Genomic DNA, 112372 nt, shown 5'->3' with positions numbered 1-112372 from the left:
GGAGCAACCGCCGATCTCCAGCGTTCCATCGACGCGGACCTCCGAGAACTTCGGGAAGATCCTCACCATCCGCCGGTCGTAGAAACCACTCACGCCCCACACTCCTTCGTTTTCGGTGACGGTACGAATGTAGGAGCGCGAACCCGTCGATCCGTTATCGGATTCGCTAAAGTACGAACGTGGAATCATCGATTTCGAGCATCATCGCGACCTCGCCGTTCTCGAGCGGACTGCCGCTCGCCGAGCTGCTCGCGCAGCTCGGGCCCGCGACGCTGCGCCCGGTCGTCCAGCCGGAGCCCACCGAACGCGAAACGGCACCGCCCGTGCAGGGCGTCGCGTTCCTCGACGCCGACGCCGTCGCGCAGCAGTCCGCCGGTCAGCTGCTCCTGCTCACCTCGCACGCGATGCTGCCCGACGACCGCGTCGAGGAGCTCTGCGACGCCGCCGCCGCTTCGCGCGCGAGCGGGATCGTGGCCCGCACGGTCCCGGCCGATGCACCGCTCGCCGTCTCGTGCGCACGCCGCGGAATCCCCCTCTTCGAGCTCCACCCGCAGGTCGACTGGCGCCAGTTCGACGCGCTCGTGAGCCGCCTGCTCGGTGAGCACGGATCGGGCCTGCAGCTCGGCCCGACCTCGGGCGACAAGCTCTTCTCGCTCGCCAACTCGATCGCCGGGGTGTTCCGCGGCTCGGTGGCGATCGAGGATCACCGGCGCAACATCCTCGCCTACTCGGCGATGCCCGATCAGGCCATCGACGATCTGCGGGCCAACGGGATCCTCTACCGCCGGGTCCCCGACAAGTCGATCAACGAGGTGCGCTACCGCCAGATGTTCGCCGCGCAGGGCGTCGCGAGATTCGCCCGAAGCGACACCGAGGCCCCGCGAGCGGCGATCGCGATCCGTGCGGGCAGCATCCCGCTCGGATCCATCTGGGCGATCGACCCCGACGGCGAGGACCTCTCCCTTCCGCTTTCGCCGGCGAAGCAGGAGGTGCTCGAGCAGGGCGCTCTGCTCGCGGCCGACTACCTCGTCGACGCCTGGCGCTTCGACCACGGCGACACCCGCTCGCGCGAGGCCGCGCTGCGGCGAGCGCTGCACGGTGCGCCGCAGGAGAACGATCCGACGGTGCTCGGCTTCCGGCCGACCCAGCAGGTGATCCTCGCGGCGCTGCTGCCCAGCGGTGCGCGCTCCAGCGATGCCGAGCTCGGCGAGATCCGGGCCGGGGCCGCGCGGCACCTCTCGGTGTATTTCCCCGGCAGCGTGTGCGTCGCGCTCGACGGCGCCGTGGTGGCGCTCGTGCCGAGCGGATCGCCCGAGGAGGTGGGGCGTTCGTTCGCGCGGTTGCTGCCCGAGCTGCGGCGGTTGACGGGGGCGGAGTGCCGAGTCGGCCTCGACGAGCCGCGCCGGTTCCGTCGTTCGCTCGCCGGGCGTCACGAGCGCGCGCGATTGGTGGCGGAGTGCGCCCGGGAGCGGGGGCTCGAGATCGCGACCACGCGCGAGGTGCAGGCGCAGCTGGTGCTGCACGAGTGCGGGGCGGCGCTGCGCGGTGCCCGGCTCTCGACGGAGGACGCCGACGCACTGCTCGAACCCGATGCGGCCGACGCGCGCACGACGTTGCTGGCCTGGCTCGAGGAGCAGGGCAGCGCCCCGCGGGTCGCCGCGCGACTGAACCTGCACGAGCAGACCGTGCGCTATCGGGTGCGGCAGGCCGTCGCCCGGTACGGGCTCGACCTCGACGACGCCGACCGTATGCTCGCGCTCTGGGTGCAGCTGCGCACCTCGGCGACGGATCGACGGGGATAGGCTTCCCCCATGGCCGCCTCAGATACGGAATCCGCCGACCCGGGAGCGGCGGAGGCGGGGGCCGAGACGGAATCGCCCGCGGCGAGCGCGGCCGCGAAGACGGGGGCGGTGGTCGGCACGACGGCCGGCATCGCCACGCTCTTCCTGCTGCTGCGCCTGCTCGCGGTCTCGGAATGGAACTGGGGCACGGCCGGCGCCGTCGCCGATTCGTTCGACTTCGGCGACGCCCTGCCCATCGCGTTCGGCACGCTGTTCGCGCGCCCGGAGCTGACGGGGGCGCTCATCGCGCTGCTGCTCCCGCTCGCGTTGCTGCACGTCCTTTGGCCGATCGGCGGCCGTGTCGGCCTCCCCAGTCTCGGCCGGGTGCTCGCGGCGGTGGCGCTCGTCACCGTGGCCTACGTCTGGATCCGGACCTTCCACTCGTGGTGGGTGGGCATCGGAGCCCTCGCTTTCGGCGGGATCCTCGTCGCCGCGCGGCTCATCTGGACGCGGGGCGTGGGTCATCGGATCGTCGCGGGCGTCATGCGGAGCGTGGGAGGTATCGCCGTGATCGGCGTGCTGCTGCTCGCCGTGCTCGTCGACACCCCGTGGGTGTCGAAGGAGCGGATCGAAACCGGATCCGGTGCGATCGAGGGCTGGGTGCTCGAGGTGCAGCCGGGGTTCCTCAAGGTTCTCACCGAGCAGCGCGAGGTCGAGATCCTGCCCACCGCCGACGTGACCGCGCGGAGAATCATCGAGGAGTAGTCGGTCCGCGGCGCGTTCAGCGCGCGGCCATGCGGATCGCGCCGTCGAGCCGGATCGTCTCCCCGTTGATCATGGGGTTCTCGATGATCTGCGTGACGAGCAGTGCGAACTCCTCGGGCCGTCCGAGCCGGGCGGGGTGCGGCACCTGGGCACCGAGCGAGTCGCGTACCTCCTCGGGTAGTCCGGCGAGCAGCGGCGTCTCGAAGATGCCCGGCGCGATCGACACGACCCGGATCCGGTGCTCCGCGAGCTCTCGCGCGATCGGCAGGGTCATGCCGACGATGGCCGCCTTCGATGCGGCGTACGCCGCCTGACCGATCTGGCCTTCGAAGGCCGCGACGGAGGCCGTATTGATGATGACCCCGCGTTCCTCGGCGTCGGCGAGGTCCTGCTCGCGCATTCGTTCGGCGGCGAGCCGCAGCACGTTGAAGGTGCCGACCAGGTTGATGTCGACGACCCGGCGGAACAGTTCGAGCGGGAACGGACCCGAGCGGCCGACGACCTTGGCGGCGTCCGCGACGCCCGCGCAGTTGACGACGAGCCGGAGTGCGCCGAGTTCGGCTGCGGCGTCGAGCGCCGCGCGCACCTGATCCTCGTCGCGCACGTCGGCGGGGGTGAAGCGCACGCGCCCCTCGTGCTCGGCGGCGAGCCGCTCCCCCGCGGATCCGGGCAGATCGATCACCACGACCCGGGCGCCCTGTGCGAGCAGCCGCAGCGTGGTGGCGAGGCCGAGCCCCGATGCTCCTCCGGTGACGAGAGCCACCCCGGTGTCGATGCGCATGACGTGCCCTCCCTCGGTTTCGGGACCTGTTCGGAGCGTACTCCCGCGCAGGGTGCGCCGGTAGGGAGGAGCGACTGACTGGGCATTCGCCCGAAGAACATCTGATGATGTAGAGGGTGACCTAAGATGAACACGTGAATCTCGACCCGCTGCCCTCCGATGAGTTCATCTTCATCGACCCCAACTACCTCGACTGCGTGCTCGGGGCGAGCGGCAGCGACGATCTCGACGGCCTCCGCGCGTGGTGCGCGGCGCTGCCCGAGAACAGCTACGGGCACGTCTTCATCGAGGCCGACCCGTCCGAGCTCGCGGAACCCCTCACGGCACCCCCCGGCGTCGGCATCACCCGCATCTCCCCCGCCGTCTCCGCGCGCGGCACTGCGCTCACCGGCGCCGTCGACGCCTGGCTCGACGAGTGGCTGCGCGGCGACCCGATGAGCGGCCGCCACTTCCTCATGTGGACCGGCGGTCGCGACCTGCCGATCGTCCGCAAGTTCTGGACCCGCATCGAGGCCGAGCTCGCCGAGATCTGGTCCTCCGCAGCAGAACGGCGGCCGACGCTGTGAAGCATCGACCGCCGTTCCGGTGGTGTGCGCGACCCGAGGTCGCACGGTGCCCGAGCGGCACCGATCAGGATCAGTCGGCGTAGTGCGAGAACAGGAACCAGCGATCCTTGTCGAGCTCCTGCGCCACCGCGATCGCGATGTCCTGACTCACGGGATCGATGTCGTCGAGGCCCTTGACCGCGGCGTAGACCGTGGCGATGACCGCGTCGAGCTGCGCCACGATCGCGCGGACCGTGTCGGCCGACTGCTGGAACCCGGCGCCCAGTTCGGGCGTGGTGGTCTGCGCGGCGACCGAGCCGATGCGCGCGTCGACCGGCAGGCCGAGGGCGACGATCCGCTCCGCGACGGTGTCGGCGCCGTCCTGTGCGTGCGCCACGACCTCGTCGAGGAACTCGTGCACGCCGATGAAGTTCGCGCCGCGCACGTGCCAGTGCGCCTGCTTGCCGTTGACGGCGAGAGCCACGAGATCGCGGACGACCGGGCCGAGGTAGCGCTCGACACCCGCCGCGCGGTCGAGGTCGCCCTTGGCGACGGTGACGGTGGGGTTCTGGGTGGGAGTCATGAAATCGGGGTCCTTTCCTTCTCCGAGTGCACGGGGCGGGAATCCGATGGTTCGGATCCCTCCGTTGCCCACCACGCTACTCAGATTTCGCGCCGCCACAAGCAAGGAAAGGCTTGCCTGATCAGCCCTGAACGGGCGTTCGAACCGAGGAGGAACCGTGTCGGATCAACACGCTGACGCGCTCGAAGCAGTGCGCAATCGACGCTCGCACTCGAGCGTCACCGAGGAAGCTCCCAGCTCCGCGGAGCTGGCCGAGCTGGTGGCCGCGCTGTCGAGCGTCGCCGACCACTCGGGGCTGCGCCCCTGGCGCCTGATCGAACTGCGCGGGGACGACCGCGACGCGATCGCGACCGGTCTCGCAGCGGCCGACGGCGGCGGTGAGAAGGGGCTCGAGAAGTACACGAAGAAGGCGCGGCGCGCACCGCTGGTGCTCGCGATCGTCGTGAAGCCGCGACCGAGCGGCAAGGTGCCCGTCTGGGAGCAGGAAGCGGTGGCCTCGGGCGTCGCCCACCTGCTGTCGCTGCTGCTGCACGAGGCCGGCTGGGGCGTCATCTGGCGCACCGGCACGCTCACCCGGACCGAGCCCGTGCACCGCGCGCACCGATTGGCCCCCGACGAGTACCTGCTCGGCTGGCTCTACGTCGGCGGGATCCCCGAGAAGGATCGCAAGCAGAAGCCGCGCAAGCCGCTGCGCGTCGATGAGGTGCTGGGCACGCTCACCTGAATGGAATACCATATTCTCGAATCTCGGAATTGTCGCGGCAGCGCTGCCCCGGCCCGAGGACGAGAAAGCGGGAATACCATCATGGGCGATACGCCGGCCGCGGAGGCGAGCACCTCCTCCGAGTTCGAGCACGAACCGGTCCCTCAGAGCCATCGCAAGTCCCTCTTCACGGTCTCGGCCGTGTGGTTCGGCTTCCCGATGATCCTGACCAACGCCGTTCCCGGCGGGCTGGTGGTCGCGATGCTCGGCTTCTGGCAGGGCGTCGCCGCGATCCTCGTCGCGAACGCGATCATGTTCGTCTACGTCAGCCTGCTGAGCTGGCGGGCGGGCCGCACCGGCAAGAGCTTCTCGCTGCAGGCCATCGAGACCTTCGGCACCGCCGGCTACATCATCGCGTCGGGCTTCCTCTCGACCGTGGTCGTCGGCTGGTTCGCCTTCAACACCGGCGCCACGGGAGCGAGCCTCGGCGAGGCGTTCAGCTGGAACGAGACCCTGGTCGCCGCGCTCGCCGGCCTCCTGTTCATCGCCATCACGTACCTCGGGATCCGCGCGCTCTCCGTGCTCGGCGCGATCGCGGCACCGCTGTTCATCGTCGCCGTGATCATCGCGATCGCGATCGCCTCGCAGCAGCACGGTTTCGAGGCCGTCACCTCCTACACGGGCGTCGGCGGCGGCGCGATGTCGTTCGGTGTCGCCGTGACCGCGATCATGGCGACCTTCGCCGACTCCGGCACCATGACGGCCGACTTCACCCGCTGGGCGAAGACCGGCAAGCAGGCCGTCATCGCGACGTTCACCGCGTTCCCCGTGGCCAGCCTCGTCGCGCAGCTCAGCGGCGGCCTGCTCGTCGCCGCCGGCGCCATCGCGTCGCCCGAGATCAACGGCGGCAACTTCGCCCCGATCCTGACCGGCACCGGCAACCCGCTGCTGAACGTCTTCCTGCTGCTGTTCGTCGTGATCAACCTCGGCTCGGTGTGCACCCACTGCCTCTACAACGGCGCGCTCGGCTGGTCGCACATCACCCGCTCCCGGATGCGCATCGTCACCCTGGTGCTCGGCGTGGTCGGCGTCATCATCGCCGTGCTCGGCGCCTGGCACTACTTCGTCAACTGGCTGGCGCTGCTCGGCGTGCTCGTGCCCCCGCTCGGCGCTGTGCTCATCGCCGACCAGATCATCCTCGCCCGCCGCAACGCGAACCGCGGCGAGCGGAGATTCCGGCCGACCGCCTTCGCCGCCTGGGCGATCGGCGCCTGCGCCGCGCTCGTGTCGCACTTCTTCGCTCCGGCCCTCTCCGACGCCGTCGTCGGGCTCGTGGTCGGCTGCATCGCCTACCTCGCGCTCGAGCAGTTCGTGCCCCGTCGCGAAGAGACGCCGGTTCTGCTCTGAGCAGAACCCGGGCGGCCCGACGGGGCCGCCCGGTTAGCATCAGGCATGGCCGAGAACGCACGCGCCCCTCGCGAACCCGCTCCGACACCGCAGTCGACGAGCCCCATCCCCCTGCCGCTCTGGCGGCACATGCTCGGCGATGAACTGCGCCGGCTCCGGCACGAGCGGGGCGAGACTCTCGGGAAGACGGCGGCGGACGCCGGGGTCTCGCCGCAGTACCTCTCCGAGATGGAGCGCGGCGTCAAGGATCCGTCGAGCGAGATGATCGCCGCCGTCGCCGGCGCGCTGGGCGTCACCATCATCGACCTCGCGACCGCGGTCGCCGAGAACCTGCGCGCGGCCGAGGCCGCACCGGCCGGAGTCTCCGTCCGTGCCGCATTCGCGCTCGCGGCCTGAGCCCCTCAGCGCCGCGAGATCACCTCGTCGACGAGTCCGTAGTCGCGCGCCTCGCTCGCGGTGAACACCCGGTCGTGATCCGTGTCGGTGCGCAACCGCTCGGCCGACTGCCCGGTGCGCTCGGCGAGCACGGCCTCGAGCTCCGCTCGGATCCGCACCGCCTCGTCGGCCTGCAGGATCAGATCCGGGATCGTGCCGCGACGCCCCTGATTGCCGGGCTGATGCAGCACCACGCGCGCGTGCGGCAGCGCCAGCCGCTTCCCCGCGGCGCCCGACGCCAGCAGCACCGCACCGACGCCGATCGCCTGCCCGACGCAGATCGTGGTCACATCGGATCGCAGGTACTGCACCGTGTCGGCGATCGCGAGCATCGCGCTCGGATCGCCGCCCTCGCAGTTGATCGTGAGCTGGATGTCGGTCCCCGGGCTCGACGAGTCGAGGTAGAGCAGCTGCGCGATGATCGCGTTCGCGACGCCCGAGTCGATCGGGGTGCCGAGGTAGATGATCCGCTCGGTGAGCAGGTGCGAGTAGACGTCCATGATCCGGTCGCCTCGGGGGCTCTCGGAGATGACGCTCGGGATCGTGTAGCTGCCGCTCATCGCGCGACCTCCGCCCCGATCGGTGCGCTGAATCCGAGCCCCGGAGCTCCCGCCCCGCGCGGCATGATCTCGGCGAAGCTCTCGACGATCCCGTCGATGAAGCCGTAGTCGCGCGCCTCCTCAGCCGAGTACCAGTGGTCGTGCAGCGAGTCCTCGAAGATCCGCTCGACCGGCTGCCCGGTGTCCTCGCTCGTGAGGCGCAGCAGCGTGTCGCGGGTGTGGCGCAGGTCGCCGGCCTGCAGCTCGACCTCGATGGTGGATCCGCCGATCCCCGCCGATCCCTGATGCATGAGGATTCGCGCGTGCGGCAGCGCCCGCCGCTTGCCCTTCGTGCCCGAGGTGAGCAGGAACTGGCCCGCGCTGTAGGCGATGCCGAGCGCAAGGGTCGAGACGTCGTTCGGCACGAGCCGCATGATGTCGCGGATCGCGAGCATGGCCGGAACGGACCCGCCCGGCGAGTGGATCCAGAGGGCGATGTCGGCGACGGGATCGGCGGCCGACAGCGCCGCGATCTGCGTCGCGAGGAGCATGCCGTTGTCGTCGTCGAGGGCGCCGTCGAGCACCAGGATCCGGCGCTCGAACAACTCGCGCCGGAACGGCTCGGTGAACACGGGTGGTTTCGGTGATTCGCTCATGCCGTCAGCCTGCTCCGGCGCGGCCTCCCGCGGGGCGGATGCTGCTCTCGGCAGCGCTGCCGAGAGCAGCGCGGGCCCGGATCCCTAGCTCGTCCCGCCCCGGTCGGCGGTCAGGGCGCCCGCGAGCGCGAGCGCTCCGGCACCGGCCGCGAGCAGTGCGGCGAGCGCGAGCTGCGCGACGCCTCCGCCCAGCAAGGCGCCGCCCGCCCAGGCCCCGAGCGCGATCCCCGCGTTCAGCACGACGACGAGCACCCCGCCGGCGAGCGGACGGAACCGGACCGATGAGGCCCGCAGCACCGCGGCCTGCAGGATCGGCGGGAAGGCGCCGACCGCGACGCCCCACACCCCGACGCCGAGGCAGAAGATCGCCGACCGCCCGGAACCGAGCATCAGCAGGAGCAGCCCGAACGCGACGCCGAGCGCGGTCCCGACCAGCGCCGCCCGCGGAACTCGGTCCGCGAGCGGGCCGGCGAGCGCGACGCCCACCGCACCCGCGGCACCGAACAGCAGCAGCACGGCGGGAACCGCTCCGCTGCCGAGTCCGCCGAGCCGCACCACCAGGGCGGTCACGTAGGTGAAGGCGGCGAAGTGGCCGACGAGCACGAGGCCGCCGGCCAGCGCGAGCAGCCCGACCGGCACCGCGCTGCGGTCGAACCGGGCGGGCCCCTCGCTCGGCGCGGTTCGGGTCGTGACCGAGCGAAGGGTGTGGTGCACCCCGAGCACCGCCGCGGCCAGCAGGATCGCGAGGAACCCGCTGACCGCCCGCCAGCCGATGGCGCTCGCGAGCGCCGCGACCGCGGGAAGCCCGACCAGTCCCGCGAGCGTCGGACCGGCCAGCACGAACGACAGGGCCCGCCCGAGTCGCTCGGCGGGCACGAGCCCGGCGACCGTCGGCACGAGCACCGCCCAGAACACGCCGTGCGCGGCCGCCGAGAGCACCCGGCCCGCCACCAGCCAGTCGTATGCGGGAGCCCACGCGGTCAGCAGGGCGACGACGGCCACCACCGCCGCCGCTCCGCCGAGCAGGCGGACGCGCGGGATCCGCGCCGTCAGCCGCACTAGCGGGAGCGCCGTCACCGCGACGGTGATCGCCCAGGCGCCGACGAGCGCGCCGACGGCGCCCGGATCGACGCCGAAGTCGCGCCCGATCTCGGGGAGCAGGCCGGAGGGCATGAGTTCGACGGTGACCGTGCCGAACGCGGCGGCGGTGAGCGCCGCGAGTGCGGCCCACGGGAGGCGGGGCGGAGCGGTTCGCGTGCGATCGAGCGCAGTTTCGGAGTGCATGAGAGTACGCTAAACATTGACATCAATGTGAAGGTCAAGCACCGTGCCGGTGGAGGGAGGGCTCGCATGCGGATCGGCGAGATCTCGCGCCTCACGGGCATCGGCGCGCGCATGCTGCGCTACTACGAGGACGAGGGGCTGCTCGCGCCCGAGCGACGCTCGAACGGCTACCGGGAGTACAGCGATTCGGACGCCGCGAGAGTCCGCACGATCCGCGACCTGCGCGCCGCAGGCGTACCGACCCGGTTCATCCGGATCGTGCTCGACCGGCAGGACTCCCCCGACTCCTGGAGCGAGCGCTGCGACGAGATCCTCGCCGGCATGGTGCGCGAGCAGATCGCCGAGCTCGAGTCTCGGATCGACTGCTTGACCACGAGCAAGCGGGCGCTGGCGCGTTTCGTGCGCGAGCAGGCGCCGGCTGCGAGCCGCTAGGCGGCCGTGCGCCGGAGCCGTGCGCGAAAGCCCCCCGGCCGCGCCGCTACTCCAGCAGTTCGGACAGCTCCAGCCAGCGCTCCTCGCGCTCCGCGGCCTCGGCCTCGAGCGCGCTCAACTCCTCGCCGATCGCGCCGAGCCCCGCGTAGTCGCTCTGATCGTGCGCGGCCATGCGCGCGTGCACCGCGGCGACCTCGGTCTCGATCTTCGCGAGACGGCGCTCGATCGACTGCAGCTCCTTCTCGGCGGTGCGGCGCTCCGCTCCCGCGAGCGCCGGGGCTGCGGATCCCGCGGCGGACGCCGCCGAGGCCGGAGCCGCGGACGAGCCGCCGGACGCGGCCGGCGCGGATCCGGCGCGCTCCCCCGCGGCGCGCTCGGCCGCGCGCAGCCTCAGGTACTCGTCGACACCGCCCGGCAGGTGGCGCAGGCGCCGGTGCAGGATCGCGTACTGCTGGTCAGTGACACGCTCCAGGAAGTAGCGGTCGTGCGACACCACGATGAGCGTGCCCGGCCACGAGTCGAGCAGATCCTCGAGCGCGGCGAGCATGTCGGTGTCGAGATCGTTGGTCGGCTCGTCGAGGATCAGCACGTTCGGCTGGCCGAGCAGGATCAGCAGCAGCTGCAGGCGGCGCTGCTGCCCGCCCGACAGATCCTTCACCTGGGTGGAGAGCTGCGCGTTCGTGAAGCCCATGCGCTCGAGCATCTGCCCCGGCGTGAGGTCCTGCGCCTTCGAGCCGCTGCCCACCGTGAAGCTCGTGCGCAGCCCGTCGATCACGACGCGCACCGGGTCGTTCCAGTGCTCCTCGAGCTCGTCGATCCGCTGCGTGAGCATCGCGACCTGCACGGTCTTGCCACGCTTCACGGTGCCCGAGGTCGGCTCGAGCGTGCCGTCGATGAGGCCGAGCAGCGTCGACTTCCCGGCGCCGTTGCGCCCCAGGATCCCGGTGCGCTCGCCGGGAGCGAGCCGCCACTCGACCTCGTGCAGCACCTCGCGCTCGGCGCCCGTCTCGGGATCGCCGAAGCTCACCGAGGCGTCGAGCAGGTTCACGACCTCCTTGCCGAGGCGTGCGACGGCCATCGACTGCAGCGAGACCCGGTCGCGGATCTCGGGCACATCGGCGATGAGCTCGTTGGCGGCGTCGATGCGGAACTTCGGCTTCGACGTGCGCGCAGGAGCGCCGCGGCGCAGCCAGGCGAGCTCCTTGCGCGCCAGATTCTGCCGCTTCTGCTCGACCACGGCCGCCTGGCGGTCGCGCTCGACGCGCTGCAGGATGTATGCGGCGTAGCCGCCCTCGAACGGCTCGACGATGCGGTCGTGCACCTCCCACGTGGTGTTGCACACCTCGTCGAGGAACCAGCGGTCGTGCGTCACGACGAGCAGCGCGCCCTGGTTCGCCGGCCAGCGGCGCTTCAGGTGATCGGCGAGCCAGGCGATGGCCTCGACGTCGAGGTGGTTGGTGGGCTCGTCGAGGGCGAGGATGTCCCACTCCCCGGCGAGTAGCCGGGCCAGCGCGACGCGGCGCTGTTGCCCGCCCGACAGGTCCGCGATCAGGCCGTCCCACGGCAGATCGGTCACGAGCCCCGCGATGACCTCGCGCACCCGGGGCACGCCGGCCCACTCGTGCTCGGGCGTCTCGCCGACGATCGCGTGACCGACGGTCTCGCCCTCGGGGAACGCGTCGGACTGCTCGAGCACACCGATGCGGGTGCCGCCGCGCGACGTCACCTGACCCGAATCGGGATCGCGGCGCCCCGCGAGCATCATCAGCAGGCTCGACTTGCCGTCGCCGTTGCGGCCGACGATGCCGATGCGGTCGCCCTCGGCGACGCCGATCGTGACGGAGTCGAAGATGATTCGGGCCGGAACCTCGAGGTGCAGGGCCTCGGCCCCCAGAAGATGCGCCATAACCGGGCCAGTCTACGCGGCGCGGCCGGGCGGTGGCGCGCGCGAGCCGCTGCGGGCGGCCGCGCCTATGATGACGGCATGGCTCGATGGATCGCGCTGCTGCGCGGGGTGAACGTCAACGGCATCACGGTGCGCAGCGCGGAACTGGCGGGGCTCTTCCGCGAGCTCGGCTTCGGGCAGGTGCGCACCGTGCTCGCCTCGGGGAACGTGTGCTTCGACGCCGACGAGGTCGACGGTTCGTCGGACGCGGCGCGCACGGAGCTCAAGGCCCGGATCGAGCGCGCGCTGGGCGAACGCTTCGGCTACGACGCCTGGATCGTGCTCGTGCCGCTGGCCGAGCTCGACGGGATCATCGCGGGCTACCCCTTCGCGGAGGATCCCGCGCACCACGCCTACGTCGTGTTCGCCGCCGACGCCGACGCGCTGCACGCGGTGCTCGCGGGCGCGCCCGGGACGGATCCGGGCGCCACGGATCCTGGTGCCGAGGCTTCCGAGAACGCCGAGCGCTTCGCCGCTGGCCCCGGCGTCGTCTACTGGCGCTGCCCGCGGGGCGGGAGCACCGATACGCCGTTCTCGAAGCACATCGCCCGGGCCCGCTTCAAGACCTCCACGACGACGCGCAACATCAACACGCTGCGCAAGCTCGGCTGAGACCGCTTCTCCCGTCATCCTGCGCGAGCTTCCGAGTCGCAGGATCCTGCGACTCCTTCGTCGCGCAGGACGACGCCGGTGACCGCATCGCTCAGGATGAGGTCGAAGACGCGCTCAGTCGTCGAGCGCGCGCATCCAGGTCCGCAGCAGCCCGATGAGCTGCGCCCGCTGCTCGGGATCGAGGCCGTCGAGCAGCCGGGCCTCGTTGCGCACGTGCGCGGCGAACGCCTCGTCGATGGCCGCGATACCGGCAGCGGTGAGCCCCACCACTCGCCCACGGCCGTCCTGGTCGCTCGACCGCCGCTGCACGTAGCCCATCGCCTCGAGCCGGTCGAGCCGCTTGCTCACGGCCCCCGTGGTGACCATGGTGTGCGCGGCGAGTTCGCCGGGCGCGAGCTCGTAGGGCGCGCCCGTGCGGCGCAGCGTCGCGAGCACGTCGAACTCCCCCTCGCCCAGCCCGTACTCGCGGTAGAGGGCGACGAGCTCGTCGCGCAGCCGCTCGGCGAGGCGGTGCAGGCGGCCGATCACGCCGACGGGCGAGACGTCGAGGTCGGGGCGCTCGACGCTCCACTGCGCCAGGATCCGGTCGACGTGGTCGGGCGCGGGCTCGCTCATGCGTCGATCATACCTTCCTCGGAAGCTATACTCCCTTCCATGGAAGCAAAAACCCGCGGATCGCACGCGAAATGGATCGCGCTCACCGCGCTCGCCCCGATCGCCTGGGGCTCGAACTACCCGGTGATGCACCACTTCCTGCCCGCCGACTCGCCGCTCTGGGGCGCCGCGCTCCGCGCGCTGCCCGCCGGGATCCTGCTCTTCCTGTTCGTGCGCAAGCTCCCCACCGGATCCTGGTGGTGGCGCGCCCCGCTGCTCGGCCTCATCAACTTCAGCGTGTTCTTCGTGCTCGTCTACGTCGCGGCGCAGCTGCTCCCGTCCTCCGTGGCCGCTTCGATCATGGCGGCCTCGCCGCTCGTGCTGGGGCTGCTCGGCTGGGCCATGCTCGGACAGCGGCTGAACCTCCCCACGCTCATCGGCGCGGTCTGCGGCATCGTCGGCGTGATCCTCATCGTCGGCCTGTCGACCGCGCGCATCGACGGCTGGGGCGTCGCCGCCTCGATGGCCGCGCTCCTCGTCTTCTCGATCGGCTCGATCCTCACCCAGCGCTGGCGCGACGATACTCCCGTGCTCGCGCTCACCTCCTGGCAGCTGCTGTTCGGCGGCATCGTCCTCGTCGCCGTCGCCGCCTGCATCGAGGGCGCCCCGCCGCAGCTCCCGCCGAGCGGCATCGCCGCGATCCTGTTCGTCTCGATCATCGCCACCGCGGCCGCCTACCTCTGCTGGTTCACCGGCCTCGCGCACCTCTCCCCCGGCGTGGTCGGCCTCGTCGGCCTGCTCAACCCCGTCACCGGCGTGCTGCTCGGCACCGTCGTCGCCGGCGAGAGCCTCGCGCCCGCACAGCTGCTCGGGATCGCGCTCGTGCTCGCCGGGATCGTGGTCGGCCAGCGGAGCCCGCGCCGCGCGCGATCCGCCTAAGCTGGAGCGATATCCGAACAGAGGAGCCGACAGGGATGACGCGACGACCCGGCGGGCCACGGCGGCGCAGCATCACCCGCGCGTTCGAGCGGATCGCGCCGCCGGTGCGCGTCGCGCTCGGCGCCCTCACCCTGACCGCGGGCGTCGCGCTCGCCTTCACCGACCTCGATCTGTTCGCGTTCACCCGCATCGCCGGGATCGCGCTGGCCGCGCTCGGGCTGGGCCTGATCGCCCTCGAAGCGGGTGCCAGCGCGTCGGCGGCGCCGCGCGAACGCCGCGGCCCCTGGCGCTGGCTCGCGCCCGGCGCGCTCATCGCGGTCGGCGCCGGGATCGCGATCCGCAGCGACATCGGCGCGCCCGCCCTCGCGGCCCTCATCGGTCTCGGCCTCATGGTGCACGGCGTGCTCTCGGCCGTGCAGTCGTTCCGCACGCACGAATCGCGCCGGCTCGCGGGCCTGCTCTCGGCCGGCGCGAGCATCATCATCGGCTTCGTCAGCCTCACCTGGCCCGTGCTCACCCTCGATTTCATCCGGATCGGCACGGCCGTGTGGCTCGCCTTCGTCGGGTTGCGGCTGCTCTTCGAATCCGCGATCCGCCGCTGGGCGCGCCGCTCGGGCATCACGTGGAGCCCGCGCCTCCGCGTGCGCCACACCCTCGCCGCGGGCGGCGCCCTCGCCCTCGCCGTGCTGCTCGCGATGGGCAGCGGCTGGCTGCTGCGCAGCGACAAGCGGCCCGCGCCCGGCAACTTCTACGCCGCACCCGCGAACCTGCCCGGCGAGCCCGGCAAGCTGCTGCGCTCGGAACCCCTGACCGAGGGGGTGCCGCAGGGCGCGCGCGCCTGGAGGATCCTCTACACGAGCACGAGCGGCGACGGTTCCCCGACCCTCGCGAGCGGCACCGTGCTCGCGCCGCTGCACCCGGCGGCGGGCGACGCGCCCCTGCTCAGCATCGCGCACGGCACCACGGGGGTCTCGCGCCCCTGCGCCCCCTCGCTCAGCAGCAGCCCCTTCGCCGACGGAGCCTCGACCTCGCTCACCTCGATGGTGGTGCAGCACGGCTGGGTCGGCGTCACCTCCGACTACGCCGGGCTCGGCACGGAGGGGCAGGAGGCCTACCTCGTCGGGCAGGACGAGGCGCGCAACGTGCTCGACGCATCCCGCGCGGCGCGGGAGCTCGGCGAACTGCAGCTCAGCCACCGCACCGTCGTCTGGGGGCACTCGCAGGGCGGGCACGGCGCGCTCTGGACCGCGAAGATCGCCGCCGAGTACGCGCCCGAGCTGACCGTCGTCGCGACCGCGGCGATGGCCCCCGCGAGCGACCTGTACGGGCTCGCCGAACTCGACAAGAAGGATGCCGCCGGCAAGGTCATCTCGTCGTACATCGCGGCGTCCTGGGACACGCACTACCCCGAGCTGAACCTGCTCGCGCACCTCACCCCGGGATCCGCCCCGGGCGTGGACCGCATCTCGCAGCTCTGCTTCACCGACCGCGACGCGATCGCGGCGCTGCTGCGCGGCACGCAGATCCCCAACCAGGTGTTCCCCGACAAGCTCCTCTCGGGCGAGCTCGGCGCGCTGCTGCGCGAAAACTCGCCGGAGGGCCCGTTCGACGCCCCGCTGCTCGTGGCGCAGGGGCTCGCGGATCCTCTCGTTCGCCCGCAGCTGCAGCGCGGCTGGGTCGGCGACCAGTGCGCCGCCGGCGTCGCGCTCGACTACCGCACCTATCCCGGACTCGGCCACATGGAGCTCGTCGGCCCGAAATCGCCGCTCACCCCGCAACTCGTGCAGTGGACGCTCGACCGCTGGAACGGGAAGCAAGCGCCGAACAACTGCGCGTCGCTGCCGGCGGGCTGATCCGCCCGTCATCCTGCGCGAGGAGCGAGTCGCAGGATCCCGCGCCCCCTTCCTCGCGCAGGATGACGGCGACGGCGAGCCGGATCAGGCGAACTGCGCGAGCCGCTCCTGGAGGCGCTGCTTCGCCTCGGCCACGGTGCGCCGCACGACCTCGCCCGCGCTCGGGATGTCGTGGATCAGACCCTGCACCTGGCCCACGGTCCAGATACCGGCCTCGATGTCGCCCTGCTCGAACACCTTCCGACCTCGCGCGCCGGCGACGAGCGGCTGCACGTCGGGGAACTGTCCGCCGTCGTTCAGGATCCGCACGACCTCGTCGCTCACCGAGTTCTTCGCGACGCGCGCCGTGTTGCGCAGAGTACGGAAGATGAGGTTGGTGTCGAGCTCGCTCGCAGCGACGATCCGTTCCTTGACGGCCTGCGCGATCGGCGACTCGACCGTGCACATGAAGCGCGATCCCATGTTGATGCCGTCGGCGCCGAGCGCGAGCGCCGCCGCGAGTCCGCGCCCGTCGGCGAAGCCGCCCGAGGCGATGAACGGGATCGACAGCGCGTCGGCCGCCGCCGGGATCAGCACGAGCCCGGGCACGTCGTCCTCTCCGGGGTGCCCCGCGCACTCGAAGCCGTCGATCGACACGGCCGCGACGCCGAGGCTCTGCGCCTTCAGCGCGTGCCGCACGCTCGTGCACTTGTGGATCACCTTGATGCCCGCGTCGGTGAACTGCTGCATGTGCGGCTCGGGGCTCGACCCGGCGGTCTCGACGATGGTGACGCCCGCGTCGATGATCGCCTGCCGGTACTCGTCGTAGGGCGGCGGGGCGATCGACGGGAGGATCGTGAGGTTCACGCCGATCGGCTTGTCGGTGAGGGTGCGCGCACGCTCCACCTCCTTGACCAGATCCGCCGGCGTCGGCTGCGTGAGCGCCGTGATGATGCCGAGGCCGCCCGCCTCCGAGACGGCGGCGGCGAGCTCGGCCCGGCCGACCCACATCATGCCGCCCTGCACCACCGGATACTCGATCCCGAGCGCCTCGGTGAAGCGGGTGGAGAGGCGGGGGCGAGCGTCGGTCGCCACGGGGCTGCGGTCTGCGTTGTCCGTCATGGCTCACATCCTGGCGCGGCGCGATCGGCCCGGGCTGTGTTCCGCGGCTTTTCTGTCGCAGGTGCACGAAGAATGCGGGCGCACCGCCGGTCGCGGCTGGCGGGTTCCGCCGGTCGTCGTGCTTCTCATGATCCCGGTTTTCACTCGACTTGCGATTCGCACCTCGCAATTCGCATCTCGCATCTCGCATCTCGCATCTCGCACGTCAACCGAGTGAGCAGTTGTACAGGTTATGCGGCTTCATAACCTGTACAACTGCTCACTCGACCGGAGCGCAGGGGCGCCGGGGCGCAGGAGCGCAGGAGCGCCGGAGCGCAGGAGCGCAGGAGCGCCGGATCAGCGCCCGGCGCGCGGCTTCCGCAGGATCACCCAGGCGCCGAGGCCGACGACGAGCACCGCCGCGCCGCCGACTCCGGCTCCGATCCAGAGCCCGTTGCCGGTGCCCTTCGTCTCGGCAAGGCGCTCACCACCTGCCGGTTCCGAGGCAGAGGCCCCGCTCCCGGTGGGCGCCGCCTTGCCGCAGTGCGGCGTCTTCGACCTCACGCCCGGGGCGGGCTCGCCCGTGTAGGTGAAGGTGAATCGGTCGGCCACGGGGTGCCCGTCGGACGACACGACCCGCCACTCGACCTCGTACTTCCCGGCCGGGCCGAGCTTCACCGGCGTCGTGACCTGCGTCGCCGACAGCGTCGGGCACGAGGTCTCGTAGTACTTCCCGTCGGGGCCGATCACCTGCACGAGGTTGCCCTCTTCGAGTCCGAGCGGCGAGTTGTTGAACTGCAGCACGACGGAGTCGACCGATCCCGTCGTCGTGTCGGGCGCCGGTGTCGCGCTCACGAGCGAGTCGTGGGCGAACGCCGCCGACGCGGCGAACGGGACCGCGACGAGCGCCAGAGCGGCTCCCGCGAGCGCGGCCCGGATCCCACGCCCGCTCCCGTTCCCCCGAGAATCCTTCCGACCGCGGATCACGCCTGCGGCTTCCGCGAACGGGAGAACGCCAGCGCGGCGAGCAGCGCCCCGCCCGCCGCGAGCACGATCGCGCCGATGCTCAGTCCCAACGAAACCGCGCCGGAATCGCTCCCGCCGTTCGACGAGTTCTCAGCCGCCTCGCCGTGGTGCGCATCGGCCTTCGCCGTCACGCCGGAGTGGTGGTCGCCCGCGGGCGGCGCGTCGTTGATCCAGAGCACGGGCGCCGGCTCGAGAGTGTCGTTCTTCGCGACCTCCTCGGGCGTCGCCTTCCACTCGACGACCTTGCCGTCGCTGTAGGTCTGCGTGACGGGGATCACGACACGGCCGGTGTCAGGCACGGGTCCGATCGAGAGGGTGAAGGTCTGCACCTGGCCGGGCAGGATCCCCGATCCATCGGCGGTCATGGTGACCTCGGTCGGCGCTTCTTCGATGGTGTTGCCCATGACCTTGACCGGCTTCGGCAGTTTCTGCTGGGCGACCGCCGTCTTCCAACCGGGCGTCGGCTGGTACGAGATGTGGGTGAAGGGGGTGTCCTTCGGCAGGTGCACCTCGAGCTTGGTGGTGCTCGCGGTGTCGGACTCGGTGGGGACGCGGAACGTGACGTAGCTCCAGCCGCCGGCCTCGACCTGTCCGGGATCGACCGTGACGTGCGCGGACGCCGCCATGGGGGCGGCGATCGCGAGCGTCGCGCCGAGGCCGAGGGCCGCGACGGCGCCGAGGAGGTGCTTCCGCTTGCGGACGTTGTGAGTAGTGGGAGTGTGCATGTGTATGCCGACTTTCGGTGTGCGCGCACGCCCGACGTGGTGCCGGTGCGGGCGGTCGGCGGGACGCAGCGGGGCGTCGCCGGTACGGGCCGCAGCGGTCGTCCGTGCTTCGGAGGACCGCGCGTGCGCAGAGAAATGGGATGCAGAGTGCGGGCTACGCCGGGAGCGGCGGTCCGCGCAGACGCATCTCCGTCAGCACGACGAGTTTCGGCGCGGTGAAGCGCCAGGCCGCAGCGATCCGCACCGCCGCGCGCTGCGGCGACGGGACCCAGTTCAGCACGCGCAGCAGGCGATCCCAGCCGAAGAGGTCGAGCAGCGCGCGCAGCGCCTGCTCCCCCGCTCCGAGCGCGGCCACGGTCACGGCGGCGCCGATCAGGTGGGCGATCCACATGCCGACTCCCGCGTGCGCCGCGTGCGCGGCCGGGCCGACCGGCGCGATCCCGGGCAGCAGCGCCTGCGCGGTGTGCGCGGCGTGGGCGCTCTGCGCGGTCGCCGCGGCAGCTGCGTCGGTCGCGGCCGGCAGTGCGGCAGGGTCGGTGATCCCGATCAGCAGCAGACCGTGGAACACGAACTGGCTGAGGCCGACCGCGAGCGACAGCCGGATCCACGACAGCTCGCGGCCCGCGAGCGCGACGCAGAGCGGCACCGCGAACACGAGCGTCAGCAGGATGCCGAGCAGCGGCGCCGGGCGTCCGTCGGCGATGGAGTGCGACAGCACGGCGGCGAACACCGCGATCGCGGCGGCGACGAGTCCTCGACCCGTTCGATCCGCTCGCGATGACAGCACGCCTGCGATTCTACGGCGTCGCGGTCCGGAGCGGGATCCCTCGCCGCTCGCAGGGATGCGCGTGCCGATGGGCGCGCGGGTGCCGGCGCTGGTGCCGGTGCCGGATCAGCACTCGACGACGTTGACGGCGAGGCCGCCCGTGCTCGTCTCCTTGTAGCGCTCCGACATGTCGGCGCCGGTCTGCCGCATCGTCTCGATGGTCGTGTCGAGCGGCACGACGTGCGTGCCGTCGCCGAGCAGCGCGAGCCGGCAGGCGGTCAGCGCCGTCGACGCCGCGACCGCGTTGCGCTCGATGCACGGGATCTGCACGAGACCGCCCACGGGATCGCAGGTCAGGCCGAGGTGGTGTTCGAGGGCGATCTCGGCGGCGTTCTCGATCTGGGCGACCGATCCCCCGCGGATCGCGGTGATCCCGGCGGCGGCCATCGCGCAGGCGCTGCCGACTTCCGCCTGGCAGCCGGCCTCGGCACCCGAGATGGAGGCGTTGGCCTTGAACACGGATCCGATCGCGGTCGCGGTGAGCAGGAAGGTGCGGATCGCTTCGGGATCGAAGCCGCCCTGGACGGTCGCGAAGTAGAGGACGGCCGGCAGCACGCCCGCGGCGCCGTTCGTGGGGGCCGTGACGACGCGGCGCCCGGCCGCGTTCTCCTCGTTCACGGCGAGCGCGTAGAGCGCCAGCGCCTCCTCGGCGGTGTCGCAGCCGTCGCGCTCACGCAGCTTGCGCAGGCCCTCGGCGGCGCGGCGCTTCACGCCCAGCCTGCCGGGCAGCACGCCCTGCCCCTCGAGCCCGCGCTCGATGCAGGATCGCATCTCGGACCAGATCAGATCGAGACCCGCCTGGGCCTTCTCCTCCCCGTGCAGCGCGATCTCGTCCTCCCAGGCGATGTCGGCGATGCGGCGGTCGCCGACGACCTCCATCAGCTCGGCGATGCTCGCGTAGCGGTGACGGAGCTGCGGGGTGGCGGGATCCTCACCGGCACCGGCATCGGCGCCGGTCTCGGGATCCCCGACCCGCTCGATGAATCCGCCGCCGATCGACAGGTAGGTCTCGCTGAGCAGCGTCTCGCCGTCCGCTTCGGCGGTGAGCACGAGGGAGTTCGGGTGCCCGTCGTGCCGCGAGAACGGGGCGAACACGATGTCGTCCTTGTTCATGGAGACGCCGTCGACGTCGATCGTCTCGCCTGCGTCGAGGCGATCCCATTCGCCGTGTACCAGATCAGGGTCGACCGTCTCGGGCTGCAGGCCGCGGAGCCCGGCGATCACCGCGTCGGGCGATCCGTGGCCGATGCCGGTCGCGGCCAGGGATCCCTGTAACCGCACGACGAAGCGCGTCACTCGCGGCAGATCGCCCGCGGCGGCGAGGCGGTCGCGGAACATCGCCCCCGCGCGCATCGGCCCGACGGTGTGCGAGCTCGAGGGCCCGATGCCGAGCGAGAAGAGTTCGAGCGCTGAGACGTAGACGCCCCGATCGGTCATGCTGCAGCCGGTCCTTCCTGAGGCCGAGTCCGACGTTGGACATCAGTCATCGTAGTCCCCTGACCGAGATCAGGCCTTGGCCTACGCCTCAGTATGGACGCTGCGGCCCGCACCACGGCGGTTCGGACTCGACACAGCTGAGGAGAGCACTGAACATCGATGTTCACCGCACACGAGGACGAACACCGATCTGCTCCAACTGATGCCACCCACCCCTTCGACGCGTCCGGACGAAGAGTGCCCTGTCAGGCGCTGGGGATGAATGCACGAAGGTGCTCTCGCAGACCCTCCTCGCAGACGTACACGTAGGTTCCCCGAATGCCTCGGGTCAAGAGCACGGAATAGATATTCTTCACATAGCGTTCGATCTCGGCGTCGGTGTAGACGATCCCGCGCTTGCGATTGTTCTCGAGGCCTTTCTTGTCCCGGTACTGGGACCGATCGAACCTAATCTCCCCGGTCCTGGGTTCAAGCCGCAGATCGCGCCCAATGATCACACCCGCATAGTTGAGGTCGTATCCCTGGACAGTGTGGATCGATCCGACTTCGTCGAGGGCATCTGGAGAGTTGATCCAGTCCTTCTCGGCAGAGTTCCAGCGCCAGCGATGCCCATCGATCTCGATGTCGTAAGGGCGCTTTGCGAGGGGAAGGCGCTTCATGCCCTTCTTCTTCGGATCCGATTCCCACGTCCACGCGTACCCGGCTGTGAGGCGCGAGAGGCCCTCGGTGCGGTCACGTTTGCGGATCAGCTTCTCCATCTCACCGATGTCGTCGAACAGCGCGAACTCGTAGTCACCCAGTTCCGGTCGCTCGGGGTTCCGGCCGGCCAGCATGTCTCTCACAAACCCGATGTAATCGGTGCCGGCTTTGACGCGCATCTGGGTCCTCAACGGGAAGAAATGCTGGCTAGCTTTCGCTTCCCCGACTACCTCGCCAATCACTTCGGGCGGAAGATCCGCGGGTCGCACGCTCTGCTCCGCATCCATCAACAAGATGTTGTGCGTGCTCTGCGCGCGAATCCAGTCGAGCTGCGTGAACTCGGTGGAGTCCCTCCCAAAGAGTCGTTCGTTGATCTCAGCGAACGCCTTGTTCAACGAACCGGACGATTGGTTCGCGCGTTGGTTGAGGCGGTGCGCCTCGTCGACCACGAGGACGTCATACGGTTCGGTCGCCTTTCCGACGTCATATGCGGTGAGGACTTCCGATCGTTCGAGCCCCGGGGCGCGGTCGAATATCTTGGCGATCGAGGTTCGGAGCGATTGCTGCGGAACGACGATGCCCACCCGCAACCTCTCGAGCAGTTCGGGGTATCCCTGGGCGAAGTAGTCGGAAAGCGAGCTCCCCTGCTCGGCGTCGTCGATGCCACGGGAAGCTTGGATGTCTCGCAGCGTCTTGACCAGTGAGATGCCAACGACGGTCTTTCCCGTACCGGGGTTCCCCGCCACGACCATCGTCGTGCGTCGCCCGGCCTCGATGTCTTCGAAGAGAGCCTTGAGGATCTCAAGGATCGCCCGCTCCTGATCGGGTACGAGGGACTTGAACGGAGAGAGCTTAAAGAAGTCGCTGTTTTCGATCTCACGCAACGAATGCCGGAAGAGCCCCCGCTTCCGTAGATCCTCGAAGATTTCCCGGAAGCGCGGCTGGAAGGCAGCTCGCCCGGCATACTCCTCGTTGCGGTGCCCATCGTTAGCGTTGATGACGGTGTACACGCCGTCGGAGTAGAACCACTGAATCAGAAGCGATTCCAGGTCATAGCAGGCAGAGCGGTGGAAGGTGTCATCGAGCAGAATCCGCGCGACGTCGAGATCCTGCTTCCTCGGGTCGCGACGATGCTGCGTCATCCGAAGCAGCGCGTTCCCGGTCTCACCCACGTAGATGTCGCGTTGGTTGTTGATGGCGTAGACGGCGGGCCAGTTGCTCAATTTCCCGGTCGGGTCCGGGTAGTCACGAATACTCGCGGACTCGAACGGGATCTCCTGGACCTCAAAGCTGGTCATACTTGGCGCTTCTGCCACGCGACGTCTCCGCAGGGTACTTGGCCCGGGTAATTTCGAGCTTTTCGAGGATGATCGCATCAGGATCGACGCCCAAACGGTCAGCGAGCGCGTAGCAATAGGTCAGGACGTCAGCGAGCTCCAGACGAACACGATCGACGTCGAAGTCGGGTGACCACTGGAACTCTTCGAGAAGCTCGCCCGCTTCGATGACGATCGACTTGGCGAGGTTTTCCGGCGAGTGGAACTGCGCCCATTCACGCTCCGCGATAAGAGAACGCAGGGCACTCATTGCGGTCGCACCTGTCAGGTCTGTCACATCGTCCAGACTAGTCCGAATCTCACGGGCACGACCGTTGAGTCGTGCTTGCAGAGAGCCAGCACTGCGTCAGTGAGACTCCAGATTCTCTCAAGTCATCGAGACCGAAGCCGGAGCGTGCGGGCCGCCTGATGGTAACTTCAACACTTGTTTCGCCTCAGATCTGGAAACAGGATTGAGAGGGAAAAGGACAGGTTAGGCAGTCTTCCCGCGGAGTCAGTGTCCCACCAAGATCTTGGCCACCGCGATCCCCGCTGCCACTACGGCGACGCCGACGCCGCTGAGGATCATGCGGAGCGAGCTGGGCTGCTTGCGGATGCGGGCCACGATCACGCCGGTGAGGCCGAGGCGCACGATCACGTAGATCTCCGCCGCGAGCTGCGCCCATTCCCCCGGCGCCCCGAAGAGCGCCGCGAGGCCGAGCACGGCCGCCGGGAAGACGCCCGAGGTGAGCACGGGCATCGAGTTGCGCAGTTCGTCGCGTGCTTCCTCTCGGCTGAGCCGGTGATCCGAGCGCACCCGGAACCCCACCGACTCGGCGAAGGTGTGCGCCAGGAACGTCGTCGCCGAGGCGCCGAGCACGATCCAGAACGACCAGCCGCTCTGCGCGTCCTCCCGCGACAGCGGGATGAGCGTCGCGAGCACGATGATGTTGCCGTACACATACGCGGTGATCCGACTGGCCACGTCCTCGAGCGGCAGATCGCCGCGGTCGCGCCGCTTCCGTTTCCGTCCGATCCGCATGACTTCAAGGATATCCATCGGATCACGCCACCGATGTCAGTGGTGTCAGGGACGATGTCGCGTGCCGAGATCCATCGGCACACCAAGCAAAGGAGCAATCAATGACACTGCAGGTTCGTGGGAGCGACAAGGACCGGGATGGCGACATCATCGGGCTGTGCGGGGTTGGCTGGCGGCACACGAAGGCCCAGGCGGTATCGAATATCAAGCTGAATCCAGCTGCCTACCTCGTATCTGTCGGCGGCAGGTCCGTCTACGTAAAGGTCGGACGGCGAAATGGAGGTGACTACCTGACTACCGCCGCAGACAGCTACTCCCCGAACAATCTGGACAATATGCCGGATTGTTAGTCGGGCATGCGGGGAGCCTCTGCTGGAGGCTCCCCGCGCTCGCTCTGCACCCAGCAACACGAAAGACATCGGACGCGAACCTGACCGCCGGGTTGGAACCCGGGATCCCCCTTCCCCGAGCCCACTGAAGCTGAAAGGGTGGGAGCATCCGATTCGGAGAGGCTGTGATGCAGATGACCGATGAATACGATCTGATCGTGCTGGGCGGCGGCCCGGTGGGCGAGAACGTCGCGGATCGCGCCGTGCAGGGCGGCCTCACGGCGGTGATCGTCGAGAGCGAGCTCGTCGGCGGCGAGTGCTCCTACTGGGCGTGCATGCCGTCGAAGGCGCTGCTGCGCTCCGGACAGGTGCTCCGTGCGGCCCGCCGGGTGCCCGGCGCGGCCGAGGCGGTGACGGGCGAGCTCGACGTGCCCGCGGTGCTGCGACGCCGCGACGCGTTCACGAGCGACTGGGACGACTCCGGCCAGGTCGACTGGCTGAACAGCGCGAACATCGATCTGGTGCGCGGCCACGGCCGGATCAGCGGCGAGCGCCGCGTCACGGTGACGGGCCCCGACGGCGGCGAGCGCGTGCTCACGGCGCGGCACGCGGTCGCGGTGAGCACCGGATCCGATGCTGTGGTGCCCGGGATCCCGGGCCTGCAGGAGGCCGCGCCGTGGACGAGCCGCGAGGCGACGAGCGCTGAGGAGGTGCCGGAGTCGCTGATCGTGGTGGGCGGCGGTGTGGTCGCGGTCGAGATGGCGACGGCGTTCGCGTCCCTGGGCTCCCGGGTGACGATGCTGGCGCGCAGCGGCCTGCTCGGAGCGTTCGAGCCGTTCGCGGGCGAGCTCGTGGCCGAGGGGCTGCGTGAGCTGGGTGTCGATGTGCGCACGGGCGTCTCGCCCACGCGCGTGGATCGGGATGTCGCCGGAGTCACCGTCCGAGTGGACGGGGGCGAGGTGCTCGCCGAGGAGATCCTCGTGGCGACGGGCCGGAGCCCGCGCAGCGACGACATCGGACTGGAGACGATCGGCCTCGAGCCGGGATCGTGGCTCCGTACCGACGACTCGCTGCGGGTGCCCGGGGTCGACTGGCTGTACGCGGTCGGCGATGTGAACGGCCGAGCGCCGCTGACGCACCAGGGCAAGTATCAGGCGCGCGCCGCGGGCGATGCGATCGCCGCGCGTGCGCAGGGCGGCCCGGTCGATGACCGTGCCTGGGGGCGCCACGCGGCGACGGCGGATCGTGCGTCGGTGCCGCAGGTGGTGTTCTCGGAGCCGGAGGTCGCCTCGGTCGGGCTCACCGAAGCCGCGGCGCAGCAGGCCGGGCGGCGCGTGCGCGCGGTCGACGTCGAGTTCTCCTCGGTCGCGGGTGCCTCCCTGCACGGCGACGGCCCGAACGGGCGCGCGCGGATCGTGGTCGACGAGGATCGGCGCATCCTGCTCGGGGCGACGTTCGTCGGCCCCGAGGTCGCCGAACTCGTGCACGCGGCGACCGTCGCGGTGGTCGGCGAGGTGCCGATCCAGCGGCTCTGGCATGCGGTCCCCTCGTACCCGACGGTGAGCGAGATCTGGTTGCGGCTGCTCGAGGCGTACGGACGGGATTCGGCGTGATCGCGCAAGCCCCTCGTGAATGTCGGTGGGGTGCCGTAGTGTCTGAGCGATGATCGAGTTCCGCTCCGTATCGAAGAGATTCCCCGATGGCACCCTCGCCGTTGGGGAGTTCAACCTGGTCATTCCCGCGCGCCGCACCACGGTGCTGGTGGGCTCCTCGGGCTCGGGCAAGACCACGCTCCTGCGCATGATCAACCGCATGGTCGATCCCAGCTCGGGCACGGTCGAGATCGACGGCGAGAGCGTGCAGGATCGCGACCCCGTCACGCTCCGCCGCAGCATCGGCTACGTCATGCAGAACTCGGGGCTCATGCCGCACTTCACCGTCATCGACAACGTCTCGACGGTGCTCCGCCTCAACGGCGCATCACGGCGCGACGCGCACGCCCGGGCGCGCGAACTGCTCGACACGGTCGGACTCGACCGCGCGCTGGCCGACCGCTACCCGAGCCAGCTCTCCGGCGGGCAGCAGCAGCGCGTCGGCGTGGCCCGCGGCCTCGCCGCCGACCCCAACATCCTGCTCATGGACGAGCCCTTCGGCGCCGTCGATCCGATCGTGCGCTCCGAGCTGCAACAGGAGCTGCTGCGCCTGCAGCGCGAACTCGGCAAGACGGTCGTCTTCGTCACGCACGACATCGACGAGGCACTGCTCCTGGGCGATCAGATCGTCATCCTCGACGCCGGTGCGCGCATCGTGCAGCAGGGTTCCCCCGACGAGATCCTTGCGAACCCCGCCGACGGCTTCGTCTCGGCGTTCATCGGAGCCGATCGGGGCAAGCGCGCGCTGAGCCTCAGGCAGACGCCCCACGGCATGATCGTGGTCGACGCCGACGGCCGCACGCAGGGTCGACTCGTCGAGGATCCGTCGCATGCCGCCGCCCAGCGCGGATCCGCCGCCGAGCCCGGCCCGGCCGCGGGAGGGGGCGACTGACGTGACCTGGATCGGCGACAACCTCGGCCTCATCCTCGACCTCACCGCGGTGCACCTGCGGCAGAGCCTCATCGCGCTCGTGCTCGGCTTCGTGATCGCCCTGCCGCTGGGCCGTCTCGCCTGGCGCTACCGGCTCGTGCGCGGACCCATCATCCTGCTCACGGGCCTGCTCTACACGATCCCCTCGCTCGCGCTCCTCATCCTGCTGCCCGCGCTCCTCGGCTATTCGGCGATCAGCGAGACCAACCTGGTCGTCGCGCTCGCCATCTACGCCGTCGCGATCCTCGTCCGCGCCGTCGCAGACGGGCTCGACTCGGTCGACGCCGACGTGCTGCGCTCCGCGACGGCGACCGGCTACGGGCCCGCGCGCCGCTTCTGGGCGGTGGAGCTCCCGCTCGCGGGCCCCGTCATCCTCGCCGGCGTACGCGTCGCCGCGGTCAGCACCATCGCGCTCGCCACGGTCGGCACGCTGATCGGCGTCAACAACCTCGGCTACCTCTTCACCAACGGGCTCGACCGCCGACTCATCGAGGAGGTCTTCGCGGGCGTCATCGCGGTCGTGCTGCTCGCGCTCATCATCGACGCACTGCTCGTCCTGCTCGGCCGAGTACTCATGCCCTGGCAGCGGGCGAGCAAGAAGCCCCGCACGCGGCGCGCGAGCGCCGACGCACGCGGCGCGCAGCCCCGCTCGGAGGCGATCGCATGAACCTCTTCGGCGACGCACTCGCCTGGCTGTTCGATCCAGCCCAGTGGAGCGGCACCTACGGCATCCCCACACTGCTCGGCCAGCACCTGCTCTATACCGCGCTCTCCGTCCTCATCGCGGCGGTCATCGCCGTGCCCATCGGCTGGATCATCGGTCACACCGGCACGGGCCGCGAGATCGCCGTCGCCGTCTCGGGCGCCGCGCGCGCGATCCCGTCCTTCGGCCTCCTCATCCTGCTCGTGCTGCTCTTCGGCGTGCTCCAGGTGCCGGCCGCCGCCCTGCTCACGTTCGTCCTGCTCGCGATCCCCTCGCTGCTGGCCGGGGCCTACACCGGGCTCGAGGCCATCGACCGCCGCGTCATCGACGCCGCGAAGGCCACCGGCATGACCCAGTGGCAGATCTTCTGGAAAGTCGAGTTCCGCCTCGGGCTCCCCCTCCTGATCGGCGGACTCCGCGCCGCCACACTGCAGGTCATCGCGACCGTGACCATCGCCGCGTACGTCAACCTCGGCGGCCTCGGCTTCCCCATCATCCAGGGCATCCCGCTGCGCCGCTTCGACCAGGTGCTGGCGGGAGCGCTCCTCGTCGCACTCCTCGCGCTCATCGTCGACCTCCTGTTCGCGCTCGCCCAGCGCGCCGCCGTCCCGGCGGGCGTGCGCGCAACAGCCGGTTCAGGCCGCCCCGCCCGCGGCGCGCATCGCGAACGCCACCGCTCTCAGCCGGCCGCCTCGGCCGGCTGAACCCGACCACCGAAGAAGGGAACACCATGTTCACCGTTCGAATCACCCGAATCGCCGCCGTCGGCGCCGCCGCGGCCGTCGCGCTCGCGCTCGGTGCGTGCAGCTCCGGCAATCCCCTCGACGACTCCGGCAAGACGACCACTTCCGGGTCCAGCGACACCGTCGTGGTCGGCTCGCAGGCCTACTACTCGAACGAGATCATCGCCGAGATCTACGCGCAGGCGCTCGAGAAGGACGGCACGAAGGTCGAACGCAAGTTCAACATCGGACAGCGCGACGCATACATGCCCGACCTCAAGTCGGGAGCGATCTCCCTCTTCCCCGAGTACACGGGCAACCTGCTCGAGTTCCTCGACGGCAAGGCCACCGCCACGAGCCCCGACGATGTCTACGCCGCGCTCACGAAGGCGCTCCCGAAGAACCTCACCGCCCTCGACTACGCCAAGGCCGCCGACCAGGACACCTACACGGTACTCAAGAGCACCGCCGACAAGTACGGCCTCGAATCGATCGGCGACCTCTCGAAGCTGCCCGGCAAGCCGACCATCGGCGGCGCCCCCGAGTTCGAGAAGCGCCCCTACGGTCCCGCAGCCGCCAAGGAGCAGTACGGCGTCGACCTCGCCTTCTCGGCAACCGGCCCGACCACGCTCGACGCGCTGCGCGCCGGCACCGTGCAGGTCGCCGACATCTACTCGGCCGACCCCGCCTTCGAGAAGGGCGACCTCGTCGCGCTCAAGGATCCGAAGAACATGATCCTCTCGTCGAACGTGGTACCCATCGCCAGCAGCGACATCGCCGACAAGATCTCGAAGACGATCAACGCGGTCAGCGCGAAGCTCAGCACCGAGGAGCTCGTCAAGCTCAACGTCCAGAGCACCGTCGACAAGAAGCAGCCCGCCGACATCGCCAAGGACTGGCTGAAGGCCAACGGCCTGAGCTGACATCGACCCGCACCAGTACACTGATCCGATACTCCGTCTCGGCGCCCCGCTCATCGCGGGCGCCGAGACGGAACCCGTCGAGAAGATCAGGAGCCGCCGGTGAGTCCCGACACCCGCCCCGAGCCCCGCTCCGAGGCGGGCTGGAGGCCGGCCCAGGCACCGGGCGTCGTGCGCTGGTGGGACGGCGACGGCTGGACCGATCACATCATGGTGAAGGGCCGCGAAACCACCATCGAAGATCGCAGATCCGCACTGGGCGATCAGCTGTTCCTCTTCGAGATCACCATGATCCTGCTCGGGGTCGCCGCCGTCATCGGCGGCGGGGCCGGATTCCTCCCCGAAGGCATGTCCGGGACGCCGGTCACGGGATTCATCGGTGCCGCGATCGCGATCCTCGTCAACACCCGGCAGCAGCAGCGACGCCTCTCGCGTACGCGCACCGGGGAGCAGTACCCGCCGGCGCCCTGAATCCGGGCTCCGTCGGAACCGGCAGCGATCCGAAACTCCCCTCGGCGCGCCGAAGCGTTCGCTACGGAGTCGACACGGGCGCGTGCACCGCGGTGCTCGCCCCGGTGCCCGCCGCGGGCGGGCCGGTCAGCATCGACTGCGTCGTACCCGTGATCATGAGGAAGAGCGAGATCGCCGCGACGAACGCGAGCGCGCAGGCCGCTACGAGCGCGACCGCGACGAAGGGAACCGGCTGCTTGAGAGCGTGTGCGATTGTCATGCCTCCAGCATCGCCGCGCGAGCTCCGCCGCACATCGACCCGAGGTACTGACCCGCGTAGGACTCAGGTCTGATCCGGGCGGCCGGGACCGGCCCCGGAACCGGCCCCGGAATCGGCCCCGGGATCGCCCCCACCGGCGCCGACACCCGAATCAGCACCACCACCGCATCCGCGCCCGCCCCCGCGGCCGCGCCCCAGCAGCACCGGACGCAGCAGCCGGACGACGAGCGCGAACACGAGGAACGCGCACGCCCCGAGGATCACGGCGTCCGCGGCGAACAGCCACCAGTCCTCGACGCTCGGCGGCGGATCGACCACGTACTTCCCGCCGATGTAGTCCATGCTCGCCGGATACCGCTGCGGTGCGTAGCGGGTGAGATCCTGCGTCGTCCAGACGAGCGGCCAACCGAACTCGACCCGCGTGAGCTGCGCCGCCGAATCGATCGTGGTCGGCAGGGTCCGCAGCCACAGCGCGAGCCCGGCCCCGAACGGCATCAGGCCGAGCAGCGGCAGCAGCCACGACCGGACACGACCTCGACCTCGACCACGACCTCGGCGCCGAAGCGGCTCGGGGAAGGCGGCTGCCACGTCATCCGCGCCCATCGGGGTCCAGCTCACTGCGGGTGCGGCGTCTCGCCGCCCTCCAGCATCGCCAGGATCTTCGCGAGCCGGTTCGCCCGCGTCGTCGCGTTCGACGCGGTCATGAGCCGGTGCAGCACCGAATACCGGTTCGCCCCGTTCAGCCCCGCGAACGCAGCCGCCGCGCCCGGCGACGCTGCGAGGGCGGCCGCCAGGTCGTCGGGCACCTCCGCCTTCGACGCTCCCGCGTACGCGCGATCCCAGCGGCCATCGCCCTTCGCGCGCTCGATCTCGGCGTGCCCGCGCTCGCGCATCCGCCCCGCTTCGATCAGCTCCGCAACGAGTCCGATGTTGCGCTCCGACCACATCGACTGCTTGCGCCGCGGCGTGAAGCGCTGCCGGAACGTCGCCGCGTCGAGGCTCCCCTTCTGCCCGTCGATCCATCCGCTGCACAGCGCCTCGTCGAGCGCCTGCGCGTAGCTCAGCGTCGTCGGCTCGGTCGTGCCCTTCTTCGCGAGCACCAGCCAGACCCCGTCCGAGGTCTCCTCGTTCTCATCGAGCCAGGCCCGCCAGGCGGCGGCATCGGCGAGCGTGAGCAGCGGCGGCAGCGGTGCGGTCATGCCTCCATCGTAGAGAGGCCGGCGCGATCCGGCTCCCCCGTCCCACCGAGCCGCCAGGCGCTCGCGGCGTGCTGCTGCCGCCAGAACTCGGCGAAGCGCCCGCCGGCCGCGAGCAGTTCCTCCGGTGAACCGTCCTCGACGATGCGCCCGCCGTCGAGGAACACGACGCGGTCGGCGGCGCCGCGGATGCTGCTCAGCCGGTGCGCGACGATCACGCGGGTGCGCGGCGTCGGGTCGTCGGCGAGCGCGGCGGACACGGCCGCCTCGTTCTCGGCGTCGAGCGCGCTGGTCGCCTCATCGACCAGGAGCACGGGAGCGCGCGACACGAGCGCCCGCGCGATCGAGACCCGCTGCCGTTCCCCGCCCGAGAGGGATCCGCCGGCCTCGCCGACCCGGCTCTCCCAGCCGTCGGGCAGGCGATCCGCGAGGGTGTCGACGCGGGCGAGCGCGGCGGCTGCGCGCCAGCGCTCCTCGGACGCCACAGGATCGCCGACGAGGATGTTGTCGCGCACGGTGCCGTCGAACAGGTACGGGTGCTGGAACACGACGCTGACGAGTTCGCGCCGCGACGCATCGCTCAGCTCGGCCAGCGGGACGCCGTCGACGAGCACGCTGCCCGCGCCCGGGCGGCGCAGGCCCGCGAGGAGCTGCAGCACGGTGGTCTTGCCCGAGCCCGAGGGGCCGACGATCGCGGTCGTCGTGCCCGGAGCGAACTCCAGGTCGAAGTCCGAGAGCACGCGGGATCCGGCCGAAGCGACCCCGGAGCCGGCCGCCCCGTCGTAGTCGAAGCTCACCCCGCGGAGCGCGATCCTCGGCGCGGAGCCCCGAGCCGGTTCGCGATCCCCCGCGGGATCGACGGGCGCGTCGAGCACCGCCCGCATGTTGCGCAGCGCACCGGTCGCCGCTTCGATACCGGGCGCCAGCTCGGCCAGCGCGGTGAACGGCTCGAGGTAGCGCACGATCACGAGCGTGAGCGCGATCGCCTCGGGTGCCGAGAGCGCACCGGTCGCCGCGAGCCAGACCGTGGTGCCCGCGAGCAGCAGGAGCGCGAGCTGGGCCGCGAGGCCGAACAGCAGCTGGCCGGGCACCTGCAGCAGGATCAGCCGGGTCGTGGCGCGGTGCTGCTCGGCGAGGGCGGATCCCGCGAGGCTGCGTGCCGGATCGACGCGGCGCGCAGCCCGCAGAGCCTGCTGCGTGCGCGCGAACTCGACGATCCGCTCGGTCAGCGCGGTGTTCGCGTCGGCCGCCGCACGGTCGGCGTCCCGGCTGAGCCGGCCCGCGAGCCAGAAGGCGCCGAACAGGATCGGCACACCGGCCAGCGCCGCGAGCGCGAGCGGCCAGGCGATGGGCAGCAGCGCGACCGCGATGGCGATCGGCAGCAGGATCGCGCTGAGCACCGGGGTCACGAGATAGATGACGACGCCGACGAGGTCGGGACCGGTCGCGGCGACGGCCTGGCGCGCGGTCGCGGTGCGCTCGGCGTCGAACCAGGCGAGCCGCACCTCGGCGATGCGGTCGGCGACGGTGCGCTGCCCGCTGTCGAGCAGCGCGAAGCCGAGCGCGAATCCCCGCTTCGCGGCGGCGGCGTCGACCGCCCAACCGAGCACGGTCGCCGCGGCGAGCGCTGCGAGCCACGGCCAGGCGTCCGCGGGGCTCGGCCCGAACAGCGCCGAGACCAGGGGCACGAGCAGCACGGCGCCGACGGCGCGCAGCAGGATGCCGAGCACGGTGAGCCCGAGGTGGGCGACGACCGCGCGGCGGCGGTTCGCGGGGAGCAGGCTGAGCAGGGTGCGGATCATCGGGTCTGCTCCGTTCCGGCGGCGACGGGTTCGGGGGTGGATTCAGGGGTGGACGAGATCCCGGTCGAGACCCCGGACGCGGCGTCCCAGAGACTCCGGTAGCGGCCGCCCCGAGCGAGGAGCTCGTCGTGCGTGCCGGACTCGGCGATGCGGCCGTGGTCGAGCACGACGATGCGGTCGGCCGAGGCGACGGTGTGCAGCCGGTGGGCGATCACGAGCACGGTGCGGCCCTCGGCCAGCCGGCTCAGCGCCCGCTGCACGAGGTATTCGGATTCGGGGTCGGCGAACGCGGTCGCCTCGTCGAGGATCAGCACGGGGGTGTCCGCCAGGATCGCGCGGGCGATCGTGAGGCGCTGCCGCTCGCCGCCCGACAGCGCGGCGTCGGGGCCGAGCACGGTGCCGTACCCCTCGGGCAGGCGAAGGATCCGATCGTGGATCTGCGCGGCCCGCGCCGCGGCCTCGACCTCGGCGTCGCTCGCGTCGGGATTCGCGAGGGCGAGGTTGTCGCGCACGGTGCCGTTCACGAGCTGGGTCTGCTGGAACACGAAGCCGACGCGGGCGTAGAGCTCGTCGGGGTCGAGCGCGCGGAGGTCGTCGCCGCCGACGCGGATGCGGCCGGACTCCGGGTCGTGGAAGCGTGCGAGCAGGGCGGCGAGGGTCGACTTGCCGGATCCGGACGGGCCGACGAGCGCGGTCACGGTGCCGGGCTCCAACGACAGGGAGACGTCCTCCAGCACGGGAACGCCCGGCCGGTAGGCGAAGCCGACACGGTCGAACTCGACGCGGCCGCGCGGTACCCGAGGCGCGCCCTCGGCGGGCTCGCCTGCTTCCTCGGTCTCGAGCTCGGGCTCGTCGAGGGCGACCTGGATCCGTCGCGCGGCGAGCAGACCGGCCCGCAGGCCGCCGAGCCCGTAGCCGATCCCGAGCAGCCGGGAGCCGAACGTCGTGCCGAGCAGCAGGAACGGCAGCAGCGCGATCGGCTGCATGGTCCCGCCCGTGATCAGCACGGTGCCGAGCGCACAGATGAGCAGCAGGAACGTGGCCGGACGGGTGACGAGGTCGATGAACGCCTTCTGCCCGCTGAGGGGCCGCTGCCAGCGGTCGAGGAACCCGATGTACTCGCCCAGCCGGGCGCGGAAGCCGGTGGCCGCCGCTCCCCCGAACACGCGGATCACCGGCTGGCCTTCCAGGTAGGAGCCCGCCTCGCTGTTCATGCGTTCCGACCAGCGCAGCGCCTCGGCCGTGCGCGGCGCCGATTGCACGACCATGACCGCCATGGCGATCACGTAGACGAGCACCGGCAGGAGGAGCAGGAGCGCGATCCGCCAGTCGACCGCGAACAGGTAGACGAGGACCGCGACGGGCGCGACCACGGCGGCGACCGCGTCGGGCACGGCGTGGGTCACGAGGTAGTGCAGCGCGAGCGTGTCGTCCTGCACGAGCTGCTTGACCCGGCCGGACCCGCGTGCGTCGAACCAGCCGAGCGGCACGCGGGCGAGCTTGCGCAGCAGACGCTGCCGCAGCTCGCGCTCGAAGCGGGCGTCGACCGCGTGGGTCCAGACGAGCAGTGCGGTCGAGAGCACGACGCCCGCGGCCATCAGGCCGATGGCCCACCCTCCGAGGGCCCAGAGCCGCGACGCCTCGGCGCCGCCGAGCAGCAGTCGGGCGAGCTCGACGATCAGCACGAACGGAGCGAGCTGCAGGAGGGTGACGATCCCCTGGGCGACACCGGCGGCGACGAGCTTCGGGCGCAGCGGGGCGAGCAGCCGCGATCCCGCGTTCGCCCGCCAGGATCCGCGCGGGGCCGCGGGTGCCGCAGGTGCCTCGGCCGCCTCGGGAACAGCCGCCTCGCCGACCGCAGCCGGTGCGGGATCCCGCGCCGGATCCGGTGCGGGATCCGCCGCGATCGCCGCGACCGACGCGACCGCCGCTTCGGTCCTCCCGACCGCATCGGCGGCCGACGCATCCGCCGCGGGCTCCGTTTCGGGCGCGGCCTTGGATCGGTTCGCGCCGAACGCGCGACCGAAGTACCAGTAGGCCTGCGCGTGCGTCTCGCTCTTCGGGAATCCGAACTCGGCGCGCAGGCGACCGCGGAGGTGCTTGAGCGATCCCGACTCGGGCGCGGCCCAGACGTACCAGTCCGACCAGTCGCGCGACTCGATCGCGGCGGCGAGCGAGGTCTCGCCCTGACGCGGGACCCAGTGCACGCGAGCGCGCGGGTGCTCGTGCAGCGGGATCCTCCGGTCGTCGGGGGTGTGCTCCTCGAGGTAGATCTCGATCGGCACCTCGTCGGGCACGGTCCCGAGGATCGCGTTGATCGCGGGGATCGACGCGCGGTCGCCGATGAGCAGGTAGCCGGCGGGCAGTTCGTCCGGCAGGTCGAAGCGCGAGGATCCGAGGGTCGTGACCGACACCCGGGCTCCCGGGGCCGCGGCGGCGGCCCAGGTGCTCGCCGGCCCGGCGGGCTCGTGCAGGACCATGTCGACCGCGAAGGTTCCGGCGGTCTCGTCGACCTCGGAGAGCGTGTAGGCGCGCTGCTGCTCGAACTCGGGCCGCTCGGGGTCGGGGAACCAGAAGCGCAGCCAGGCCGTCGGCGAGACCACCACGTCCTGCAGCAGCGTCGGGGCGCTCATGCGCACCCGCACGAAGTGGGGCGCGAGCGGTTGGACCTCGGTGACGATCGCCTCGTGGTCGCGGGCTCCGTACCCGCGCATCATCACTCCGGAGAACCCGCGCTTGGCCATCGCGCACCCTTCTCGGGGCCCACGTCGAACCCCGCAACTTAGCCAAGCCTAACTTACATCTGAGGAATGCGGTTCTCCGACCGCAGCGCCGCATCGACCTCCGCCACGGCGTCCCGCCCGGCGCGGTTCGCGCCGACCGTGGACTGCGACGGCCCGTACCCGATCAGGTGCACTCTCGGCTCCGCGACGACCCTCGTTCCGCGCACCTCGATCCCGCCCCGCTCGTTGCGCAACCCGAGCGGATCCAGGTGCGCGATCGAGGGACGGAACCCGGTCGCCCACAGGATCGTGTCGACCGAGGTGAACGAGCCGTCGGCCTCGCGCACGCCGTGCGGTTCAATGGCCGTGAAGATCGGCCGGCGCGCGAGCACGCCGCGATCCCGCGCGGCCCGCGCGTACGGGGTCCAGGCCAGGCCCGTGTACGAGACGACGCTGCGCGACGGGTTGCCCGCCTCGACGTCCGCGGTGACCCGCTCGATCGTCTCGCGCCCCTCGACCTCCGGACTGAAATCGCCGTCGAGGAACACGGGCTCGTGGCGCGTGTACCAGGCGACGCGCGCCACCCGCGAGATCTCCTCGAGCTGCTGCACGGCCGAGATCCCGCCGCCGACCACCGCGACGCTGCGTCCGGCGAACTCGTCGAGCGAGACGTAGTCGCGGGTGTGCAACTGCCGCCCGAGGAACCGGTCGGCGCCGGGCACCTCCGGCAGCACGGGGTTCCGCCAGGTTCCGGTCGCGTTGATCACCGCCCGCGCTCGCCAGAGCCCGGCACTGCTCTCGATCAGCAGTTCGCCGTCGGGGTCCGTGTCGGCGCGCCGCACCGCGGCCACCGAGACCGGCCGGAGGATCGGCAGCCGCATCTTCGCCTCGAACGCGGCGAAGTACCCGGGCACCGCCTCGCGGCTCGAGGTGGCCGGGTCGACCGCGGACTGTCGGAACCCGGGCAGGTCGAAGATGTGGTTCACCGTCGCCATCGTGAGGGACGCCCACCGGTGCTGCCAGGCGCCGCCCGGCCGAGCCTCCCCGTCGAGGATCACGAAGCTCCGCTCGGCCTCGGGATCGAGCAGCGCGCTCGCGAAGCCGTGGCGCTGCAGGTGGTAGCCCGCCGAGAGCCCCGCCTGCCCGGCACCGATCACGACGACGGTCGCGCGGCGATCCCGGCTCATCGCTGCGGCAGGATCACGAGCTTGCCGCGCGTGCGTCCGGTGCGACTGGCGCGGAAGGCGTCCCCGACCCCGTCGAGCCCGAAGGTCTCGGCGATCTCGACCCGAAGGGCGCCGCTGCGGGCGAGCTCGGCGAGGCGGGCCGTCTCCGCGCCGTCGACGCGCACCCAGATGATGCGTCCACCGTGCTCCACGACCGAGTCGTCGGCGACCGAGACGTGCGGACCATCGGGGCGGAGCACGGCGAGCGTGGTCTCGAGCTGTCCGCCGACGAAGTCCGCGACGGCGTCGACCGGGCCGCCCGCCAGCGCGAGCACCCGCTCCGCGAGCCCCGCGCCGTGCGCGACGGGCTCGGCACCGAGGCTCCGGAGGAACTCGTGGTTGCGCTCCGACGCGGTGCCGATCACCCGCGCACCGCGGGCCACCGCGATCTGCACGGCGAGACTGCCGACGCCGCCCGCGGCCGCGTGCACGAGCAGCACGCGCCCGTCCAGCTCGCCGAGGGCGTCGACGGCGCGCAGCGCCGTTCCGCCGGCGAGCGGCAGACCCGCGGCCTGCTCCCACGACAGTTCGGCGGGCTTGAGGGCGACGGCCTCGGCGGGCACGGCCACCCGCTCCGCGAAGGTCCCGGCCGACACGGTCTCCTTGCGCGCGTACGCCAGCACCTCGTCGCCGACGCGGAACTCCGGCGTATCGGCTCCGACGGCGACGACGACCCCGGCGACGTCCCACCCCGGGATCACCGGGAATCGCGCGTCGATCATGCCGTCCAGGTACCCCGCCATGATCTTCCAGTCGACGGGGTTCACGGAGGCCGCGCGCACCTCGATCAGCACCGAACCGGCGAAGAGCTTCGGTTCCGCCACCTCTCGAACCGCGAGCCCTTCGAGCTCCGGACTGTATCGGTCGTAGACGACGGCTCGCATGGCGGCTCTCCTCGTGGTTCGCAGGTCGATCCGGGCGCCCCGGATCCGAAGACGACAGCGCTTCCCCCGTGTCAACACCACCCGATCCCCTGCCATTCCGGGAGTTTCGCAGGAATACTGGTGCCCATCGGCCGGTTGCCCCCAGCACCGGCACCGACCGGAAAGGAGTCCACGTGCGCCCCTATCTCGACAAGATCGCCCCCGAGGCGTGGCAGGCCGCTTCGACCTTCTCCGCATCGATCGCGGACGCCGCGACGCGGCTCGGGCTCACCCCCGCGGAGGCGGAACTCATCAAGGTACGCGCCTCCCAGCTGAACGGCTGCGCGTTCTGCCTGGATCTGCACTCCCGCGGTGCGCGCGAGGCGGGCGTACCCCAGCAGAAGCTCGATCTCCTGCCCGCCTGGCGCGAGACCCCGATCTTCGGCGAGCGGGAGGCCGCGGTGCTCGCCGTCGCCGAAGCCGCCACGCGGCTCCCGCTGAGCGAGGACGCGCAGGCGGACCTGGCCGGCGCCCGCAATGTGCTCGGCGACGAGACCTTCGTCGCGGCCGAGTGGGTCGCCTCGGCGATCAACGCGTTCAACCGGATCTCGATCCTGAGCGAGCACCCGGTGCGCCCGCGCGACGACGCGGGCAAGCTCATCCGCTAGACCGGACCCCGAAGAATCGCACTCAGTGCACGCTGCGCGCACTATGCTGCACTCATGGATACGGGAGCAGAGTCCCTCGCGCGCGCCATCGGCGTGCGCGTGCGGCAGGAGCGCAAGACTCGCGGCTGGACCCTCGAACGCCTGGCCGAGGCGGCGGGCGTCAGCCGCCGCATGGTCGTCAACGTCGAGCAGGGATCCGTCAACCCCAGCGTCGGCACGCTGCTGCGCCTGAGTGACGCCCTCGGCGTCGGCCTGCCCGCGCTCGTCGAACCGCCCGCTCCGCGCGCCGAGCGGATCACCCGCAGCGGCAAGGGCGCCGTACTCTGGACCGGGCCGAACGGCGGCACGGGCGTACTGGTCGCCGGCACCGAGCCGCCCCACGTCGTCGAGCTGTGGGACTGGACCCTGATGCCCGGAGAGAGCCACTCGGGCGATGCCCACTCCGCGGGCACCCGCGAGCTGCTGCAGCTGCACGTCGGCGAGCTGCTCGTCGAGATCGGCGGCCGCGAGTCCCGGCTGGGCCCGGGCGACGCGCTCAGCTTCTTCGGTGACGCGCCGCACCGCTACGCGAACCCCGGCGACGCGCCCGCGCGCTTCTCGCTGTCCGTCTTCGAGCCCGGCGTGGGCATGCAGCGAGCGGCGGGCACCGCATGACCCGGCGACTCTCCCCCGCGCGCGTTCCCGCCTGGTCGATGGCGGTCACCGCCATGCTCATGATCCAGGTCTCGAACGCGCTCTCGGTCGGAATCATCGACGTGGTCGGCCCCGCGGGCACCGCCTGGCTGCGCATGTGCTTCGGCGCGGTGTTCCTCGTCTGCATCGCGCGCCCGTCGCTGCGCGCGGTCCGGCGCGCGGACATCCCGAAGCTCATCGCCCTCGGCGTCGTCACCGGATTCATGACCGCGTCCTTCCTCGCGGCGGTCGACCGGATCCCCCTCGGCACCGCGGTCGCGATCGAGTTCCTCGGCCCGCTGACCGTGGCCGCGCTGACCGGAAAGCACCGCCGTGCGCTGGTCTGGCCCGGGCTCGCGCTCGTCGGCGTCGTGCTGCTCACCGAGCCGTGGCACGGCCGGATCGACCTCATCGGTGTCGCGTTCGCCCTCACCGCAGCGCTCTGCTGGGCGCTCTACAACGTGCTGACGCAGCACGTCGGCGACCGCTTCTCGGGCATCAGCGGCCTCGCGCTCACGATCCCGATCGCCGCGGTCGCGACCGCGCCGTTCGGCATCCCCCAGGTGGTCGGCGGCGAGTTCAGCTGGTGGGTGCTCGCGGCCGCGGCCGGGATCGCGTTCATCACCCCGGTGATCTCGTTCGGGCTCGAGATGCTGGCGCTGCGGCGGATGACGCACAACGCCTTCGGCACGCTGCTCTCGATCGAGCCCGCTTTCGGCGTGCTGACCGGGATCGTGGTGCTCAGTCAGACGCCGAGCCCGATGCAGATCCTCGGCATCGCCCTCGTGGTCCTCGCCGGCGCGGCGGCGCAGCGCGGCGGCGCGAGACCGCCCGCGGCGGGCACGGCCTGATCCGCGCCCCCTCCGCCCGCATCTTTCCCCGAACATTGGAGCAGTGATGAGCATGTTCAGCGGCCTCAGCGCCTTCCCCCTCACGCCCCTGCGCGACGACGCGCTCGACGAGGGCGCGTTCGTCGGGCTGGTCGGGCGCCTGCGCGACGCCGGCGTCGATTCGATCACCGCGCTCGGTTCCACCGGCTCGTACCCCTATCTGGATCGCGCCGAACGCGCCCGCGTCGCTCGGCTCGCCGTCGAGCACGCGGCGGGCACGCCCGTGTTCGTCGGGGTCGGCGATCTGCGCACCTCGCGGGTGCTGCACCGCATCGACGACGCCGAGGCCGCCGGGGCGTCCGGCCTGCTGCTCGCGGCGATGAGCTACCAGCGCCTCACGGACGACGACGTGTTCGAGCTGTTCCGCACGGCGACGGAGCACACCGAGCTGCCGGTGATCCTCTACGACAACCCGGGCACCACGCACTTCTCGTTCTCGATCGAGCTCATCGCTCGCGTCGCGGCGCTTCCGGGGGTCGCAGCGGTCAAGATCCCGAGCGTCCCGGCCGATCCGGCCGCGGCGCAGGAGCGGGTCGACGCGGTGCGGGGCTCGATCCCCGCGGGCGTCACCATCGGCGTCTCGGGCGATGCGTCCGCGGCGAACGGCCTGAACGCCGGCTGCGACGCCTGGAACTCGGTGATCGCGGGCACCCTGCCCGCGCCGGCGCTCGAGATCACGCGAGCCGCGCAGGAGGGACGCCCCGCCGACGCGGTCGCGGCCTCCGAGCGCCTCGCCCCGCTCTGGAACCTGTTCACCGAGTTCGGCGGCAGCATCCGCGTGGTCGCGGCCATCGCAGAAATGCTCGGCCTCGTCGGCGAACGCTCGCTGCCGCTCCCCCTGCAGGGCCTCACCGCGCCGCAGCGGGCGCGGGTCGCCGAGGTCGTGCGCGGGCTCGGGCTGACGGCGTAGGCCGGTCGGGCCCGCGCCGCCTCGCCTGCTCGCGAGAATCCCGACGTCTCGAAAGCCTCACCGTGCGCAAGACCCCCGCGAGAGCGGGGGTCTTTTCTTTGCGCTCCGCGAGCGGCGTCCCGGCCTTCCACCGGGCGCAACATCAGATGCCATCGGAGATCCCGCTTCACAAAAATGGGTTTTGGTGCAATATTGACACTTTTGTTGCCAGGGAGACTGAGTCTCGCGAATACTATCCATGTCGCTCGAACTGAGCGCAGACAATATTTGGAATGAGAATTCCAAGACCAAACAGAAAGGATCAAATATGCCGACCACGAACATTAGCGGCTCTACTCCGGCGAACGGCGCAGTGACGAATTACACCGTCTCGCGAGCATTCAAGGCGAGTTCGTCAATCAAGGTGACCAGCCTGACTCGACCGAGCGGCGGATACCCCGGATATGATGGCGATCCGAATGCTCGAATTCGCATCGGACTGGTCAATAGCGCAGGCACCCAGGTCGCCGTAGTCGAGGTACCCAAGAAGGACCTCAACAAGGCCATCAGCTTCGGGAACGCAGCCGGCTCGTACAAGATCGCCGCTCGCTATCTTGGTGGCGGGCTGCACGGGGGGCCCTCTGCCGATTGGGCCGCAGTCCTCACCCACTAGCGGCGAGAAGTGAGGCCTCATCGAGCCCCTGACCGGAGCGCGACCGAGGCCTCACTCCGCCCCTTCAGCCCAACACCCCCCCTTCGAGCGCGAGCCGCATTCTGCAGTCGACGCCCGCCAGCCGCCATCAGAACGCCCCCGGACGCATACCGTCACGCATCGAGATTGCAAATATCCGGGGGCAGGAAAGAACATCAGCACTCAGACACCGACTGGACCCGTAGCGATTCAGTGGTCAACGCCGCACAATCCATGAAGGATAAAACATCACGACCGACCCCTGGGTTCAGCGCACACAAAGCTGACTGAACACAACCTACGGAACTCACGCACAGTGGGTCAATATCGATGAAAACGGGAGAACCGGTTAGCCCACCATGGAGGCCCTCACAAGAGCCCTTCAGATCGAACTCGGAATCACAACACTGTCGCCAGCATTCGATCCAACGACTCTCGCAGAGTTGACTGCGCAATATGGAAGCATCGGCATCGGTCAGCACACTGGATCGAACATTGTAAAGATCATCCAAGGTGGCGCCTATTGCAAGGGTTTCAACACCTGAGCGGTGCCGACCGTCTGCCGCCCGAAGTTCTGTGCGAGCGCAGACTCACTCGCTACTGTCACGTTTGGGAGGCAGGGCGGAACCTCATAGGCAGCGAAGCGCCAGGCCTGCCGCCAGAATTTGAAGGCCTGACACACGAGAAAACCCCCGCCGGAGCGGGGGTTTTGCTTTGCTGGGATACCAGGACTCGAACCTAGAATGACGGTACCAGAAACCGTAGTGTTGCCAATTACACCATATCCCAATGGCGAGATTCCGAAGCCCGGAGGACTGCGGCACCGAGAGACAACTCTACATCGAACCTCGGCAAAGTTCAAAACGTGGTCGCCCGGGCGCGCCTCGACGCGGGATACTGGAGCGGGACGAGCTCGGAGCGCCCGCTCCCCCGCTCGCACGACCAGAGGAGCCACCCGTGATCGATCGCTTCGGCAACGTCATGATCTACGTCACCGACCCCCGCACTGTCGCCGACTTCTGGGTCGGCACCGTCGGCTTCACCGAGCTCTCGTCGCAGGAGCTGGACGGCAAGACGCTCTCGGTCGAGATCGCGCACACCCCCGGCTCGGAGGCGGCGCTCACCCTGTTCGACCGCGCCGTGGTCGCCCAGATGTCGCCCGAGCTCGACCTCGCGACCCCGTCGATCCTGTTCGCGAGCCGCGACGTGCGCGCCATGCGCGATGCGCTCGAAGCGCAGGGCGTCACCGTCGGCCCGATCGCCGAGCACGGCGGGCAGACCACGTTCAACTTCGCGGACCCCGAGGGCCACTACTTCGCCGTTCGGGAAATCGCCGACTAGCTGTAGTTCCCAGTGAGGTTGTGGACACGATCTGACGGCGTCAACCCACCAAGCCCGGTATGGGGTCGGTGATGATTGTAGTGATGCAGCCAGGCGTCGTACGTTGAGGCTCTCGCGGCCTCACTGGTGTACACCTCCGCATACGCCCATTCCTGCGCGAGCGTGCGATTAAATCGTTCCACCTTGCCGTTGGTCTGGGGCCGGTACGGGCGAGTGAAACGATGCGTTACGTGCGGGCCGAGTGCCTGCGCGAAGACGCGCGAGCGGTAACACGACCCGTTATCGGTCATGACTGCAGTCACCTGCACGCCCGCATCCGCGAAGAAATCCCGCGCTCGTTCCCAGAACGCTGCCGCGGTCTCTTGCTTCTCATCGGTGAGGATCTCTGAGTAGGCCATGCGCGAGTAATCATCAACGGCGTGATGCAAGAACGCATACCCGAGGCCCCGCTTCTGGTTATTCCGGTTCCCGATTGTGCGGCCGAACATGCGATGCCCGCCACCATTCGGGATCCGGCCCAGCTTCTTGATATCCACATGCACCAGCTCGCCCGGAGCACTCTTCTCATAGCGCACGACCGTCGGCTTTCGAACCGGTAGGCCGGTCGCCTGATCGATGTGAGTAAGTTTCGGCATCCCGTACCGGGCGAGGACACGTTCAATCGTGGAGCGTGGGATACCCAGGTGGTAGCTGATGCGGTGTGGCCCCCACCTGCGCGTGAATCGGAGAGAGATGATGCGATGCTCCCGCTTTCGCGGCAACCTGGCCGGCGAGTAGTGCGGGCGTGAGGAACGATCCGTGAGCGCTTCGCCGCTCCGATACCGGGCCGCCCATTTCGTTGCCGTCGCTGGCGATACCTGGAAGCGTTCAGCCACACGCCGAACCGGCCATCCGTCTTCAACGATCAGCGAGGCCAGGCGTCGGCGTCCGATGGGGGTGAGTGGTGCGTTAGCGTGGGACACGAAGACCTCCGGTTAGGTGTGTGAGTGTGGTAACCCACATCCTGCCGGAGGTCTTCATTTTCCTCTCACGTGTTCACAACGTCCCGAGAAACTACAACTAGCGCAAGACCGCCGACTCACGGGAAACCGCGACCCACACGAATCACCGACGGGTGTCGGTGCGGGCGAGGAAGGGGCCGCCGCTCAGCATGAGCCGCGGCCCCTTCCCGCGTCGGGGTGCCGCCGCAGCGCCTCAGATCAGGTCGTCGACGGCGATCTGACGGATGCCTTCGCTGTGCAGCACGAACTGCGCACGGATCGGCAGCCCGCCGTCGGCGGTCGCCGCCGAGAAGGCGCGCGCCCAGCTGAGGTCGGCGTTCGAGAACTTCGCCGGCCCGCGGCGTTCCCACACCAGCACGAGCGATTCCGCACCCACCATCTTGGCGATTTCGCCGATGCGATCCCACAGCACATCGATGATCGGGTCGTCGGCGCGGCCTTCGATCTCGGAGGGGTCGTCGGGGCTGATCGGGTAGTCGTCCATCGGCATGAGCGGACCGACGATGCGCCGCGTGCCGTCGAGGAAGATCAGCCAGAACTGCCGCTGGTTGGCTTCGCGGAGCAGGAGGCCCAGGACCTCCTGAAGGGCGTGATCGGTGGCGAGGACGCGTTCCGGGTCGAGCCGGGAGTCTGAAGTTCTCATGCCTTCGACTCTGCCGCCCGGTCGGCGGGTGCGGGGCACGATCCGGGAATCTGTGGATGGATCGCGCTTGTGGAGGGCGATACCCCTCCGATTCAGCTCCGCCTCAGCCCCGCCTCAGCTCTCGACGGGATCGGCTCCAGGGCTATCGAGCGAATCGATGTACCGCAGCACGATCCCCTCGCGCAGCGCCCACGGCGAGATCGTGAGGGTGTCGACCTCGAACACCTTCATGGCCGTGCGCAGCACGACCGCCCCCGCCATGATCTGGTAGCCGCGCTCGGGCGTGATCCCGGGCAGATACTCGCGCACCGACCCCGGCATCTCGCGAAGCGACGGCTCCCACTCGCGCAGACCGACGTAGTGCAGGGGCGCCAGGTCGCCCGTGATCGGGTCGGACGGGCCGCCGATCAGACGCGCGAGCGAACGGATCGTCTTCGAGGTGCCGACGACGCGCTTGGGGCGCGGCCGCTCCGAGAAGAGCTCCTCCCGCACCCGGGTGAACTCGGTCCGGGCGTGGGCGCGCAGCAGCGAGACGGCCTCCCGCGGCGGCGGATCCTCGGCCAGGAAGTTGATCGTGGATCGCCCGGCGCCGAGCGGCAGCGACACCTGCACGTCGGGGTACTCGTCGGCGCCCTGCGCGATCTCGAACGAGCCGCCGCCGATATCGAACAGCAGAATCTCGCCCGCCGACCAGCCCAGCCAGCGCCGCACGGCGAGCATCGTGATCCGGGCCTCGTCCTCGCCGGTCAGCACCCGCAGCCGGATCCCCGTCTCGCGCTCGATCCGGGCGAGCACCTCCTCGCCGTTCGCCGCCTCGCGGATCGCCGAGGTGGCGGTGGCGATCAGATCGTCGACGCCGATCTCGGCGACCGTGTCGCGCGCCTCGCGGATCGCGTCGACGATGCGGACGACGCCCTCCTCGACGATGGCACCGTCGGAATCGAGGTAGCGCATGAGGCGCAGCACCGAGCGCTGCGAGTGGTACGGCACGGGGCTCGCGCCCGGGTGCGCGTCCACCACCAGCAGGTGGACGGTGTTTGATCCGACGTCGATCACTCCGAGGCGCATGTCGAAAGCATAGTGCCGCCGCCGTCCGGAATAGCGCGGGGCGGATCCGGGTTGCACCCGCGGTGCCGATGCGCGCGCATCGCACGGTTCTCGAAAGGACTCCCATGCAGATCGCACTCTGGATCGTCTCCGGCCTGCTCGCCGCGCTCTTCCTCATGGCCGGCATCGCGAAGATGTCGACGCCGAAGGAGAAGCTGGCCGAGAAGATGGCCTGGGTGAACGACTACTCCCCCGCGGGTGTGAAACTCGTCGGACTCGCCGAGGCCCTGGGCGGCATCGGCCTGATCCTGCCGCAGCTCACCGGGATCCTGCCCGTGCTGACTCCGCTCGCGGCGGCCGGCCTCGCCGTGGTGATGGTGCTCGCGATCATCTGGCACGTGCGCCACGACGACGCCAAGGCCATCGGCATGAACATCGCGCTGCTCGCGGCCTCGCTGTTCGTCGCCGTGTTCCGCTTCATCGGGCTCTGATCGGGCGACCCGGGCGACCCGGCCGACCCGGACGCCCTCGGGCGATCCTCGCGCGCTACCGCGCGGGGACGCCCGAGGGGCCGCCGATCTCGCCCATCTCCCCGGGCGGAGCGGAGTCGTCCGCGTCGCTCAGCGCCTCGCGCTTGGTCTTCACCCAGGACCGGACCCCGAACAGCTGCCGGAACAGCGCTCGGTAGACCACCGGGTAGATGATCCAGGAGTAGATCAGGTAGCCGTGCGCGATCAGCAGGTCGACGAGGATGTCTCGCACTCGGCGCCCGTGGCGCGCGTGCAGCACGCCGATGATGCCGGGCACCGCGGTGAACAGGTAGAAGAGCACGGCCATGATGATGGTCCAGTGCGGTCGCACCTGCCCGGTGATGAGGAACACGATGCTGAGCACCACCGAGAGCCCCACCCACGCCTGCACGATCGGCGTCGCGAGGTACCAGAGCTGGCTCAGCTTGGCCATGATCCCGTGCGATCGGTCGCGCAGCACCGCCCCGGCGAGGTCGATCACCTGCCAACCGCCCTGCGCCCACCGTGTGCGCTGCCGGTAGAGCATGCGCAGCGAGTTGAGCCCCTGCTGCGAGACGGTGATGCTGCGGGCCTGTTCGCCGCGCCAACCGGCGTGCAGCAGGCGGAGCCCGATGTCCTGATCCTCGGTCAGGCGGCCCGCCCGCCAGGGGCCGAGGCGTCCGCGGTCGTCGCGCACGGCCACGCTGTCGAGCGCCGCGAGCCGGTTGAACTGGCCGTTGCCGCCCATGTTCGCCGTGCCCCACGCCATCCGCCCGCGCTGCAGCAGGTTGCCGAACACCCCGAACTCGACGTCCTGAGCCCAGGTGAGCGGGGTCGTCCGGTTGTAGATGCGCACGAGCGACTGTACACCGCCTACCTCGGGATCGCGGAAGTGCCAGCTCACGCGTCCGGCACGCGGATCCAGGCGCCCGTCGGCATCGACGATCGTGAAGATCACTCGCTCGACCGGCCAATCCGCCCACCGGCCGGTCCGCAGCACCCGCTCGTGCAGGTGCCGCCAGGCCGCGTTCAGCGCCTCCGATTTCCCCTCGCGGGCTTCGGGCGGCACGCGCGTCAGCACGGTGAGCTCGGGCAGGTCGAGTCCCGCGAGGATCTCCCCCGTACGGTCGTCGGATCCGTCGTCGATCACGAGGATCACCCGATTGCGCACCTCCACATCGGCCAACCGTCCCACGGAGTCCGCGATCGTCACCTCCTCGTTGAGCGCGGGCACGACGAACACCCAGAGGAAGTCAGACTCGTCGAGCTCCGGCAGGTCCCGATCGTCGTCGCGCTCGCGCCGCCCCTCGCTGCGGGATCGGTTGCCGAGGACCAGCGTCGACAGCACCGAGACCAGGATCAGCGCCAGCGCGACGACGAAGACGGGCTGGCACCACGGGGGCGAGCCGTCGAACAGGTGCGCCATGGCGTAGGCCGTGCGGTCGATCTCGTCCTGCAGCGAGGCGGGTGCGACGACCACCGGCAAGAGCAGCGCCGGGCCGACCCCGCCGCTCACGCGCCGCCCCCGATCGGATCCGGGAGTCCGAGGCGGCGGCGCACGCCCGCGCGCACCTCCCGCTCACGCGCGCTCATCGCTCCGGGATCATCGCTGAACACCGCGTCGAGGATCCTCGCGATCCGTTCCGACGCGGTGCCGTCGCCATAGGGATTGCGCCGGGATCCGCGCTCGGCGCGCATCGCCGGGTTCTCGATCAGGGCGCTTCCCTCCGCCAGGATCCGCTCAGGATCCGTGCCGACGAGCACGAGCGTCCCCGCTTCGACGCCCTCGCCCCGCTCCGTAGTGTCCCGAGTGACGAGCACGGGGGTGCCCAGCGCCGGCGCCTCCTCCTGCACTCCGCCGGAGTCCGTCAGCGCGAACAGCGCCCGATCCATGAGGTGCGCGAATGCGACGTAGCCGCGCGGCTCGACGAGCCGCGCGTTGGGCAGGTCCGCGAGCGCGGCCTGCAACGGACGGCGGGCGACGGGATTCGGGTGCAGGGGCACCACGAAGCGGACCTCGGGGAACCGCTCGGCGAGCGCGCGCACGCCCGCGGCGATACGGTCGAGACCGCTCCCCCAGTTCTCGCGGCGGTGCGCGGTGACGAGCACGAACGAGGCGTCGGGATCCGCGGTGAGATCCTCGAGGCCCGGACCGAAGTCGAGCGGCTGCCGCGTCGCCCACTCGAGCATGTCGATGGAGGTGTTGCCCGTCACGACGATCCGGTCGTCGTCGATCTGCTCGGCCAGCAGGTTCTCGCGATTCGTCCCGGTCGGCGCGAAGTGCAGGCCCGCGATGCGCGAGATGAGCTGACGGTTGCCCTCCTCGGGGAACGGCGACAGCAGGTTCGAGGTGCGCAGCCCCGCCTCGACGTGCACGACCGGGAGCTGCAGGTTGAACGCGGCGAGCGCCGCCGCTGCCGCTGAGCTCGTATCGCCGTGCACGAGGCAGGCGAGCGCCCCGTCCGGGCCGCGTCGGCCGTCGGAGCGGTTGCGCTCGGGCACGGCCTGCACCCGCCAGATCCGGTCGATCCCCGTGATGACCCGGGCGACCATCTCGTTGAGCGTGGGCCGCCGGTCCTCGCCCGAGTCGGGATCGCGCACGGGATCCGCGACGCGCAGGTCGGCGTCGATCCGCTTCCCCTGCGCTTCGAACAGCTCGCGCACCATCTCGGTGTGCTGCCCGGTCGAGATGACGACCGGGCGGATCCGGCCGCCGTCGTCGAGCGCCCGGATCACCGGGATCATCTTGATGGCTTCCGGCCGCGTCCCGACGATGACGAGCACGCGCCGCAGTCTCTCTTCGACCATCGGTCCCCCCGGATCCGCCCGCGGCGGTCGGATCCGCGGTTGGAGATATCTTCACGCGTCCGTGCTGCGCTGCCAAGGGGGTGCCGGGAATCTCGCAGCAGGTGCATAGGATCGCGTCCGGGTGTGCAACGCGTCGTTCGCGGTGCTGAGGCGCGCGCTGCGCGGGGTCAGACTCCCGACAGCGGCCCGACGCGCTCCACGCGGATCACCGGTTCGCCCTCGGACTCGGATTCGCCGAGGTCGACGACGCCCTCGATCGCCCAGTCGCGGTCGCCCGCGGGGTCGAGCAGCACCTGGCGGAACCGCCAGACCCCCTCGCCCACGGCCTCGGATCCGCGATCGATCTGCAGCAGGTTCGCTGCGCGCGCGTCGGCATCGACCCCGATCTCCTCGTACTCGGTGAAGTACCCGTCGAGCGCATCGCGCCAGCGATCCTCGCCGAAGCCGCCGGGCCCGTCGAGCTCCGCGAGCTCGTCGTAGCGTTCGAAGGCGGCGGCCTGGACCCGGCGGAACAGCGCACCGCGGATCATGACCAGGAAGGCCCGCTCGTTGCCGAGCAGCGATCGCATGGCCGGGGGCGCGACGGGGCCCTCCGCGGAGGCGCGCTCCGCGGCCTCGTGAGCCGCCGCATCCGGGTGCGCGAGTTCCTCCCACTCGTCGATCAGGCTCGAATCGACCTGGCGGACGAGCTCGCCGAGCCAGTCGATCAGCTCGTCGAGCTCCTCGGTCTTCGACTGCTCGGGCACCGTCCGTTCGATGGCGCGGAACGCGTCGGAGAGATAGCGCAGCACGCCGCCCTCGGCCCGGCCCAGCCCGTAGAAGGAGACCAGGTCGCGGAATCCGAAGCCGCGCTCGATCATGTCCCGCACCACGGTCTTGGGGCTCAGCCGGTAGTCGCGCGCCCACGGCACCTCGGCCGTGTAGGCCTCGTAGGCCTCGTCGAGCAGCTCCTTGAGCGGCTGCGGGTGCGTGATCTGCTCGAGCCGCTCCATCCGCTCGTCGTACTCGATGCCCTCGGCCTTCATCGCCGCGACCGCTTCGCCGCGGGCGCGGTGCTCCTGCGCGCGCAGGATCTGCCGCGGATCTTCGAGCGTCGCCTCGATGATCGAGATGACGTCGAGCGAATAGGTCGCCGAATCGGGATCCAGCAGCTCGATTGCGGCGAGCGCGAACGGCGACAGCGGCTGGTTCAGGGCGAAGTTCGCCTGCAGGTCGATGGTGAGGCCGAGGAGGCGCCGGGTCTCGCCGGTGGCCGGGTCGACGTGCTCGCGCACCTCGACGATGCCGCCGTTGCGGAGGGTGCGGAAGATCTCGAGCGCGGTGCGCGCGTGCGCGAACTGGGCGGCCCGCGGCTCGTGGCTGTCGAAGATCAGCATCTGCATCGTGTTGAGGGCCTCGCCCTCCCACTCCTCGCCGCGGCCGATGACGCCGAGCACCATCGAGTGCGTGACCCGCATGCGGCTGACGAGCGGTTCGGGTTCGGACGCGATGAGCTTGTCGAGGGTCTGCTCGCTCCACGCGACGAAGCCCTGCGGCGGTGCCTTCTTCTTGACCGGCTTCGCCTTCTTGCCGCCCTTGCCGTCGGCCGCCTTCGCCGCGGCCTTCGCGACCGCGCGGGCGTTCTCGATCTCGTGCTCGGGCGCGAGCGCGATCACGTCACCCTCGGTGTCGTAGCCGGCGCGGCCGGCGCGACCGGCGATCTGGTGGAACTCGCGGGCCGAGAGGCGGCGCATCTTCTCGCCGTCGAACTTGGTCAGCGCGGTGAGCACGACCGTGCGGATCGGCACGTTGATGCCGACTCCGAGCGTGTCGGTTCCGCAGATGATGCGGAGCAGGCCGCGCTGCGCGAGCTGTTCGACGAGGCGCCGGTAGCGCGGCAGCATGCCCGCGTGGTGCACGCCGATGCCCGAGCGGACGAGCCGCGAGAGCGTCGTGCCGAACCCGGTCGAGAAGCGGAAGTCGCCGATCGCGGCGGCGATCTCGTCGCGCCCCGCGCGATCCACGATCCTGATCGAGGCGAGCGCCTGCGCCTGCTCGACCGCGTGCGACTGATTGAAATGCACGAGGTAGGCGGGGGTCTCGCGATCGGCGATGAGCTGCTCGACGACCTCGTGCACCGGCGCGACCTCGTAGCTGAAGCTCAGCGGAACGGGGCGTTCGACGCCGGTGACCAGCGCGGTATCGCGATCGGTCGCCTCGCTCAGGTCCGCGGCGAGCGCGGTGACGTCGCCGAGCGTCGCCGACATCAGCAGGAACTGCGCGTCGTGCATGAGCAGCAGCGGCACCTGCCAGGCCCAGCCGCGGTCGGGGTCGGCGTAGTAGTGGAACTCGTCCATCACCACCTGGGTGATGCCGCCGGCCTCCGGGTTGTCGACGTCGCGGTCGCGGATCGCGAGGTTCGCGAGGATCTCGGCCGTGCAGCACAGGATCGGGGCGTCGGCGTTGATCGCGGTATCGCCGGTGACCATGCCGACGTTCTCGGCGCCGAAGATGCCGACGAGGTCGAAGAACTTCTCGCTCACGAGCGCCTTGATCGGGGCGGTGTAGACGGTCCGCCGGCCCTCGGCGACGGCGATGAAGTGCGCGCCGATCGCGACGAGCGACTTGCCGGTGCCGGTGGGGGTCGCGAGGATCACGTTGCTGCCGAGGGTGATGCCGAGCACGGCCTCCTCCTGGGCGGGGTAGAGACTGAGGCCGCGCTCCTCGAGGGCCCACTCCTCGAACGTCGCGAACGCCTCCTCGGCGTCGCCGCCGTTCTGACGCACCTCGGTGAGGGCCTGCTGCAGGCTCATGTGTCGGAATTCTCCTTTTGGTCCGGTGCGGACGGCACCGCCGCGGACGTCGACGGCTCGAGCTCGGCGAATCTCGCCTGCATGGTCGGGTTGCCCCGCGTGAGCCTCTTGATCGTAACGCCCTGAGCCTTGTCGTTCGCGAGGCGCAGGTTGTTCTCGGACTTCAGCAGGTTGTCCTTGACCTTCTGCATCTCGGCGATCGACGTGTCGATGCGTTTGATCGCCTCCTGGAACTGCCGCGAGGCGAGGTCGTAGTTGCGCCCGAACGCGTCCTTGAAGGTCTCGAGGTGATCCTCGAAGTGGGTGATGTCGATGTTCTGCGCGCGCACCTGCTCGAGTTCGGCCTTGTACTGCAGCGCGTTCAGAGCGGCGTTGCGCAGCAGCGTGATGAGCGGGAGGAAGAACTGCGGCCGGATCACGTACATCTTGGGGTAGAGATGCGAGACGTCGACGATACCGGCGTTGTAGAGCTCGCTCTCGGGCTCGAGCAGCGAGACGAGCACCGCGTACTCGCAGCCCTTCTCGCGGCGATCCTTGTCGAGCTCCTTCAGGAAGTCGGTGTTCTTGTGCTTCGTGGCGGTCTCGTCGGCCTCGTTCTTCATCTCGAACATGATCGAGACGACCTCGATGCCCGTCGCGTCGAAGTCGCGGAAGATGTAGTCGCCCTTGCTGCCGGTGCGGGCGTCGTTGTCCTTCTCGAAGTAGGCGTTCGGGAACGCCATCGCCCGGAACTGGTTGAAGGTGTTCTCGCAGTGGAGCTCGAGCGTCTCGCCGATCATCTTGGTCGAGAGCCGCGCCTTCAGGTCGCGCAGCCGCTCGATCTGGTCATCGCGATCCTTCAGCTGCACCGCGAATCGTTCCTGCATCGACTTCTCGGCGAGCTCCTTCTCGAGCGCGGCCCGGTCCAGTCCGTTGCGCAGTTCGTCGCGCTGCTTCTCGACCGCGCCGACGGCCTCGCTCACCGCGAGCTTCTGCGCGAGTTCGGCCCCCGACACCCTGGCCCGCAGCTCGGTCAGTTCCTTCTCGAGCGCGGCGCGCGCCTCGGACACCGCGAGCTGCCGCGCGGCCTCACCGGCGTCGACCTTCGCCCGCAGCGCCTGGATCTCGGCGTCCTTCGCCGCTTCGGCCCGCTGCAGGTCGCCCGCGGCGCGCTCCCCGGCGAGTTCGAGGGCGTTCGCCTTGTCCTGCTCGGCGAGTTCGAGCCGCTCGTGCAGCTGCCGTTCGAACTCGGCGTCGCGCACCTGCTTGAGGATCTCTGCGTACCCGGCCTCGTCGACCGTGAACGCCTTGCCGCAGTGCGGGCACTTGATCTCGTGCATCGCGCCGATCCTTTCTCGCGGGTGCCATCGGGCGGGACGCGTCCAGCCTGGCAGATCCCTCCGACATCGGACACTCGGGACCGGAGTACGCTCGCTGACCATGGCCGATCCGCTGCTCTTCCGTCCCTTCCGCATGCGCGACACCGAGGTGCGCAACCGCCTCTGGGTCTCCCCCATGTGCCAGTACTCCGCCGATGCGCAGGACGGCATGCCGACCGACTGGCACCTCGCGCACCTCGGCGGGCTGGCGCGCGGCGGAGCCGGGATGGTGATCATGGAGGCGACCGGCGTGGTGCCCGAGGGCCGCATCTCGCCGTTCTGCCTCGGACTCTGGAACGACGCGCAGGAGGCCGCGTTCGCGCGCCTGGCCGAGATCGTGCACGGGCACGGTGCGAAGCTCGCCGTGCAGCTCGGCCACGCGGGGCGCAAGGCCTCGACCCACCCCTGGATGCCCGGCGGCCCCGAGGGCTCGGTTCCGGTGAGCGCGGGCGGCTGGCCGACCGTCGCGCCGTCCGCCGTCGCCTTCGACGACCTCGCGGAACCCCGGGCGCTCGACTCCGACGAGCTGCCCGGCCTGGTGCGCGCGTTCGTCGACGCGGCCTCGCGGGCGGTGCGCGCCGGACTCGACGCCGTCGAGATCCACGCGGCGCACGGGTACCTGCTGCACCAGTTCCTCTCGCCGCTCTCGAACTTCCGCACCGACGCGTACGGCGGATCGCTCGAGAATCGGGCGCGCCTGCTGCGCGAGGTGGTCGGCGCCGTCCGCGCCGAGCACCCCGCGCTCCCGGTCCTGGTGCGGATTTCGGCGACCGACTGGATCCCCGGCGGCTTCGAGCTGCACGAGGCGCAGCAGGTCGCCGTGTGGATCGCCGAGGACGGAGCCGATCTCGTCGACTGCTCCACGGGCGGCAACGCGCCGAGCGCACCGATCCCGGTCGGCCCCTCGTACCAGGTGCACTGCGCCGCGGCCGTGCGTGAAGGAGGGATCCCGACGGGAGCGGTCGGCCTCATCACCGAGGCGGCGCAGGCCGAGGGGATCCTCGCGACCGGTCAGGCGGACGTGGTGCTGCTCGGACGCGCACTGCTGCGGGATCCGCACCTGCCGCTGCGCTGGGCGCACGAACTGCGCGCCCCGGGCGCGGACGCGCTCGTCCCCCGGCAGTACTGGCGGGCCCGCTTCTGACCGCCCCTTCCCGATGTCGGTGGGCACCCCTAGAGTGATGCCATGACCGACCCCGCGCCCTCCGCAGGCACCGCCGACCTCATCGGCTGGCGCATGCGCGCACTCGGCCTCTGGGCGTCACTGCCCGGCGCCGCTCCCGCCGGGCAGCCCGACGGCGCCGAACGCGTCCACGCGGTCGCGCAGGGCCTGCTCGCGCTCCAGGGGCAGGACTGGCACGCCTCGCGCTGGGCGCTCGGGCTCCGAGCACCGGGCACCTCCGACGCCGACGTACGCGAGGCCTTCGCCCGCGGCCTCGTCGTGCGTTCCTGGCCCATGCGCGGCACCATCCACGTCGTGCCCGCCGAAGACATCGGCTGGATGCAGCAGGCGACCAATCATCGCGTGCTGCCCGGTGCGGCCAAACGCCGAACGGTCCTCGGCCTCGACGACACGTCGCTCGCGCGCATGACCGACGTCGCCGTCACCGCGCTCACGGGCGGCAAGTCGCTCTCGCGCGACGAACTCGCCGAGGCCTGGGCCCGGGCGGGCATCGAGGTGCAGAGCGCCTGGCGCTACCACGTGGTCTGGTGGCTCTGCCAGAACGGCCTGCTCGTGCAGGGCCCGAGCACCGACGGCGGTGAGCCGCGACTCGTGCTCTCCGAAGAATGGATCCGCGCGCCGCGCGCGCTCGACGGCGATGAGGCGCTGGCCGAGCTGGCGGCGCGGTTCGCCCGCGGTCGAGGCCCGGTGCAGGATCGCGACTTCGCCTGGTGGACCGGCCTCCCCGTCACCGTCGCCCGTCGGGGTATCGCCGCGGCGGCGGCCGAGCAGCGGCTCGCACCCGTCGAGGTCGACGGCGTCCGCCACTGGGCGGAGCCCGCGCTGCTCGACGGCCCGAGCACGATCCTCACGGGCGAGGCCGCAGCCGCTGCGGGCATACCCGAGGTGCTGCTGCTGCCCGGCTTCGACGAGCACCTGCTCGGCTACACCGAGCGCTCGTCCGTGCTCGCCCCCGAGCACTTCGAGCGCATCGTCCCCGGCCGCAACGGCATGTTCCGGGCAACGGTGGTCGAGCGGGGTCGCGTGCGCGGCATCTGGCTCAGGACGCCCCGCGCGAAGGCGACCCGCATCGACGCGGAGCTCTTCCCCGGCGGCGGCCGGCTCGGCGCACGCGCGCTCCGGCCGCACGCCGCGGCCTGGGGCGCGTTCCAGGGCGTCACCGCAGAGATCGGCTCGGTCAGCACGGTCCGCTGAGCGGGCGGTCGCTCGGTGAACCACGGCCTGACGACCGGCAGCGCTGCCCGGTTTCCCTCAGCGACCCCGTCGGTACGCTGAGTGCATGGAACTCGCGCTGCTCGCCGTGCTCGGCCTGGTCATCGTCGTCGGAGTCTCCATGCTGTCCGGCCGCATCGGCGTCGCCGCGCCCCTGCTCCTCGTCGTGCTCGGCATCGGTATCGGTTACGTGCCCGGCGTCCCGCCGGTGAACCTCGATCCCGAGATCATCCTGCTCGGTGTGCTGCCGCCGCTGCTCTACTCGGCCGCCGTCAACGTGCCGATCCTCGATCTGCGACGCAACGTCGGCCCCATCGCGGGGCTCTCCGTGGTGCTCGTGATCGTGTCGTCCGTGGCGATCGGCGCACTGCTGCACCTCGTCGTGCCCCAGATCCCGCTCGCCGCGGCGATCGCCCTCGGCGCGGTGGTCGCACCCACCGACGCCGTCGCGGCGACCTCGATCGGCAAGCGCCTCGGAATGCCCCCGCGCCTCGTCACGATCCTCGAAGGCGAGAGCCTCGTCAACGACGCCACCTCGCTCGTGCTGCTCCGCACCGCCATCGCGGCGGTCGCCGGCAGCTTCGTCTTCTGGGAGGCCGTCGGCCAGTTCGCCTTCGCCGTCGCGGTCGCCGTGGTGATCGGTCTGCTCATCGGCGTGCTCACCGTCTGGCTGCGCTCCAAGCTCGTCAACCCGGTCTACGACACCATCGTCTCGTTCACCGTCCCGTTCATCTCGTTCGTGCCGACCGAGGCCGTCGGCGCCTCGGGCGTGCTCGCCGTCGTGATCACGGGCCTCTACTCGGGGCATCACGCTGCGAAGAAGTTCAGCGCCACCTCCCGCATCAACGAGCGGCTCAACTGGCGCACCGTGCAGTTCATCCTCGAGAACGGCGTGTTCCTGGTGATGGGTCTGCAGTTGCACGCCCTCGTCGACAAGGTCGGCGACAGCGAGGTCACGATCGTGCACATCGGACTCATCTCGATCGGCGTCGTCGCGATCCTCATCCTCTGCCGCATGATCTTCATGATCCCGCTCGTGAAGTCCCTCGCCCGCGCGCTGCCGCGCTACGAGGCCCGGGCCACCGGGATGCGCAGGCTCGTCTCGCGGGCCCGCAACATCGAAGTGCCCGAGGAGAAGAGCGCGCGCTACGCGGCGAAGCTACAGCGGGTCGAGCGCATGGCCCGGCGCACGGCAGCGGACCTGGAGCACGCGCAGACGCAGAGCTTCGGCTGGCGCGGCGCCTTCATCCTCGGGTGGAGCGGTATGCGGGGCGTGGTCACGCTCGCCGCCGCCCAGTCGATCCCCACCACCGTGCCCTACCGTCCTCAGCTCGTGCTCATCGCGTTCCTCGTCGCCACGATCACGCTGCTCCTGCACGGGCTGAGCCTGCCCTGGGTGATCCGCCGTCTACGCCCCGCAGGCCCCACGGCCGACGAGCGCTCCGACGAACTCGTCTCGCTCGGCCAGGACCTCGTGGAGGAGGCGACGACCGCGCTCGACGGGATCATCGAACGCGAGCGCGCGCTCGCCGAGGCCGACCCGTCGCACCGCGTCCCGTCCGAGGCCGTCGCCAAGCGCGTGCGCGCGAGCGCGCAGAACGCGCTCGCACCGCTCGCCTTCGCCGTCGCCGCCGAGCAGCGTTCCGGCGAGCCCGACGCCGAGCCGAGCGAGATGGAGCGGGAAGCCTACGACTACCTGCGGCTCGCCCGCCTCGTGCTCGAGGCCCAGCGCGACGCGCTGCTCGAGGAGCGCGCGATCGGGCAGTACAGCTCGCAGGCGCTGCACACGGCCGAGCTCGCGCTCGACGCCCACGAGTCCCGGCTCACCCCGCCGCAGCACCACTGAACCCGGGCCCGCCCGCTACGCTGAGTCCCGGCGCACCGCAGCAGCGCACCGCGCCCGGAACCGCGACCGCGGATCCGCACGCGACGAAGGAGCGCACCCATGGCCGCATTCAGCACCGCAGACCTGGTCGACGAGCTCGGCGACGCCGTGCAGTCCGTCTCGCTCCAGTTCCAGAACATCGGCGGTCACCCGCGATTCAGCGGTCCCATCCGCACCGTGCGCTGCCACCGCGACAACGCGCTGCTCAAGGCGATCCTCTCGACGCCCGGCGATGGCGCCGTGCTCGTGGTCGACGGCGGAGGTTCGCTGGAATCCGCGCTGGTGGGCGACCTGATCGCCGCGCTCGGCGTCGAGCACGGTTGGGCCGGGATCATCGTCAACGGGGTGATCCGCGATCGCGTCGCCATCGGCGGGCTGCCCATCGGCGTGAAGGCGCTCGGCAGCAACCCCCGCAAATCGAGCAAGACCGGCGCCGGCGAGGCCGACGTGGTGGTGTCGTTCGGCGGCGCGACCTTCCGGCCGGGCGCGACCGTGTGGAGCGACGAGGACGGGATCCTCACCGACGGCGAGGTCTGACCTGGCGGGCGTCAGGCTGGCAGGCCTTCGGACGCTTCCTCGACCGCTGGGCACTTTGCCGGCACGAGTGGACGTCCTGCCGACGATCGGATGCCCTGCCGACGATCGGATGCCCTACCGACGAGTGGACGTCTCGTCGACGACCGGACGCCCTCTCACCGCGAAATCAGGCGTCCGGTCGTCGACGAGACGTCCACCCGTGCCGGCGTCAACGGTTTCGATGCCTACCGCGAGCCCGGTACCGCACGGCCGTGCACCCGCTACGGGTGCACGGCCCCGCCGAACGGCCGCACCGCACGGCCGCAAGCCCGCGCCGAACGATCCGGTGATCCGGTGATCCCTACGGGGCGATCCCCACGCCCGCCGCGGCGAGCTCCTTGAGCGCCGCTGCGGAGGTCTCGGGCGCGACGCCCGCGATGAGCTCGGTCCGCACGGCGACCGCGAGACCCGCGGCCCGCGCGTCGAGCGCCGAAGCCCGCACGCAGTAGTCGGTCGCGATGCCGACCACGTCGAGCGCGTCGATCCCCGCTTCCGAGAGCACGTCGATCAGGCGCTCCCCGCGCGTGGTCACGCCCTCGAACGCCGAGTAGGCCGGCTCCCCCATGCCCTTGCGCACGTGCACGTCGATCCGGCCCAGGTCGAGCGCGTCGTGGTATTCCGCACCCTCGGTGCCCGCGACGCAGTGCCGCGGCCAGGTATCGGTGAAGTCGGGCTGCTCGCCGTCCGCCGCGAAGTGCCCGCCGTTCGACCCGTCGGCGTCGTGCCAGTCGCGCGACGCGATCACGAGCGCGTAGTCGGGCTCGCTCCGCAGCAGCTCGGTGACGCCGGAGGCCACCGCGGCACCGCCCGCGACCCCCAGTGCGCCGCCCTCGGTGAAGTCCTTCTGGACGTCGACGATCAGCAGTCCGCGAGCCATGCGGCATCCCCTCGCTCGGTATCGCCCGGATCCGCGCGTTCGCGCGCCGGACTCACCGCGAGCGTAGCGGGTTACTCCTCGAACCGCACCGGGTTCGCGTGGTGCGCGAACACGATGCTGGTGCGCGTGCTCGACACGGCCGGGTGCACCGACAGGTGGTCCATGACGAACTCCCGAACGTGATCGGCGTCGCGCGCGGCGAGGTGGATGATGAAGTCCTCGACGCCGCCGAGGAAGAACAGCTGCATCACCTCGGGCAGCGACTGCAGCTCGTCGCTGAACTCCTGGATGCGCTGACGGGCGCCCGACCGGATGGTCACGCTGACCATCACCTGCAGGTGCATGCCCATGGCCGCGGGGTCCACGCGCGCCGAGAAACCGGTGATGATCCCGCGGGACCCGAGGCTGCGCACGCGCGCCACGCAGGTCGACGCGGCGATGCCCACCCGGTCCGCCAGTTCGGCGTTGGTGATGCGCCCGTTCAGCTGCAGCTCTTCGACGATCCGTCGGTCGACCTCGTCGAGAGCCACTTCAGAACGCAGATTCTTCGCCCGATCCATGCAGACTCCACTCGAAACAGTTGCTGGTACTGCGATTATTGACGATTTCCGCGAAAATTTCCACTGAAAGCCGCGCGATTCGAATATGCTTCCATGCGAGTGGTGACCCGCGCAGCGACGAGCGGCGACGGTCGGCAGCGTGTCCGACCGGCTCCGATGCCCGGTGCGGTGCGGATCACTCGCTGTCCCAACGCTGTCATCACAGGAGCACAACATGCGCGTCGGTATTCCCACCGAGATCAAGAACAACGAGAACCGTGTCGCCATCACCCAGGCCGGCGTCTTCGAGCTGAAGCGTCGCGGCCACGAGGTGCTGGTCCAGGCGGGTGCCGGTCTCGGCTCCGCCATCACCGACGCCGAGTACGTCGCGGCCGGTGCCACGATCGTCGAGACCGCAGAGCAGGTCTGGGCCGACTCCGACATGATCCTCAAGGTCAAGGAGCCCATCGCCGCCGAGTACGACAAGATGCGCAAGGGTCAGGTGCTCTTCACCTACCTGCACCTCGCAGCGGACAAGACCCTCACCGAGAAGGTCCTCGAGTCGGGCACCACCGCCATCGCCTACGAGACCGTGCAGGCCGGCCGTGCGCTGCCGCTGCTCGCTCCGATGTCCGAGGTCGCCGGTCGTCTCTCGGTCCAGGTCGGCGCGCACTCGCTGATGAAGGCCAACGGCGGCCGCGGCATGCTGCTCGGCGGCGTCACCGCGACCCGTCGCGGCAAGGTCGTCGTCATCGGCGGCGGCGCTGCGGGCGAGCAGGCCGCACGCATGGCATTCGGCCTCGGCGCCGACGTCACCGTCATCGACATCGCCCTCCCCCGCCTCAAGCAGCTCGAGGACGAGTTCAACGGTCGCATCCAGACCCGCACCTCGAACGCGCACAACATCACCGAGGCACTCAAGGAAGCCGATCTCGTCATCGGCTCCGTGCTGATCCCGGGCGAGAAGGCGCCGAAGCTCGTCACCGACGAGATGGTCGCGCAGATGAAGCAGGGCTCCGTGCTCGTCGACATCGCGATCGACCAGGGCGGCTGCTTCGAGAACTCGCACCCGACCACGCACGACGACCCCACCTTCCCGGTGCACAACTCGATCTACTACTGCGTGGCGAACATGCCGGGCGCGGTCCCCGAGACCTCGACCGCTGCGCTCACCAACGCCACCCTCCCCTACGTCGTCGCGCTCGCCGACAAGGGCTGGGTCGCCGCGCTCAAGGCCGACGAGTCGCTCGCCAAGGGCCTCAACGCCCACGACGGCGTCCTGACCTTCAAGGGCGTCTCGGACGCGTTCCCGGAGCTCGCCTTCTCGAGCGTCGAGGACGTGCTCGCGAACGCCTAAGCGTTCACGCACTGCGCAGACGGGGCCCGTTCCGAGAGGAGCGGGCCCCGTTTCGTCTTCCCGGGCCACGGGATCGCCGCCGCGAGACGAACCGGGCCCGCGGAGGGCCTTCCATCTCAGCCGCGAGTCGCGGACGAAGCCAACAGGGCCGAGATTCCCGAACGGAGTACCGATTCGGGCGCGGCGTCGATCCGCTCATGCAGCGTCGCATACGTCGGTGCGACGCTCGGATCGACCACCGCAGCGGGCTCGCGCGCGGCCGCTTGCGCTGTCGTCGCGCTCCCGAGCACGAAGTTCGTCAGAGCGTAGGCCGTGAGCAGCGGTTCGCATGCACCCGATTCGCGAAGCTGGAGCACGAGCCGTTCCGAGAAGGCAAGCCCGTTTGGCCCGCGGGGCGGCCGCATTCCGAGCACGGCGCAGGCCCACGGATGCCGCAGGAGATGACGGTAGAGGGCGAGCATCACCGCGACCGTGTCCGCTTCACACAGGGCCGCCTGGAGCATCTGATCACACCCCAGGGCTCGGTCCAGGGCGAGATCGAACAGGTCGTCGACCGACTCCACCCGCGAGTACAGGCTCGGCGGCGCAACGCCCAATGCCGCAGCCACGGCACGAAGCGTCAGCGCGCTCGTCCCACCGTCGTCGAGTACCGCGAGGGCGGCCTCGGCGAGGGAGTCGATATCGACCGCTCGCGCACGACGCACCGGCTTGGCATGGTCCCAGTAGCTCACGATCCCACTCTAAACTATCTATGTTAGTTTTACGTCATGCTCGATCCGTCACTCCTGCCCCTGGCCGATGACCGCGTCGTTCTCCGCCGCCTCACCGATGCCGACGCACCCGCCTTTGCCGCGGGCAGCGCCGATGCTGCGGTACGCGAGTACGCGCACCTGCCCGAACCCGAATACACCGCGGAATCGGTGCGCGCGATGATCGCCGCGGTGACCGATCCGATGCTCGACCGCGGCGAGCTCGCGGTTCTCTCGCTCGCCCGACGCGACTCGAACGCGTTCGCGGGAAGCCTCGTGCTGTTCGACGTCCTCAACGACCGGGCCGAGGTCGGCTTCTGGCTCCACCCCGACGCCCGCGGTGCGGGCCGCGCTGTCGCCGCACTGGCCCTCGCCGCGCGATTCGCCGCAGGCAGCGGTTTGACGTGCCTCACCGCACGCACCGCGCTCGACAACTCCGCCTCGCAGCGGACGCTCGAGGCCGGGGGTTTCGCCCGCATCGGCGATTCGGAGGGAACGACTCCCTCCGGCCAGCGCATGGTGTCCCTGCACTACGAGCTCTCCCTCGACTCACCGGCGAAGCCGGCCCCCTGAGCCACGGCCCGGCTGCTCCGATTGGATCGGCGCGGCCGCCCGCTGCTATCCTCTGTGCGCCCCGAACGTCTCGTGGCTCGCGCATCCGAGGAGTCCCCATGGATCTGAAGTTCAGCTTCGCCGACCGGCAGCCGGCCGCGCACGACCACGACGCCGACGGGGCGGCGATGCCGCCCGGAAGCCGCGCACTGCCGTTCAGCACGGCTCCCTCGGCGACCAGCTCGGAGCTGATCCTGCGCGTGTCGCATGCGGGTGGATCCGACGCCGACGCACCCGTGGTCGGCGAGGCGCTCTCGGGCGACGGCATGAGCTACGGCCGTTCCGAGGTGCGCGTGCGCGGCGCGGCGAGCGACATCGAGGCGCTGGCGGCGACCGTGCGGTCGGCCACGGCCCGCGTCGTCGCCGAGCTCGGCGATCCGCTGTCGACCTCCATCAGCCGCCTCGAACTCGCGCTCGGCGGCACGGAGGCGTCCGTCGCCGCCCTGCTCTCGCTCGATCCGGGATCCGGCCCCGGCGAACTCGCCCGCGCCTCGGAGCCATTCCAGATGCGCACGGGACTGGCCGCCGGCACCCCGGTCGTGCAGGCGGGCTGACCGGTCGTCCGGGACGCGTAGCATGACTGCGTGTCCCTCACCCTGCGCAAGCTCCTGCAGAACCCGTCCCTCCACCTCAAGGTCGTGGTGGGAGGCGGCGACAGCCAGGATGCGCTCGACCGTTCTCTCGATCGCGAGTTCGAGTGGTTGCACGCGACCGATCTGATCGACCCGACGCCCTTCCTCGGCCCGGCGGAGGTGATCCTCACGCTCGGGTGGCAGTTCCCCGTGGTCGAGGGCGCGGATTCCTCGATCCCGGAGGTGCGCGTCGCTCCGGAGCGGCTCGACCGGATCTACCACGACTACGCGGCGCTCGTCGCCGCGCACGGCCTCATCGGCATCGGCTTCGGCAGCGACGTCGTGCACCGCGGGATCCCGCACCAGCTCGCGACGGCCTGCCGACGGCACGGACTGATCCTGTTCGAGGTGCCCTACGAGATCTCGTTCATGGACCTGCTGCAGGAAGCCGCGCGCGTGCTGCAGCGCGATCAGACCGAGCGCTACACGCGATCCCTGCGCGCGCAGAAGGCCATCGCGACGGCTGCGACCCGCCGCGACGGCCTCACAGCGACGCTGCGGGAGACCGCGCGCCAGCTCGGCTGCGGTGTCGCCCTCTACGATCCGCTCGGCCGCGCGGTCACCGTGGTGGAGGCGCCCGAGGGGCCCCGCGCCGAGAGCTCGGATCTCGCCCCCTTCGTGCTGGAGGGGCTGGAGAGCCGCCAGCGTTTCCGCTCGGTCCAGGTGACGCCCGAGGTCGAGGCCGTGCTGCAGATGCTCGGCGAGACCGACGACCCCAGCGGCATGCTGGTGCTCACGCTGAGTCGCGGCTTCGACGATCTGTCGCGCAACGTCCTGACGAGCGTGCTCGCCCTCGTGAGCGTCTCGCTGGAGCAGAACCAGGCGCTCGCCGGCCTGCACCGGACGCTCCGCGAAGCACTGCTGCAGCTCCTCCTCTCGGGCAACGTCGACGTCACCCGTCACATCGTCGAGAGCGTCTGGGGTCCGCTGCCCCAACCGCCCCTCGTCGCCCTCATCGGGATCCCGCAGCACTTCGACACGGTGCGACTGATGCCCGCGCTCGAATCGCTGCATCTCTCGGGCGAGATCCCCCTCTTCTTCGCGCAGTACCGGAGCGACGTCGCGATTCTCGCGCCGGCGGCCGACGCGGACCGCCTGCTCGCGCTGCTCCAGCCGTTCGGCCTGGTGCTCGGCCGCTCGCAGGCCGAGCACTGGGACGCGCTGCCGCTGTCGCTCGAGGAGGCGAAGAAGGCGGCGGAGTTCGGGCTCCGCCGCGGCACCCCGCAGGTCACCGCGTTCCCCGACATCTGGCGCGAGGGTATCGCGGACCTCATCGACACCTCCGACGCAGCCCTCATCGCCGGCCGGATGTTCGGTCCGCTGATCGAGCACGACCGCGCGCAGGGCTCGGAACTTCTGCGCACGCTGCGGGTATGGCTCGAGGCGCACGGTCGGCAACTCCCCGCCGCACGCGAGCTCGGCGTCCATCGGCACACGCTGCTCAACCGGCTCGAGCAGATCGCTGCGCTCACCGGGTCCGACCTCGACGACTTCGAGGTCCGCGCCGAGCTCACGCTCGCGCTGCGGTACCTGCACTGATTCGACAGTTCGCACATCAGGGATCCCTGTAGGGACATTTCGTCAGAGGAATGCGTCCCGGAGCTTCCGCACTCTGTCGCACTGCGCGGTCGATTCCGACGCACTGTCGAGTGCGGGCCGGTGCCGCTCTGCTGCAAGCTTGAGTTCGCCGCGCACGGGGCAGTCGCCCGCTTCGCCGCCGGCGAATTGCAAAGGAGCAATGGGCATGACCAAACTCAAGCGAAGCCTCGGCTTCACCGCGGCCTACGCCGCATCGACCGGACTCGTCGTCTCGGGCACCGCGATGGTATCGCTCGGCAACGGCTTCGGAACCGGTGGCCTCGCGTTCGCGATCCCCGCATTCATCGGCCTCGTGATCATCCTGATGGTCGCGATCTCCTACGGCGAGCTCGCCTCGATGCTGCCCGGCGGCGGCATGGTCGGCGAATACACGATGCCCGCGCTCGGCCGGCTCATGGCGATCATCGCCGTGCTCGGCGGCTACATGGTCCTCGTCTCGGCCGACGGCGGCACGCAGCTCATGGTCGCCGGCAACGCGTTCCAATCGCTCACCGGCGTGCCCGCACCGGCGTTCTCGTTCCTGCTGCTCGCGATCCTCTTCGCTCTGAACATCGCCGGGGTCAACTTCTACGCCCGCGTCCAGATCCCCATCGTGGTCACCAAGATGAGCATCCTGGCGATCATGGGCTTCTGCGGGATCTTCGGCCTCGGCACGGGGACGCCGGTCGACAACCCGTTCCTCGCCACCGACTGGGGCACCCTCGCGTCGATGGGCGCGGTCGCGATCTGGCTCTACATCGGCATGGAGTTCGTCGCTCCCCTCGCCGAGGAGATCAAGGACCCCTGGAAGAACATCCCGCTCGCCATGGTGGCGGGGGTCATCACCATCTTCATCGTCGATCTGCTGTTCGGGTGGGGCGCCACCCGCTACGCGGACCTCGCCGAGATGGCCTCGTCCTCGATCCCGCAGGTGGTCGGCGCGACCGCGATCTTCGGCGGCGCCGGCGGCCTCATCATGACCCTCGGGACCATCGCCGCGTCGTTCTCGACGGGCAACTCCTACCTCGCGGCGATCCCCCGCATGCTGTACGGCCTGGCCAACGAGGGGCTGCTGCCGAAGTGGTTCGGCAAGGTCTCCCGCCGGACCCGTGTGCCCTGGGCCGGCATGATCGTGACCGCCGCGTGCATGGCCTCCGTGCTGGCCTACTCGATGTTCTCCTCCGGCGGCATCGACCTGATCCTCACGCTCGTCAGCATCGCCTGCACCACCTGGCTGCTGAGCTACATCATCGCCCAGGTCGACGTGATCGTGCTGCGCCGCAAGTATCCGAACGCCAAGCGTCCGTTCAAGACCCCCTTCTACCCCCTGCCCCAGGTGCTCGGCATCGCATCCTGCATCTATCTGATCGTGTTCATCGTGCCCGACTTCGATCAGCGCATCGTGATCTGGAGCGTCGCTGGAATCCTGATCGCCGCGATCGCCCTGTTCGGCATCGTCTGGCTCAAGGCGAACCGCCTCCCGCTGTTCACGCCGACCGACCTCACCCACACCCAGTCGAACATCATCGTCCGCTCGGAGAGCATGGACCACGAGTACGACGACGCGGCGGACTCGGCGGACTCGACGGGAGATCCCGCCGGCGCCGAGCCCGAAGGGGCGGACCTGCGATGAGCGGCTTCGAAGGAAGCATCACGGTCGCACCCGTCCGAGGGCGTCGCGAGCGCAAGCACCCGCTGGCCGGGGAAGGCCCGATCGTCGACCGCGCCCGCCGGGCGCTGCGCTTCACCGCCGAGCAGTTCGGAACCGTCCGGCGGGCGGACCGCACCACCGTCGAGGTCCGCACCGACGACGGGATCGATCTGGTGCTCAGCTACGACCCGGGCAACTTCATCTTCTCCCGTGTCTACGCGTTCACCGTCTCGACGGTGCTGCCCGAGACCACCGCGGTTCCGAACGGCGTGAAGCTCACGCACCGCGGAACGCCCCGGGGCGGCGCGTTCGTCTCCCGGAGCGGGACCGGCACCGATCCCTCGGCGTCGCCGCTCTTGGCCCGGCTCAACGCAGCCGCCTCGCCGCACCTCGCCCGCATCGACATGGTGCACGCGGGGATCTCGGGCTCGTCGCGGCGCACGCTGACCCTCAGCCCGATGGGCGGCGCGTTCGTATGGGTGCTGATCCCGCCGGTGTTCAAAGCCACCGCGTTCCCGCAGGGCGAACCCGCCCGCATCCTCGATCTCATCCGTGCGGTGCGGGCGCTCGGCCCGACCGTTTCACCGTCTTCGTCACCTGCTGCCTGAGCAGCCAGACCTGCTGCCTGAGCAGCCAGAAAGGATCCCGGCATGTCCACCATCGATGTGAGGGCCGCTGTCTTCGTCGCCCCGAATCAACCCCTCGAGTTCCGCGATCTCAGCATTCCCGCCGAGCCCGGCGCGAACGAGGTACTCGTGCGGCTCGCCGCCTCGGGCGTCTGCCACAGCGATCTGCACGCGCTCGACGGCGAGTGGGACACCCCGGTGCCGATCGTGCTCGGGCACGAGGGCGCCGGTGAGGTCGTCGCGATCGGCTCCGAGGTGTCCGAGCTCGAGATCGGCGACCACGTGATCCTCTCGTGGACGCCCTCCTGCCAGAAGTGCGAGTTCTGCGTCTCCGGCCGCCCCGTGCTCTGCCAGCTCGCCAACGAGACCGCCTACCAGCACGTCTTCTTCGACGGGAAGCCCCGGTTGAGCGACGGGGACGAGTCCGTGAAGAGCTTCCTCGCGGTCGGATCCTTCGGCGATCACGCAATGGTGCCGGCGTCCGCCGCGATCCGGATCCGCAAGGATGCACCGCTCGCCCAGGCCGCTCTGGTGGGCTGCGCGGTCACCACCGGGATCGGCGCCGTCACCAACACGGCGCAGGTCGAGCCCGGGTCGACGGTGCTCGTCGTCGGCTGCGGCGGAGTCGGACTGAACGTCGTCCAGGGCGCCAGGCTCGCCGGTGCCAAGCAGATCATCGTGGCCGACGTCAGCGAGGAGAAGCTCGAGCTCGGCCGTCGCTTCGGCGCGACGCACACCGTCAACAGCCGCGAGGTCGACCTGATCGAAACGGTGCGCGAACTGACCGGCGGACGTGGAGTGGACTACGCGTTCGAAGCCATCGGTCTCCCCTTCACCATCGAAGCCTGCTACGAGGCGATCCGCCGCGGGGGCACCGCCGTCGTCGTCGGCCAGGTCGCGGACGGCGTGAAGATCTCGATCGATCCGTTCGTGATGAGCGATCAGGAGAAGCGCCTGATCGGCTCGAACTACGGCTCCAGCCGGCAGTCGATCGATTTCCCCAAGATCATCGACCTGTACATGGAGGGGAAGGTCGACCTCGATTCGATGGTGACCGATCGGATCCCGCTCGACGGCGTCAACGACGCGTTCGCGCGCATGCGCGCCGGGCAGGGGATCCGCACCGTCATCGAGTACTGAGCGGACGAGTGGTCAAGAACCCCCTGCGCGAGCCGATAGTGTGCTGCGCAGGGGGTTTTGCATCCGAGACGAAGGAGTCCGACCATGGCCAGCGCGACCGACCTGTTCCTGTCCGGTGACCACGAGCACGCGAAGCAGCTGGTGCACGCCGCGCTCATCGCGCAGGGCTTCGAGGTGTCGCTCACGCCGACGCGCGGGTTCCACGCGCGGCGCGGCAGCCAGGCGCTCACCGTGCTGTTCGGCGGACTTGCCGGCGGCAAGTTCCAGATCACGTTCCTCATCGAGTTCATGGTGACCGAGCAGGGACTGCTGGTCGCGCGGATCTCGCGCAACATGACGGGCGGCGCGCTCAAGGGCGGCGCTATCGGCGCGGTGAAGACCTCGAACGCGTTCGACGAGACGGTCGCCCGCCTCCAGGAGGCGCTGATGCGCGACGGCGCGTTCGTCTCGCGCCTCGATCACCAGTAGGCAGGTTACGAACGCCCCTCAATCGCGTCCGCGCCGAAATCACTCGACACGGACGCGATCGGCCGCCTATTTGACAGCGACGAAGAGCGAATCACCGAATGCGTTCGCTCGAACGCTGAGCACTCCATCACCTGCGCTCTTCGCTGGAACCGCGAATACCGTGTTGCCGGTAACCGAGGCCCCGTTGTAGAGGGTCTGGGTGGTATCGAGCGGTTCCGGAGCAAGGGCGATCACGTCGTAATTGTTCACGGTGTTCCCATCGACGGTGACGTATTCGATAGTCGACATGGGCATTTCACCCTTGGCATCCTTGCCGAGATACTTCACCGTAGCGTTCACCAGGATGTAGACGTTCCCCTCTCCTGCAGGGTCGTTGAACTGATTCTCCTCAGCGATCAACTGGTCCGCGTTCAGGTTGACGCTGTTGATGGTGAGTTCCCAATCACGCTGCTTCACCGTGGAACCCATAGGCAGCGGATGCTCTCGGCTCGACCCAGGCTGGCCGGCCTCCTGCTGGGGTTTGGCGGGTTCCTCGGCACTCTCGTTCGTCGTCTGAGGCGCAGTGGCTTCAGTTTTGCCGCTGGCTGCCGCATCGCCGAACACGAAAGCCATGAACGCAAAGAACACGATGAAACCCACGATGGTGCCAACGACGGAGACGGACAAGCCCGCGATTCCGAACGCCTTCTTCTTCCCTCGAAGGCAGAGTGCGACGATGCTGAGGATGAATGCGGCAGGGAGCAGCACCCACCCGATGATGAAAGCTCCCGGGATGCACACGAACACGAATCCAACAACCGCCAGGACGAACCCGACGATCCCCGGAACGTTTGTCTGAGCCGGCTGCATCACGGGAGCCGAATAGGTCTGCTGAGTCTCAAATACAGGAGGCTGATAGCTCATAAAATTGATTGTAGCTTAAAGCTGAAAATTACCTGAATAAACTCAGCTCAGTTTTCACCCTCGATGTCACCCTCCCGGAGCCTGGAACCGCAGGATCCGGCTGAGCGCCTCTTCGACCGCGGCCTCGCCCGCCGCGTAGGACAGGCGCACCGTGCGGGTGCCGTGCATCGGATCGAAGTCGACACCGGGCACGACCGCGACGTCCGCGCCGTCGAGCAGCGCCCGGGCGTAGCCGAGCGAGTCGCCGAACCGTTCGAGCTGCGGTCCGAGGTCGGCGTAGAAGTAGAACGCGCCGTCCGACGGGGCCGATTCGCCCCACCGCAGCGCCGGTTCGGCGTCGAGGATCAGTGCGCGGGCGCGGGCGAACCCCGCGACCACGGCGTCGCGCTCGGCGTAGCGTTCTTCGGAGAACGCACCGAGCGCGAGCTCCTGCGCCGGCGCCGGCGGCGAGAGCGCGAAGTTCGAGGCGAGCGCCTCCATCGGGGCGATGAGCGACTCAGGCAGCACGGCCCAGCCGAGCCGCCACCCGGTCATGCCCCAGTACTTCGAGAAGGAGTTGATGGCGATCGCCTCGGGGTCGAGCTCGACCGCACTGACGCCACGGGCATCGGGGCCGCCCGCCTCGGCGTAGGTGATGCCGTGGTAGATCTCGTCGCTGATGAGACGTACCCGCTGCTCCGCGCACCACTCGACGAGCGCCGAGAGCTCCGCCCGGCTGAGCATGGATCCGGTCGGGTTGGCCGGCGAAGCCACGATGAGGCCCGCGAGCGGCCCATGGGCCTCGACCGCGGCGTCGAGCAGCGCGGGGGTTGGCTGATACCGGGTTTCGGACCCGGTCGGGATCTCGATCACGTCGACCCCGAGCGAACGCAGGATGTTCCGGTACGCCGGGTAGCCGGGGCTCGCGAGCGCGACCCGATCGCCGGGATCGAACGCGGCGAGGAACACCAGCTGGAACGCGCCGGAGGATCCGGTGGTGACCGCGACCCGTGCGGGGTCGATCGACACGCCGTACCAGTTCGCATAGTGCCCGGCGATCGCCTCACGCAGCGGCGCGGTGCCGAGCGGGCTCGTGTAGCCCGCGGGCTTCAGCATGCCGGGTGCGGGACGGGCGCTGGGCTCGCCCGCGCACAGCGAGACGATGTCGCGGCCCTCGGCACGCCGCCGCTCGACCTCGCCGGTGATCTGCATGACCTCGAAAGCGGGGATCACCGAGCGTCGCGAAGCGCCGAGACCGTGCGGAGCATCGGCTGCGCTCGACGGCGGCTCGGCGGCCTCGCCCTGCGCTCCTGCGGGGTGGGGCGGCAGGCTGGGAGGCGGGGTCTTGAAGGGTCCTCGGGCGGCCATCAGCGGCTCCTCTCGGGTGACGACGCGGTCGGATTCCGGTGCGCGGACGCACCGCTCGGCACGGCTGCGCCCACGTGCCGGACGAAGATGATGAGCCAGGCGAAGATGACGCCCGCCACGACGAGTTCGAACGCCGCGAGGTTGTAATAGCCGAGCGGCCAGAACAGCAGCGCCGCGAAGACGATCGCCGCGAGCACCACGTCCGAGAACAGCAGGAACACCCGGGTGAACCCGTCGAGCAACCAGCGCAGACCGATGAGGATCGCGCCGAAGACGACCGCCATTCCGGTGGCGAAGGTGTTGTGGACGATGAGGTTGAGGTTCACCGGCACGATCCCGACGCCCGCGAGGCAGATCCCGATGATCTGGAATCCCCACGCGACCGCGCGCACATTGCGGGTGCGGCTGGGCGGGGCCGCCGCGGCCCAGGCCGCGAGGTCGATGAGCAGCGTGAACGCGAACGCGGCGAGCAGGAGCCCGCCGAGGAAGAGCGTGAGATTGAACACGAGCCCGCTGACGTCGGTGCCCGCGCCGAGCTCGCTGAAGTGGAAGTGCCACCACTTGGCGTCGGAGGTGGTGAGCATCGCCACCACGATGCCTCCGGTCAGGAACATCGACAGCAGCATCGAGAGCTCGGCGGTGGTGATCTTGGCCGCGGAGACGGTGACGAGGTACGCCGTACCCGCGGCGACGATGACGGACGCGACGGTCGAGGTGAGCTGATCGAGCTGCACCCCGAAGAAGCCCTGCGACAGCACCGCGAACACCATGCCGATGCCGATCACGGCGATGCCGCCGTGCACGAGCGCGACGGCGGCGATCCCGACGAAGCGCTGCGCCCGGGCCGCCCGGGGCGACCAGGAGGCGGGGGCACGCATCGGTGCGCGCAGCTGCTCGGCGACCGAGCTCGCGATCGCCACCAGTCCGGCGAGCAGCGTGCCGATCGACCCCGTCGAGATGCTCCCCCAGAGCGGATGGGTGCCCGGGCCGAACACGACGAGTCCGACGAGGATCGCTGCGGCTGCGGCCAGGGTCGCCGCTCCCAGGGCTCGGGCCTCGACCCGCGCCTGGTGCGAGTCGGCACCGCCGCTCGCGTCGCCCGGGTAGAGCAGTTCGAGGGTCGTATCGATCGCGCGCGGGATGCGTGCGCGAAGCCGAGCCCGGCGCTGAGCCAAGCCGGTGTCCCGCGCGTTCCCGTTCATGCGTCCCATCCTGGCACGCAGCGACCGGCGACGGCGATGCCCGCCGACGCCCCGCAACGGCCTCCGGCCTCCGGGGTCATGGCCGACCGTCGGGGGTCGAGCCGCGCTCCTCGAGCCGCAGGTACCCGCTCAGCGCTGCGACGCCCTCGGCGCTCATCGGCAGTCCTTCCCCGAGCCGGCTGGAGCTCACCAGGTGGGTGGCCCATTTCGCGCGGCTGATGGCGACGTTGAGGCGGTTGCGCAGCAGCAGGAACTCGAGCCCTCGGGGGACGTCGTCGGGGCTCGACGCGGCGAGGGTCACGACGGCGAGCAGGGCCTCCTGCCCCTGGAAGCGGTCGACGGTGCCGACGCGTACCTCGGCGCACCCGATGGCAGCGAGACGTTCCGCGACGCATTCCACCTGAGCGTTGTATGCCGCGACCACGATGATGTCGTCGGGAGTGAGCGCGCGCTCCCCCGTTCCGGTGTCGCAGCGCCCGTGTTCGAGCGCGTCGCGCACGATGCCGGCGACCACCTCGGCCTCCTCGACCGAGTGCGTGGTGTTCGCGGAGTGCTCGACCTCGTGCCGGACCAGACCGGGCCCGCCGATCCCGCTCGCGCGCACCGCGGCCGTGCTCGGATGCGCGCGCAGCCGGCCTCCGTACGCGAGCTCGGAGACCACCTCGGTGAGTTCCGGGCGCATGCGCCGGGTCTCGGCGAGGAAGTACCCCAGGTCTTCGGGCATGGTCTCGTGATCGCCGAGCAGCCAGCCGAGGGCGGAGGTGTCGACCGGTTCGGGGTGCGTGCCCTGGGACACCTGCGGCAGCTGCTGCGGGTCGCCGAGCAGGAGCAATCGTTTGGCGCCGACCGATGCCGCGATGGTCGGGGCGAGCGAGAACTGCCCGGCCTCGTCGATCACGAGCAGGTCGAGTTCGTGGCGCGCGACGCGGGTCGGGTTGCTGAAGTCCCAGGCAGTGCCGCCGAGCACGCAACCCAGGCCGGCCGCCTCGTGCTCGCGGAGGAACAGCCGATGGGTGTTGCGTCCGAGCGCCCGGAACGCCGGCTCCGCGGCGTCGTCGGCCCGACCGCTCTGCGGGACCTTGCCGACCTGTTCCGAGGCCAGGCCCGCGGCGACGACGCCCTCGAGGACGTGCTCGACCACCCGGTGGGACTGCGCGACGACGCCGATCCGCCAGCCGTCCTCCTCGACCAGTCGACGGATGACGCGTGCGGCCAGGTAGGTCTTTCCGGTGCCCGGTGGGCCCTGGACCGCGAGGTAGGAGCGGTCGAGTTCCCGCAGGGTCGCCGTGACGGCTCCGATCGTGCGGGCCTCGTCGTCGCCGCCGGCGACGAGCGCGAGCTCGCTCGCCGGATCGACGATCGGAGCGCCGGCGCCGAGCACGGGCGCCGTTCGCCGGATCAGGTCGACGACCGGATCGCGCGGGAGCTCCCCGCGGTCGAGCGCGGACGCGAACGCGCGTCCCCAGGCTTCGATCGCGCCCTTCTGCTGACCGGCGTGCGGCGGCGGACCGGGCACGAGCGCAACGGGAAGCACGTCGAAGGGCGTCGCGTCGCGCGGCAGCAGCTCCTCCACGAGCACCTCATCGCCGTCGCGTTCGACCACCGTGACCCGGGAGGCGCTGCGGGCACCGGGTTCGACGCCGCGGGTCGCGAACGGCGCGGGTGCCTCGTAGAGCAGGTAGGCCTGACCACCCGGCCGGAGCGAGCTGCCCGGCGCGAGCGCACCGCGCAACCGGACCCGCCGCCGCAGTGCGCGCGCCCGCGGTTCGTCCGGCACGTGCCAGTCGTCGGAGACCCGGCTGAACAGGTCGTCGACGACGAGCACATCGCGGGTGTCCGCCCAGTCCTCGACGGGGTCGACGAGTCGCGCGTAGTGCGCCCACCAGAACGATTTCTGTTCGCGCTGGTGGTAGTCGATCGCGCTCGAGGCGAGCGCCGCGGTCTTGGCGATCGCGGGATCGGAGATCTGCTCGGCATGCCGCCCGAGCGCCTCGGCGACCGGGCTCAGCCGGAGCTCGGGCTCATCCTCGTCCGCCGGGAGCGCCTCGGGGAACGGCTCGACGCCGTGCTCCTGCGCGATCCCACGGAGCCAGTCGCGCAGCCGCAGTGTGGATACGCAGTCGTAGCGGTTGTAGTCCGCGATCGCGGCGAGCCGGCGCTCGCCCTCCGCGCGCTCCGCGGGGTCGGTCGAGCGGAGCTGCTCACTCGCTTCGGCGAACTCGGTGACAGACTGCGCGCCGCTCGTCACGCCGTCGGCGTCGCGCAGCTCATCGCCCATGTAGAGCGGTTCCAGCTTCTTGATCGAGTAGGAGCGGGTGCCGATGCGCAGCGCCTTGCGCACGATCGGATAGAGATCCACCAGCACGTGCTCGCGCAGCAGGTCGTCGACCTCGGCTTCACCCACCCCGTGGCGGGCCGCGATGCTCAGCAGGTGGGTGCGCTCGTACGCCGCGTAGTGGTAGATCCGCATGCCAGGGAAGTCGATCCGGCGCTGGCGCACCAGTTCGAGGAACCGCAGCAGGGTGCGCTTCTCGGCGTCGAGGTCGTGGGCCCAGAGCGGCAGGAACCGCTCCTGCTCGTCGACCGAGCCGAAGAGGTAGTCGATCCCCCAGCGGGCATCGCTCGCGTCCCCGGGTTCGCGGTACATCGGGTCGCCCTCGAAGTCGAAGAACAGGTCGCCGGAGTTCGGCCGCGGGATCGCCGCGAGCGCGGCGGCATCGATGACCCGGAACGGCGGGAGCTCGCCCGCCCGGGCGTCGAGCTGCACGCGGGCCTGCGCCGCGAGCCGTTCGAGCACGTGCAGGCCGATGCCGGGCACCCGCTCGGACTCGGCGACTCCGCCGACCGCCCGGAATCCTTCGGCGGGCGGTTCCACGGTGCCGTCGAGCTCGGCGACCGCTTCGATCCGGTCGAAGCCGGCCGCGACCAGGCGGTTGCGCTGGGCCGCGGTGATCCCGGCGATGAGCAGAGGGTCGCGGGTGCGCTCGACCTCGGGCAGGCACACCTCGCATCGGCCGCATGCCGCGACGCCCTCGGCGCCCCAGGCGACGGGAGCCGCCGACTCGCGCGCGCCGTCGTCGCCGACCGCCGCGTAGCGGTCGAGCAGGATCCGATGCATGCGAGCGCGCCGCGCCCGGAACACCGGAGCGATGTCGGCGAGGCGATGCCTCGAATGCGCGCCGTCGCCGAGGATCAGCGTCGCCTCGGGAGCGACGGGGATCCCGGTTCGCTCGAGCTGCTCGGCGTAGGCCGCCAGCTGCATGAGCGCGGTCGCCTTCGGGCGCCGCGCGAGCTTCGTATCCTGCACCTCGTAGCCGTCCGCGACGGTGAGGCGCAGGAAGTCGGCAAAGCCGACGAAACCGATGGCGGGCTCACCGGCGTCGGGATCGGCGGCGCGCTGGGCCGGGTCGAAGAAGGTCGCCTGGAACACCAAGGGTGCGCGCGCCACGAGCGCCGCGGTCGTCTGCTCGGCGACGTCGAGCAGCGGGGCCTCGCCCATGCTCTCGGGTCGGGGGATCTCGACGACCCCCGCCGCCCCCGTTCCGAGTTCACCGCGGTAGGCCTCGAGGGTCCGTTCCTCGTGCTGGTCGCCGAGACGGGCCGCCCGCGCGAGCATCGGATCGTCGTCCGGCGGCACCTCGACCGCGCGTCCCAGCTTCGCGTCGACCCGCCGCAGGAACGCGAACTCGCAGGCGCTGGCCGCGGTCAGGTCGGTCGCACTCGTGACCAGGCGGGTTCCCCCGTCAGCACCGCGCTGCACGAACATGCGTTCTCCCTCCGCGTCGCCTCCCGGCGTTCGCCGAGGTCCATCCGACGCTATCGGTGCCCGCCGACATTCGTCGGCGTCGACGCCCGCTCAGAGCCGGGCCAGGGTCTCGATGTCCTCCGAGAACGCCGACTGCTCCTCCTCGGAGACGGTCGCGCGGGTGACCTCGAGCGCCGCACGGTAGTCGGCGGTGTCGAGCTGGGTGCGGTCGGTTTCGAGCACCGCGCCCTCGGCGCGCAGCACCCGGGCCAGCGCCTCCTGCGACGCGCGGCGGGCCGCGTACTCGATGTCCGCGGGGGTCAGGCCGTCGCTCTCCGCGACGAGGACGCCGAAGTCGATCGATTCCGAGATCTCGCCGGGCACGTACCGGCGCCAGATCGCCTCGCGCGCCTCCGCGTCGGGAAGCCCGATCGGCAGCACGTAGTCGAATCGGCCGTGGCGCAGGAACGCGGCGTCGAGCGCCCGCACGAAGTTGGTCGCGCAGATGAGCAGCTGGCCCTCGCGATCCCGGAAATCGGCGACGATCTTGAGCAGCTCGTTCGTGACGCCCTGCGTCGGCGACGGCGGATCGCCTCGGCGCTGCGACGCGATCTCCTCGACCTCGTCGATGAACACGACCGCGTGCTCCAACTGCTCGATCCGCTCGAAGACGTTGCGCAGCGACGCCGCCATCCCGCTGCCCGCATCGCCGAGACGCGACGGGAAGACCTCGACGAAGGGCCAGTCGAGCCGGGAGGCGACCGCCTTCGCGAAGGTGGTCTTGCCCGTTCCCGGAGGCCCGAACAGCATCACCGCGTGCGGCGGGACGACCCCGTACCGATCGGCGAGGTCGGGTTCGGCGAGGGGCGCCACGAGGCGCTCCTCGAGCAGCTGCTTCTCGTGCCGCATGCCCGCCACGTTCTCCCAGAGATGGCGCGGCAGCACTCGTCCGCCGACGTCCTTCAGCAGGTCGAGCTCGCGGCGCTGCACCGGCATCTGCCGCTCGAGGTAGCGCAGCCCGTAGCGCAGCTGGAAGCCGTTCGAGGTGAGCAGCCCCAGTCGTCCGCCCTCGGGCATGAGCACCGAGAGCGTGGACAGGCCGAGCGGCGCCATCTTGCGCTCGAGCGCGTCGAGCAGCGCTCCAGACACGTTCTCGGATCGGGCGTCCTCGGAGATTCCGAAGAAGACGACCCACCCCTGGGCGTGGGCGGCCCGCCCCACGGCGGCCGCCACGATCCGGTCGCCCCGCACCGCGACCACCGCGTGGTCCTCGCGGCAGGACGCCGTGACCTCCGCGAGCGAGTACACCGGCTGGTCGACCGTCGAGCGCACCTCCCACCAGAGGCGCACGACCCCGTCGAGGTCGTCGTCGTGGAATTCGCGAATGCGGATGCGTGTCATGCTTCATCTTCTCAGACCGACCCCTCCTGTGACGCGACGTGTCGCACATCCGCGCGATCGCGGGGCGGAACGCTCAGCGCGAACGGTGGAACGCATCGCGCGGACCGGCGCCCCGACGTGCAAGACTGGAAGCAGTTCAGGTCACGCCCGACCCCAGGACGCGAAGCCCGAAGGTGCCAACGACGATGCTCGACACTCTCCACAGACGCCGGTTCACGACGGCCCTGGCGCTCGGCGCCGCGCTGACGCTCGCCCTCGCGGGCTGCAGTGCGTCCGGGTCCGGATCGAACACCGCGGGCGGCGCCTCCGACGACGGCTGCACCGCCGTCGTGGTCGCGACCTCGTCCGAGAAGGTCAACCTCATGGAGGCCCTCGGCGAGCAGTTCAAGAAATCGTCCGAGCACCAGGGACTCAAGACGTGCGCTACCGTGCGCCCCGTCAACGTGGCATCCGGCAAGGCCGCGCAGTACCTCTCGGACTCGACGAAGGAGTGGAAGCTCGGCGCCGACACCGCGCCGAGCGTCTGGTCCCCCGCTTCGACCGTCTGGACCGACCGGGTCGCCTCCATCTCGGGCGAGCAGGTCGTGGCCGGCGCCGAGAGCTTCGCGAAGACCCCCGTCGTGTTCGGGGTCCCCGAGTCGATGGCGCGAGCGCTCGACTACCCGGCCAAGCCCGTCAGCATCGCCCAGATCAAGGGGCTCATCGAGAACCCCGAGGGCTGGGGCGCCCTCGGCAAGTCGATCTGGGGCTCCTTCAAGATCGCGAAGACCAACCCCAACACCTCGACCACCGGTCTCTCGATGCTCCTGATGCAGAGCTATGCGGCCGCCGGCAAGGCGAAGGATCTGACCACGGCCGATGTGCAGAAGGCCGAAGCGTTCAACAAGGCCTTCGAGTCGGGCGCGATCCACTACGGCGACACCACGGGCAAGGTGCTGCAGAACCTCGCCGACAAGACTTCGGGCAAGGGTTCTTCCTACGTCAGCGCGATCGCGCTGGAGGAGACCTCGCTCTACAACTACAACATCGGCAACCCCGACTCGCACACCGTCCAGCCCGGCGAGACCCTCACGCCGCCGTCCGAGAAGCTCGTCGCGGTGTACCCCGCCGAGGGATCGATGTGGAGCGACAATCCGGCGGTCGTGCTGAACGCCGCCTGGGTGACGCCCGAGCAGAAGAGCGCCTCGCAGGCGTTCGTGAAGTTCCTGCACACGCCCGAGGCGCAGAAGCTGCTGCCGAAGTACGGCTTCCGCCCGCTCGACGATTCGGTCGACGTCAGCCAGTACCTGAACGACAAGGTCGGCATCGATCCGAAGCGCCCGGCGATCACGCTCCCCCAGCCCGCACCCGAGGTTGTCTCGGCCGCGCTCGACCAGTGGACCGCGATCCGCAAGCCGTCGGCGATCCTGCAGCTGATCGATATCTCGGGCTCGATGGACGAGAGCATCGGCGGGGGCAAGACCCGCCTCGACGGCGCGCTCGCCGGCTCGACCACGACGCTCGGCCAGGTGCGCCCCACCGACGAGATCGGCGTCTGGGCGTTCACCACGGGCCTCGAGTCCAAGTTCGACGGGAAGAATGTGCCCGGCGTCGCCGTCGTGCGCCCGTTCGGCCCGCTCGGCGGCGACAAGGAAGGCCTGAAGAAGGAGATCGACGAACTCGCGCAGAGCCAGCGCGCGGGCACTCCCCTGTACGACGCCCTGTCGTCGGCCTACGACTACATGAAGCAGCACGCGGAGGAGGGCCGGATCAACGCGATCGTCGTGCTCTCCGACGGCGAGGACACCGATTCGAGCACCACGCTGAACTCCCTGATCCAGCGCATCAACGCGGATCAGAAGGAGGGCGGCAACCGCAAGCCGGTGCGGATCTTCGCCATCGCCTACTCGAACGCGGCCGACAAATCCTCGCTCGAGCGGCTCGCGAAGGCCTCCGGCGGGCAGGTGTTCGACGCGAGCGACCCGACGAAGATCACCGAGACCTTCCAGTCGGTGATGAACAACTTCTAGGCGGTCACGGTGAGCACAATCGAACAGATCATCCAGGTCTGCGGCGACCGGCCCGTCTGCCTGGTCGACGGCGCGTCAATATCGGACCCGGATTCGCTGGCCTCGGTGCTGCCGAGCGGCGCGCGGGTCCTGGTGATCCCCGCCCCGGATCAGGCCCAGAGCGTCTCCTCCGGGACCGTCGCGAACGAGTTCAAGGCCGCGACCGGCGCCCAGACGGTCGTCGTCATCGAGGACCGCGCGAAGGACCGTTTCGGGGTCGCCTCGAACGGGGACGCGAACAAGATCGCGACCGAGCTGAACTCGCAGAATCTGCCCGACGGCGGCGAGGCCGTCGCCAACATCGCGAGCACGCTCGTCTCCGCGGGCCCCGCGCCCTCCGGCGGCCAGGGCGATGGCGGAGCCCCCTGGATTGTGGGCGCCGGCGTCCTGATCCTGGTGGCGGTCGGCGCGGCGGTCACGACGCTGCTGATCCGCCGCTCCCGCAACGCGAAGCGCGCGGTCGGAGCCTCGCGCAAGCTCGAGAAGCAGCTCGAAGCCGCCCTGCACGGCGAGAACGGCGAGTTCGTCCGCGATGCGATCGACGAGATCCGCCGTCTGGCGGGGGCATATCCCGAGCTCGGTCCCCGTCTGAACGGGCTGTCCGAGCACCTTTCCGAGCTGTTCGTCCGGGTGCGCAGCCGAGGAACGGACCAGCAGCTCCGGCTGCTGCTCGTCCAGTACCGAGACACCCTCTCCAAGCTCTCGAAGGCGCTCGCCGACGACTACTACGGCGACGTGCAGCGCAACCCGCAGTACTGGAGCAACCCGCAGGACCGGCTGGGCGAGGTGCAGCGCGCCGTCGATTCCGTCGACCAGCAGGCCGTCGAGAACATCCGGCAGGTCAACGAGTCGCGCGACCTCGAATTCAAGGTCGCCCTCGACTCCCTCATCAAGGCCGTCAACGATGCGAAGCTGTCCGACGTGTACAGCGATCGCGATCCGAGCAACCCGCAGAGCTAAGGACCCGACATGACCGATTCCACCGGCACCGAACCCACCATCTCCGTCGACTTCGCGCAGCTGCTCGAGCCCGCTGACACCCGCGCCGCCGAGGTACCCGGATCCGCCCTCGAGGCCGCCGTCGCCGAAGCGCCCGCGAGCGACATCGAGTCCGCGGCGAAGACGCCCGCCGACGCGGTGTTCAAGTTCCGCAGCCTGCTCACCGAGCAGCAGCTCGCCGACCTGCAGCGCGGCGCACCGGCGCTCGCGCAGAAGTTCGTCGCCGACGTGAACCAGATCGTCACCTTCGGCGGGCCGGTAATGCAGAAGCTGAACAGCGCCTCCGTGCAGCTGCTCGACGCCCAGCGCAACATCCGCGTGCCCGAGGCCGATGCCATCGTCAACGACATGCTCCGCACCATGGACGGCTTCGAGAAGAAGTGGCGCTCGCAGAAGCTCGAGGACGCGGCGAACGCGATCGTCGGCTGGTTCAAGAAGGGCAAGTACACCCTCAGCACCATGATCCGCGAGTCGAAGCCGATCTCCGACAAGATCGACCTCGCCGAGGTCAAGCTGCAGGAGATGGAGAACGCGCTCGCCGACAACATCGCCCGCGGCCAGCTGCTCCACGCGCAGACCCTCGAGCACATGGACGACGTGGTCGCGGTGCTCGCCGCGCTCGAGCAGGTCATCGAGGTGCTCCGCACCGAGTTCGACGAGGCCGATACCGCGCTCCGGATGGCCGAGACCGCCGGCACCGAGTCGACGACCTACCAGGGCAAGGCCATCTCGGTGAGCGAGCTGCGCGAGATCCAGAGCAACCTCTCGCTCGTGCTCTCGGAGACCGAGAAGACCTGGGCCGACTGGCGCTCGCAGTTCTTCCTCGGCTTCGCCCACGCCCCCGCGACCCGCAACCTGGTCGTCACGACCTTCGCGCTGCGCCGCCGGCTCGCGACGTTCCGCACCATGGGCCTCCCCTCCGCACGTCAGTCGCTCGCCCTCTGGCAGCAGGCGGCGTTCGCCCGCGAGGGCGCCGAGATGGGCGCCTCGATCCAGAAGGGCACCAACAAGCTCATCCAGGGCGCGTTCGCCGAGACCGCGAAGTCGGTCGAGGCGGTCGCGAACGCCTCCCAGATGCCCGTCATCACCGAGGAGACCATCTGGGCCGTGATCGACTCGGTGAAGGCGCAGTGCGCCGCCATCGTCGAAGCGGATCGCGCGGGCCGGGCCCTGCGCGCGCGCAACATCCAGGCGCTCGAGCGCGGCGAGTCCGTCATCGAGGACGCCGTCGTCGCTTCGCAGCGCGCGGTGGCGAACGGATCTCGGGGCGATGCGGCGGGATCGGTCACGCGCGGTTCCGGCGCCGGGTCCACGACCGACCCGGGTGCCGACCTCCTGGGCAAGCTCACGAGCTGAACCGATGCCCGGGAGCGCCCCTCGGGCCGCTCTCGGGCACGTCGGGTAGACTGAGCGAAGAGGTTGCGCCGATCCCAGCATCGGCGGGCCCCACGTCGCTGAATTTCAGAGCTCGCGCATCGCGAATGCGCCAGGGCCGACCGACTCTTCCGCGGCGAACGGATGCGCGAACCCGCGCACTCGCCGACTCGGCCACGCCCAGCGACTCGATCCGATCACGGATCCTGCGGACGCGCGCCGGACCGACACGAAAGCAGCACTCGCTCACGTGACCACCGACCAGACCACTCCCTCGTTCATCGACCTCGGCGTGCCCGCCCCCATCGCGCACGCGCTCGACAAGAACGGCAAGACCACCCCCTTCCCCATCCAGCGCGACACGCTCCCCGACACGCTCGCGGGCCGCGACGTGCTCGGCCGCGGCCGCACGGGTTCGGGCAAGACCATCGCGTTCGGCATCCCGCTCGTCGCGAACCTCGCCGATGATGCCGCGAAGAAGCGCAAGCCGAGCCGCCCGCGCGCCATCGTGCTCGCCCCCACCCGCGAGCTCGTCACGCAGATCGCCGAGACCGTCAAGATGCTCGCCGACCCCGTCGGCGTCAAGGTCACCACGATCTTCGGCGGGATCCCCCAGCGACGCCAGGAGGCCGCTCTGGAGGCCGGCGTCGACATCGTCGTCGCAGCCCCCGGTCGCCTCGACGACCTCATGAAGCAGGGCCTCGTCGATCTCGGCGGCGTCGAGATCACGGTGCTCGACGAGGCCGACCACATGGCCGACATGGGCTTCCTGCCCGTCGTCACGCGGATCCTCAACAAGACCCCCAAGCAGGGGCAGCGCCTGCTCTTCAGCGCGACCCTCGACAACGGGGTCGACAACATCGTGAAGAAGTACCTGCACGATCCGATCCTGCACTCCGTCGACGCGGCGGAGTCCCCCGTGCCCCAGCTCACGCACCACGTGTTCGAGGTCGCCGGCAAGGATCAGAAGGAAGCCCTCATCGAGGCGCTCGCCTCGGGCACCGCGCGACGCATCTTCTTCACGCGCATGAAGCACCAGGCGAAGAAGCTCGCGAAGCAGCTCACCGCGCGCGGCATCCCCGCCGTCGAGCTGCAGGGCAACCTGTCGCAGAACGCCCGGGACCGCAACCTCGCCGAGTTCGTGAGCGGCGCGGCCAAAGTCCTCGTCGCGACCGACGTCGCGGCGCGCGGCGTGCACGTCGACGGTGTGGAGCTCGTCGTCCACGTCGATCCGCCCGTCGAGCACAAGGCGTACCTGCACCGTTCCGGCCGCACCGCGCGCGCCGGCAACGAGGGCGACGTCGTCACCCTCGTGCTGCCCGAGCAGCGGGGTGAGATGCGCCAGATCATGCGCGCGGCCAAGATCCGGGTGACCCCGAAGCCGGTGAACCCGATGGCATCGAACATCGATCCCGAGGTGCTGTCGCTCATCGGCGAGGTCGCCCCGCGCATCGATCCGAAGGAGACCGAGCGTCGCCGGGCCGCCGCGCAGGCGGAGCAGCAGCGCGCCGCCGGTCATGCCCCGTCGGGCGAGGGCAAGTCCCAGGGCGCCAACGCGAAGCGCAAGCGCTCGCGCGGCGGCCGCGGACGCGGCGCCGGCGCCGAGGGCGGGGCCGGCACCGCCGGTGCCGCGAACGGGCGTTCGGGTTCGAGCGAGGGCGGCGCGGGATCGCGCGGCCGTCGCGGCGGCAACGGCGGAAACGGCGGCCGCGGCCGCGGCGGATCGGGATCGTCGAACGGTGGCGGCTCGGGCGCATCGCGCCAGGGCGGCTCCACGTCGGTCTACTCGACCAGCACGGGCGGCGGTCAGGCCCCCGCACCGCGCCAGCGTCAGCAGGGCTCGCGCCGGGCCCAGCGGCCCAGCGGGCTGTAACGGCCCACCCCGGCCGACCGTTCGAACGGTCGGCCATCCGAGGGAATGGCGCGAAGCGCCTCCACCTCGACATTCGAAGCCGGCGGCGTCCGATGGACGCCGCCGGCTTCGTCGTTCCCAACCCCGGAACGCGAACTCCGTGGGTATCGACGCCGAGAACCACGGATTCCGCGATCCGATCTGAAGCGGGCGCCCCCTCGTGCCCTCCAAGATGGAGAGGTCCCCCACCGACCGCGATTGCGAAGGAGCAACGTGACATCGACGACCCGGATGATCCACCTGGGGCGCAGGGAGAAGCCGAAGCGCGGCGCCCTCCTGCTCCTCGTTCCCGGCATCGCCTCGGTTGTGCTGCTGGGTGTGCTGCCGCTCTTCATCGTGGCGCGCAACAGCTTCGCCGTCGCCGACGACTACGGCGGCGTCACCGGAGGCCTCACCCTCGACAACTACGCCAAGCTCCTCGATCCCGTCTACTCGAAGACGCTGCTCTACTCGCTCGGACTCGGCGTGCTGAACACCGTCGTCTGCCTCGTCGTGGCCTATTTGACCTCCTACTACATCGTGTCGAGGCCCGCGAACCGCCAGGGCCTGCTCCTGCTCCTCGTCATCATTCCGTTCTGGACCGACTTCCTCGTCCGCACCTTCGCGTGGATCACGATCCTCGGATCGGGAGGACCGGTCGCCGGCGTGCTCGGCATCTTCGGACTCAGCGGCTTCTCGCTGATCCCGAGCAACGTCGCGGTGGTCCTCGGTCTGCTCTACTCGTTCCTCCCCACCGCGATCTTCCCGATCTACGCATCGATGCGATCGATCGATGGATCGCTCAAGGAAGCGGCCACCGACCTGGGCTGCGGCTGGTGGGGCGTCCACCGCCGTGTGATCCTCCCCCTCAGCCGGCCGGGCATCCTCGGTGCCGCGCTGCTCACCTTCATCCCGACCATGGGCGTGTTCGTGATCCCCGTGCTGCTCGGCGGCGGCAAGGATCCGCTGGTCGGCAACCTGATCGTCACGCTCTACACCGAGTTCCGCAATCAGCCGATGGGGGCCGCCGTCTCGATGGTTCTACTCGTACTGATGCTGCTCTCGATGGCGCTCATCGGACTGCTGCTGCGCCGTCCTTCCCCGAAGAAGCCGGAGGCCTGACCGTGGACCGCATCGTGAACGGCATCGCCCGGGCCGTATTCATCTTCCTCTACCTGCCGATCGCGGCGGTGATCATCTACTCCTTCAACGCTGCGGGAACGAACACGCGCTTCGACGGTCTCACCCTGCAGTGGTACGTCGACCTGTTCCAGGACGGCGCCCTCATGCAGACGCTGCGCACCAGCGCGATCGTCGCGGTCATCACCGCGACCGTCGCTTCGGCCATCGGCATCATGTTCGCGCTCGGGATGGCCCGCTACCGCGGCCGAGGCAAGGGCGCGTTGCTGGCGCTCATCGCACTGCCGCTGATCGTGCCGGAGATCGTGCTCGGAGTCGCACTCCTGAGCGTGTTCAGCAGCGCGAAGGTGCCGCTCGGTATCGCGACGCTGGTGCTGGGCCATCTGGTCGTGTCCCTCCCGCTCGCCACGCTCGTCCTGATGAGCTCGGCGGCGATGCTCGATCCGAGCCTGCCCGAGGCCGCGACCGACCTCGGCTGCACACCGTGGCAGACCTTCACGCGGGTCTACTTCCCGCTCCTCAGGCCCGCGGTCGTCGCCGCCTGGCTGCTCAGCTTCACCACATCCTTCAGCAACATCGTCATGTCGACCTTCCTCAGCGGAGTCGGATCGACGACGCTCCCGCTGAAGATCTACTCGAGCCTGAAGACGGGACTGACTCCCAGCATCAACGCACTCGGTGCGCTCCTGATCCTGCTCACGCTCGTGATCGTGCTCCTCGTCGGAGTCACTCAGATGCGCAGGATCCTCGTCGACTCTCGCTCCAACTAGTCGGTCGGCGCGACCGCGCCGGCTCCCGCACCCCACGAAAGGACGCTTCATGAAGAAGTTCGCCATCGCCTCCGTCGGCATCGTCGCCGCACTGGCGCTCACCTCCTGCTCCGGCACCTCGGATTCCGGCGGGAGCGGTTCGAAGGAACTCAACCTCTACGCCTGGGCCGATGAGATCCCGCAGCCGGTCATCGACCGGTTCACCAAAGAGACCGGAATCAAGGTCAACGTCGACAGCTTCGACAGCAACGAGACCATGATCTCCAAGCTCGCTGCCGGGAGCTCCGGCTACGACGTCATCGAGCCGAGCCAGTACGCGGTCCAGCAGCTCGTCGGCCAGGATCTCATCGAGCCGCTCGACAAGTCGAAGATCGAAGGCCTCGACAAGATCGCCGAGAAGTTCCGCAACCCGAGCTACGACGAGGGGCTCAAGCACTCCGTCCCGTGGGTGTGGGGCACCACCGGACTGCTCTACAACTCGAAGTGCACCGGCGGTGAGGAGATCACCAGCTGGAAGTCGCTCTTCGATCCGAAGTGGAAGGGCAAGGTCAACATGCTCGACAACATGCTCGCTGCGTACATCGCCGGCCTGCAGGTGAACGGCTATCCGGCGAACAGCACCAAGGAGAGCGAGATCGCCAAGGCCACCGAATCGCTCATCGCCCAGAAGCCGCTGCTCTCGGGGTACAACTCCACGAACTACGGCGAGCTCGTCGCGAACGGCGACGTCTGCATCTCCGAGGCCTGGGGCGGCACCAGCACGGCGAAGATCGTCGAGAAGAACTCCGACGTCCACTACGTGCTCCCCGAAGAGGGCGGCAGCCTCTGGGTCGACGGCCTGGCCATCGCGAAGGGCGCCCCGCACCAGGACGCAGCCTATGCGTTCATCAACTTCCTGTTGCGTCCCGACGTCGCCGCGATGGCGACCAACGACGGCGGTCTCGCGAGCGCGAACAGCGCCGCACAGGAGCACGTCACCGACAAGGGCCTGCTCAGTAACGCAGCGGTCTACGCATCCGACGAGCAGATCGCGAAGGCCGACTTCATCACCGACCCGGGCAAGTCGATGAAGTTCTACCAGGACGGCTGGACCCGGGTCAAGGCGTCCTGACCGACTCTCCTCGAACAGCGATTGGGATCATGAACACGCAGACCACGAACACCGCGGCACCGGCCGTCGAGATCCACGGCATCTCCAAGCGATTCGGCGAGCACCTCGCCGTCCATCCGCTCGACCTCGAAATCCGGGAGAACGAGTTCTTCTCTATCCTCGGCCCATCGGGGTGCGGGAAGACCACGCTGATGCGCATGATCACGGGGTTCGAGACGCCGAGCAGCGGGCGAGTGCACCTCGGCGGCGCGGACGTCACGAACGTGCCGACGCGGAACCGGGACCTCAACATGCTCTTCCAGAGCTACGCGCTGTTCCCCCATCTCACCGTCTTCGAGAACGTCGCGTTCGAACTCCGCGTGCGCCGCGTCGCCAAGGCCGAGGCGAACCGGCGCGCACAGGAGGCGCTCGAGCTGGTCCGGCTCGGACACCTCGGGGACCGGAAGCCCGATCAGCTCTCGGGAGGGCAGCGGCAGCGCGTCGCCCTCGCCCGAGCGGTGGTCTCCGGTCCCCGGGTGGTGCTCCTCGACGAACCGCTCGGCGCCCTCGACCAGCAGCTCCGCAAGGAGATGCAGATCGAGCTGAAGCGGATGCAGCGCGAGGTCGGGATCACGTTCATCTACGTGACCCACGACCAGGAGGAGGCGCTCACCATGTCCGACCGGATCGCGGTGATGAGCGACGGAGTCGTGCAGCAGGTAGCCCCTCCGGAGGACATCTACAACCGGCCGGACACCCGTTTCGTCGCCGGGTTCATCGGCAGCTGCAATCTGCTCGACGTCTCGGTGACCGCCGGCCCGGCCGGTGAAGCCGTCGTCGTGCAGGTCGACGGCGTGGGCGCCGCGCGAGGCATCCGCGCCGAGCAGATCGAGCGCGAAGCCGCCGGCACGATGCTGGTGCGTCCCGAACGGATAGAGGTGCGCCGCGACGGCGACGGGCTCATGGGCGTCGTCGAGACGCTCACCTTCCTCGGCGAGGAGTGGCATGCGCACCTGCGCGTGGGTACCCAGGTCATCAAGGCATCCATCTCGAGCCTGGTCAAGGAGCGGGATCTCCCCGGTCTCACGGCCGGGGAATCGCTCAGGCTGTCCTGGCGGCCCCAGGATGCCCGCATCGTGACCCGCTGAGCCCAGCGCTTCTCCCCCATCGTTTCTTCACCCGCGTTCCCAGAAAGGGGCGTCCTATGAGAGTCGCCGTCGCGCAGACCTCCCCGGGCATCGATCCGGATCACAACCTCACCACCATCGCCCGATTGACCGCCGAGGCTGCGGTCCGCGGGGCTCGACTCGTCGTCTTCCCGGAGGAAGCGATGCTCCTCGCGGACGACTCCATCAAACCGCAGTTCCGCGATCTGCTCCCAACGGTCTGGCCGCGCTTCGAGGCAAGGATTCGTTCCCTCGCCGAAGAGCACGGCATCGCCGTCATCGCCGCAGGATACGAGCCGAACCCCGACGGGGCCCCGTTCAACACCGTGCTCGCGATCGCAGCGGACGGCACCGAGCTCGCCAGATACCACAAGGTGCATACCTACGATGCCTTTGCCTACCAGGAATCGGCATACGTGACCCGCGGCGATGCGCTCCCACCGGTGATCGAGATCGACGGACTCCGCATCGGCCTCGCGAACTGCTACGACGTGCGGTTCCCCGAGCTCTTCCGGAGCCTGGCGGATCGCGGCGTCGACGCCATCGCGCTCTCGGCCGCCTGGGTATCGGGCAAGGGCAAGGAGGAGCACTGGGCGGTGCTCACGCAGGCCAGGGCGATTGAGAACGTGAGCTGGCTGCTCGCCTCGGCGACCGTCGGTCCTGATTCGGCCGGGCTGAGCCGCATCATCGATCCGCTCGGGGTCGTCGTCGCAGGTCTGAACGCGCACGACGAAGGGCTCATCGTGAGCGAGCTGGACGCCGAGCGCACCGAACGGGCGCGCGCAATGCTCCCGGCCCTCGAGAACCGCCGCATCGCACTCGACTACGAACTGCACTAGACAGGAGCCAGCAATGTTCTTCCACGCAGGCGAAGCCCCCGCTTCGCTCTCCCCCGAGCTCCGCGCCAAGCTCGAACGGCTGAGCTTTCCCACGCTCGGGCACTACCTCGAAGAGGGATTCGTCGACCCGGACATCCGTCGGATCGTCGCCGGACCCGCCCGGATCATCGGCACCGCGTTCACCGTCCGCACCACGGCGACCGACTCGACCGCGCTGCATCATGCGGCGGGTCTGATCGGCACCGGGCAGGTGCTCGTGCTCGACACGGGAGGCGACCGTCGGCACGCGCCCCTCGGAGAGGTCGTCGCGGCCCAGCTCGTCGCGCGCGGGGCGGCCGGTGCCGTGATCGACGGAGTGATGACCGACACCGACGAGATCACCGAGCTCGGCCTGGCCGTGCACGCGCGCGGGACGAGCATGCTCACCACCAAGCTGCACGGAATCGACGCGGGAGGAGTGAACATCCCGATCACCTGCGGCGGAGCGGTGGTCCGTCCCGGCGACCTCGTGCTCGCCGATGCCAACGGCGTCCTCGCCGTGCCCGTCGAGGTCGCCGAACGTCTCGTCGATCTCGCGCTCGCCGACGATGCGGAGGAGCCGGACCTCATCGCCGAGCTCCGCACAGGGGCTCCGCTCGGAGCCCTCACCGGGGCGAGCTCGACCGTCGCCCAGCTGCTCAGCAGCACCACCCCGCAGTAGCCGGGGCGAACGCCCCGACCCCAGCGCGCGCTCGATCACCGCCGACCGGCTCGGCGATGATCGAGCGCGCACCACACCAGAGAAAGGCCTCACCACGATGCTTCTGAAAGCCGCGATCAACGGCGGACGTCCCACCTCCGAGCATCCGGCGGTACCGCGCACGCTCGCCGCCATCGTCGAGGACAGCGCTGCAGTGATCGCCGCGGGCGCCGACGTCGTCCACGCCCATGTGATCACCGAGACCGGCGAGCAGACGATCAGGCCCGACCACGTCGGGGCCTGGGTGCGCGCGATGCGCGCCGCAGATCCTCGGATCGTGGTCGGGACCACCACGGGGCTGTGGACCGTCTCCTCCCACTCCGAGCGGATGCGTCACCTGAGCGAATGGCCGGCCGACGCGCTGCCCGACTTCGCCTCGGTCGCATTCTGCGAGGAGGGTGCCGCCGAAGCCGCCGAGCTCGTGCTCGAGCGCGGCATGGTGCTCGAATCGGCGGTGTGGTCGATGGAGGATGTCCCGGCGCTCCTCGCCTCGTCCTCGCTGCACCGGAACGTGCGCGTCCTCATCGAGCCGGAGACCGAGGACCCCGATCTCGCCGTCGCCCAGTGCCGCGAGATCGCTGCGGCGCTGAGAGCAGCCGGAGTCACCGCGCCGATCCTCTACCACGGCTACGACGAGACGGTCTGGCCGGTGGTGCGGGCCGCGATCGAGGACGGGTGCGAGACCCGGATCGGCTTCGAAGACGGTGTGCTGCTGCCCGACGGCACGCTTCCCAGGGACAACGCGGAGCTCGTGACCGCCGTCCGAGCTCTCGAACCGCGGGCATGAACGACGACGCGCGCCGCCTTCCCCCGACCGATACTCTCGATACGGGGAAGGCGGGGCGCGACATGATTGACGATCTCGATCGGCGGCTCATCGAGCTGCTCGCGCGGGACGGACGGCGCACCTTCGCGGCGCTCGCCGAGGACCTGGGCGTATCGCAGTCGACGGTGCGTGCGCGTCTCGCGAAGCTGCAGGAGGACGACGTCGTGATGATCGTCGCGCTCTGCAACGCCCTGCTGCTCGGGCACCAGGTGGTCCGTCTTCTCCTGCGGGTGCGCAACCTCACGCCGCTCGCCGTCGCCGACGGTCTGGTCGGCATCCGGCAGATCAACCACGTCGCCCTCGTGGCCGGCTCCCACGATCTCTATCTGGAAGCGACCTGCCGAGATCAGCAGCAGCTGATCGATCTGCTCGACGAGATCCGGCGGCACCCCGGCGTCGCGGCAATCCAGCCGATCATCGTCACCTCGCTCGCGAAGGACTACACGCGACAGGGCCTGCGCGGCACCTCCGGGCCGAGCGTCAGCGACCCGAACCGCTGAGCTTCGAGGCTTGAACCGAGAGCGGCGACGGTTCACGGAATCCCTGCCACAGGTAGTCGTCCTTGCGCACCTCGAGCACCGTCAGCGTTTCGAGGTCGGAGATCCCCCTGATGCGGCGGAGGTCCTGCAGGACGATCTTGCCGAGGCCCCTGGCGTCGGGTGCGACGAGATCGAGAATTATGTCGTAGTAGCCGAGCGTGCAGGCGACGTACTTCACGTTCGGGTGCTCGGCGAGCTGCTCGGCGACGCGGGCGACGGGCACCTCAGCGACCCGGATGCCGACGTGAGCGGCGATGCCGCCGATCTTCGTCTCGTCGTACATGCCCGCGACGTAGATGAAACCGAGTGAGACCAGTCGGTTGTACCGCTGCCGGACGGTCGGTTCGGAGAAGCCGATTCTTCGCCCGATCTCCGCGAAGGACATGCGACCGTCGACCCGGAGCTGGTCGATGATCTCGCGGTCGACGTCATCGAGCGGAGAACTGGTGTGCTTCTTCGCTGCGTCCACCGGTCCAGTCTACGGCAGGCCCCGCGTCAGGACGCGTCGAGCGGATCCCCGTCGACGTAGCGCCAGCGCTCCGGGGCCGTCGCGGCGAGACCGTCGCGATCCCTGAGGAACCGGCTGCGCTCGCGCTGCTCGAAGCGCCCCTCGGGCGTGCGTCCGATCGCGGTGAAGACGACGAAGCCCTCACGGTCGAAGGGACCGCCGCGCTCGGTCGTCTCGACGAGCAGTCGGCGCCACTCCACCTCGGGATCGAGTTCCAGCGACTCCGGTCGCGTGCTCGGGTGCCAGGAGTCGAGCAGGTACGCCCCCAGGCCGAGCGCGAAGGCGCTGTAGCGGGACCGCATCAGCCGCTCCGCGGTCGGCGCGGGCTCCCCCGCGTGCAACGGTTCGCAGCACTCGGCGTACCTCTGGCCCCGCCCGCAGGGGCAAGGCAGGGCCGAGGCCTCGCTCACAGCTCGCCGCGCAGGGTCCGCTGCATGGTGTCGAGGCGGATCACGCCGAGCTCGAGCGCGTCGCGGTGGAAGTCGCGGATGTCGAACTCGCGGCCGGCCTCGCGCTCCCGCGCCGCGTACTCGTCGCGCTGCTCCTCCCAGATGCGCTGACCGATCTTGTAGGACGGGGCCTGGCCCGCCCAGCCGAGGTAGCGGTTCACCTCGAACTTCACGAAGCCGTCGTTCATGTTGACGTTCTCGCCCATGAACTCGAACGCGTACTCCGCGGTCCAGGCACCCTGCCCGTCGGGGCGCTGCTTGCCGAGGTGCACGCCGATGTCGAGCACCACGCGGGCCGCGCGCATGCGCTGCCCGTCGAGCATGCCGAAACGGTCTGCGGGATCGTCGAGGTAGCCGAGCTGCTCCATGAGGCGCTCCGCGTAGAGCGCCCACCCTTCGGCGTGACCGGAGGTGCCGGCGAGCTGGCGCCGCCAACCGTTCAGCAGACCGCGGTTCACGACCGCCTGCGCGATCTGCAGGTGGTGGCCGGGAACTCCCTCGTGGTAGACGGTGGTCAGCTCGCGCCAGGTGTCGAACTCGGTGACGCCCTCGGGCACGGACCACCACATGCGGCCGGGACGCGAGAGGTCGTCGCTGGGGCCGGTGTAGTAGATGCCGCCCTCCTGCGTGGGCGCGATGCGGCACTCGAGGGTCCGGATCTCGGCGGGGATGTCGAAGTGCGTCGCGCCGAGCTCGGCGACGGCGCGATCGCTGGTCTCCTGCATCCACCGCTGCAGCGCGTCGGTGCCGTGGAGCTTGCGCGAGGGGTCGGCGTCGAGCTTCGCGATCGCCTCGGCCACGATGCCGGGTCGCACCGAGCCTCCGACGATCTCGGCGGCGATGCGCTCCTGCTCGTCGCGCATGCGCGCGAGCTCCTCGATGCCCCACTCGTAGGTCTCGTCGAGATCCACCGACGCCCCGACGAAGCGCTCGGAGGCGAGCGCGTACCGCTCGCGCCCGAAGCCGTCGGTCTCGGACGCGCGCGGGGCCAGGTCGCCCTCGAGCGCATCGGCGAGGTCGGCGTACGCGCGGCCGGCGAGCGACGCCGCCTCCGAGAGCTCCTGCGCGAGCGAGGTGGGCACCGCGCCGCCCGCAGCAGCGCCGCGGGCGGCGATCGCCTGGAAGAATCCCTCGGCGGATCCCTCGACGCCCGCGGTGCGGCGCAGCTGCGCCGCGACCTCGAGCACCTGGCGACGGGCGGGGACGAGCCCGCGCTCGGCGCCGAGGTCGAGGGATTCGCGGTATCCGGCGAGCGCCGCGGGAACCGCGCGCATGCGTTCGGCGAGATCGGCCCAGTCGGACTCGCTCTCGCTCGGCATCAGATCGAAGCTGTCGCGCACCTGCTGCGCCGGCGACTCGATGACGTTGAGATCGCGCAGGGCCTCGCCGGCCTCGTGCTGGGCGAGCGAGAGCCGCAGTTCGGACGCCAGGTCGGCGCGGGTCACCGCATCGACGGCGTCGACCGGAGTCTGGGCCTCCACCGCGGCGAGGACGGCGCGCTGCGCCGTCGCGACCGCGTCCGCTCCCGCGGGCGAGAAGTCGGGCAGCAGGCGATTGGACCCGGACCGGCCGAGATACGTTCCGGTGATCGGGTCGAGGGCGACGACGTCGTCGACCCAGCGCTCGGCGATGCGGTCGATCTCGGTCTGCGGACGGTTCGGGCGCGGAGCGGTCTGATCAGTGGTCATGCTGTCGATGCTAACGATCCGAGGTCGCGTCCGGGCTGCGGGATCGCCGTGCGGCCGCCGCTTCCCGCGGCCGCCGTCGCGCCGGTTCGCGGGAAACGCTCAGGAGCGGCAGAATAGAGGGGTCCGCGGCGGCAGCCGCACCGATCCTGCGAGGAGACCGAAGTGAAGATCCGTACCCGCATCGCAGCCGCGGTGACCACCGCGCTCATGTCCGTGTTCGTGGCGGTCCCGGCGTTCGCCCACGGCGACGAGGCGCACGACAACTTCTCCCACGCGGGCGAGCCGCTGCAGGTCGTCCCGATCCTGATCGTCGGCGTCGTGCTGCTCGCCGTCGTGCTGATCACCTCGACCCTGGTCGGCAACCTCTTCGAGAAGCCGAAGCGATGACCGTCGCGGATCGCCTCGCCGCCCTCGACCGCCGCACGCTCGCGCTCGACGTGCGCGAGGCGATCCTCACGATCACCATCACTCGGCCGGAGGTCCTGAACGCGCTCTCCCCCGAGGTGATCGCCGAGCTGCGCGAGGTCGTCGGCATCCTGCGCGACGGCATCGGCGCAGGCACGGATCCCGACTGGTCGGTCCGCGGCGTCGTCATCACCGGCGCGGGTCCGAAGGCCTTCGTCGCGGGTGCCGACATCGCGCGGATGCGCGAGATGACCGCTGAGCAGGCCGACGCCTACACCGCCGAAGCGCAGGAGCTCACGAGCTGGCTCGAGACCCTGCCCGTGCCCGTGGTCGCCGCCGTCAACGGCTTCGCCCTGGGCGGCGGGTGCGAGCTCGCCATGGCCTGCGACGTGATCCTCGCCTCCGAGAACGCGGCCTTCGGGCAGCCCGAGGTCGCGCTCGGCCTCATCCCCGGCTTCGGCGGCTGCGTCCGCCTGCAGCAGTACGTCGGCATCGCCGCCGCCCGCGAACTCATCCTGACCGGCCGACGCATCTCCGCCGCGGAGGCCGAGCGCCTCGGCCTGGTCTCACGCGTGCTCGAGGATCAGGACGCGCTGCTCGCGGCGGCCCGCGAGATCATCGCGCTCGCGGCCCGGCAATCGCCGACCGCCGTCGCCGCGGCCAAGCGCACCGTCCGTGCCGCGCAGGCGCACCCGACCGACGCCGGGCTCGCGATCGAGCGCGAGGCCTTCGTCGCGCGCTTCGGCACTCCCGACATGCTCGAGGGCACTGCGGCGTTCGTCGAGAAGCGCCGACCCGAGTTCACCGGGGCCTAGCCGAACGGCCCCGCAGCCCGCAGACGACGAAGGCGGTGCGATCCATTTTGGATCGCACCGCCTTCGTCGTCTCTCCGGGACCGCGCTCAGCGGCCCCGGATCCGTGCTAGGACTGGGCGGCGGTCAGCGGATCCCGCACCACGCGGAAGCTCCGCACCTCGGGATCCGCGGCACCGCGCACGTACCCGGTCGGAGACGCCGCGACGGCCTGCAGGAACGCGACGGTCTCGGGGGTGATCTCCTCGCCCGGCACCAGGTTCGGGATCCCGGGCGGGTAGGCGGCGAGCGTGTCGGCCGACACGCGCCCGATCGCGTCTTCGGCGGCGACGAGCTCGCTCTCGCCGAAGAACGCGGCGCGCGGCAGCATGCGCAGGGTGCCCGCCTCGGGCAGCGCGGGGAACGCCTCGACCGCGGCGGTCTCGCCGGCGGCGCGCAGCGCCTCGGCCTCGCGGGCGACGGCGTCGAGGGAGGTCATGAGCCGATCGACGTCGAGCCCCGCACGAGCGCCGATCACCGCAACGATCACCGTCGCGGTCGACATCTCGAAGTAGACCCCGTGGTCGTCGATGAGCCGGTTGCGGACCCAGTGGCCGCTCTGCCCGAGCTGCGAGACGTCGATCGGCACGCGCAGCGGATCGATCGCCACGATGTCGCCGAAGTCGCCGAAGTCGTCGCTGACCACCGAGAAGCGGTCATCGGCGCGCAGGCGGGCGCGGAAGTCCTCGGAGGCCGCGACCGCGCGGGTGATCTCGTCGTGCCCCTGCACGAGCGCGTGCCGGGATGCGTCGAGCGAGCCCATGAGGAGAGCGCTCGCGGAGGTCGAGGAGGTCATCGTGTAGGCGCGGGCCACGAGCGGCTCGAGCCGCTCCGCGAACTCGGTGTCGCCCAGGTGCAGCATGGCGGACTGGGTGAAGGACCCGGCGAGCTTGTGCGTGCTCGAGATCACGAGGTCGGCGCCGAGGCGCGCCGGCGAATCGGGCAGGTCCTCGTGGAAGCCGAAGTGCGCACCCCAGGCGCCGTCGACGATCAGTGCGGCGCCGGCCTCGTGCGCGACGCGGGCGAGGCCCGCGACGTCCGCGGTCGAACCGAAGTAGCTCGGCGAGACGACATAGACGCTCGACACCTCGCGACCGGCCTCGGCCTCCTCGCGCAGCGCGGTCTCGAGCAGCTCGGGGGTGAGTCCGTGCGCGATGCCGTTCTCGTGGTCGACGTTGGGCGCGACGAACGACGGGATCAGCCCGCCGAGCAGCACGCCGTCGCTGAAGCTCGAGTGCGAGCTGCGCTGCACGAGCACGCGCTCGCCGAGCCCGCGCACCGCGAGCGCCGCCGTGCGGTTCGCCTGCGAGGCACCGTTGGTCATGAACCAGGTGGTCTTCGCGCCCCACGCCTCGGCTGCGAGTGCCCGGGCCTGCTCGAGCGGGGATCCGGGACCGAGGTCGATCCCGTCGAGCATCAGCGGGACGTCGAGCTCGACCGTGCGGGCGCCGAAGATATCGGCGAGGTGCGAGCCGCCCGCGACGGGATCGCAGCCGTGACCGGGGACCATGACGTGCAGCGGGGCGGCGTCGGCGTGCTGCTGCACCGCCTCGACGTAGGGGGCGTGCTGCTGTCGCTCGAGCCGGGCGATCGCCCGGATCGGATGCTCGCTCGCACCGGTCTCGACGCGGGAGGCGGAGGTGGGTGCGGGAGTGATGTCGTCGTTGCGCAGCATCTCTCAACTCTGCTCCCGCTCGAGCGGCGGCGGAACCCCGGAATCCGCTCAGTCGAACCATATACACTCTGGAGCAAGGACGGGGATCTCCTCCGTCAGCGTCCAAAGAATGCGGGGCACGCATGATCGACCTCAGACAGCTGCAGGCCCTGTCCGCGGTCGCGGCCGAGGGCTCCGTCTCGCGGGCGGCGGTGCGGCTCGGCTGGAGCCAGCCCACCGTCGACTACCACCTGCGCAACCTCGACAACCTCGTCGGCACGGCGCTCACCTCGCGCAGCACCCGCGGCAGCACGCTCACGGCCGCGGGCTCCCTCATGCTCGAGCGCGGATCCGAGATCCTCGCGCTCTCCGATCGCGCCCTGACCGACGTGCGCGAACTCGCCCAGCTCGGCCGGACCCGGCTGCGCTTCGGAACCTTCCCCACCGCGGCCGCGCACCTGCTGCCCGGGATCGCGGCCCGGCTGACCGAGCTCGGCATCGACCTCGATGCGGTGCTCACCGAGGTGGCGCCGCTCGTCGAGCAGGTGAATCAGAACACGATCGATGCCGCCCTGGTGTACACGGCGAGCGGCTACGGTCTTCCGTTCCGTTCCGAGGTGCACACGACCCGTATCCTCCGCGATCCGCTGCTGCTGGCGGTCCCCGAGCACCACTCGGCCGCGCAGCGGGAGAGCATCGACCTGCCGACGCTGCGTTCGCTCCACGAGGAGGCCTGGGTGTTCGGTGCGACGCCGGGCGACACCATCGACGACATCGTGCGGGACCTCTTCACCGCCGACGGGCACACCGCGGAGGTGGCGCTGCGCACCGACGACTACACGGTCGTGCTCGGCATGGTGGCCGCGGGGCTCGGCGTCGGCCTCGTGCCGAAGCTGGCGGCCGCGCATCCGCCGGCCGGCGTCGCGCTCCGACCGCTCGAGGATCCGCGCTTCGCGCGGGAGATCCTGCTGGCGGCGAAGGGCCCCGCGAGCGGGCCTCCCCCGGCGGTGCGCCAGCTCGCCGAGGCGCTCCGCCGCACCGTCGAGTCGCTGGCGTAGCGCCGCTCCGCCAGCCGCGCCCGGCTCGTTCGCGCCCCAGCGCACCCGTACACCCGCGCCCCGTCGAGTGAACGCGTGTACATGAAATAGGACCGCTTTCCATGTACGCGCGTTCACTCGACAGGATCCGGAGCGGAAGCAGCCAGACGACTGGGGCTTCGAGTGCTCCGCCGAGTCCGTGCGCTCAGCAGGATTCTCACCCGTGCGCTCAGTCGGATCTGAGCACTCAGCCGGACGAATTCGACACCTTGGATCCGGCTGAGCGTTCAGATCCGGCTGAGTGAACAGCGCGGGAGCGCCACCGGCCCGGCGGAACACAGCAGGCACGGCGGAACACAACAGGCAGGGCGGAGCGAACGGCCCCGACTGAACAACTAGCGCCGGAGACCCGCGGAGCTCCTCTCCCGAACGCATCGCGCGAACACCCCGCGCGGGCGACGCAGCAGCTCCCGGTACCCGCGAACGCACGGAACCCCGCCGGTCAGAGCCGGCGGGGTTCCGTGTCGGTGCGGGAGCGGTGCCGGTCAGTGCCCGACCGGGACCTGCTGCGCCTGCGGCGCGGGATCGCGCACGAACAGCGCCACCACGATGCCGAGCGTCGCGACGGCCCCGCCGATGAGGAACGCGACGTGCGTGCCCGACGCGAGCGCGGCAGCGCCGACCGCGGTCGGGGATTCCGCGTGCGCGACCGACACCAGGGTCATGATCGTCACGAAGAGCGCGGTGCCCGCCGCGCCCGCGACCTGCTGCACGGTGCCGATCATCGCGCTGCCGTACGAGGCGAGCTCGTGCGGCAGCGAGCCGAGCGAGACCGTGAACAGGGGCGTGAACGTCGCTGCGAGGCCGACGCTCATGACCACGTGGGTCAGGATGACGAACCACAGCGGCGTGCCGACGCCGAAGAGACCCATGCCCCAGAGGCCGATCGCGGTGATGATCGTGCCCGGGATGAGGACCGGGCGCGCACCGCGACGGTCGACGAGCCGACCGACGATCGGCCCGAGCAGGCCCATGACGAGTCCGCCCGGCAGGAGCGAGAGGCCCGCTTCGAACACCGAGAGTCCGAGCACCCGCTGCACGAAGATCGGCAGCAGGATGAGGCTGCCGAACAGCGCGAGCGACGCGCAGGCGAACAGCAGCACCGAGAACGCGAACGGCCGCGAGCGGAACGTGCGCAGGTCGAGCAGCGCGCGCTCACGCCGCTGGAGGCTGAGCTGTCGGAGCACGAACCACACGAGCGAGACGACGCCGATGACGACCGGGATCCACGGCGGCACGGAGGACCCGCCGCTCGCCAGTTCGCCGACGGCGCTGAGCCCGTAGACGAGTCCGCCGAAGCCGAGGAGGGAGAGCAGCACCGAGAGCGCGTCGATGGGCGCCTTGCGGGGCTCGCCCACGTTCGGCATGCGGAGCGCGCCGATGATGAGCGCCGCGAGCGAGATGGGCAGCACGAGGATGAACAGCCAGCGCCACTCGAAGTGCTCGAGGATGACGCCGGAGATGGTCGGGCCGAGGGCGGGTGCGACCGAGATGACGATCGAGATGCGCCCCATGAGCCGGCCGCGGCTGGCCTCGGGTACCACGGTGATGACCGTGGTCATCAGCAGCGGCATCATGATCGCCGTGCCGCAGGCCTGCACCACGCGACCGACGAGGAGCATCTCGAAGCCGGGCGCGGCGGCGGCGATGGCCGTGCCGACGGTGAAGAACCCCATCGCCGCGATGAACAGCGTGCGGGTGCGGATGCGCTGGATCAGCATGCCCGTGATCGGGATGACCACGCTCATGGTCAGGAGGAAGGCGGTGGTGAGCCACTGCCCGGCGGACGCGCTGATGTGCAGCGCGTCCATGAGGCGCGGCAGCGCGACGCCCATGATCGTCTCGTTCAGGATGACGACGAAGGCGGAACCGAGCAGCACCCAGACGGCGAGCTGCTCGCGCGGCCCGAACGGGGTGGGATCGGTCGAGGTGGAGGGAGCTGAAACGGATTCAGCGGTCGAATCGGGCAGGGCGGGATCAGGGCGCGAAGCGGCGGCCACAGGTACATCGCTTTCAGATAGGTCGGAGGACGAGTGTTCACTCGGTCCTTCGAGGGAGTCGTTCTATGCTAACGGGAGGCACCGACATCGACGGAGGAACTCCGCCGTCGGCAGCGCCGGTGCGAGGGCGCATCCGCACGGGGTGCGCGGCGAAGGGAGCGAACGTGACCGAATCCGCAGGCAACAGCACCCGCCCGGGCAACGTCCCCGCACTCGAACGCGCGACCAGCATCCCCTGGGAGGACTGGGTCGCGCTCTTCGAGTCGGCGGGCGCGAAGACCCTCGGCCACACCGAGATCGCGCGGATCGCACGGGAGAAGATCCCCGCGTCGGTCGAGAACCCCGACTGGTGGGCCCAGGGCGCCGCCATCGCGTTCGAGCAGTATGCGGGCCTCCGGGTCCCCGGCCAGTCCTCGACCGGGTCCTTCCGCGTGAGCGCGAGCCGCACGGTCGAGATGGATCGCGACGCCGCGATCGAATCCTGGGCCGGAGTCGTCGCCGGACTCGATCACCACCTCGGGCACCTCACCACCGGGCGCCGTCGATCCCGCACCGAGAAGCGCACCTTCTGGCGCGCGAACCTCGAGGGATCGGGCGTGGTCGAGGTCTCCGCCGTCGCGAAGGACGACAGCCGGTCGGTCGTCGCGGTCGAGCACAACGGCCTACCCGACGCCGACAGCATCGAGGCCTGGCGCGCGCACTGGAAGGAGCTGCTGGCGCAGATCTGAGCCCCACCCCGGTGGGGCCCTTCGCGCGAGCGGCTCAGGCGAAGGGCTCGCGCAGCCGCGCGAGGAACTCCCGGGTCTCCTCGCGCTGCGGCGACTCGAAGATCTGCTCGGGCGGCCCGGACTCGATGATCCGGCCGTCCTTCAGGTAGACCACCCGATCGGCAACGCGCCGCGCGAACGACATCTCGTGCGTCGCCATGACGATCGTGGATCCCCCGGCCTTGAGCTCGCGCACCAGGTCGAGCACTTCGCCGACGAGCTGCGGGTCGAGCGCGCTCGTGATCTCGTCCAGCAGGAGCAGCTCGGGATCGGTCGCGAGGGCGCGGGCGATCGCGACGCGCTGCTGCTGCCCGCCCGAGAGGCGATCCGGGAACTCCTTCGCCTTCTCGACGAGCCCGATCCGCTCGAGCAGTCCGAGCCCGACGCGCTCGGCCTCGGGACGCGGGATCCCGAAGACCTGGCGCGCGGCAAGGGTGACGTTGTCGAGCACGTTCATGTGCGGGAACAGGTTGTAGTGCTGGAACACGACGCCGATGCGCGCACGCACGCGATCGGCGTTGACACGGGGATCGGTGATGTCCTCATCGCCCAGGAAGATGCGGCCGTCGTCGATCTGCTCCAGCAGGTTGATGGTCTTGAGCAGCGTCGACTTGCCCGAACCCGAGGCCCCGATGAGCACGACGACCTCGTGCGCCTCGACCTCGAGGTCGATCCCCCGCAGCACGGGGTGCTCGCCGAAGCGCTTGACGACGCCCTCGACCCGCAGCACCGGGGTCGCTCGTTCCGCGCTCATACGACGCCTCCGATCTGCTCGCGCTTCTGCGCCCGCGCCGAGATCCAGTCGGTGAGGCGGATGAACGGCCAGGCCAGGATCACGAACAGCAGGCCGGCGACCACGTACGGGGTGAAGTTGGCGACCGAGGCGACCTCGATCTGCGCGGCGCGGATCGCATCGACCGCGCCGAGCGCCGAGATCAGACCGACGTCCTTCATGAGCGACACGAAGTCGTTCATGAGCGCGGGCGTCACCTTGCGCACCGCCTGCGGCAGCACCACGAGGCGCAGGGTCTTGCCGTGGCTGAGGCCCAGCGAGCGGGCGGCGAGGCGCTGCGACGGGTGCACGGCGTCCATGCCCGCGCGCAGCACTTCGGCCACGTACGCCGAGTAGCAGAGCACGAGGGCGATCGTGCCCAGCACCTGGACGGGGATGCGCCCGGTGAGCCCGAGCCCGGGAATACCGAAGCCGATGAGGTACAGCACGAGCAGCACCGGGATCCCCCGGAAGACGTCGGTGTAGCCGGCGGCGAGCAGCCGCAGCGGTGTGAACACCGGTCCGCGCAGAGTACGCGCGATCGCGACGAGGGTGCTGAGGATCGCGACGCCGATCACGGCGAAGAAGAGCACCTGGATGTTCAGCCAGAGCCCGACGAGCACCTTGGGGAGCGCGTCGATCGCGGTCTGCGGGTCGAAGAACGACTCCCGCACACGCTCCCAACCCGGGCTGTTGATGAGCAGGAGCACCACCGCGGCCAGGAACACCAGGGTGCTCACGACGCTGATCAGCGCCGAGCGGCGTCCGCGGGCGGTGCGATAGGCGCGTCGCTCCAGCTCGATCGAGCTCACCTCGGTGGTGCTCACCGGGTCACCCCACTCTCTTCGGCTTGCGGCGGGGTCACTTCAGGACGGGAGCGCCCTGGTCGGCGATCCACTCTGCGGCGAGCTTGTCGAGCTCGCCGTCCTTGCGGAGCGCGTCGACCGCGTCGCTGACCTTCTTGGTGAGCTTCGATCCCTTCGGCAGCGCGAAGGCGAACTCGTCGCCGCCGGCGCTGCCGGAGGGCAGCTGGCCGACGATCACACCGCCGTCGAGCTGCGCATCGCGCACGTAGAACGCGCCGGGCAGGTCGGTGACCATCGCGTCGATCTGGCCGCTCTTGAGCGCCTGCACGGTGTCGTCGACCGAGTTGAAGACCTTGAGCTCCTGCTTCGGGGCGATCTCCTGCTGGGCGACCTTCAGCGAGGTGGTGCCCGAGGCGACGCCGATCACGGCGTTCTTGAGGTCCGCGATGCTCTTCGCCTTGGCGGCGTCGGTCTTGCCCGCAGCGACCACGGCCTGGGTCGTCGTGTAGTAGGGCGACGAGAAGTCGACGGCCTTCTTGCGCTCCTCGCTCACGGAGAACTGCTGGATGTTCAGGTCGAAGTCCTTGGGACCGGGCGCGATGGCGGCGTCGAAGCTGGTGCGGGTCCAGACGACGTCCTTCTTGTCGTAGCCCATCTTCTCGGCCACGGCGTACGCGACGGCGGCCTCGAAGCCCTTGCCGCTCTCGGGCTTGTTGTCGATCACCCAGGGGGCGTAGGCCGGCTCGCCCGTGGCGATGGTCAGCTTGCCCGGGGTGACGGTCTCGCCGGAGTCGGCGCCGCCGGCGCACGCGGTCAGGCCGAGCACGATCGCGGCCGAAGCTGCGACGACGGCGGAGATGCGGGTGAAGCGCGACGGGCGGTTCATGGGGCTCCTTCGAGGGGTCCGGGCCGGATCGAGACAGACTCGGCCAGCGAACATTCTATTCGCAGGGCCCGCTGGGCCGAACACCCGACGTCACGGAACGTCACACGCGCCGGGCCGCGCCGCCGCACGGCTCGCTCAGGACGCCGCGTAGCGCTCCTCGCCCGCGACGATGGTGCGCGCGCAGCGACCGGCACCGTCCTCGACGAGCTGCGCGAGCGCGGCGTCGGGATCCCGCGCATCGATGTCGAACAGCGCGAGATCCGCGAGCGCTCCCACGCCGAGCTGACCGATACGGCGCTTGCCGACGTGCAGCCCCAGAGCGGTCGCGCCGCCGAGGGTGACCGCGGAGAAGAGGCGCTGGTGCAGATCGCGATCCGCGTAGCCCTGCTGCCGGGCGACGCGGTAGAGCAGCGCGACATCGGCGAGCGGGTCGAGCGAGGGCGAGGACGAGAGCGAGTCGGTGCCCACCGCGACGGCATTGCCCTCGCGCAGGTAGTCCGCGACCGGCGGCATATCGAGGCCGATGATCTCGTTCGAGCGCGGGCAGAGTGCGACGCTCGTGCCCCGCGCCCGGAGCAGCGCACGGTCGGCGGCGCTCACGTAGACCCCGTGCGCGATGTGGCAGTCGGGCCCGAGCACGCCGAGATGGTCGACGAACTGGGTGGAGGAGACCCCGATCCCCCGCGACCGCAGCGCGCGGAAGCTGTCGGCTCCGAGCTCGGGCCAGGTCTCGTGCCCCGGCGTTCCCGTGCCGCGCTCGCGCTCCATGTGCGCTTCCGCCAGGTGGATGTGCAGGCGCAGGCCCTCCTCGCGCACGAGGTCGGGGAGCTCGAGCAGCGGCTGCACGTCGAGCGAGTAGGGCGCGTGCGGCGAGACACCCGCACCGGGCGGGGTCGGGATGCGACGGATGCGTTCGAGCACCTCGTCGCGGGCCTCCGGGGTCCAGTCCTCGTTGCTGGCGCCGTAGACCTCCCAGTAGGCGATGCCGTGCATGCCGGCATCGTGCAGCGCCGAGAGCGCGGGCTCGTCGGTGACGACGTCGGCGGCGGCCGTGACGCCCGCGGCGAGCGACATGCGCGCACCGTCCGCGGCGGCGCCGGCCCAGTCGTGGTCGCCGGCCTCGTAGGCGACGTCGAAGGCGTCGCCCCAGTCGTCGAAGCCGGTGTAGTGCCGCTCGGCGACCTCGGTCATGCGGGTGTACTGCAGGTGCGTGTGCGCGTTGACGAGGCCCGGGGCGATCGCGCCGGTCCAGTGCTCCTCGCGGAACGCCGCGCCGCGCTCGGCGAGCGCGTCGAGCACCCAGCGGCGGTCCCCCACGTGCAGGATCCGGCCGTCGCGCACGGCGACGGCTCCGTCGCGGATGCGGGGGCTGGTCACGGGCAGCACCAGGTCAGCGCTGTGGACGACGATCTCGGGGGCGGCAGTCACGGTGTCGAGTGTATGGCCTGCGGCGGGCCCGGCCCGATTCAGCCGGCGGAGCGGTAACGGTGCACACGCCACGGCTGAGCAGCACCGCCCGGACGCGCGCCGACGGGCGCGGGGTCCGCGCCGTCCCCGCGCGCCGCGAGCGCGGCGGCGGCGACCCGGAGCTCGTCGGCGGTGTCGATCGCGTGCACCCCCGGTTCGAGCTCGGTGCGCGCGAGCCGGTCGAGGGCCGCGAGCTGCGTCGCGAACGAGAGGTCCATCACCTCGATGGGGTTCCCCTCCCCCGCCGTGTAGTTCACGCCGCCGCCATCGGCGAGGACCAGGATCCCGTGCTCCGTCGCCTCGCTGCCGGGCTCGCTCCACTCGGCGATGCCCGGCGCGAGTTCCCGTGCCGTCCAGCCCGCCGCACCGAGCTCATCGAGCCCGAGCTCGTCGTCGATGCCTCCGGCGACGGCGACCGCGGTGCCGGGACGCAGCGCCGCGAGCACGGCCCCGTCGAGCGTGTGCCAGACGCCGGTCGCGCTGATCACCACATCGACGGAGGCGCAGGCCTCGGCGAGCGGAGCCGCCGCGAAGCCGTCGTGCACCGCCGAGAGCGCGCGGACGGCATCGCGCTCGACCACGGTGACCCGCGCGCCGAGCGCCGCCGCGAAGCGCGCCACACCCTCGCCGACCGGCCCGTAGCCGACGACGGTCCAGGACGTGCCCGCGACGGGGACGAGGGGACGTTCGAGCACGAGCGGCGGGGCGTCGTCGGGATCGAGCAGGTCCGCCACCGCGAGCACGCAGGACTGCCCCGTGCCGACGCGGTTGTCGAAGTCCGTCTTCGTGCGCGCGTCGTTCACCGCGATCACGGGCAGGCGCAGTTCGCCCGCGGCCGCCATCTCGTGCAGCGGGCGCACCCCGCTCGTCGTCTCCTCGCTGGATCCGCGCAGCCCCGAGAGCGCTTCGGGGCGTTCAGAGTGGGCGAGCCGGATCAGGTGGGAGCCGTCATCGACGAGCAACTGCGGCCGCCAGTCGAGCACCCCCGCGGCGTGCTCGGCGTCGACCGCCGCGGCCTCGTGCGCGGCCACCTGCGTCTGCGGAGCGAACACCCGGACGCCGCCCGCGGCGAGCGCCCGCGCCACCGACGGATCCGTCTCGCTCACGGCGCTGAACACGGCGACCTCGGCGCCCGCCCGTTGCAGGGCCAGGGCGAGCGCGCTGGTCTTGGGTTCGAGCACCAGGCTCACGGCGACCCGGGTTCCCGCGACGCTGCGGCGTTCGGCCAGTTCCGCGGCGAGCGCCGCGGTGACGGGCATGCCGAGCGCCGCCCAGGCGATGCGCGCTTCGGCATCAGCCTCGGGTGCCAGGCCGGTACGCAGGGCCACCGCCGCGCTGCCCTCGGGTCCGTGGAAGGCGAGGATGTCGCGCCGCAGGGGTTCGGCCCGCCAATCGGCGCCCAGGATCGCGAGCACGGTCCCGGTCAGGTCGAGGTCGCCCTCGATGTCGCTCGTCGACGGACCGAGCGGAACGGGGATCACGGTGACGGGCAGGCCGGTCACCGCACTGTCGGTTCGCGCGAACGCTCGGATCGTATCGGCGATGCGTGCTCCGTCGCGGGCGGCGAACACGAAATCGGGTCGCCCGGCACCGGAACCGGCGCCGACGCGGACCCCCATGCGCGTCAGCACGCCCGTGATCGCGGCGGCACGGGCGGAGTCGTGGATCCGGACCTCCGCCCGGCCGCCGGCGAGCAGCCGGTTGCCGGCGCGGGCGGCGAGGCGCACCGCCCGCTCGGTGCTCTGCTCGAGTTCGCGCTCCGCGTCCGCGGCTCCGCCGTGCTCCGTCACTGCTGCTCCTTCGGTGCGCCGGTGCTCGGCGCCGGTTCGCTCGACTTCGACTTCGACTTCTTCTGCTGTTCGGCCCGCCACTGCGCGCACGCGGCCTGCGGTTCGCCCGTCAGGCCGAGGGCGGCGCGTGCCCGGGTGTCGCTCGCCGCCGCATCGCCCGGGTCCCACCGGTAGGCGATCGCCGCGGCCGCGTCGAGCTTCGCTACGCGCTTCGCCTGCGCGGCGTCGGCGGCGAGGGAATCGCGCACCGCGTCGATGATCGGGGCCGCGGCCTTCGGCCAGACGATGGCGGTCGTGCCGAGCTCCTCCGCGGCGCGCGTGCTTGCCGCCCCGACCTCCCCGATGGCCTCGGAGAACGGCACGACCTCGGCTTTCCCGGCCGCGGCGGCGCCGCGCGCGAGCACGAGCCTGAGCCGATCCAGTTCGACATCGGCCCGATCCCATGCCCCGTTCACCGGACAGACCGCGCTGAGGTAGTGGATTCCGGCCTCCGAGAGGGTCAGCTTCTGGGGTTCGGGCTCGGGGCTGCCGCACCCGGAGAGCAGCAGCGCGACCGCACCCGCTGCGGCGACCGCGGCGATGCGACGGCCCGCGAGCGTCATCGCTCCCCCGGTTCGGGGCTGTCGCCCGGGTCGACGGCGTTCGACGCGGGTTCGATGATGCGGTGCGCGAGGGCTCCGCCGAGCGCCGTGGCCAGACCGAAGACGGCGAACAGCAGCGCCGGACCCCACGAGGCGTTCCCCGACCACCCGAGGGAGGCCTGCGCGAGCAGCGGCAGGAAACCGCCGATGACGGCCGCAAGGTTGTAGCCGAGGCTCACCCCCGAGTAGCGGAGCTCGGACGGGAAGAGCATGGTGAGCGCCGGTCCGGCGACCCCGTAGGCGAGGATCACGGCGGCGAGGCCGAGGCAGACCGCGAGTACTGCGGCGACCGGCTGTCGCGAATCCACGAGCCAGAACACCGGGAACGCGACCGCGGCGGTCGCGAGTCCGCCCCAGAGCGTCACCCGGCCCGGGCCGAAGCGTTCGGCGAGCCGGCCCGAGAGCAGGGTGACGCCCACCTGTACGACGGCGGCGATGAGCGTCGCGTTGACCATGAGCTGGCGGTCGAGACCGCGCGCGCCCGAGCCGAAGTTCACCAGGAAGGTGTTCATGAAGTAGAACCCGCCCACCCCGAGCAGCGACACCAGGATCGCGATGCCGAGCCGACCGGGGGCCCGCGAGATCACCTGGAGCACGGGGATCCGGGCGCGCCGCCCCGAGCCGACGAGCTCGACGAACGCCGGCGACTCCTCGATGCGGCGGCGGAGCCAGACCGCGACGAGCAGCATCGGGATCGCCGCGAGGAAGGGCACGCGCCACCCCCAGGCGTCGAAGTCCGCGGCAGGCAGCAGGAGCACGAGCGAGAAGGCTCCGCTCGAGAGCAGGGTCGCGATCGGGGACGACAGCTGCACGAGCGCCGCCAGGCGGTTGCGCAGCCGCGCAGGGGCGTGCTCGACGGCGATGGTCATCGCTCCGCTCCACTCGCCCCCGACCGCGACGCCCTGCACCAGACGCAGCAGCACGAGCAGCACGGGTGCCGCGATGCCGATCGATGCGAAGTCGGGCAGCAGACCGATGAGCGCGGTCGCCGTACCGATGAGCACGACGCTGAGGACGAGGGTCGGGCGCCGGCCGATGCGGTCGCCGAGGGTGCCGAACAGGATCGCGCCGAGCGGGCGCGCGACGAAGCCGACGCCGAAGGTCGCGAAGGCAGCCAGCGCAGCGGCCTGGGGGTCGAGGGTCGTGAAGTAGAGGCGGTTGAACACCAGTGCGGCGGCGAGCCCGAAGAGGTAGTAGTCGTACCACTCCATGGCGGTTCCGGCGAGCGCGGCGACCGCCACGCGTCGGGCCTGGGCCGCGGAGAGCGCGGCGGACGGCGGTGTGGGCGCCTGAGTGGTGGTCACGGGGCTCCTCGAGGGATGCGACGGCGAGCGCGGAGCGGCGCTGCGCGGGGCGGTGTTCCGGGAGTTCCAGGGTAGCGGGCGCCTCCGACGCCGGTTCGCGGTCCGCGGTCCGCGGTCCGCGGTCCGCGGCGTACCCTAAACCCATGGCGAGATATCTCGATGAGGCGTCGGCCGCGGCCGACGGGATCCTGCTCACCCACGAACCGGAGCGGGACCGCTTCGTGCTGACACGCGACGGAGCGCAGATCGGCGAAGCACACTACTCGCTGCTCGGCGACGACGCGATCGACTTCGACCACACGGTCGTCGATCCGTCGCTGCGCGGCACCGGTCTCGCGGGCGTGCTCGCGCAGCGGGCGCTGACCGACCCGGTCACGACCGGCCGGCGCATCGAGGCGTCCTGCTGGTTCATCGCGGGCTACCTGCAGCGGCACCCCGAACTCGCGGGCGGTGCGGCGGCGGATGCCGCGACCGGCTCTGAGGATTAGTCCTCCTCGTCGTCGCCCTTCTTGGCGCGGCGCTTCTTGAACAGACCGGCCTTCGGCTCCGCGTGCTCGCGCACAAGCGCCGTCAGGTCCTTCTCGATGAGCTGCTGGATCCGGGAGTCCCGGGCTTCTCGGTACTCCGCGCTCGCGCCCCCGCTGTAGTAGGGGTGCGTGGCGCGCTCCTTCAGCGAGTCGCCGATCTCCTCCCAGGCGGCGGCGCGGGCGCGCGTGGCGGTCTCCGAGAGGTACTCGGGATCGGCCGCGCGGCGGCGCAGCTCGGCCGCGATGTTCTCGTAGACCTCCTGGCGGTGCCGCAGCGTGCGGTTGTCTTCGTTGCCGTACTCGGACTCGCTCCAAGCGCTGCGACCGGTGTCACGGATCTCGCCGCGGACACGGCTGATGTGCTTCGCATCGCGTTCGCGCTCGGCGGCCAGGTCCTCGGTCGCCTCGCGGACCATGTCGACGACCTTGGTCTCGTCGTAGTCCATGTGCTTCTTGAGGGCGTTCATGATGATGTCGTTCTTCACCGTCATGCGGACGGCGACATCGGCGACGAGCAGACCCTGCTCGACGATCTCCTCGACGGGGGCGAGCACCCGGCGCGGCAGCTTGCGCGGGGCGCGCGAGCCCGGACGCTTGCGCTTCTTCGACCAACCGAACACGCAGCCCCCTTTCCTCAGACGCTCGCAGACCAGTATTCCGCAACCGGGGTGCCTCGCGCATCATGCACCTGTGCATCCGGTGAGTCGCGGGTTGCCAGCCCGCACCGAGTGTGCGAGCCTGGAGGGGCTTCGCTCTGAGTCGAAGCGCGGACGAGGGAGCAGTACCCGCCCAGCGACAAGACTGCCACGGAGGTGGATATGTCTGTCGCATGGATCGTCCTGATCCTCAGCGGAATGCTCGAGGCCGTCTGGGCCTCGGCGCTCGACGCATCGAAGGGCTTCAAGAAGCTCTGGCCGAGCGTGCTCTTCGTCGTCTCGGTCACGGCCTCGATGGTCGGGCTCGCCTGGGCGATGCGCGAGATCCCGGTCGGTACGGCCTACGCGGTCTGGGTCGGGCTCGGCGCGGTACTCACCGCGGCCTGGGCGATGATCACCCGCAAGGAGCGCGCCACCGTGCTGCGGATCGCGCTGCTCGCGGGCCTGATCGCCTGCGTCGCCGGCCTGAAGCTGGTGAGCGCATGACCGCGCAGGGCCGCCGCGACGGCCGCACCCCGAGCCAGGCCTCCGCGTGGAGCGTGCTCCTCGCGAGCGCGGTGCTGGAGGCGATCTGGGCGCTCGCACTGCACGCCTCGCACGGGTTCACCGTGCTCGCCCCCTCGCTCGTGTTCGCGGTCGCCGCGCCGCTCAGCATGATCGGCCTCGGGTACGCGATGCGCGGGATCCCGCTCAGCACCGCGTACGCGGTCTGGACCGGAACCGGCGCGGCGCTGACCGTGCTCGCCTCGATGGTGCTCGGGACCGAACCGGTGTCCGTGCTGAAGCTCCTGTTCATCGCCGGCATCGTCGGTTGCGTGATCGGGCTGAAGTTCGCACCGGCGTCCCCGCGGAAGGCCGCGGACGCCGAGAGCGGGTCCGTGCAAGACTGAGGCCGTGGAGATCCTGCTGAAGCGGGCCTACGAGCCCGCGTCACCGTCCGACGGCACCCGCGTCCTCGTGGATCGGCTGTGGCCGCGCGGCGTGAGCCGTGAGCGTGCGGCCCTCGACGACTGGGCGAAGGAGGCCGCACCGAGCGCCGAGCTGCGCACGGAGTGGCACCACGATCCCGAGGGGCACTCCCCCGAGCACTTCGCGGCGTTCGCCGCGCGGTACCGCGCGGAGCTCTCCGAGGGCGCGGGGCTGGCGGCGCTCGATCGGCTGCTCGCCCTCGCCCGCTCGGTGCCGCGGATCACGCTCGTCTACGGTGCGAAGGATCCGGTCCGGAACCACGCGATGGTGCTGCGCGACGCGCTGCGCGACCGCGCGGAGGCGACCGATCCGGATCCCTCCGGAGCGCGCTAGTCCGCTTCGAGGATCTCGCGGAAGTGCCGCAGTGCGCGATCGAACTCGGCCTCGTCGGCTCCGCCGAGACCGATCACGATCCCGTGCTGCGGCGCGGCCGAGCCGCCCGGAGCACCGGATGCGCTGTGCGCGCTCGGGATCCTTTCCCGCCGCTGCCAGTAGCGCTCGAGCGAGGCTCCGCCGAGCCCGGCCTGCTCGATCCGGCGCACCGCGGCGGCCTCCCGCTCGCGGCCGCCGGCTCCCGGTCCGAGCTCGACCACGGCGTGCAGCCCGCCGTGCGTGGGTCGCACGCGGACCCCGGCGATGCCGGCGAGCCGTTCGCCCACGAGCTCCCTGCGGATCGCGTACCGGCGCCGCATCCGAGCGGTGTGCCGGCGCAGCTCGCCCGTGGCCAGGAACTCGGCGAGCGCCGTCTGCACGACGGTCGAGACCGGCCCGCCCAGCTCCTCCCGCACGGGTTCGATGACCCCGCGCAGGCCGGAGGGCGCGAGCAGGAAGCCCGCCGAGAGCGCCGGTGCGATGGTCTGCGAGAAGGTGCCGAGCAGCAGCACCGCCCCCGCGGCGGGATCGTCGAGCGCCGCGAGCGTCGGCAGCGGACTGCCGCTGTGCCGCAGTTCGGAGTCGTAGTCGTCCTCGACGATCACGACCCCGCGGCGCCGGGCCCAGTCGAGCAGTTCGCGCCGCCGCGCGAGCGGGAGCGATCCTCCCAGCGGATACTGGTGGCTCGGCGTGACGATCACCACGTCGAGGACCCCCTCGGGCAATCGCGCGGTGTCGAGCCCGTCGGCATCTGCGGGAAGCGCGAAGACCTGCGCCCCGTGGCGGGCCGCGACCCCGCGGAGCGAGGGATACCCGGGGTCCTCGACCCCGACGGCGAGCGCCCGGCCGCGGGTCGTGCCGAGCGCGGTGAGCACGAGCCCCAGCCCCTCGCGCGCGCCGGCGGTCACGATCACGTCCTCGGCGTCGCGCGCGGTGCCGCGCATGCGGCGCAGGTGCTCCGCTATCTCGGCGCGGAGCCGAGGATCGCCGAGCTCGGGAGCGGCCAGGTGGGCGCGTGCGGCGGCGGTGCGCCAGGCCGAACGCCAGGCGGGCCGGTCGACCGCGTCACTGATCGGCCTGCCGGGGGCGAGCGGGCCGGGCAGCCGCGGCAAGGGGCGGGATGCTCCGGCCGGTGAGGGCGCCGGCGCCGGGGCCGTCCGCGGGTCCGAGCGCGGACCCGATCCCTGCGGCACCGGAGCGGACGGCACGGCCTGCCGCAATTCCGGATGCACCGTGGTGCCGCGCCCGTGACCGGCCGAGAGGTAGCCTTCGGCGATCAGCTGCTCGTAGGCCGCGACGACGACGCCGCGGGCGACGCCGAGCTGGCGCCCGAGCTCGCGCGTCGCCGGCACGGATTCGCCGGCGCGAAGCACGCCGCGGTCGATCGCGTCGCGGATCTGGGCCGCGAGCTGCACGGGGAGCGGCGCGTCCGCCGAGCGGTCCAGCGGCGCCGAGAGCGTGAGCGAGGCCGCCCTGGCGGAGCGCGCGCGCGCGCGCGGATCGGAATCGAGCATGCCTCGATTCTTGCACCTCGCCCGCCCTTGGTCCATTCGAGCTCACAAGAAATGGATCTTGTCACGGACCAATTGGGTTCGTCAGGCTGTTCGGCATGACTGATTCCCAGAACCCCGGAACCCCCGACCTCCTCGACGCCATCGGCTCGCCGCTCGTGAAGCGCGGCCTCGCCGACATGCTCAAGGGCGGCGTGATCATGGACGTCGTCACGCCCGAGCAGGCGCGCATCGCCGAGGACGCGGGCGCCGTCGCCGTCATGGCGCTCGAGCGCGTCCCCGCCGATATCCGCGCGCAGGGCGGCGTCGCCCGCATGAGCGACCCCGACCTCATCGACGGGATCAAGACCGCAGTCTCGATCCCGGTCATGGCGAAGGCCCGCATCGGCCACTTCGTCGAAGCGCAGGTGCTCGAGGCGCTCGAGGTCGACTACATCGACGAGAGCGAAGTGCTCTCCCCCGCCGACTACGTGAACCACATCGACAAGCGGGCGTTCACCGTGCCCTTCGTCTGCGGGGCGACGAACCTGGGCGAGGCCCTGCGCCGCATCGCCGAGGGCGCCGCCATGATCCGATCCAAGGGCGAGGCCGGCACCGGCGACGTCTCGGAGGCGACGAAGCACATCCGCACCATCAAACGGGAGATCGCCCGGCTCGGCTCGCTCGACGCCGACGAGCTCTACGTCGCGGCCAAGGACCTGCAGGCGCCCTACGACCTCGTCGCCGAGATCGCCCGCACCGGCAAGCTCCCCGTCGTGCTCTTCACCGCGGGCGGCGTCGCGACCCCTGCGGACGCCGCGATGATGATGCAGCTCGGCGCCGACGGCGTCTTCGTGGGATCCGGCATCTTCAAGTCGGGCGATCCCGCCGCCCGCGCGGCCGCGATCGTGCGCGCCACCGCCCGCTTCGACGACCCCCGCGAGATCGCCGCCGCTTCGCGCGGGCTCGGCGAGGCCATGGTGGGGATCAACGTCGCCGACCTCGCCGCCCCGCACCGCCTCGCCGAGCGCGGCTGGTGAGCCGGGTGCGCGCGGGGG

General features: G+C 70.6%; 110 protein-coding genes, 1 tRNA gene and 1 riboswitch (2 of these 112 only partly in view). Of the genes, 58 read left to right on the top strand and 53 right to left on the bottom strand.

What is annotated here, in order from left to right:
* On the bottom strand, positions 1-93 hold the 5' portion of the coding sequence (gene lysA, locus ABD169_RS07330) for a diaminopimelate decarboxylase (RefSeq protein WP_344031026.1). The gene continues 1197 nt to the left of window position 1, outside the view; 93 of the gene's 1290 nt are visible here — the first part of the coding sequence; the start codon lies at positions 91-93; the stop codon falls past the left edge of the window.
* A gap of 86 nt (positions 94-179) precedes the next feature.
* Between lysA and ABD169_RS07325 the strand changes: the two genes are divergently transcribed.
* Both ABD169_RS07325 and ABD169_RS07320 read left to right on the top strand, forming a co-directional pair.
* Entirely contained in the window at positions 180-1802 is a 1623-nt protein-coding gene (locus tag ABD169_RS07325) for a PucR family transcriptional regulator (protein WP_344031025.1), read from the top strand.
* A gap of 9 nt (positions 1803-1811) precedes the next feature.
* Entirely contained in the window at positions 1812-2546 is a 735-nt protein-coding gene (locus tag ABD169_RS07320) for a hypothetical protein (protein WP_344031024.1), read from the top strand.
* A 16-nt stretch (positions 2547-2562) separates the two neighbouring features.
* Here the strand turns inward: ABD169_RS07320 and ABD169_RS07315 are convergent, their stop codons facing one another.
* Positions 2563-3327 (bottom strand): SDR family NAD(P)-dependent oxidoreductase, encoded by a 765-nt coding sequence (locus ABD169_RS07315; protein WP_344031023.1) that lies wholly within the window; start codon positions 3325-3327, stop codon positions 2563-2565.
* 134 nt (positions 3328-3461) lie between these two features.
* Between ABD169_RS07315 and ABD169_RS07310 the strand changes: the two genes are divergently transcribed.
* Positions 3462-3893, top strand: coding sequence for an SIP domain-containing protein (locus tag ABD169_RS07310; protein ID WP_344031022.1), 432 nt, complete (start codon positions 3462-3464; stop codon positions 3891-3893).
* Between the two features lie 70 nt (positions 3894-3963).
* Here ABD169_RS07310 and ABD169_RS07305 read toward each other — a convergent pair whose 3' ends face one another.
* Entirely contained in the window at positions 3964-4455 is a 492-nt protein-coding gene (locus ABD169_RS07305) for a Dps family protein (RefSeq protein ID WP_344031021.1), read from the bottom strand.
* Positions 4456-4612: 157 nt separating this feature from the next.
* Between ABD169_RS07305 and ABD169_RS07300 the strand changes: the two genes are divergently transcribed.
* The 3 genes from ABD169_RS07300 (at position 4613) to ABD169_RS07290 (ending at position 6961) form a co-directional block, all read left to right on the top strand.
* Positions 4613-5179, top strand: coding sequence for a nitroreductase family protein (locus tag ABD169_RS07300; RefSeq protein ID WP_344031020.1), 567 nt, complete (start codon positions 4613-4615; stop codon positions 5177-5179).
* 81 nt (positions 5180-5260) lie between these two features.
* Complete coding sequence (locus ABD169_RS07295) at positions 5261-6565, top strand: purine-cytosine permease family protein (RefSeq protein WP_344031018.1); 1305 nt, start codon at positions 5261-5263, stop codon at positions 6563-6565.
* Positions 6566-6610: 45 nt separating this feature from the next.
* Positions 6611-6961, top strand: a complete 351-nt coding sequence (locus ABD169_RS07290) for a helix-turn-helix domain-containing protein (RefSeq protein ID WP_344031016.1) — start codon at positions 6611-6613, stop codon at positions 6959-6961.
* A 5-nt stretch (positions 6962-6966) separates the two neighbouring features.
* Here the strand turns inward: ABD169_RS07290 and ABD169_RS07285 are convergent, their stop codons facing one another.
* From ABD169_RS07285 to ABD169_RS07275, 3 genes are all read right to left on the bottom strand, one after another.
* The gene (locus ABD169_RS07285; RefSeq protein ID WP_344031015.1) at positions 6967-7560 is read right to left on the bottom strand and encodes a ClpP family protease; all 594 of its coding nucleotides are present in this window, start codon (positions 7558-7560) and stop codon (positions 6967-6969) included.
* On the bottom strand, positions 7557-8195 hold the full coding sequence (locus ABD169_RS07280) for a ClpP family protease (RefSeq protein WP_344031013.1): 639 nt from the start codon (positions 8193-8195) through the stop codon (positions 7557-7559). Before ABD169_RS07280 ends, ABD169_RS07285 begins: the two co-directional genes overlap by 4 nt.
* An 84-nt stretch (positions 8196-8279) precedes the next feature.
* Positions 8280-9479, bottom strand: a complete 1200-nt coding sequence (locus ABD169_RS07275; protein WP_344031012.1) for an MFS transporter — start codon at positions 9477-9479, stop codon at positions 8280-8282.
* 66 nt (positions 9480-9545) lie between these two features.
* Here ABD169_RS07275 and ABD169_RS07270 point away from each other — a divergent pair, with 66 nt between their 5' ends.
* Positions 9546-9911 (top strand): MerR family transcriptional regulator, encoded by a 366-nt coding sequence (locus ABD169_RS07270; protein ID WP_344031011.1) that lies wholly within the window; start codon positions 9546-9548, stop codon positions 9909-9911.
* A 46-nt stretch (positions 9912-9957) separates the two neighbouring features.
* On the opposite strand, the gene ABD169_RS07265 is transcribed toward ABD169_RS07270, so the two are convergent.
* A complete protein-coding gene (locus ABD169_RS07265; protein ID WP_344031010.1) occupies positions 9958-11817 on the bottom strand; it encodes an ABC-F family ATP-binding cassette domain-containing protein in 1860 nt (619 codons plus the stop codon).
* 78 nt (positions 11818-11895) lie between these two features.
* Between ABD169_RS07265 and ABD169_RS07260 the strand changes: the two genes are divergently transcribed.
* Positions 11896-12468 carry a DUF1697 domain-containing protein gene (locus tag ABD169_RS07260; RefSeq protein WP_344031009.1) on the top strand — a complete coding sequence of 191 codons (573 nt, stop codon included), beginning with the start codon at positions 11896-11898 and terminating at the stop codon, positions 12466-12468.
* Positions 12469-12582: 114 nt separating this feature from the next.
* Here ABD169_RS07260 and ABD169_RS07255 read toward each other — a convergent pair whose 3' ends face one another.
* A complete protein-coding gene (locus tag ABD169_RS07255; protein ID WP_344031008.1) occupies positions 12583-13083 on the bottom strand; it encodes a MarR family winged helix-turn-helix transcriptional regulator in 501 nt (166 codons plus the stop codon).
* 39 nt (positions 13084-13122) lie between these two features.
* Between ABD169_RS07255 and ABD169_RS07250 the strand changes: the two genes are divergently transcribed.
* A complete protein-coding gene (locus ABD169_RS07250) occupies positions 13123-14001 on the top strand; it encodes a DMT family transporter (protein WP_344031006.1) in 879 nt (292 codons plus the stop codon).
* 35 nt (positions 14002-14036) lie between these two features.
* Positions 14037-15854, top strand: a complete 1818-nt coding sequence (locus ABD169_RS07245; RefSeq protein ID WP_344031004.1) for a lipase family protein — start codon at positions 14037-14039, stop codon at positions 15852-15854.
* An 84-nt stretch (positions 15855-15938) separates the two neighbouring features.
* On the opposite strand, the gene ABD169_RS07240 is transcribed toward ABD169_RS07245, so the two are convergent.
* The 8 genes from ABD169_RS07240 to ABD169_RS07205 form a co-directional block, all read right to left on the bottom strand.
* On the bottom strand, positions 15939-16955 hold the full coding sequence (locus tag ABD169_RS07240) for an NAD(P)H-dependent flavin oxidoreductase (protein WP_344031002.1): 1017 nt from the start codon (positions 16953-16955) through the stop codon (positions 15939-15941).
* A 336-nt stretch (positions 16956-17291) separates the two neighbouring features.
* Positions 17292-17921, bottom strand: a complete 630-nt coding sequence (locus ABD169_RS07235; protein WP_344031000.1) for a copper resistance CopC family protein — start codon at positions 17919-17921, stop codon at positions 17292-17294.
* On the bottom strand, positions 17918-18685 hold the full coding sequence (locus ABD169_RS07230; RefSeq protein ID WP_344030999.1) for a YcnI family copper-binding membrane protein: 768 nt from the start codon (positions 18683-18685) through the stop codon (positions 17918-17920). The genes ABD169_RS07235 and ABD169_RS07230 overlap by 4 nt, the downstream gene beginning before the upstream one ends.
* Before the next feature lie 154 nt (positions 18686-18839).
* Positions 18840-19472 carry a hypothetical protein gene (locus ABD169_RS07225; protein ID WP_344030997.1) on the bottom strand — a complete coding sequence of 211 codons (633 nt, stop codon included), beginning with the start codon at positions 19470-19472 and terminating at the stop codon, positions 18840-18842.
* Between the two features lie 105 nt (positions 19473-19577).
* Positions 19578-20948: an L-serine ammonia-lyase gene (locus ABD169_RS07220; protein WP_344030996.1), complete on the bottom strand. Its 1371-nt coding sequence runs from the start codon at positions 20946-20948 to the stop codon at positions 19578-19580.
* 245 nt (positions 20949-21193) lie between these two features.
* The gene (locus ABD169_RS07215) at positions 21194-22945 is read right to left on the bottom strand and encodes a DNA/RNA helicase domain-containing protein (RefSeq protein ID WP_344030994.1); all 1752 of its coding nucleotides are present in this window, start codon (positions 22943-22945) and stop codon (positions 21194-21196) included.
* Positions 22932-23234 (bottom strand): nucleotide pyrophosphohydrolase, encoded by a 303-nt coding sequence (locus ABD169_RS07210; protein ID WP_344031655.1) that lies wholly within the window; start codon positions 23232-23234, stop codon positions 22932-22934. The genes ABD169_RS07215 and ABD169_RS07210 overlap by 14 nt, the downstream gene beginning before the upstream one ends.
* Positions 23235-23477: 243 nt before the next feature.
* A complete protein-coding gene (locus ABD169_RS07205; protein WP_344030992.1) occupies positions 23478-24005 on the bottom strand; it encodes a hypothetical protein in 528 nt (175 codons plus the stop codon).
* A 101-nt stretch (positions 24006-24106) separates the two neighbouring features.
* Between ABD169_RS07205 and ABD169_RS07200 the strand changes: the two genes are divergently transcribed.
* The 7 genes from ABD169_RS07200 to ABD169_RS07170 all read left to right on the top strand — a co-directional run bounded on the left by ABD169_RS07200 (position 24107) and on the right by ABD169_RS07170 (position 29733).
* Complete coding sequence (locus tag ABD169_RS07200) at positions 24107-24355, top strand: DUF3892 domain-containing protein (protein ID WP_344030990.1); 249 nt, start codon at positions 24107-24109, stop codon at positions 24353-24355.
* A 167-nt stretch (positions 24356-24522) separates the two neighbouring features.
* Positions 24523-25947 (top strand): dihydrolipoyl dehydrogenase family protein, encoded by a 1425-nt coding sequence (locus tag ABD169_RS07195; protein ID WP_425560950.1) that lies wholly within the window; start codon positions 24523-24525, stop codon positions 25945-25947.
* Between the two features lie 49 nt (positions 25948-25996).
* On the top strand, positions 25997-26878 hold the full coding sequence (locus tag ABD169_RS07190) for an ABC transporter ATP-binding protein (RefSeq protein ID WP_344030986.1): 882 nt from the start codon (positions 25997-25999) through the stop codon (positions 26876-26878).
* A 1-nt stretch (position 26879) separates the two neighbouring features.
* Positions 26880-27584, top strand: a complete 705-nt coding sequence (locus ABD169_RS07185; RefSeq protein ID WP_344030984.1) for an ABC transporter permease — start codon at positions 26880-26882, stop codon at positions 27582-27584.
* Positions 27581-28324 carry an ABC transporter permease gene (locus ABD169_RS07180; RefSeq protein WP_344030982.1) on the top strand — a complete coding sequence of 248 codons (744 nt, stop codon included), beginning with the start codon at positions 27581-27583 and terminating at the stop codon, positions 28322-28324. Before ABD169_RS07185 ends, ABD169_RS07180 begins: the two co-directional genes overlap by 4 nt.
* A gap of 26 nt (positions 28325-28350) precedes the next feature.
* Positions 28351-29265 (top strand): ABC transporter substrate-binding protein, encoded by a 915-nt coding sequence (locus ABD169_RS07175; RefSeq protein WP_344030980.1) that lies wholly within the window; start codon positions 28351-28353, stop codon positions 29263-29265.
* Positions 29266-29364: 99 nt separating this feature from the next.
* Entirely contained in the window at positions 29365-29733 is a 369-nt protein-coding gene (locus ABD169_RS07170) for a DUF2510 domain-containing protein (protein WP_344030978.1), read from the top strand.
* A 61-nt stretch (positions 29734-29794) separates the two neighbouring features.
* On the opposite strand, the gene ABD169_RS07165 is transcribed toward ABD169_RS07170, so the two are convergent.
* From ABD169_RS07165 to ABD169_RS07135, 7 genes are all read right to left on the bottom strand, one after another.
* Positions 29795-29992 carry a hypothetical protein gene (locus tag ABD169_RS07165; protein ID WP_344030976.1) on the bottom strand — a complete coding sequence of 66 codons (198 nt, stop codon included), beginning with the start codon at positions 29990-29992 and terminating at the stop codon, positions 29795-29797.
* Positions 29993-30055: 63 nt separating this feature from the next.
* The gene (locus ABD169_RS07160; protein WP_344030974.1) at positions 30056-30487 is read right to left on the bottom strand and encodes a hypothetical protein; all 432 of its coding nucleotides are present in this window, start codon (positions 30485-30487) and stop codon (positions 30056-30058) included.
* A 119-nt stretch (positions 30488-30606) separates the two neighbouring features.
* Positions 30607-31191: a YdeI/OmpD-associated family protein gene (locus tag ABD169_RS07155; protein WP_344030972.1), complete on the bottom strand. Its 585-nt coding sequence runs from the start codon at positions 31189-31191 to the stop codon at positions 30607-30609.
* Positions 31188-32990 (bottom strand): ABC transporter ATP-binding protein, encoded by a 1803-nt coding sequence (locus ABD169_RS07150; RefSeq protein WP_344030970.1) that lies wholly within the window; start codon positions 32988-32990, stop codon positions 31188-31190. The genes ABD169_RS07155 and ABD169_RS07150 overlap by 4 nt, the downstream gene beginning before the upstream one ends.
* Positions 32987-35734 carry an ABC transporter ATP-binding protein/permease gene (locus ABD169_RS07145; protein ID WP_344030968.1) on the bottom strand — a complete coding sequence of 916 codons (2748 nt, stop codon included), beginning with the start codon at positions 35732-35734 and terminating at the stop codon, positions 32987-32989. The genes ABD169_RS07150 and ABD169_RS07145 overlap by 4 nt, the downstream gene beginning before the upstream one ends.
* A gap of 53 nt (positions 35735-35787) precedes the next feature.
* Positions 35788-36900, bottom strand: a complete 1113-nt coding sequence (locus tag ABD169_RS07140; RefSeq protein ID WP_344030966.1) for an NAD(P)-binding domain-containing protein — start codon at positions 36898-36900, stop codon at positions 35788-35790.
* The gene (locus ABD169_RS07135; RefSeq protein ID WP_046454792.1) at positions 36897-37823 is read right to left on the bottom strand and encodes an NADP-dependent oxidoreductase; all 927 of its coding nucleotides are present in this window, start codon (positions 37821-37823) and stop codon (positions 36897-36899) included. Before ABD169_RS07135 ends, ABD169_RS07140 begins: the two co-directional genes overlap by 4 nt.
* Before the next feature lie 173 nt (positions 37824-37996).
* On the opposite strand from ABD169_RS07135, the gene ABD169_RS07130 reads away from it, so the two are divergent.
* The 5 genes from ABD169_RS07130 to ABD169_RS07110 all read left to right on the top strand — a co-directional run bounded on the left by ABD169_RS07130 (position 37997) and on the right by ABD169_RS07110 (position 41594).
* On the top strand, positions 37997-38470 hold the full coding sequence (locus ABD169_RS07130; RefSeq protein ID WP_344030964.1) for a carboxymuconolactone decarboxylase family protein: 474 nt from the start codon (positions 37997-37999) through the stop codon (positions 38468-38470).
* Between the two features lie 54 nt (positions 38471-38524).
* Positions 38525-39124 (top strand): helix-turn-helix domain-containing protein, encoded by a 600-nt coding sequence (locus ABD169_RS07125; protein ID WP_344030962.1) that lies wholly within the window; start codon positions 38525-38527, stop codon positions 39122-39124.
* Positions 39121-39993, top strand: a complete 873-nt coding sequence (locus ABD169_RS07120; RefSeq protein ID WP_344030960.1) for an EamA family transporter — start codon at positions 39121-39123, stop codon at positions 39991-39993. The genes ABD169_RS07125 and ABD169_RS07120 overlap by 4 nt, the downstream gene beginning before the upstream one ends.
* Before the next feature lie 52 nt (positions 39994-40045).
* Complete coding sequence (locus ABD169_RS07115; RefSeq protein WP_344031653.1) at positions 40046-40942, top strand: dihydrodipicolinate synthase family protein; 897 nt, start codon at positions 40046-40048, stop codon at positions 40940-40942.
* Positions 40943-41180: 238 nt separating this feature from the next.
* Positions 41181-41594: a hypothetical protein gene (locus ABD169_RS07110; protein ID WP_344030958.1), complete on the top strand. Its 414-nt coding sequence runs from the start codon at positions 41181-41183 to the stop codon at positions 41592-41594.
* A 735-nt stretch (positions 41595-42329) separates the two neighbouring features.
* Here ABD169_RS07110 and ABD169_RS07105 read toward each other — a convergent pair.
* Positions 42330-42401, bottom strand: a tRNA-Gln gene (locus ABD169_RS07105).
* A gap of 168 nt (positions 42402-42569) precedes the next feature.
* On the opposite strand from ABD169_RS07105, the gene ABD169_RS07100 reads away from it, so the two are divergent.
* Positions 42570-42953 (top strand): VOC family protein, encoded by a 384-nt coding sequence (locus tag ABD169_RS07100; RefSeq protein WP_344030956.1) that lies wholly within the window; start codon positions 42570-42572, stop codon positions 42951-42953.
* On the opposite strand, the gene ABD169_RS07095 is transcribed toward ABD169_RS07100, so the two are convergent.
* The 3 genes from ABD169_RS07095 to ABD169_RS07085 all read right to left on the bottom strand — a co-directional run bounded on the left by ABD169_RS07095 (position 42950) and on the right by ABD169_RS07085 (position 45665).
* A complete protein-coding gene (locus ABD169_RS07095; protein WP_344030954.1) occupies positions 42950-43915 on the bottom strand; it encodes an IS481 family transposase in 966 nt (321 codons plus the stop codon). The two genes, ABD169_RS07100 and ABD169_RS07095, sit on opposite strands and share 4 nt — an antisense overlap.
* A gap of 232 nt (positions 43916-44147) precedes the next feature.
* Positions 44148-44597, bottom strand: coding sequence for a hypothetical protein (locus ABD169_RS07090; RefSeq protein ID WP_344030952.1), 450 nt, complete (start codon positions 44595-44597; stop codon positions 44148-44150).
* A gap of 114 nt (positions 44598-44711) precedes the next feature.
* A complete protein-coding gene (locus tag ABD169_RS07085) occupies positions 44712-45665 on the bottom strand; it encodes a Ppx/GppA phosphatase family protein (protein ID WP_344030950.1) in 954 nt (317 codons plus the stop codon).
* A gap of 104 nt (positions 45666-45769) precedes the next feature.
* On the opposite strand from ABD169_RS07085, the gene ABD169_RS07080 reads away from it, so the two are divergent.
* Positions 45770-46135 carry a DoxX family protein gene (locus tag ABD169_RS07080; RefSeq protein ID WP_344030948.1) on the top strand — a complete coding sequence of 122 codons (366 nt, stop codon included), beginning with the start codon at positions 45770-45772 and terminating at the stop codon, positions 46133-46135.
* A 55-nt stretch (positions 46136-46190) separates the two neighbouring features.
* Here ABD169_RS07080 and ABD169_RS07075 read toward each other — a convergent pair whose 3' ends face one another.
* The 4 genes from ABD169_RS07075 to ABD169_RS07060 all read right to left on the bottom strand — a co-directional run bounded on the left by ABD169_RS07075 (position 46191) and on the right by ABD169_RS07060 (position 53072).
* Positions 46191-47669 (bottom strand): glycosyltransferase family 2 protein, encoded by a 1479-nt coding sequence (locus tag ABD169_RS07075; protein ID WP_344030946.1) that lies wholly within the window; start codon positions 47667-47669, stop codon positions 46191-46193.
* The gene (gene wecB, locus ABD169_RS07070) at positions 47666-48961 is read right to left on the bottom strand and encodes a non-hydrolyzing UDP-N-acetylglucosamine 2-epimerase (RefSeq protein WP_344030944.1); all 1296 of its coding nucleotides are present in this window, start codon (positions 48959-48961) and stop codon (positions 47666-47668) included. Before wecB ends, ABD169_RS07075 begins: the two co-directional genes overlap by 4 nt.
* Before the next feature lie 167 nt (positions 48962-49128).
* On the bottom strand, positions 49129-51753 hold the full coding sequence (locus ABD169_RS07065; RefSeq protein ID WP_344030942.1) for a DEAD/DEAH box helicase: 2625 nt from the start codon (positions 51751-51753) through the stop codon (positions 49129-49131).
* On the bottom strand, positions 51750-53072 hold the full coding sequence (locus tag ABD169_RS07060) for a DUF2130 domain-containing protein (protein WP_344030940.1): 1323 nt from the start codon (positions 53070-53072) through the stop codon (positions 51750-51752). The genes ABD169_RS07065 and ABD169_RS07060 overlap by 4 nt, the downstream gene beginning before the upstream one ends.
* A 100-nt stretch (positions 53073-53172) precedes the next feature.
* On the opposite strand from ABD169_RS07060, the gene ABD169_RS07055 reads away from it, so the two are divergent.
* From ABD169_RS07055 to rraA, 4 genes are all read left to right on the top strand, one after another.
* Positions 53173-54255, top strand: a complete 1083-nt coding sequence (locus ABD169_RS07055) for an NADH:flavin oxidoreductase/NADH oxidase (RefSeq protein ID WP_344030938.1) — start codon at positions 53173-53175, stop codon at positions 54253-54255.
* A gap of 42 nt (positions 54256-54297) precedes the next feature.
* Positions 54298-55488 carry a winged helix DNA-binding domain-containing protein gene (locus tag ABD169_RS07050; protein WP_344030937.1) on the top strand — a complete coding sequence of 397 codons (1191 nt, stop codon included), beginning with the start codon at positions 54298-54300 and terminating at the stop codon, positions 55486-55488.
* Positions 55489-55573: 85 nt separating this feature from the next.
* Positions 55574-57352 carry a cation:proton antiporter gene (locus ABD169_RS07045; RefSeq protein ID WP_344030935.1) on the top strand — a complete coding sequence of 593 codons (1779 nt, stop codon included), beginning with the start codon at positions 55574-55576 and terminating at the stop codon, positions 57350-57352.
* Positions 57353-57451: 99 nt separating this feature from the next.
* On the top strand, positions 57452-57928 hold the full coding sequence (rraA, locus tag ABD169_RS07040; protein ID WP_344030933.1) for a ribonuclease E activity regulator RraA: 477 nt from the start codon (positions 57452-57454) through the stop codon (positions 57926-57928).
* 340 nt (positions 57929-58268) lie between these two features.
* On the opposite strand, the gene ABD169_RS07035 is transcribed toward rraA, so the two are convergent.
* Positions 58269-58844 (bottom strand): isochorismatase family protein, encoded by a 576-nt coding sequence (locus ABD169_RS07035; RefSeq protein ID WP_344030931.1) that lies wholly within the window; start codon positions 58842-58844, stop codon positions 58269-58271.
* Between the two features lie 71 nt (positions 58845-58915).
* Positions 58916-59404, bottom strand: coding sequence for an Lrp/AsnC family transcriptional regulator (locus tag ABD169_RS07030; RefSeq protein ID WP_046454773.1), 489 nt, complete (start codon positions 59402-59404; stop codon positions 58916-58918).
* A gap of 214 nt (positions 59405-59618) precedes the next feature.
* Between ABD169_RS07030 and ald the strand changes: the two genes are divergently transcribed.
* Positions 59619-60740 (top strand): alanine dehydrogenase, encoded by a 1122-nt coding sequence (gene ald, locus ABD169_RS07025; protein WP_046454772.1) that lies wholly within the window; start codon positions 59619-59621, stop codon positions 60738-60740.
* A 116-nt stretch (positions 60741-60856) separates the two neighbouring features.
* Here ald and ABD169_RS07020 read toward each other — a convergent pair whose 3' ends face one another.
* Positions 60857-61471: a TetR/AcrR family transcriptional regulator gene (locus tag ABD169_RS07020; RefSeq protein WP_344030929.1), complete on the bottom strand. Its 615-nt coding sequence runs from the start codon at positions 61469-61471 to the stop codon at positions 60857-60859.
* A gap of 36 nt (positions 61472-61507) precedes the next feature.
* On the opposite strand from ABD169_RS07020, the gene ABD169_RS07015 reads away from it, so the two are divergent.
* From ABD169_RS07015 to ABD169_RS06985, 7 genes are all read left to right on the top strand, one after another.
* The gene (locus ABD169_RS07015) at positions 61508-62062 is read left to right on the top strand and encodes a GNAT family N-acetyltransferase (RefSeq protein ID WP_344030928.1); all 555 of its coding nucleotides are present in this window, start codon (positions 61508-61510) and stop codon (positions 62060-62062) included.
* Positions 62063-62160: 98 nt separating this feature from the next.
* The gene (locus ABD169_RS07010; RefSeq protein WP_344030927.1) at positions 62161-62655 is read left to right on the top strand and encodes a hypothetical protein; all 495 of its coding nucleotides are present in this window, start codon (positions 62161-62163) and stop codon (positions 62653-62655) included.
* Between the two features lie 30 nt (positions 62656-62685).
* The gene (locus ABD169_RS07005) at positions 62686-64272 is read left to right on the top strand and encodes a helix-turn-helix domain-containing protein (protein ID WP_344030926.1); all 1587 of its coding nucleotides are present in this window, start codon (positions 62686-62688) and stop codon (positions 64270-64272) included.
* Between the two features lie 205 nt (positions 64273-64477).
* The gene (locus ABD169_RS07000; RefSeq protein WP_344030925.1) at positions 64478-65944 is read left to right on the top strand and encodes an APC family permease; all 1467 of its coding nucleotides are present in this window, start codon (positions 64478-64480) and stop codon (positions 65942-65944) included.
* A complete protein-coding gene (locus ABD169_RS06995) occupies positions 65941-66570 on the top strand; it encodes a DUF3156 family protein (RefSeq protein WP_344030923.1) in 630 nt (209 codons plus the stop codon). Before ABD169_RS07000 ends, ABD169_RS06995 begins: the two co-directional genes overlap by 4 nt.
* Positions 66571-66612: 42 nt before the next feature.
* A complete protein-coding gene (locus ABD169_RS06990; RefSeq protein ID WP_344030921.1) occupies positions 66613-67728 on the top strand; it encodes a Zn-dependent alcohol dehydrogenase in 1116 nt (371 codons plus the stop codon).
* 84 nt (positions 67729-67812) lie between these two features.
* Positions 67813-68196, top strand: a complete 384-nt coding sequence (locus tag ABD169_RS06985) for a hypothetical protein (protein WP_344030919.1) — start codon at positions 67813-67815, stop codon at positions 68194-68196.
* Between the two features lie 66 nt (positions 68197-68262).
* Here ABD169_RS06985 and ABD169_RS06980 read toward each other — a convergent pair whose 3' ends face one another.
* The 5 genes from ABD169_RS06980 to ABD169_RS06960 all read right to left on the bottom strand — a co-directional run bounded on the left by ABD169_RS06980 (position 68263) and on the right by ABD169_RS06960 (position 76794).
* On the bottom strand, positions 68263-69099 hold the full coding sequence (locus ABD169_RS06980; protein WP_344030917.1) for a DUF308 domain-containing protein: 837 nt from the start codon (positions 69097-69099) through the stop codon (positions 68263-68265).
* 66 nt (positions 69100-69165) lie between these two features.
* Complete coding sequence (locus ABD169_RS06975; protein ID WP_425560949.1) at positions 69166-70446, bottom strand: pyridoxal phosphate-dependent aminotransferase; 1281 nt, start codon at positions 70444-70446, stop codon at positions 69166-69168.
* On the bottom strand, positions 70446-71648 hold the full coding sequence (locus tag ABD169_RS06970; protein WP_344030915.1) for a hypothetical protein: 1203 nt from the start codon (positions 71646-71648) through the stop codon (positions 70446-70448). Before ABD169_RS06970 ends, ABD169_RS06975 begins: the two co-directional genes overlap by 1 nt.
* Before the next feature lie 76 nt (positions 71649-71724).
* Positions 71725-75414, bottom strand: a complete 3690-nt coding sequence (locus tag ABD169_RS06965; protein WP_344030913.1) for a TM0106 family RecB-like putative nuclease — start codon at positions 75412-75414, stop codon at positions 71725-71727.
* A 90-nt stretch (positions 75415-75504) separates the two neighbouring features.
* On the bottom strand, positions 75505-76794 hold the full coding sequence (locus ABD169_RS06960; protein ID WP_344030912.1) for an ATP-binding protein: 1290 nt from the start codon (positions 76792-76794) through the stop codon (positions 75505-75507).
* 185 nt (positions 76795-76979) lie between these two features.
* On the opposite strand from ABD169_RS06960, the gene ABD169_RS06955 reads away from it, so the two are divergent.
* The 12 genes from ABD169_RS06955 (at position 76980) to ABD169_RS06900 (ending at position 90176) form a co-directional block, all read left to right on the top strand.
* A complete protein-coding gene (locus tag ABD169_RS06955) occupies positions 76980-78803 on the top strand; it encodes a substrate-binding and VWA domain-containing protein (protein ID WP_344030910.1) in 1824 nt (607 codons plus the stop codon).
* Positions 78804-78812: 9 nt separating this feature from the next.
* Positions 78813-79802, top strand: a complete 990-nt coding sequence (locus ABD169_RS06950; protein ID WP_344030908.1) for a hypothetical protein — start codon at positions 78813-78815, stop codon at positions 79800-79802.
* Positions 79803-79811: 9 nt separating this feature from the next.
* Complete coding sequence (locus ABD169_RS06945) at positions 79812-81197, top strand: toxic anion resistance protein (protein ID WP_344030906.1); 1386 nt, start codon at positions 79812-79814, stop codon at positions 81195-81197.
* Positions 81198-81465: 268 nt separating this feature from the next.
* Entirely contained in the window at positions 81466-83088 is a 1623-nt protein-coding gene (locus ABD169_RS06940; protein ID WP_344030904.1) for a DEAD/DEAH box helicase, read from the top strand.
* A gap of 252 nt (positions 83089-83340) precedes the next feature.
* Positions 83341-84228 (top strand): ABC transporter permease, encoded by an 888-nt coding sequence (locus ABD169_RS06935; RefSeq protein WP_344030902.1) that lies wholly within the window; start codon positions 83341-83343, stop codon positions 84226-84228.
* A gap of 2 nt (positions 84229-84230) precedes the next feature.
* A complete protein-coding gene (locus ABD169_RS06930; RefSeq protein WP_344030900.1) occupies positions 84231-85016 on the top strand; it encodes an ABC transporter permease in 786 nt (261 codons plus the stop codon).
* Positions 85017-85065: 49 nt separating this feature from the next.
* Positions 85066-86127, top strand: coding sequence for an ABC transporter substrate-binding protein (locus ABD169_RS06925; protein WP_344030898.1), 1062 nt, complete (start codon positions 85066-85068; stop codon positions 86125-86127).
* 29 nt (positions 86128-86156) lie between these two features.
* Positions 86157-87254, top strand: a complete 1098-nt coding sequence (locus ABD169_RS06920; RefSeq protein WP_344030896.1) for an ABC transporter ATP-binding protein — start codon at positions 86157-86159, stop codon at positions 87252-87254.
* A 56-nt stretch (positions 87255-87310) separates the two neighbouring features.
* A complete protein-coding gene (locus tag ABD169_RS06915; RefSeq protein ID WP_344030894.1) occupies positions 87311-88111 on the top strand; it encodes a carbon-nitrogen hydrolase family protein in 801 nt (266 codons plus the stop codon).
* 13 nt (positions 88112-88124) lie between these two features.
* The gene (locus tag ABD169_RS06910) at positions 88125-88811 is read left to right on the top strand and encodes an RraA family protein (RefSeq protein ID WP_344030892.1); all 687 of its coding nucleotides are present in this window, start codon (positions 88125-88127) and stop codon (positions 88809-88811) included.
* Between the two features lie 97 nt (positions 88812-88908).
* Complete coding sequence (locus ABD169_RS06905) at positions 88909-89637, top strand: 3-keto-5-aminohexanoate cleavage protein (RefSeq protein ID WP_344030891.1); 729 nt, start codon at positions 88909-88911, stop codon at positions 89635-89637.
* Between the two features lie 62 nt (positions 89638-89699).
* A complete protein-coding gene (locus tag ABD169_RS06900; protein WP_344030889.1) occupies positions 89700-90176 on the top strand; it encodes an Lrp/AsnC family transcriptional regulator in 477 nt (158 codons plus the stop codon).
* Here the strand turns inward: ABD169_RS06900 and ABD169_RS06895 are convergent.
* From ABD169_RS06895 to ABD169_RS06885, 3 genes are read right to left on the bottom strand one after another with little or no spacing between them, the layout of a single operon-like run.
* Positions 90157-90684 (bottom strand): Lrp/AsnC family transcriptional regulator, encoded by a 528-nt coding sequence (locus ABD169_RS06895; protein ID WP_344030887.1) that lies wholly within the window; start codon positions 90682-90684, stop codon positions 90157-90159. The genes ABD169_RS06900 and ABD169_RS06895 overlap by 20 nt on opposite strands.
* A 26-nt stretch (positions 90685-90710) precedes the next feature.
* The gene (locus tag ABD169_RS06890) at positions 90711-91133 is read right to left on the bottom strand and encodes a YchJ family protein (protein ID WP_344030885.1); all 423 of its coding nucleotides are present in this window, start codon (positions 91131-91133) and stop codon (positions 90711-90713) included.
* Positions 91130-92860, bottom strand: a complete 1731-nt coding sequence (locus tag ABD169_RS06885; RefSeq protein WP_344030883.1) for a DUF885 domain-containing protein — start codon at positions 92858-92860, stop codon at positions 91130-91132. The genes ABD169_RS06890 and ABD169_RS06885 overlap by 4 nt, the downstream gene beginning before the upstream one ends.
* 162 nt (positions 92861-93022) lie before the next feature.
* On the opposite strand from ABD169_RS06885, the gene ABD169_RS06880 reads away from it, so the two are divergent.
* Positions 93023-93247 (top strand): hypothetical protein, encoded by a 225-nt coding sequence (locus ABD169_RS06880; protein WP_046454031.1) that lies wholly within the window; start codon positions 93023-93025, stop codon positions 93245-93247.
* Positions 93244-94080, top strand: coding sequence for an enoyl-CoA hydratase/isomerase family protein (locus ABD169_RS06875; RefSeq protein WP_344030881.1), 837 nt, complete (start codon positions 93244-93246; stop codon positions 94078-94080). The genes ABD169_RS06880 and ABD169_RS06875 overlap by 4 nt, the downstream gene beginning before the upstream one ends.
* A 106-nt stretch (positions 94081-94186) precedes the next feature.
* On the opposite strand, the gene ABD169_RS06870 is transcribed toward ABD169_RS06875, so the two are convergent.
* Positions 94187-95791 (bottom strand): aminotransferase class I/II-fold pyridoxal phosphate-dependent enzyme, encoded by a 1605-nt coding sequence (locus ABD169_RS06870; RefSeq protein ID WP_344030879.1) that lies wholly within the window; start codon positions 95789-95791, stop codon positions 94187-94189.
* Between the two features lie 122 nt (positions 95792-95913).
* Here ABD169_RS06870 and ABD169_RS06865 point away from each other — a divergent pair, with 122 nt between their 5' ends.
* The gene (locus tag ABD169_RS06865; protein WP_046454033.1) at positions 95914-96828 is read left to right on the top strand and encodes a LysR family transcriptional regulator; all 915 of its coding nucleotides are present in this window, start codon (positions 95914-95916) and stop codon (positions 96826-96828) included.
* A 524-nt stretch (positions 96829-97352) separates the two neighbouring features.
* On the opposite strand, the gene ABD169_RS06860 is transcribed toward ABD169_RS06865, so the two are convergent.
* A complete protein-coding gene (locus ABD169_RS06860) occupies positions 97353-98867 on the bottom strand; it encodes an MDR family MFS transporter (protein ID WP_344030877.1) in 1515 nt (504 codons plus the stop codon).
* Positions 98868-99031: 164 nt separating this feature from the next.
* Here ABD169_RS06860 and ABD169_RS06855 point away from each other — a divergent pair, with 164 nt between their 5' ends.
* Positions 99032-99595, top strand: a complete 564-nt coding sequence (locus ABD169_RS06855) for a hypothetical protein (RefSeq protein ID WP_344030875.1) — start codon at positions 99032-99034, stop codon at positions 99593-99595.
* A 34-nt stretch (positions 99596-99629) separates the two neighbouring features.
* Here the strand turns inward: ABD169_RS06855 and ABD169_RS06850 are convergent, their stop codons facing one another.
* From ABD169_RS06850 to ABD169_RS06820, 7 genes are all read right to left on the bottom strand, one after another.
* The gene (locus ABD169_RS06850; RefSeq protein ID WP_344030873.1) at positions 99630-100388 is read right to left on the bottom strand and encodes an amino acid ABC transporter ATP-binding protein; all 759 of its coding nucleotides are present in this window, start codon (positions 100386-100388) and stop codon (positions 99630-99632) included.
* On the bottom strand, positions 100385-101233 hold the full coding sequence (locus tag ABD169_RS06845) for an amino acid ABC transporter permease (protein ID WP_344030871.1): 849 nt from the start codon (positions 101231-101233) through the stop codon (positions 100385-100387). The genes ABD169_RS06850 and ABD169_RS06845 overlap by 4 nt, the downstream gene beginning before the upstream one ends.
* A gap of 34 nt (positions 101234-101267) precedes the next feature.
* Complete coding sequence (locus ABD169_RS06840) at positions 101268-102098, bottom strand: ABC transporter substrate-binding protein (RefSeq protein ID WP_046454036.1); 831 nt, start codon at positions 102096-102098, stop codon at positions 101268-101270.
* A 135-nt stretch (positions 102099-102233) separates the two neighbouring features.
* Positions 102234-103526: an amidohydrolase family protein gene (locus ABD169_RS06835; protein ID WP_046454048.1), complete on the bottom strand. Its 1293-nt coding sequence runs from the start codon at positions 103524-103526 to the stop codon at positions 102234-102236.
* Between the two features lie 38 nt (positions 103527-103564).
* The gene (locus ABD169_RS06830; protein ID WP_344030868.1) at positions 103565-105355 is read right to left on the bottom strand and encodes an adenosylhomocysteinase; all 1791 of its coding nucleotides are present in this window, start codon (positions 105353-105355) and stop codon (positions 103565-103567) included.
* Positions 105352-105957, bottom strand: coding sequence for a hypothetical protein (locus ABD169_RS06825; RefSeq protein WP_344030866.1), 606 nt, complete (start codon positions 105955-105957; stop codon positions 105352-105354). Before ABD169_RS06825 ends, ABD169_RS06830 begins: the two co-directional genes overlap by 4 nt.
* A complete protein-coding gene (locus tag ABD169_RS06820; protein WP_344030864.1) occupies positions 105954-107300 on the bottom strand; it encodes an MFS transporter in 1347 nt (448 codons plus the stop codon). Before ABD169_RS06820 ends, ABD169_RS06825 begins: the two co-directional genes overlap by 4 nt.
* Positions 107301-107443: 143 nt before the next feature.
* Here ABD169_RS06820 and ABD169_RS06815 point away from each other — a divergent pair, with 143 nt between their 5' ends.
* The gene (locus tag ABD169_RS06815) at positions 107444-107788 is read left to right on the top strand and encodes a GNAT family N-acetyltransferase (protein ID WP_344030862.1); all 345 of its coding nucleotides are present in this window, start codon (positions 107444-107446) and stop codon (positions 107786-107788) included.
* On the opposite strand, the gene ABD169_RS06810 is transcribed toward ABD169_RS06815, so the two are convergent.
* A complete protein-coding gene (locus ABD169_RS06810; RefSeq protein WP_046454040.1) occupies positions 107785-108447 on the bottom strand; it encodes a hypothetical protein in 663 nt (220 codons plus the stop codon). The genes ABD169_RS06815 and ABD169_RS06810 overlap by 4 nt on opposite strands.
* A gap of 122 nt (positions 108448-108569) precedes the next feature.
* A riboswitch (guanidine-III (ykkC-III) riboswitch) is annotated at positions 108570-108638 on the top strand.
* 7 nt (positions 108639-108645) lie between these two features.
* Here ABD169_RS06810 and ABD169_RS06805 point away from each other — a divergent pair.
* Genes ABD169_RS06805 through ABD169_RS06795 form a run of 3 tightly spaced genes read left to right on the top strand, consistent with a single transcriptional unit; the run spans position 108646 to position 109785 of the window.
* Positions 108646-108969, top strand: a complete 324-nt coding sequence (locus tag ABD169_RS06805; protein ID WP_046454041.1) for a DMT family transporter — start codon at positions 108646-108648, stop codon at positions 108967-108969.
* Positions 108966-109373, top strand: coding sequence for a DMT family transporter (locus ABD169_RS06800; RefSeq protein WP_344030859.1), 408 nt, complete (start codon positions 108966-108968; stop codon positions 109371-109373). The genes ABD169_RS06805 and ABD169_RS06800 overlap by 4 nt, the downstream gene beginning before the upstream one ends.
* Positions 109374-109377: 4 nt before the next feature.
* Positions 109378-109785, top strand: a complete 408-nt coding sequence (locus ABD169_RS06795) for a DUF488 domain-containing protein (RefSeq protein ID WP_344030857.1) — start codon at positions 109378-109380, stop codon at positions 109783-109785.
* On the opposite strand, the gene pdxR is transcribed toward ABD169_RS06795, so the two are convergent.
* On the bottom strand, positions 109782-111338 hold the full coding sequence (pdxR, locus tag ABD169_RS06790; protein WP_344030855.1) for a MocR-like pyridoxine biosynthesis transcription factor PdxR: 1557 nt from the start codon (positions 111336-111338) through the stop codon (positions 109782-109784). The genes ABD169_RS06795 and pdxR overlap by 4 nt on opposite strands.
* A gap of 95 nt (positions 111339-111433) precedes the next feature.
* Here pdxR and pdxS point away from each other — a divergent pair, with 95 nt between their 5' ends.
* Together pdxS and pdxT are read left to right on the top strand one after the other, a co-directional pair.
* Positions 111434-112354 (top strand): pyridoxal 5'-phosphate synthase lyase subunit PdxS, encoded by a 921-nt coding sequence (gene pdxS / locus ABD169_RS06785; RefSeq protein ID WP_344030854.1) that lies wholly within the window; start codon positions 111434-111436, stop codon positions 112352-112354.
* Positions 112351-112372 carry the beginning of a pyridoxal 5'-phosphate synthase glutaminase subunit PdxT gene (gene pdxT, locus ABD169_RS06780; protein WP_344030852.1) on the top strand. 719 nt of this gene lie beyond the right edge of the window, so the window shows 22 of its 741 coding nt (coding positions 1-22); it begins with the start codon at positions 112351-112353; its stop codon lies beyond the right edge, outside the window. The genes pdxS and pdxT overlap by 4 nt, the downstream gene beginning before the upstream one ends.

The organism is Leucobacter iarius (assembly GCF_039530105.1).
Lineage (GTDB): Bacteria > Actinomycetota > Actinomycetes > Actinomycetales > Microbacteriaceae > Leucobacter > Leucobacter iarius.
Note: the sequence above shows the minus strand (reverse complement) of the source record. Positions and strands in the feature narration are given on the sequence as shown.

Bases quoted from the DNA above. Each gene is read 5' to 3' on its own strand.
- ABD169_RS07320 (WP_344031024.1), top strand. From the start codon at position 1,812: ATGGCCGCCTCAGATACGGAATCCGCCGACCCGGGAGCGGCGGAGGCG.
- ABD169_RS07315 (WP_344031023.1), bottom strand. From the start codon at position 3,327: ATGCGCATCGACACCGGGGTGGCTCTCGTCACCGGAGGAGCATCGGGG.
- ABD169_RS07305 (WP_344031021.1), bottom strand. From the start codon at position 4,455: ATGACTCCCACCCAGAACCCCACCGTCACCGTCGCCAAGGGCGACCTC.
- ABD169_RS07295 (WP_344031018.1), top strand. From the start codon at position 5,261: ATGGGCGATACGCCGGCCGCGGAGGCGAGCACCTCCTCCGAGTTCGAG.
- ABD169_RS07290 (WP_344031016.1), top strand. From the start codon at position 6,611: ATGGCCGAGAACGCACGCGCCCCTCGCGAACCCGCTCCGACACCGCAG.
- ABD169_RS07285 (WP_344031015.1), bottom strand. From the start codon at position 7,560: ATGAGCGGCAGCTACACGATCCCGAGCGTCATCTCCGAGAGCCCCCGA.
- ABD169_RS07280 (WP_344031013.1), bottom strand. From the start codon at position 8,195: ATGAGCGAATCACCGAAACCACCCGTGTTCACCGAGCCGTTCCGGCGC.
- ABD169_RS07275 (WP_344031012.1), bottom strand. From the start codon at position 9,479: ATGCACTCCGAAACTGCGCTCGATCGCACGCGAACCGCTCCGCCCCGC.
- ABD169_RS07270 (WP_344031011.1), top strand. From the start codon at position 9,546: ATGCGGATCGGCGAGATCTCGCGCCTCACGGGCATCGGCGCGCGCATG.
- ABD169_RS07265 (WP_344031010.1), bottom strand. From the start codon at position 11,817: ATGGCGCATCTTCTGGGGGCCGAGGCCCTGCACCTCGAGGTTCCGGCC.
- ABD169_RS07260 (WP_344031009.1), top strand. From the start codon at position 11,896: ATGGCTCGATGGATCGCGCTGCTGCGCGGGGTGAACGTCAACGGCATC.
- ABD169_RS07255 (WP_344031008.1), bottom strand. From the start codon at position 13,083: ATGAGCGAGCCCGCGCCCGACCACGTCGACCGGATCCTGGCGCAGTGG.
- ABD169_RS07250 (WP_344031006.1), top strand. From the start codon at position 13,123: ATGGAAGCAAAAACCCGCGGATCGCACGCGAAATGGATCGCGCTCACC.
- ABD169_RS07245 (WP_344031004.1), top strand. From the start codon at position 14,037: ATGACGCGACGACCCGGCGGGCCACGGCGGCGCAGCATCACCCGCGCG.
- ABD169_RS07240 (WP_344031002.1), bottom strand. From the start codon at position 16,955: ATGACGGACAACGCAGACCGCAGCCCCGTGGCGACCGACGCTCGCCCC.
- ABD169_RS07230 (WP_344030999.1), bottom strand. From the start codon at position 18,685: ATGCACACTCCCACTACTCACAACGTCCGCAAGCGGAAGCACCTCCTC.
- ABD169_RS07220 (WP_344030996.1), bottom strand. From the start codon at position 20,948: ATGACCGATCGGGGCGTCTACGTCTCAGCGCTCGAACTCTTCTCGCTC.
- ABD169_RS07215 (WP_344030994.1), bottom strand. From the start codon at position 22,945: ATGACCAGCTTTGAGGTCCAGGAGATCCCGTTCGAGTCCGCGAGTATT.
- ABD169_RS07210 (WP_344031655.1), bottom strand. From the start codon at position 23,234: ATGAGTGCCCTGCGTTCTCTTATCGCGGAGCGTGAATGGGCGCAGTTC.
- ABD169_RS07205 (WP_344030992.1), bottom strand. From the start codon at position 24,005: ATGCGGATCGGACGGAAACGGAAGCGGCGCGACCGCGGCGATCTGCCG.
- ABD169_RS07200 (WP_344030990.1), top strand. From the start codon at position 24,107: ATGACACTGCAGGTTCGTGGGAGCGACAAGGACCGGGATGGCGACATC.
- ABD169_RS07195 (WP_425560950.1), top strand. From the start codon at position 24,523: ATGCAGATGACCGATGAATACGATCTGATCGTGCTGGGCGGCGGCCCG.
- ABD169_RS07190 (WP_344030986.1), top strand. From the start codon at position 25,997: ATGATCGAGTTCCGCTCCGTATCGAAGAGATTCCCCGATGGCACCCTC.
- ABD169_RS07180 (WP_344030982.1), top strand. From the start codon at position 27,581: ATGAACCTCTTCGGCGACGCACTCGCCTGGCTGTTCGATCCAGCCCAG.
- ABD169_RS07175 (WP_344030980.1), top strand. From the start codon at position 28,351: ATGTTCACCGTTCGAATCACCCGAATCGCCGCCGTCGGCGCCGCCGCG.
- ABD169_RS07165 (WP_344030976.1), bottom strand. From the start codon at position 29,992: ATGACAATCGCACACGCTCTCAAGCAGCCGGTTCCCTTCGTCGCGGTC.
- ABD169_RS07160 (WP_344030974.1), bottom strand. From the start codon at position 30,487: ATGCCGTTCGGGGCCGGGCTCGCGCTGTGGCTGCGGACCCTGCCGACC.
- ABD169_RS07155 (WP_344030972.1), bottom strand. From the start codon at position 31,191: ATGACCGCACCGCTGCCGCCGCTGCTCACGCTCGCCGATGCCGCCGCC.
- ABD169_RS07150 (WP_344030970.1), bottom strand. From the start codon at position 32,990: ATGATCCGCACCCTGCTCAGCCTGCTCCCCGCGAACCGCCGCCGCGCG.
- ABD169_RS07145 (WP_344030968.1), bottom strand. From the start codon at position 35,734: ATGGCCAAGCGCGGGTTCTCCGGAGTGATGATGCGCGGGTACGGAGCC.
- ABD169_RS07140 (WP_344030966.1), bottom strand. From the start codon at position 36,900: ATGAGCCGGGATCGCCGCGCGACCGTCGTCGTGATCGGTGCCGGGCAG.
- ABD169_RS07135 (WP_046454792.1), bottom strand. From the start codon at position 37,823: ATGCGAGCCGTCGTCTACGACCGATACAGTCCGGAGCTCGAAGGGCTC.
- ABD169_RS07125 (WP_344030962.1), top strand. From the start codon at position 38,525: ATGGATACGGGAGCAGAGTCCCTCGCGCGCGCCATCGGCGTGCGCGTG.
- ABD169_RS07120 (WP_344030960.1), top strand. From the start codon at position 39,121: ATGACCCGGCGACTCTCCCCCGCGCGCGTTCCCGCCTGGTCGATGGCG.
- ABD169_RS07115 (WP_344031653.1), top strand. From the start codon at position 40,046: ATGTTCAGCGGCCTCAGCGCCTTCCCCCTCACGCCCCTGCGCGACGAC.
- ABD169_RS07110 (WP_344030958.1), top strand. From the start codon at position 41,181: ATGTCGCTCGAACTGAGCGCAGACAATATTTGGAATGAGAATTCCAAG.
- ABD169_RS07090 (WP_344030952.1), bottom strand. From the start codon at position 44,597: ATGAGAACTTCAGACTCCCGGCTCGACCCGGAACGCGTCCTCGCCACC.
- ABD169_RS07085 (WP_344030950.1), bottom strand. From the start codon at position 45,665: ATGCGCCTCGGAGTGATCGACGTCGGATCAAACACCGTCCACCTGCTG.
- ABD169_RS07080 (WP_344030948.1), top strand. From the start codon at position 45,770: ATGCAGATCGCACTCTGGATCGTCTCCGGCCTGCTCGCCGCGCTCTTC.
- wecB (WP_344030944.1), bottom strand. From the start codon at position 48,961: ATGGTCGAAGAGAGACTGCGGCGCGTGCTCGTCATCGTCGGGACGCGG.
- ABD169_RS07065 (WP_344030942.1), bottom strand. From the start codon at position 51,753: ATGAGCCTGCAGCAGGCCCTCACCGAGGTGCGTCAGAACGGCGGCGAC.
- ABD169_RS07060 (WP_344030940.1), bottom strand. From the start codon at position 53,072: ATGCACGAGATCAAGTGCCCGCACTGCGGCAAGGCGTTCACGGTCGAC.
- ABD169_RS07055 (WP_344030938.1), top strand. From the start codon at position 53,173: ATGGCCGATCCGCTGCTCTTCCGTCCCTTCCGCATGCGCGACACCGAG.
- ABD169_RS07050 (WP_344030937.1), top strand. From the start codon at position 54,298: ATGACCGACCCCGCGCCCTCCGCAGGCACCGCCGACCTCATCGGCTGG.
- ABD169_RS07045 (WP_344030935.1), top strand. From the start codon at position 55,574: ATGGAACTCGCGCTGCTCGCCGTGCTCGGCCTGGTCATCGTCGTCGGA.
- rraA (WP_344030933.1), top strand. From the start codon at position 57,452: ATGGCCGCATTCAGCACCGCAGACCTGGTCGACGAGCTCGGCGACGCC.
- ABD169_RS07035 (WP_344030931.1), bottom strand. From the start codon at position 58,844: ATGGCTCGCGGACTGCTGATCGTCGACGTCCAGAAGGACTTCACCGAG.
- ABD169_RS07030 (WP_046454773.1), bottom strand. From the start codon at position 59,404: ATGGATCGGGCGAAGAATCTGCGTTCTGAAGTGGCTCTCGACGAGGTC.
- ald (WP_046454772.1), top strand. From the start codon at position 59,619: ATGCGCGTCGGTATTCCCACCGAGATCAAGAACAACGAGAACCGTGTC.
- ABD169_RS07015 (WP_344030928.1), top strand. From the start codon at position 61,508: ATGCTCGATCCGTCACTCCTGCCCCTGGCCGATGACCGCGTCGTTCTC.
- ABD169_RS07010 (WP_344030927.1), top strand. From the start codon at position 62,161: ATGGATCTGAAGTTCAGCTTCGCCGACCGGCAGCCGGCCGCGCACGAC.
- ABD169_RS07000 (WP_344030925.1), top strand. From the start codon at position 64,478: ATGACCAAACTCAAGCGAAGCCTCGGCTTCACCGCGGCCTACGCCGCA.
- ABD169_RS06995 (WP_344030923.1), top strand. From the start codon at position 65,941: ATGAGCGGCTTCGAAGGAAGCATCACGGTCGCACCCGTCCGAGGGCGT.
- ABD169_RS06990 (WP_344030921.1), top strand. From the start codon at position 66,613: ATGTCCACCATCGATGTGAGGGCCGCTGTCTTCGTCGCCCCGAATCAA.
- ABD169_RS06985 (WP_344030919.1), top strand. From the start codon at position 67,813: ATGGCCAGCGCGACCGACCTGTTCCTGTCCGGTGACCACGAGCACGCG.
- ABD169_RS06980 (WP_344030917.1), bottom strand. From the start codon at position 69,099: ATGAGCTATCAGCCTCCTGTATTTGAGACTCAGCAGACCTATTCGGCT.
- ABD169_RS06975 (WP_425560949.1), bottom strand. From the start codon at position 70,446: ATGGCCGCCCGAGGACCCTTCAAGACCCCGCCTCCCAGCCTGCCGCCC.
- ABD169_RS06970 (WP_344030915.1), bottom strand. From the start codon at position 71,648: ATGAACGGGAACGCGCGGGACACCGGCTTGGCTCAGCGCCGGGCTCGG.
- ABD169_RS06965 (WP_344030913.1), bottom strand. From the start codon at position 75,414: ATGTTCGTGCAGCGCGGTGCTGACGGGGGAACCCGCCTGGTCACGAGT.
- ABD169_RS06960 (WP_344030912.1), bottom strand. From the start codon at position 76,794: ATGACACGCATCCGCATTCGCGAATTCCACGACGACGACCTCGACGGG.
- ABD169_RS06955 (WP_344030910.1), top strand. From the start codon at position 76,980: ATGCTCGACACTCTCCACAGACGCCGGTTCACGACGGCCCTGGCGCTC.
- ABD169_RS06945 (WP_344030906.1), top strand. From the start codon at position 79,812: ATGACCGATTCCACCGGCACCGAACCCACCATCTCCGTCGACTTCGCG.
- ABD169_RS06925 (WP_344030898.1), top strand. From the start codon at position 85,066: ATGAAGAAGTTCGCCATCGCCTCCGTCGGCATCGTCGCCGCACTGGCG.
- ABD169_RS06920 (WP_344030896.1), top strand. From the start codon at position 86,157: ATGAACACGCAGACCACGAACACCGCGGCACCGGCCGTCGAGATCCAC.
- ABD169_RS06915 (WP_344030894.1), top strand. From the start codon at position 87,311: ATGAGAGTCGCCGTCGCGCAGACCTCCCCGGGCATCGATCCGGATCAC.
- ABD169_RS06910 (WP_344030892.1), top strand. From the start codon at position 88,125: ATGTTCTTCCACGCAGGCGAAGCCCCCGCTTCGCTCTCCCCCGAGCTC.
- ABD169_RS06905 (WP_344030891.1), top strand. From the start codon at position 88,909: ATGCTTCTGAAAGCCGCGATCAACGGCGGACGTCCCACCTCCGAGCAT.
- ABD169_RS06900 (WP_344030889.1), top strand. From the start codon at position 89,700: ATGATTGACGATCTCGATCGGCGGCTCATCGAGCTGCTCGCGCGGGAC.
- ABD169_RS06885 (WP_344030883.1), bottom strand. From the start codon at position 92,860: ATGACCACTGATCAGACCGCTCCGCGCCCGAACCGTCCGCAGACCGAG.
- ABD169_RS06875 (WP_344030881.1), top strand. From the start codon at position 93,244: ATGACCGTCGCGGATCGCCTCGCCGCCCTCGACCGCCGCACGCTCGCG.
- ABD169_RS06870 (WP_344030879.1), bottom strand. From the start codon at position 95,791: ATGCTGCGCAACGACGACATCACTCCCGCACCCACCTCCGCCTCCCGC.
- ABD169_RS06865 (WP_046454033.1), top strand. From the start codon at position 95,914: ATGATCGACCTCAGACAGCTGCAGGCCCTGTCCGCGGTCGCGGCCGAG.
- ABD169_RS06850 (WP_344030873.1), bottom strand. From the start codon at position 100,388: ATGAGCGCGGAACGAGCGACCCCGGTGCTGCGGGTCGAGGGCGTCGTC.
- ABD169_RS06840 (WP_046454036.1), bottom strand. From the start codon at position 102,098: ATGAACCGCCCGTCGCGCTTCACCCGCATCTCCGCCGTCGTCGCAGCT.
- ABD169_RS06825 (WP_344030866.1), bottom strand. From the start codon at position 105,957: ATGACGCTCGCGGGCCGTCGCATCGCCGCGGTCGCCGCAGCGGGTGCG.
- ABD169_RS06815 (WP_344030862.1), top strand. From the start codon at position 107,444: ATGGCGAGATATCTCGATGAGGCGTCGGCCGCGGCCGACGGGATCCTG.
- ABD169_RS06805 (WP_046454041.1), top strand. From the start codon at position 108,646: ATGTCTGTCGCATGGATCGTCCTGATCCTCAGCGGAATGCTCGAGGCC.
- ABD169_RS06800 (WP_344030859.1), top strand. From the start codon at position 108,966: ATGACCGCGCAGGGCCGCCGCGACGGCCGCACCCCGAGCCAGGCCTCC.
- pdxR (WP_344030855.1), bottom strand. From the start codon at position 111,338: ATGCTCGATTCCGATCCGCGCGCGCGCGCGCGCTCCGCCAGGGCGGCC.
- pdxS (WP_344030854.1), top strand. From the start codon at position 111,434: ATGACTGATTCCCAGAACCCCGGAACCCCCGACCTCCTCGACGCCATC.